The 115,343-nt window shown below is 59.7% G+C and carries 87 protein-coding genes, 1 tRNA gene and 1 pseudogene (1 of these 89 only partly in view); 21 read left to right on the top strand and 68 right to left on the bottom strand.

Annotation, left to right across the window (positions count from 1 at the left end; all coding sequences use genetic code 11):
* Nucleotides 1–24 precede the first annotated feature (24 nt).
* The 5 genes from AC1RO5_RS09580 to AC1RO5_RS09560 form a co-directional block, all read right to left on the bottom strand.
* Nucleotides 25–462 carry an Lrp/AsnC family transcriptional regulator gene (locus tag AC1RO5_RS09580; protein WP_018925939.1) on the bottom strand — a complete coding sequence of 146 codons (438 nt, stop codon included), beginning with the start codon at nucleotides 460–462 and terminating at the stop codon, nucleotides 25–27.
* A complete protein-coding gene (thrC, locus tag AC1RO5_RS09575) occupies nucleotides 459–1,847 on the bottom strand; it encodes a threonine synthase (RefSeq protein WP_493174685.1) in 1,389 nt (462 codons plus the stop codon). The genes AC1RO5_RS09580 and thrC overlap by 4 nt, the downstream gene beginning before the upstream one ends.
* An 18-nt stretch (nucleotides 1,848–1,865) precedes the next feature.
* The gene (locus tag AC1RO5_RS09570; RefSeq protein ID WP_493174684.1) at nucleotides 1,866–2,756 is read right to left on the bottom strand and encodes a LysR substrate-binding domain-containing protein; all 891 of its coding nucleotides are present in this window, start codon (nucleotides 2,754–2,756) and stop codon (nucleotides 1,866–1,868) included.
* Between the two features lie 51 nt (nucleotides 2,757–2,807).
* Nucleotides 2,808–4,244: an amino acid permease gene (locus AC1RO5_RS09565; RefSeq protein ID WP_493174683.1), complete on the bottom strand. Its 1,437-nt coding sequence runs from the start codon at nucleotides 4,242–4,244 to the stop codon at nucleotides 2,808–2,810.
* Between the two features lie 136 nt (nucleotides 4,245–4,380).
* Nucleotides 4,381–5,649: a cystathionine gamma-synthase family protein gene (locus tag AC1RO5_RS09560; protein WP_493174682.1), complete on the bottom strand. Its 1,269-nt coding sequence runs from the start codon at nucleotides 5,647–5,649 to the stop codon at nucleotides 4,381–4,383.
* Nucleotides 5,650–6,105: 456 nt separating this feature from the next.
* Between AC1RO5_RS09560 and wrbA the strand changes: the two genes are divergently transcribed.
* Nucleotides 6,106–6,708, top strand: coding sequence for an NAD(P)H:quinone oxidoreductase (wrbA, locus tag AC1RO5_RS09555; protein ID WP_007938311.1), 603 nt, complete (start codon nucleotides 6,106–6,108; stop codon nucleotides 6,706–6,708).
* A gap of 298 nt (nucleotides 6,709–7,006) precedes the next feature.
* Here the strand turns inward: wrbA and AC1RO5_RS09550 are convergent, their stop codons facing one another.
* Nucleotides 7,007–10,909 (bottom strand): hypothetical protein, encoded by a 3,903-nt coding sequence (locus tag AC1RO5_RS09550; RefSeq protein ID WP_493174681.1) that lies wholly within the window; start codon nucleotides 10,907–10,909, stop codon nucleotides 7,007–7,009.
* 325 nt (nucleotides 10,910–11,234) lie between these two features.
* Entirely contained in the window at nucleotides 11,235–11,918 is a 684-nt protein-coding gene (locus tag AC1RO5_RS09545; protein WP_230172702.1) for an ImmA/IrrE family metallo-endopeptidase, read from the bottom strand.
* Between the two features lie 797 nt (nucleotides 11,919–12,715).
* Here AC1RO5_RS09545 and AC1RO5_RS09540 point away from each other — a divergent pair.
* Nucleotides 12,716–17,542, top strand: coding sequence for a M10 family metallopeptidase C-terminal domain-containing protein (locus tag AC1RO5_RS09540; RefSeq protein ID WP_493174680.1), 4,827 nt, complete (start codon nucleotides 12,716–12,718; stop codon nucleotides 17,540–17,542).
* Between the two features lie 399 nt (nucleotides 17,543–17,941).
* Nucleotides 17,942–18,592 (top strand): MliC family protein, encoded by a 651-nt coding sequence (locus AC1RO5_RS09535; protein WP_493174679.1) that lies wholly within the window; start codon nucleotides 17,942–17,944, stop codon nucleotides 18,590–18,592.
* A 151-nt stretch (nucleotides 18,593–18,743) separates the two neighbouring features.
* Here the strand turns inward: AC1RO5_RS09535 and AC1RO5_RS09530 are convergent, their stop codons facing one another.
* The 4 genes from AC1RO5_RS09530 to AC1RO5_RS09515 form a co-directional block, all read right to left on the bottom strand.
* Nucleotides 18,744–19,085 (bottom strand): YajG family lipoprotein, encoded by a 342-nt coding sequence (locus AC1RO5_RS09530; protein ID WP_007938318.1) that lies wholly within the window; start codon nucleotides 19,083–19,085, stop codon nucleotides 18,744–18,746.
* An 85-nt stretch (nucleotides 19,086–19,170) separates the two neighbouring features.
* Nucleotides 19,171–19,815 carry an ATPase gene (locus AC1RO5_RS09525; RefSeq protein WP_493174678.1) on the bottom strand — a complete coding sequence of 215 codons (645 nt, stop codon included), beginning with the start codon at nucleotides 19,813–19,815 and terminating at the stop codon, nucleotides 19,171–19,173.
* A 136-nt stretch (nucleotides 19,816–19,951) separates the two neighbouring features.
* Nucleotides 19,952–21,454, bottom strand: coding sequence for a sensor domain-containing diguanylate cyclase (locus AC1RO5_RS09520; protein ID WP_493174677.1), 1,503 nt, complete (start codon nucleotides 21,452–21,454; stop codon nucleotides 19,952–19,954).
* A 94-nt stretch (nucleotides 21,455–21,548) separates the two neighbouring features.
* On the bottom strand, nucleotides 21,549–22,466 hold the full coding sequence (locus AC1RO5_RS09515; protein WP_493174676.1) for a LysR family transcriptional regulator: 918 nt from the start codon (nucleotides 22,464–22,466) through the stop codon (nucleotides 21,549–21,551).
* Between the two features lie 141 nt (nucleotides 22,467–22,607).
* On the opposite strand from AC1RO5_RS09515, the gene AC1RO5_RS09510 reads away from it, so the two are divergent.
* On the top strand, nucleotides 22,608–22,991 hold the full coding sequence (locus tag AC1RO5_RS09510) for a DoxX family protein (RefSeq protein ID WP_493174675.1): 384 nt from the start codon (nucleotides 22,608–22,610) through the stop codon (nucleotides 22,989–22,991).
* 41 nt (nucleotides 22,992–23,032) lie between these two features.
* The gene (locus AC1RO5_RS09505) at nucleotides 23,033–23,872 is read left to right on the top strand and encodes a pirin family protein (protein WP_493174674.1); all 840 of its coding nucleotides are present in this window, start codon (nucleotides 23,033–23,035) and stop codon (nucleotides 23,870–23,872) included.
* 132 nt (nucleotides 23,873–24,004) lie between these two features.
* Here AC1RO5_RS09505 and AC1RO5_RS09500 read toward each other — a convergent pair whose 3' ends face one another.
* The 3 genes from AC1RO5_RS09500 to AC1RO5_RS09490 are packed head-to-tail and all read right to left on the bottom strand — an operon-like array spanning nucleotide 24,005 to nucleotide 26,996.
* Nucleotides 24,005–25,513, bottom strand: coding sequence for a tripartite tricarboxylate transporter permease (locus tag AC1RO5_RS09500; RefSeq protein ID WP_493174673.1), 1,509 nt, complete (start codon nucleotides 25,511–25,513; stop codon nucleotides 24,005–24,007).
* A gap of 24 nt (nucleotides 25,514–25,537) precedes the next feature.
* The gene (locus AC1RO5_RS09495) at nucleotides 25,538–26,029 is read right to left on the bottom strand and encodes a tripartite tricarboxylate transporter TctB family protein (protein ID WP_493174672.1); all 492 of its coding nucleotides are present in this window, start codon (nucleotides 26,027–26,029) and stop codon (nucleotides 25,538–25,540) included.
* Nucleotide 26,030: 1 nt separating this feature from the next.
* Nucleotides 26,031–26,996 carry a tripartite tricarboxylate transporter substrate binding protein gene (locus tag AC1RO5_RS09490; protein ID WP_493174671.1) on the bottom strand — a complete coding sequence of 322 codons (966 nt, stop codon included), beginning with the start codon at nucleotides 26,994–26,996 and terminating at the stop codon, nucleotides 26,031–26,033.
* 247 nt (nucleotides 26,997–27,243) lie between these two features.
* Here AC1RO5_RS09490 and AC1RO5_RS09485 point away from each other — a divergent pair, with 247 nt between their 5' ends.
* The 3 genes and pseudogenes from AC1RO5_RS09485 to AC1RO5_RS09475 form a co-directional block, all read left to right on the top strand.
* A complete protein-coding gene (locus tag AC1RO5_RS09485; protein ID WP_493174670.1) occupies nucleotides 27,244–27,897 on the top strand; it encodes a hydrolase in 654 nt (217 codons plus the stop codon).
* A 46-nt stretch (nucleotides 27,898–27,943) separates the two neighbouring features.
* Nucleotides 27,944–28,348 carry an OprD family outer membrane porin gene (locus tag AC1RO5_RS09480; protein ID WP_493174669.1) on the top strand — a complete coding sequence of 135 codons (405 nt, stop codon included), beginning with the start codon at nucleotides 27,944–27,946 and terminating at the stop codon, nucleotides 28,346–28,348.
* Nucleotides 28,231–28,644, top strand: a pseudogene (locus tag AC1RO5_RS09475) (OprD family outer membrane porin); the annotation flags it as partial. The gene AC1RO5_RS09480 and the pseudogene AC1RO5_RS09475, both read left to right, overlap by 118 nt.
* 18 nt (nucleotides 28,645–28,662) lie before the next feature.
* Here AC1RO5_RS09475 and AC1RO5_RS09470 read toward each other — a convergent pair.
* From AC1RO5_RS09470 to fdnG, 7 genes are all read right to left on the bottom strand, one after another.
* Nucleotides 28,663–28,758 (bottom strand) — tRNA-Sec (locus AC1RO5_RS09470).
* A 6-nt stretch (nucleotides 28,759–28,764) separates the two neighbouring features.
* Nucleotides 28,765–30,684: a selenocysteine-specific translation elongation factor gene (selB, locus tag AC1RO5_RS09465; protein WP_493174668.1), complete on the bottom strand. Its 1,920-nt coding sequence runs from the start codon at nucleotides 30,682–30,684 to the stop codon at nucleotides 28,765–28,767.
* Nucleotides 30,681–32,129, bottom strand: coding sequence for an L-seryl-tRNA(Sec) selenium transferase (gene selA, locus AC1RO5_RS09460; RefSeq protein ID WP_493174667.1), 1,449 nt, complete (start codon nucleotides 32,127–32,129; stop codon nucleotides 30,681–30,683). Before selA ends, selB begins: the two co-directional genes overlap by 4 nt.
* Nucleotides 32,130–32,189: 60 nt before the next feature.
* Complete coding sequence (fdhE, locus tag AC1RO5_RS09455) at nucleotides 32,190–33,116, bottom strand: formate dehydrogenase accessory protein FdhE (RefSeq protein WP_493174666.1); 927 nt, start codon at nucleotides 33,114–33,116, stop codon at nucleotides 32,190–32,192.
* Nucleotides 33,117–33,120: 4 nt separating this feature from the next.
* Nucleotides 33,121–33,774, bottom strand: a complete 654-nt coding sequence (locus tag AC1RO5_RS09450; protein WP_493174665.1) for a formate dehydrogenase subunit gamma — start codon at nucleotides 33,772–33,774, stop codon at nucleotides 33,121–33,123.
* The gene (gene fdxH, locus AC1RO5_RS09445) at nucleotides 33,771–34,715 is read right to left on the bottom strand and encodes a formate dehydrogenase subunit beta (protein ID WP_493174664.1); all 945 of its coding nucleotides are present in this window, start codon (nucleotides 34,713–34,715) and stop codon (nucleotides 33,771–33,773) included. Before fdxH ends, AC1RO5_RS09450 begins: the two co-directional genes overlap by 4 nt.
* Complete coding sequence (gene fdnG / locus AC1RO5_RS09440; RefSeq protein WP_493174663.1) at nucleotides 34,716–37,781, bottom strand: formate dehydrogenase-N subunit alpha; 3,066 nt, start codon at nucleotides 37,779–37,781, stop codon at nucleotides 34,716–34,718.
* Between the two features lie 235 nt (nucleotides 37,782–38,016).
* Between fdnG and AC1RO5_RS09435 the strand changes: the two genes are divergently transcribed.
* A complete protein-coding gene (locus AC1RO5_RS09435; protein WP_493174662.1) occupies nucleotides 38,017–39,165 on the top strand; it encodes a MalY/PatB family protein in 1,149 nt (382 codons plus the stop codon).
* 51 nt (nucleotides 39,166–39,216) lie between these two features.
* Here the strand turns inward: AC1RO5_RS09435 and AC1RO5_RS09430 are convergent, their stop codons facing one another.
* The 3 genes from AC1RO5_RS09430 to AC1RO5_RS09420 form a co-directional block, all read right to left on the bottom strand.
* On the bottom strand, nucleotides 39,217–40,125 hold the full coding sequence (locus tag AC1RO5_RS09430) for a zeta toxin family protein (protein ID WP_493174661.1): 909 nt from the start codon (nucleotides 40,123–40,125) through the stop codon (nucleotides 39,217–39,219).
* Between the two features lie 128 nt (nucleotides 40,126–40,253).
* Entirely contained in the window at nucleotides 40,254–42,533 is a 2,280-nt protein-coding gene (locus AC1RO5_RS09425; RefSeq protein WP_493174660.1) for an ATP-dependent DNA helicase, read from the bottom strand.
* A complete protein-coding gene (locus tag AC1RO5_RS09420) occupies nucleotides 42,530–44,197 on the bottom strand; it encodes a VRR-NUC domain-containing protein (RefSeq protein ID WP_493174659.1) in 1,668 nt (555 codons plus the stop codon). The genes AC1RO5_RS09425 and AC1RO5_RS09420 overlap by 4 nt, the downstream gene beginning before the upstream one ends.
* Before the next feature lie 207 nt (nucleotides 44,198–44,404).
* On the opposite strand from AC1RO5_RS09420, the gene AC1RO5_RS09415 reads away from it, so the two are divergent.
* The gene (locus tag AC1RO5_RS09415; protein ID WP_493174658.1) at nucleotides 44,405–44,629 is read left to right on the top strand and encodes a YgdI/YgdR family lipoprotein; all 225 of its coding nucleotides are present in this window, start codon (nucleotides 44,405–44,407) and stop codon (nucleotides 44,627–44,629) included.
* Nucleotides 44,630–44,697: 68 nt separating this feature from the next.
* Here the strand turns inward: AC1RO5_RS09415 and AC1RO5_RS09410 are convergent, their stop codons facing one another.
* The 13 genes from AC1RO5_RS09410 to AC1RO5_RS09350 all read right to left on the bottom strand — a co-directional run bounded on the left by AC1RO5_RS09410 (nucleotide 44,698) and on the right by AC1RO5_RS09350 (nucleotide 60,954).
* A complete protein-coding gene (locus tag AC1RO5_RS09410) occupies nucleotides 44,698–45,777 on the bottom strand; it encodes a tartrate dehydrogenase (RefSeq protein WP_019649861.1) in 1,080 nt (359 codons plus the stop codon).
* Between the two features lie 40 nt (nucleotides 45,778–45,817).
* Nucleotides 45,818–47,275 (bottom strand): NAD-dependent succinate-semialdehyde dehydrogenase, encoded by a 1,458-nt coding sequence (locus AC1RO5_RS09405; RefSeq protein WP_493174657.1) that lies wholly within the window; start codon nucleotides 47,273–47,275, stop codon nucleotides 45,818–45,820.
* 246 nt (nucleotides 47,276–47,521) lie between these two features.
* Nucleotides 47,522–48,679, bottom strand: a complete 1,158-nt coding sequence (argE, locus tag AC1RO5_RS09400) for an acetylornithine deacetylase (protein WP_493174656.1) — start codon at nucleotides 48,677–48,679, stop codon at nucleotides 47,522–47,524.
* Nucleotides 48,676–49,845 (bottom strand): NAD(P)/FAD-dependent oxidoreductase, encoded by a 1,170-nt coding sequence (locus AC1RO5_RS09395; protein WP_493174655.1) that lies wholly within the window; start codon nucleotides 49,843–49,845, stop codon nucleotides 48,676–48,678. The genes argE and AC1RO5_RS09395 overlap by 4 nt, the downstream gene beginning before the upstream one ends.
* On the bottom strand, nucleotides 49,842–51,233 hold the full coding sequence (locus tag AC1RO5_RS09390) for an FAD/NAD(P)-dependent oxidoreductase (protein WP_493174654.1): 1,392 nt from the start codon (nucleotides 51,231–51,233) through the stop codon (nucleotides 49,842–49,844). The genes AC1RO5_RS09395 and AC1RO5_RS09390 overlap by 4 nt, the downstream gene beginning before the upstream one ends.
* Nucleotides 51,215–51,523 carry a (2Fe-2S)-binding protein gene (locus tag AC1RO5_RS09385; protein ID WP_493174653.1) on the bottom strand — a complete coding sequence of 103 codons (309 nt, stop codon included), beginning with the start codon at nucleotides 51,521–51,523 and terminating at the stop codon, nucleotides 51,215–51,217. Before AC1RO5_RS09385 ends, AC1RO5_RS09390 begins: the two co-directional genes overlap by 19 nt.
* Nucleotides 51,520–53,361, bottom strand: a complete 1,842-nt coding sequence (locus AC1RO5_RS09380) for an ABC transporter ATP-binding protein (protein ID WP_493174652.1) — start codon at nucleotides 53,359–53,361, stop codon at nucleotides 51,520–51,522. The genes AC1RO5_RS09385 and AC1RO5_RS09380 overlap by 4 nt, the downstream gene beginning before the upstream one ends.
* A 1-nt stretch (nucleotide 53,362) precedes the next feature.
* Nucleotides 53,363–54,238 (bottom strand): ABC transporter permease, encoded by an 876-nt coding sequence (locus AC1RO5_RS09375; RefSeq protein WP_018925983.1) that lies wholly within the window; start codon nucleotides 54,236–54,238, stop codon nucleotides 53,363–53,365.
* Nucleotides 54,235–55,191, bottom strand: coding sequence for an ABC transporter permease (locus AC1RO5_RS09370; protein WP_493174651.1), 957 nt, complete (start codon nucleotides 55,189–55,191; stop codon nucleotides 54,235–54,237). The genes AC1RO5_RS09375 and AC1RO5_RS09370 overlap by 4 nt, the downstream gene beginning before the upstream one ends.
* Before the next feature lie 47 nt (nucleotides 55,192–55,238).
* Nucleotides 55,239–56,876 carry an ABC transporter substrate-binding protein gene (locus AC1RO5_RS09365; protein WP_493174650.1) on the bottom strand — a complete coding sequence of 546 codons (1,638 nt, stop codon included), beginning with the start codon at nucleotides 56,874–56,876 and terminating at the stop codon, nucleotides 55,239–55,241.
* 94 nt (nucleotides 56,877–56,970) lie between these two features.
* On the bottom strand, nucleotides 56,971–58,245 hold the full coding sequence (locus tag AC1RO5_RS09360) for an NAD(P)/FAD-dependent oxidoreductase (RefSeq protein ID WP_493174649.1): 1,275 nt from the start codon (nucleotides 58,243–58,245) through the stop codon (nucleotides 56,971–56,973).
* 42 nt (nucleotides 58,246–58,287) lie between these two features.
* On the bottom strand, nucleotides 58,288–58,956 hold the full coding sequence (locus tag AC1RO5_RS09355; RefSeq protein ID WP_018925987.1) for a haloacid dehalogenase type II: 669 nt from the start codon (nucleotides 58,954–58,956) through the stop codon (nucleotides 58,288–58,290).
* Nucleotides 58,957–59,481: 525 nt separating this feature from the next.
* On the bottom strand, nucleotides 59,482–60,954 hold the full coding sequence (locus AC1RO5_RS09350) for an aldehyde dehydrogenase family protein (protein ID WP_258668448.1): 1,473 nt from the start codon (nucleotides 60,952–60,954) through the stop codon (nucleotides 59,482–59,484).
* A gap of 241 nt (nucleotides 60,955–61,195) precedes the next feature.
* Between AC1RO5_RS09350 and AC1RO5_RS09345 the strand changes: the two genes are divergently transcribed.
* From AC1RO5_RS09345 to AC1RO5_RS09335, 3 genes are all read left to right on the top strand, one after another.
* Nucleotides 61,196–62,053 (top strand): GNAT family N-acetyltransferase, encoded by an 858-nt coding sequence (locus AC1RO5_RS09345; protein WP_493174648.1) that lies wholly within the window; start codon nucleotides 61,196–61,198, stop codon nucleotides 62,051–62,053.
* Between the two features lie 69 nt (nucleotides 62,054–62,122).
* Entirely contained in the window at nucleotides 62,123–62,836 is a 714-nt protein-coding gene (locus AC1RO5_RS09340; RefSeq protein ID WP_493174647.1) for a cupin domain-containing protein, read from the top strand.
* Between the two features lie 113 nt (nucleotides 62,837–62,949).
* Entirely contained in the window at nucleotides 62,950–64,458 is a 1,509-nt protein-coding gene (locus AC1RO5_RS09335; RefSeq protein ID WP_493174646.1) for an amidohydrolase family protein, read from the top strand.
* 103 nt (nucleotides 64,459–64,561) lie between these two features.
* On the opposite strand, the gene AC1RO5_RS09330 is transcribed toward AC1RO5_RS09335, so the two are convergent.
* From AC1RO5_RS09330 to gabT, 6 genes are all read right to left on the bottom strand, one after another.
* Nucleotides 64,562–65,872 carry a hypothetical protein gene (locus tag AC1RO5_RS09330; RefSeq protein ID WP_493174645.1) on the bottom strand — a complete coding sequence of 437 codons (1,311 nt, stop codon included), beginning with the start codon at nucleotides 65,870–65,872 and terminating at the stop codon, nucleotides 64,562–64,564.
* Nucleotides 65,873–65,959: 87 nt separating this feature from the next.
* Nucleotides 65,960–66,148, bottom strand: coding sequence for a hypothetical protein (locus AC1RO5_RS09325; protein ID WP_493174644.1), 189 nt, complete (start codon nucleotides 66,146–66,148; stop codon nucleotides 65,960–65,962).
* 78 nt (nucleotides 66,149–66,226) lie between these two features.
* A complete protein-coding gene (locus AC1RO5_RS09320; RefSeq protein WP_493174643.1) occupies nucleotides 66,227–67,432 on the bottom strand; it encodes an acetyltransferase domain-containing protein in 1,206 nt (401 codons plus the stop codon).
* 180 nt (nucleotides 67,433–67,612) lie between these two features.
* The gene (locus AC1RO5_RS09315; protein WP_003174918.1) at nucleotides 67,613–68,101 is read right to left on the bottom strand and encodes an Lrp/AsnC family transcriptional regulator; all 489 of its coding nucleotides are present in this window, start codon (nucleotides 68,099–68,101) and stop codon (nucleotides 67,613–67,615) included.
* A 45-nt stretch (nucleotides 68,102–68,146) separates the two neighbouring features.
* Nucleotides 68,147–68,803, bottom strand: coding sequence for an HAD family hydrolase (locus AC1RO5_RS09310; protein WP_493174642.1), 657 nt, complete (start codon nucleotides 68,801–68,803; stop codon nucleotides 68,147–68,149).
* A gap of 96 nt (nucleotides 68,804–68,899) precedes the next feature.
* Nucleotides 68,900–70,192, bottom strand: a complete 1,293-nt coding sequence (gene gabT, locus AC1RO5_RS09305; RefSeq protein WP_493174641.1) for a 4-aminobutyrate--2-oxoglutarate transaminase — start codon at nucleotides 70,190–70,192, stop codon at nucleotides 68,900–68,902.
* A gap of 272 nt (nucleotides 70,193–70,464) precedes the next feature.
* Here gabT and AC1RO5_RS09300 point away from each other — a divergent pair, with 272 nt between their 5' ends.
* Nucleotides 70,465–71,391, top strand: coding sequence for a 2-hydroxyacid dehydrogenase (locus AC1RO5_RS09300; RefSeq protein WP_493174640.1), 927 nt, complete (start codon nucleotides 70,465–70,467; stop codon nucleotides 71,389–71,391).
* A gap of 30 nt (nucleotides 71,392–71,421) precedes the next feature.
* Here AC1RO5_RS09300 and AC1RO5_RS09295 read toward each other — a convergent pair whose 3' ends face one another.
* The 10 genes from AC1RO5_RS09295 to AC1RO5_RS09250 all read right to left on the bottom strand — a co-directional run bounded on the left by AC1RO5_RS09295 (nucleotide 71,422) and on the right by AC1RO5_RS09250 (nucleotide 88,706).
* Nucleotides 71,422–71,787, bottom strand: a complete 366-nt coding sequence (locus AC1RO5_RS09295) for a hypothetical protein (protein ID WP_493174639.1) — start codon at nucleotides 71,785–71,787, stop codon at nucleotides 71,422–71,424.
* 239 nt (nucleotides 71,788–72,026) lie between these two features.
* Complete coding sequence (locus AC1RO5_RS09290; protein WP_493174638.1) at nucleotides 72,027–73,880, bottom strand: polyurethane esterase; 1,854 nt, start codon at nucleotides 73,878–73,880, stop codon at nucleotides 72,027–72,029.
* A 97-nt stretch (nucleotides 73,881–73,977) separates the two neighbouring features.
* Nucleotides 73,978–75,675, bottom strand: a complete 1,698-nt coding sequence (locus AC1RO5_RS09285; protein ID WP_493174637.1) for a polyurethane esterase — start codon at nucleotides 75,673–75,675, stop codon at nucleotides 73,978–73,980.
* A 23-nt stretch (nucleotides 75,676–75,698) separates the two neighbouring features.
* Nucleotides 75,699–78,746 (bottom strand): autotransporter domain-containing protein, encoded by a 3,048-nt coding sequence (locus AC1RO5_RS09280; protein WP_493174636.1) that lies wholly within the window; start codon nucleotides 78,744–78,746, stop codon nucleotides 75,699–75,701.
* A gap of 174 nt (nucleotides 78,747–78,920) precedes the next feature.
* Nucleotides 78,921–81,878 carry an autotransporter serine peptidase EprS gene (gene eprS / locus AC1RO5_RS09275; protein WP_493174773.1) on the bottom strand — a complete coding sequence of 986 codons (2,958 nt, stop codon included), beginning with the start codon at nucleotides 81,876–81,878 and terminating at the stop codon, nucleotides 78,921–78,923.
* Nucleotides 81,879–82,058: 180 nt separating this feature from the next.
* Nucleotides 82,059–83,423, bottom strand: a complete 1,365-nt coding sequence (locus AC1RO5_RS09270) for a TolC family outer membrane protein (RefSeq protein ID WP_493174635.1) — start codon at nucleotides 83,421–83,423, stop codon at nucleotides 82,059–82,061.
* Between the two features lie 2 nt (nucleotides 83,424–83,425).
* A complete protein-coding gene (locus AC1RO5_RS09265) occupies nucleotides 83,426–84,775 on the bottom strand; it encodes an HlyD family type I secretion periplasmic adaptor subunit (protein WP_493174634.1) in 1,350 nt (449 codons plus the stop codon).
* Nucleotides 84,772–86,559 carry a type I secretion system permease/ATPase gene (locus tag AC1RO5_RS09260; RefSeq protein ID WP_493174633.1) on the bottom strand — a complete coding sequence of 596 codons (1,788 nt, stop codon included), beginning with the start codon at nucleotides 86,557–86,559 and terminating at the stop codon, nucleotides 84,772–84,774. The genes AC1RO5_RS09265 and AC1RO5_RS09260 overlap by 4 nt, the downstream gene beginning before the upstream one ends.
* 208 nt (nucleotides 86,560–86,767) lie before the next feature.
* Nucleotides 86,768–87,190: an AprI/Inh family metalloprotease inhibitor gene (locus tag AC1RO5_RS09255; RefSeq protein ID WP_493174632.1), complete on the bottom strand. Its 423-nt coding sequence runs from the start codon at nucleotides 87,188–87,190 to the stop codon at nucleotides 86,768–86,770.
* 67 nt (nucleotides 87,191–87,257) lie between these two features.
* Nucleotides 87,258–88,706: a serralysin family metalloprotease gene (locus tag AC1RO5_RS09250; RefSeq protein ID WP_493174631.1), complete on the bottom strand. Its 1,449-nt coding sequence runs from the start codon at nucleotides 88,704–88,706 to the stop codon at nucleotides 87,258–87,260.
* Nucleotides 88,707–89,220: 514 nt separating this feature from the next.
* Between AC1RO5_RS09250 and ahr the strand changes: the two genes are divergently transcribed.
* On the top strand, nucleotides 89,221–90,252 hold the full coding sequence (gene ahr, locus AC1RO5_RS09245; protein WP_493174630.1) for an NADPH-dependent aldehyde reductase Ahr: 1,032 nt from the start codon (nucleotides 89,221–89,223) through the stop codon (nucleotides 90,250–90,252).
* A 79-nt stretch (nucleotides 90,253–90,331) separates the two neighbouring features.
* On the opposite strand, the gene AC1RO5_RS09240 is transcribed toward ahr, so the two are convergent.
* Nucleotides 90,332–91,216 (bottom strand): LysR family transcriptional regulator, encoded by an 885-nt coding sequence (locus tag AC1RO5_RS09240; RefSeq protein WP_493174629.1) that lies wholly within the window; start codon nucleotides 91,214–91,216, stop codon nucleotides 90,332–90,334.
* 149 nt (nucleotides 91,217–91,365) lie between these two features.
* Between AC1RO5_RS09240 and AC1RO5_RS09235 the strand changes: the two genes are divergently transcribed.
* The 3 genes from AC1RO5_RS09235 (at nucleotide 91,366) to AC1RO5_RS09225 (ending at nucleotide 94,394) form a co-directional block, all read left to right on the top strand.
* A complete protein-coding gene (locus tag AC1RO5_RS09235; RefSeq protein WP_493174628.1) occupies nucleotides 91,366–92,466 on the top strand; it encodes an alkene reductase in 1,101 nt (366 codons plus the stop codon).
* 85 nt (nucleotides 92,467–92,551) lie between these two features.
* Nucleotides 92,552–93,457 carry a LysR family transcriptional regulator gene (locus tag AC1RO5_RS09230; protein WP_493174627.1) on the top strand — a complete coding sequence of 302 codons (906 nt, stop codon included), beginning with the start codon at nucleotides 92,552–92,554 and terminating at the stop codon, nucleotides 93,455–93,457.
* Nucleotides 93,458–93,635: 178 nt separating this feature from the next.
* Nucleotides 93,636–94,394: an SDR family oxidoreductase gene (locus AC1RO5_RS09225; RefSeq protein ID WP_493174626.1), complete on the top strand. Its 759-nt coding sequence runs from the start codon at nucleotides 93,636–93,638 to the stop codon at nucleotides 94,392–94,394.
* 98 nt (nucleotides 94,395–94,492) lie between these two features.
* Here the strand turns inward: AC1RO5_RS09225 and AC1RO5_RS09220 are convergent, their stop codons facing one another.
* From AC1RO5_RS09220 to AC1RO5_RS09205, 4 genes are read right to left on the bottom strand one after another with little or no spacing between them, the layout of a single operon-like run.
* Entirely contained in the window at nucleotides 94,493–95,578 is a 1,086-nt protein-coding gene (locus AC1RO5_RS09220) for a polyamine ABC transporter substrate-binding protein (protein WP_493174625.1), read from the bottom strand.
* Between the two features lie 59 nt (nucleotides 95,579–95,637).
* Nucleotides 95,638–95,979, bottom strand: coding sequence for a cupin domain-containing protein (locus AC1RO5_RS09215; RefSeq protein WP_007936626.1), 342 nt, complete (start codon nucleotides 95,977–95,979; stop codon nucleotides 95,638–95,640).
* A 30-nt stretch (nucleotides 95,980–96,009) separates the two neighbouring features.
* Nucleotides 96,010–97,416, bottom strand: a complete 1,407-nt coding sequence (locus AC1RO5_RS09210; protein ID WP_493174624.1) for an NAD(P)/FAD-dependent oxidoreductase — start codon at nucleotides 97,414–97,416, stop codon at nucleotides 96,010–96,012.
* A 51-nt stretch (nucleotides 97,417–97,467) separates the two neighbouring features.
* Nucleotides 97,468–98,283, bottom strand: a complete 816-nt coding sequence (locus tag AC1RO5_RS09205; RefSeq protein WP_493174623.1) for a helix-turn-helix transcriptional regulator — start codon at nucleotides 98,281–98,283, stop codon at nucleotides 97,468–97,470.
* Between the two features lie 275 nt (nucleotides 98,284–98,558).
* Here AC1RO5_RS09205 and AC1RO5_RS09200 point away from each other — a divergent pair, with 275 nt between their 5' ends.
* Complete coding sequence (locus AC1RO5_RS09200) at nucleotides 98,559–98,834, top strand: DUF1652 domain-containing protein (RefSeq protein ID WP_018926009.1); 276 nt, start codon at nucleotides 98,559–98,561, stop codon at nucleotides 98,832–98,834.
* A 55-nt stretch (nucleotides 98,835–98,889) separates the two neighbouring features.
* On the opposite strand, the gene AC1RO5_RS09195 is transcribed toward AC1RO5_RS09200, so the two are convergent.
* From AC1RO5_RS09195 to AC1RO5_RS09185, 3 genes are all read right to left on the bottom strand, one after another.
* The gene (locus tag AC1RO5_RS09195; RefSeq protein ID WP_493174622.1) at nucleotides 98,890–100,071 is read right to left on the bottom strand and encodes a cystathionine gamma-synthase; all 1,182 of its coding nucleotides are present in this window, start codon (nucleotides 100,069–100,071) and stop codon (nucleotides 98,890–98,892) included.
* On the bottom strand, nucleotides 100,068–101,444 hold the full coding sequence (locus tag AC1RO5_RS09190) for a pyridoxal-phosphate dependent enzyme (protein WP_493174621.1): 1,377 nt from the start codon (nucleotides 101,442–101,444) through the stop codon (nucleotides 100,068–100,070). Before AC1RO5_RS09190 ends, AC1RO5_RS09195 begins: the two co-directional genes overlap by 4 nt.
* Before the next feature lie 282 nt (nucleotides 101,445–101,726).
* Nucleotides 101,727–104,201 carry a UvrD-helicase domain-containing protein gene (locus AC1RO5_RS09185; protein ID WP_493174620.1) on the bottom strand — a complete coding sequence of 825 codons (2,475 nt, stop codon included), beginning with the start codon at nucleotides 104,199–104,201 and terminating at the stop codon, nucleotides 101,727–101,729.
* Between the two features lie 279 nt (nucleotides 104,202–104,480).
* Here AC1RO5_RS09185 and AC1RO5_RS09180 point away from each other — a divergent pair, with 279 nt between their 5' ends.
* Nucleotides 104,481–105,176, top strand: coding sequence for a pirin family protein (locus AC1RO5_RS09180; RefSeq protein WP_493174619.1), 696 nt, complete (start codon nucleotides 104,481–104,483; stop codon nucleotides 105,174–105,176).
* A gap of 245 nt (nucleotides 105,177–105,421) precedes the next feature.
* Here the strand turns inward: AC1RO5_RS09180 and pgm are convergent, their stop codons facing one another.
* The 4 genes from pgm to AC1RO5_RS09160 form a co-directional block, all read right to left on the bottom strand.
* Nucleotides 105,422–107,068 carry a phosphoglucomutase (alpha-D-glucose-1,6-bisphosphate-dependent) gene (gene pgm, locus AC1RO5_RS09175; protein ID WP_019579023.1) on the bottom strand — a complete coding sequence of 549 codons (1,647 nt, stop codon included), beginning with the start codon at nucleotides 107,066–107,068 and terminating at the stop codon, nucleotides 105,422–105,424.
* A gap of 110 nt (nucleotides 107,069–107,178) precedes the next feature.
* Nucleotides 107,179–108,579 (bottom strand): aminotransferase-like domain-containing protein, encoded by a 1,401-nt coding sequence (locus AC1RO5_RS09170; protein ID WP_493174618.1) that lies wholly within the window; start codon nucleotides 108,577–108,579, stop codon nucleotides 107,179–107,181.
* A gap of 67 nt (nucleotides 108,580–108,646) precedes the next feature.
* A complete protein-coding gene (locus tag AC1RO5_RS09165) occupies nucleotides 108,647–110,137 on the bottom strand; it encodes a hypothetical protein (RefSeq protein ID WP_493174617.1) in 1,491 nt (496 codons plus the stop codon).
* 588 nt (nucleotides 110,138–110,725) lie between these two features.
* Entirely contained in the window at nucleotides 110,726–111,748 is a 1,023-nt protein-coding gene (locus AC1RO5_RS09160) for a zinc-dependent alcohol dehydrogenase family protein (protein WP_493174616.1), read from the bottom strand.
* Between the two features lie 268 nt (nucleotides 111,749–112,016).
* Between AC1RO5_RS09160 and AC1RO5_RS09155 the strand changes: the two genes are divergently transcribed.
* The gene (locus AC1RO5_RS09155; RefSeq protein ID WP_007936649.1) at nucleotides 112,017–112,931 is read left to right on the top strand and encodes a LysR family transcriptional regulator; all 915 of its coding nucleotides are present in this window, start codon (nucleotides 112,017–112,019) and stop codon (nucleotides 112,929–112,931) included.
* A gap of 214 nt (nucleotides 112,932–113,145) precedes the next feature.
* On the opposite strand, the gene AC1RO5_RS09150 is transcribed toward AC1RO5_RS09155, so the two are convergent.
* The 3 genes in view from AC1RO5_RS09150 to AC1RO5_RS09140 are tightly spaced (at most 41 nt apart) and all read right to left on the bottom strand, a layout consistent with a single transcriptional unit that may run on beyond the window.
* The gene (locus AC1RO5_RS09150; RefSeq protein ID WP_493174615.1) at nucleotides 113,146–113,694 is read right to left on the bottom strand and encodes a gluconokinase; all 549 of its coding nucleotides are present in this window, start codon (nucleotides 113,692–113,694) and stop codon (nucleotides 113,146–113,148) included.
* Nucleotides 113,691–115,010 (bottom strand): MFS transporter, encoded by a 1,320-nt coding sequence (locus AC1RO5_RS09145; RefSeq protein WP_493174614.1) that lies wholly within the window; start codon nucleotides 115,008–115,010, stop codon nucleotides 113,691–113,693. The genes AC1RO5_RS09150 and AC1RO5_RS09145 overlap by 4 nt, the downstream gene beginning before the upstream one ends.
* Nucleotides 115,011–115,051: 41 nt before the next feature.
* Nucleotides 115,052–115,343 carry the 3' portion of an SDR family NAD(P)-dependent oxidoreductase gene (locus AC1RO5_RS09140; protein ID WP_493174613.1) on the bottom strand. Its footprint extends 482 nt past the window's final position, so only the last 292 of its 774 coding nucleotides appear in the window; the start codon falls outside the window, past its right edge; its stop codon occupies nucleotides 115,052–115,054.

Raw genomic sequence — 115,343 nt, 5'->3', positions numbered from 1 at the left:
CAGGTCAGTGCAATTACTCAGTTGTCAAAACACCGCAGAAAGGACGAACGATGTCACGGTGTTTTCCACCCCTGGCATGGCCGCGATTTCCTTCCATACGAGATGGACGCGTTCAGGTGTGGCGGCATTCACACGCAGCATTAAATCGAACTCACCACTGAGTACTTCACATTGCACGACTTCGGGAATGGAGCGCAGCGCAGTCAGTACTTCTTCGCCACGCATGCGGTCGTAGCGGTAGACAAAGATCACCGCGCTGATAAGCGACGTAGGTCGCCGCGACTCGCCGAGAAGTACCGTATAGCCCTGGATCGCACCATCGCGCTCAAGACGCTCGATGCGCTGGCGCACCGCATTGCGCGACAAGTTGATCTTGGCACCCAGTTCGATATGGGCTATTCGCGCATTGGCGGTAAGTTCGGCCAGTATGCGTTCGTCCAACGGATCCAGAATGCGCTTCATGCAAGCCTCTGCTGCGCCAGACGAAGAGCTTGGCAAAGACCGTCCAGATCGCCTTTGGCCAGGTACGGTGGTTGCGCACGCACCTCGACATTGCTCGGAACACTTGCTTGCCAGACGCCCAGTTCGGCCAACAGCGCCGCTGACTTTGCCGGCGCAATTTGCCCGAAGGTGACCATCGGCGCGCCTAGGCTGCGTCGATGGAGCCTGCCGGCCAGTACACCGACAGCGGTGTGAGGATCGATGGCCGAGCCTGTCTCTCGGAACAGCTCGACTACTTCATCACGCACCTGGGATTCGTGTACGGCATAGGAATCGAAGAGTACTCGAGCACGCAGCCATTGCTGGTTGCCGATGCTCATTTCTCCGCAACCTTCAAAATGCTCCATCAGTGCTTTTGTTGAGCAGCCATCGTGCTCGTAAATCTCCCAGATAAACCGCTCCAGGTTGGAAAACAACGAGAAGTCCATCGCCGGCGACACGGTTCTATTAGTCATCCGGGTAGAGTAGCGATTGCAATGAAAAAACTGGTGCAGGGCATCATTGCTGTTGGTGGAGATGATCACCTGATTGATGGGTAATCCCATTTTCTGCGCAATGTAACCGGCGTAGATTTCGGCCGAGCTGGCAGCTGGAACACTAAAGCCAACGGGACGCGAGCCACCGCCCAGTTGCAAGGCCGCGTGGAAGTAAAAAACGATCTGGGCCAGGACGCCGATCCAATTGGTCGAGTTGAAACAGACCGGCAACACTCCGTCCAACGGCCACTCACGCAAGAGTCGGGAGACCAGCGTCTGGCAATCATCGAAATTACCGTCAACCGGAAACAGCTGAACCCGCAGGGGGTCGGCTGCCTGCAAGGCACTGAGTTGCTCAGGCGCAAGCCCGTCGCGCGGATACAGTATCGCCATGCGGGCGGCCGGGCAGTTAGCAAAGGCTTCAAGCGCCGCGACGCCGGTATCACCGTTAGTTGCACCGACCACCAACGCTTCTTTACCGACCTCCTGCAGGAAATGCTCAACCAGGCGCGACTGCAATTGCGCGGCGAAATCCTTGGAAGAACCGGTCGGGCCATGAAACAGCTGGAGTATCCACTCGTTGTGCCCGATTTGCTCAAGCGGCGTAATAGCGCGGTGCTTGAATTGTTGATAGCTGTCACTGAGCAAGGCACGCAGGGTGCTTTCGTCTATGGAAGAGCCAACAAAAGGCGAAATCACTCGCCAAACCAATTCATCAAACGGCAGCCACGACCAACTGGCAATCTGTTTCTCGGTGAAGACAGGCAAACTGGCCGGGACATAGAGACCACCATTTTCGGCGAGCCCCGACAGAACCACACTGCGAAAATCAGCACGCATGTCGCGGCCGCGAGTGCTTACATAATCCATGGCAACTCCAAATCAGTTTTACAAAAGGCGATGGGCTTGAGCCACCAGCCAGGTAGAAAAATTTGCGGCATCAGGTGATAGCACTTCGTTCTGTTCGTGCACCAGATAAAAGGATTCGCTTGCCTCGATTCGGTAATTGAATGGCGCAACCAATTGCCCACTCTTAAGCAAATCCTCGACCACGGAAGACCGTGCCAGCGCAACGCCCTGTCCCAATTCGGCCATGCGGATAGTGGAAATAAGCGTGTCAAACTGAAGACCACGGGAGTAGTCGACGTCGTGTGCTCCAACTCGCTTCAACCAGTAACCCCAACCTTCTTCGTACCCCAACACATGAAGCAGTGAATGGTTCATCAAGTCGCGAGGCTCATGTATGGGTGAGCTGGCCATGAGCTTTGGGGAGCAAACAGGCTGAAGGATGTCCCAAGTCAATCGCTGAGCGTGCAAGCCCGACCACTCACCGCATCCCCAGCGAATCTCCAGGTCATCCTCGCCGTCCGGTTCTTTCACCCAAATATTGCTGATACATCGAATATCAATCTGGGGATACTCCCGACAAAAATCTGCGAGCCGGGGGGCCAACCAATAGTGAAGAAAGGAAAGACTCCCGCGCACCTTCAAATGTCTTCGATTGTGCTGGCCGAAAATCTCGTTTGTGCCGACTGCCAGGCGACTGATCGCGTCTTGTACGACAGGCAGGTACGACTGCCCTTCCTCGGTCAAGCCAAGCCCTCGAGGTAAGCGCTTGAACAGCGCCACACCGAGGTGACTTTCTAACTGACGGATCTGCTGACTCACGGCCCCTTGAGTCAGATGGAGTTCTTCCGCCGCGTGGGTAAAGTTTAAACAACGCGCCGATACTTCGAATGCCCTCAACCAGTTCAAGGGTGGTAGTGACTTTTGACTCATCGGCGCAACCTCATCAGGGCTTTAACTATGCTCAATCATTGCCTGAGAAATTCACGCAGTGCCAGAGGAATGAACAGCGGCGGCTAAAGCCAATCGCTCTGCTCTCTTGTTTCGAGTGACCCAGTAGACGAAATAACACCACGCGATAAAGGGGAGTCCGAAGTAAAGCGCCACTCGCTGCTCAGGATCAAAAGCGATACCCACACAGGCCAGCAAGCAACACAACAGTGCACCGATAGGCACCCATGGATAGCCGCGCACACGGAAATGCAGGTCTTCAACTCGTCCGCCATTAGCAACGTATTGACGACGGAACGCGATCTGGCTGGCAGCAATGCTCATCCACACGACTACGACCGCCAGACCGGAAATGGACACCAAGGCCAAGTAAACCGTATCAGGGGCAAACACACTGCTGAGCAGAGAGGCCACTGCGCCCGCCATACTAAGCACGATGGCGTTCACCGGTGTGCCACGACTGGAGAGCCTGGCGTAGCGCTTAGGCATATGTCCTTGATCGCTCAATGTCCACAGCATGCGCGATGCTGCATACAGCCCCGAGTTAGCGGCGGAAATCAGTGCCGTGAGAATGACGAAGTTCATAATGTCGGCAGAGTATGGGATGCCAATCAGCTCAAACACCATCACGAACGGACTTTCTACGAGCCCCGCTTGCTCTCGTGGCAGTAACGTCGCAAGGACGAAAATGGTCCCCACGAAGAACAGCGCCAAACGTACCACTGTCGTGCGGATTGCCTTGGGCACGCTAGTTTGTGGATCTTGCGCTTCACCTGCCGCAATCCCGATCAGCTCAGTTCCGGAAAATGCGAAGGAAACAGCCAGGAGGGTCATTGCAATGGGTAAAAACCCGGTGGGGAAAAGCCCCTCACGTGTGAAGTTGGAAAGTCCCGCACCCTGCAAACTCTGTACTTGAATAAGACCGAAAATTGCCGCTCCGCCGATCACAATGAATGTGATAACGGTCAGAACCTTAATCAGCGAAAGCCAAAATTCAGTCTCCGCAAACAACCGAACAGAGACAACGTTGCTTGAGAAAACCGCGATGGCAAATAGCGCGCTCCAAATCCAGACGGGTGTATCAGGAAACCACCGAACCATCAGGATGCCCGCAGCTGTAAATTCTGAACCGATAGCTACCGCCCAAGTGAGCCAGTAAAGCCAGGCCACTGTATAGCCTGTGCCTGGACCCAGGTATCGCGTTGCGTAACTACTGAAAGATCCGGTTTCCGGCATCTGGACAGCCAACTCACCGAGACAGACCATGACTAAATACACCATCACTGCACCGATGATGTAAGCGATCACTGCACCGAGTGGCCCTGCCTGATTGACCGTGTAACCGGAGGTAAGGAATAACCCCGTACCTATCACACCGCCCAGTGCCAACATAACAATGTGGCGTGTTTGCATTTCCTTTTTGAAATGCGAGTTTGGATCGGGCTGATTATCTTCGATATGCGTGGACATAGTTTTATTCTCATGAAATGTTCGGACAAACGCCTTGTAACCGACTTCTGGGCAGTACAATTTTGTCGTCGCTGGATTTTATTATTTTCATTCTTCATGAAGGGCTTAAGATGAATATCGAAAGTCCAGTCCGTCTTCAGGCTCCTACCTCAATGAAACGTTGGGCACTCTCAGCGTTAAGGTTTACATCACCGTGTTTACTTCGCACTAAAGCAAAGGCTTGTTTTAGGTCAGCCAATAGATCTGCTGAATCTTCAATACCTACGGACACTCGAACCAAACCTTCGGAGATTCCAAGTGCCTGACGTTCTTCCAAGGTGTTTTCCACGTGACTGGTCGTCCGAGCCGGCCCATAGATGGTCTCGACGGCTCCCAAATTACCCGCCCGATGCGCATATCTGAGCAGCGGCAGCAAACGAGTCACCGTGTCCATGCCTCCTTTCAGCACGAAGCTGACGATGGCTCCGAATCCGTTCATTTGCGAACCAGCGATGTCATGACCTGGATGTTGAGGCAACCCCGGATAGTTCACCGACTCGACCAGCGGCTCGGTACAGAGGTACTCGGCCAAAAGCTTCGCGCTCGCCTGTTGCTGGCGAACACGCAGGGCCAGAGTCTTGATGCCTCGGATGATTAGATACGCCGAAAAAGGATCCAGCGAGGCACCATTGATTTCGCGGTAATGGCGAACTTTAGACATCAGATGCTCGGCGCCGCAAACTACGCCACCGAGCACATCACCATGACCGGACAGGAATTTGGTCGCGCTATGCACAACCACATCAACGCCCAAGGCGAGCGGATTCTGATTCAGTGGCGTCGCAAATGTATTGTCCGCAACAACCAAAGCGCCCACTCGCTTCGCCGCTGCCACAAGGCGCCGAATATCAACGATTTTCAGCGTTGGGTTCGTGGGTGTTTCCAGGTACAGAACGCTGCAGCCTTTAGCGATCTCTTGCTCAAGTGCCACAGTGTCGAGCGTATCGCAAAGGGTTACCTCCACACCCATGCGCGGAAGAAACTCCTCGAAAATCTTGTTCGTACCGCCGTAGCTGTCACGTGTAGATATCACACGCTGACCATAGGACAGGAAGGTGTGTAGTACACCGCTGATTGCAGCCATTCCGGTACTGAAAGCTACAGCCGACTCTGCGTTTTCGAGCTCACAGAGTTTATCTTCCAAGACGCAGACGGTGGGATTGCTCATGCGGCTGTAAATGAAGCCGGGCTCCTTTCCCAATGCCACGTCATACCACTTATCGATATCGTCATAGCCATAGGCGGCACTGACCACGATAGGTGTCTGGGTCGCATTGTAGGGATGTTGAACCTGTTCTCCTCCCCATACGACTCGAGTCCCCATCCCAACCTCTGAAGCCTGGACGGCGCGTTTCTTATTTTCCATAAAATTGTCTCGCATCAAGGGAAACACAACCGTGTTCCAAGTGGGCTTGGGACGACTATATGGAAAGCTCATGCTTGTGAAAAATCATGATATCCGGGAGTAAGGGGGGCTTTTTTTAATGGCTGGGTGTCGGGTGCCCTGACCATCCATTCACATGGCCATCAGCATTGAGTGAAGTAAGTTACCGATAACAGATACCCTCTTTGCCGCGCGCCCTTCCCCGCTACACGTGCTGCCATCTGCCATCAATCGAATAGCTTCTCTGACTGCCCGGCAGGCAGCATATGGAACTGCTAGTGTTAATCCGCATGCCGTCAAAGTCCCTGCAGTCGGGTGGGTGTGAGCCGCCGTTTTGTTCGTGACCGAGTGCTACGCCTGCCGCTGCAGTTCGTTGGCAGTGGTGTAACCCAAGATCTTCCTAATCCATCGAATGGCGCTTAATCCAGGAGAAAAATCATGGCGAAGGTACTGGTTCTCTATTACTCAATGTACGGTCACCTCGAAACGATGGCTGGCGCAGTGGCCGAAGGCGCACGATCCGTACCCGGCGCAGACGTGACGCTCAAGCGTGTCGCTGAAACCATCCCGGCCGAACAGGCAGCAGCCATCGGCGTCAAACTTGACCAGAAGGCACCGGTGGCGACACCTGATGAGCTGGGCAATTACGATGCCATCATCTTTGGTACACCGACGCGCTTCGGCAATATGGCGGGACAGATGCGCACGTTTCTCGACCAGACCGGCGGACTGTGGATGAGCGGCGCGCTGGTCGGGAAAATCGGCAGTGTCTTTGCATCGACCGGCACCCAGCACGGTGGCCAGGAAACCACTATTACGTCGTTTCACAGCACACTCTTGCATCAAGGGATGGTCATCGTGGGTGTGCCTTACACCTGCGCAGGGCTGACCAACATGAGCGAGATCACCGGCGGTACGCCCTATGGCGCGACCACCCTGGCAGGCGCTGACGGTAAACGGCAACCGTCACAAAATGAGCTGGATATTGCGCGTTTCCAGGGTAAACACGTTGCTGAGCTTGCAATAAAGATTGCGGGTTAACGCAAGCACCTAAATGGGCGCGTGTTGCAGGACAGGAGTCGAGCTTCACTGGCCTGTGTAGTACCGTGGCGGATTTCACCACCGCGCTGCTGATGCTCGCTGGTTGTTTGGCAATTCCAGAGAAAGCCTTGTGCGTCGGGAGTCCTTGAAGACGACGTAAGCGTTTTTGGATTCAGAGGAGCGACGTTCTAGTGGGGTCGCTCCTCATCCCTTCAGTCAAACCTGACATCGCCCATAAGTTAAATGATGTGTCTGAGCGGTACTTTTACAAGAGCTCCGCTTGCACTCACCGCCACTTCTAATGAATGCTTTGAACATCGATGTTATCCAATCGAAATGCAGCGCGTTCCATAAGCGCTAAACGAATACCTAGAATTTCATACGTCAGATCTGACATCGCCCCACGTAGGGTCGCTGACAAGTCGGACGCCACTGTTTCGCCGTCTTCATTTTCTAACTCTTTTTGGAAGCGGCTGAATCCACGACTTAGAGAACTTGCCACGTCGATAAGTACATCATCTGCAGAACCTTCTAGCTTCGTCGCTATGCACTCCATGCTACGTCTGCATCGCTCCATCATGTTGGTTACAAATTCAAGCTCTTTGGCATTCATCTCACGTCCTGATTCTGCGCAAGCTGCCGACATAGCACCGATAGCCTCCCATGTCTCATCGTAGAGCCTTAAATTTTCGTCGACTATCAGAGGGTACGGTACACTATATTTCCACTTTTCAGCGAAGGTAGCGTCTGGAAGTAATGAAACTATGAAGATCATGCCCATAGGGGCTAAGCGTCCATTAATTACCGCTCCATAGCTAACGGTTACTTGAGGCGATAGTGCAGCTGCCACTGTGGAGAAAACCCCCTCTGTGGTTAACCAATCAAAAAGCGACTCAACCTTCAAGAGAACGGCAAACTCAGTATCTGGCCATTGAGCACCACTGCCTTCAAGCTGACTACGCGAATACACTTCGACGTTCAACCCTTTATCCGCCATCGCGAGCCGTATCTGTTCTCGGCGAGCGGATGTCAATGAATCAGCCCTTTGAAAGGCATCTTCCGCAGCGCGACGTAGAATTGAGTGGCGACGACTCGTGGTCCGAAAACGGCTTGCGGACACACGGCGTTGATCCGGATTCATAGCGGCGTCGGCAAGTACAGCGCGTATCTGCCGAAGTGTGTCGGCTATTTGAACCAACATTTCCAGAGGAGGCTCGCTGGTCATGCGCCATAACTCTGGGCGATGTAATAACTCCGCATCGCGCACCAAGCTAGCTGTCCGGGCAGCCATAAGGTTCGGCTTTTCCGAAACACCGTCAGTGAGCTCGGTCATCAGCCGCTGCAGACCTGTAACGAAGTTATGGAGCTTGTCATTATCACTCAACTTACCTGCTGCTAGAGGTCCGGTGAGCGATTCATTGATGCTTGGAGGTTGAATGAACGTGGTGAGCAAGTCCCTAACGTGTAGAAACATTTTCCACTTCGCTCCCGGAGTTTCCATTCGACAGTAGTAATCCCCCGCCTCCCTCAACTTAACTCCAAGTTCATTGACAGCGACGGCTAACTCCGTTGTTCGCCGGGTTTCGGTCGGCGCAGCTACCAAACGATTGATCGCTCGAATTTCAGCCTGGTTCCAGGCAATACGTGCTGGTGCAATCACTGCATGCCGCGGCATTCGTTTGGAGTTCTGAGAGTACTCACCATATCCAACGGGACGGCCGTCGCTGAAGATCGCGTCTGCGATGAGGAGCTCGGCATCAGGTACCACAGCGCTCATGGCCGTGCAAAGGCGTACGACCTCCTCGTTCAAGTCTGACTGAACCTCTGGGTGAACGAAACGGACGTACCCAGTCACACTGAGTACGCCGTCGGACTCTCCGATTTCAGGGCGAGTTACCCAAGGGGTCTCATTGTACAAACGACTAATAAGAGCAGGCGTACCTCCGGACATCTCGACAACGGTGCGCGCAGCATCTAAATCTGCTTCTCGTAACGTGATTAGAAAAGCTAGAAGATCTTCCAGGGGCGCTTCAGACAAGTCACCACTTGGAATACACCTGATAGACGGCGGTGATTTGCAACCGACAATTGGCAAGAGCGTAGCCGCGAGCTCAGTTGCCTCGCTAACACTTAATTTGGTAGGCCAAGCGTCAGTAGCCATCTCGATCATAATGTTACGAAGATCGGCGACATCAACTTTCGAGAAGGAGGCGTGCGCTATCTTCGGTTTGGCGAACAATGGTTCGTCGCCGAAATCCACGCTCGCAAGAACAAACATAAAAGTGAATCCGCTTAAGCGGTCATCGATATCTGCGGAACGAGAACTTTCTAACCATTTTTCTGCAACTCGATCCGCGGTTGCGAGTCCGAGGCCATGAAGAACTGGCGTCCAGCACCGCCCTTCTTCTGCCTTTAACCGGGCAGCGAGCCCCTCCAACATCGCTTTTTCCTCTTCAGGCCATCGTCGCAAGACCCTGACGATGAAAGCAGCGAAGGTATCACTCGCCAGGGTTTCAGCTGCCGCTGTAACTACCTGACTTCGAGCTTCACCGAGAAGCTCTCGAATGGCTCCGTCCAGATATGTCGAGCGAATCTCGTGTAACCCTGCAAGCGCTCCGTCAGGCCTGGCACGCACCGCATGCTCATCGACCAGTCGCTGAAGCAGCTTTGCAAAGCGAGGCTCATCCACTCCAGAAAGCATTCGAAGCCGAATTGGATCAATAGCTGCCCCTTGAGCAGCAGCAAAAGAAATGGTCCTTAGAATCATCAGCTCGTCGCCGCGGTCTTCGGCAAGACGACGACGCACCTGCTCACGAATCGTCTCCTCAAGGCGCTCCCCAGCTGTTAGCAAGTGGGTGTACTCGAGTAGTAGGCCGTTACTTAGCTCAAATGGCTCTTGCCAGTGACTGAAAGCTACTGAACCGGACGCTTGTAGGGCTTTCCAGATTCCGTATGCCAGATTCTCATCTAGCTTGGGTCGGATCGTTGGCGAACGAGCTGCGGATGAGAGAAGAAAGATATCCTCTTCTCTCACCGTTCCAATGGCAAGCAGACCTGCCTGAGTCTCCACCTCCCGAACGAGCGTGTCCCATCCTGCCGTCTCCTGACGGCCCACATCATCAACAACGAAACCGACCGGGCGTTCAGGGCTCGCTTCTAGTAGTTTCGCGAGCTGAACAAGTTTTGCTACATCGGCGACTTGCAGCTCCCGAATACGGTACCAACGCACGGCATGGCGTGTATGGTGAGCCGACAACCAGGCAAGTGCTGATTTTCCAGCACCAGAGGGGCCCGCGACCAGTGCAAATCGCTTTGCCTCAAGGCCGGTCAAAACGTCCGCCATCAACTCTGGTCGAGCAAACACTAGGCCGGCCCCGACGTGCCCTGGTGCCACGTTGACACCTCGATAAAAGGCTCCAGCCGGCATTGGTTCGCTGAAATTTGCGAACTCTGCGAGGCCAGCTGTCAAAGCAACGTAGCCGATAGGATCAATAATCCCTCGAACTCCATCAATGCGCATCTGCACGTCGCTGCGGTCCAACGTCTCTGGTTTTTCGCTCGATGCTGAGTAGTTGGAATCAGATGCTTTCCCAGCCTGTTCGCGAAGTTGTTGGAGCACCAGCCGCACTCCCGCAGGCGGTAGTGATGCACTGGTGAGAGCAGCGCAGCCACGATCTAGCGGATCGGGTTCGATCACCAAATGGGTGCGCGCTAGTAAAGCATCGACCATACCATTCTCAGGTTTCCCTAAGGCCTCTGCCACAAGCTTTTCGAACTTCGTCAGATCTTGGCCACTTTCGGCAAGCGCGACTATCCAACCCGTAGGTTGAATACCCTCAAGCGGTCGCTCCAGAACCAGTGCTAATCTCACCCGATTGGATTCACGCCAATCGTGAGGTAGATCCTTAGCACTTTTGGCGAGGTGTTTTGCCGCCTCGGCTTGGGAGAAGACACCCTGAGGGTCATGTCTGGCCTTGAGTTGGGCTCTAAACTCAAGCTCAGGTCCATGCAAGGTAAGGTCGTCGACACCTTCCGGAATGAGCCGCGTCCAAGTGGCTTCACCGCGCCATGCCAATGAGGTGAGCCAAGCGGCCACCGCGTCCTGATATCGGAACCCCCGACCGGCCCGTGCACCTGATCGGGTTACACTCCAAAGCTCAGGATCAATTAATAACTGCCGAGTTAATCCAGGAAATTCCATTTTTTGGTGTCTCTTTCAATTATGTTGCTGAGCTGAATTGAGTTTACTTCGAAGGTAAGAAACGGGACTCAGGTTTCATTGGATAGATAGACATGCAACAAATTATCTGCAACACAGCGCGGATTTAGACGAACAACATCAACATAACTTTTTCATTGTGGGCGACGAATTAAATTCACAAGCCTAGGAAAACCGGGTGCCTAAGGCATGAGTTATAAAAAGCTCAACACCCAGTGAAACGACCTATTCTGTTAAATGAAGGGCGTTTCATCAGCGTTGTGTTTTAAGATTCTCGGTGATTTTCAAATGGCGTTCAGGGCTTCTATCAAGGCCAACTCACCAGGCCCAGTTCTTTGATTCGCCATGCCATAGCGCTGTCAGAGACTCGAAACTGCTTCGCGAGCGATACCAATCGCCGGTTCCCGTAGTTCTCGCAGCGTGCCAAGGCGAACTCGCGGTCAAGCGATCCTTGGGAAGCAAACAGCAACTCCTCATGGTCATCCTTACTCAGGTGGTATGCCGTGATATCCGTGAATCTGAAGGGTCCTACGCAGCCGAATTGAAACTCGAATTGCGCTTTAAGCAGGTTGGGTGGCATGAGAAAGCATGCAGCAAAATAGTCAGCTTCCTGTTCGACTTGGGGTTTGGTCCCCGAAATGGAGGATCCATCGAGTGGACGATCCCGATGCATCACCAATCCATCATGCAGCGTGAGATGGCCGATCTCATGAGCGCCGGTAAACCGCTGGACGTGCTCAGGGTATGCAGTAGAAATAGCGATCTTCTTCGCCTGGCGGTCAATCAAGCCAGCAATGCTTGGGCCGCGCGCGAATTTACTTGATCCCAGATCGGGGAACTTCAGGTAGTCATAGTCAAACAGATAGGCCGCAGCGTCTGGCTCAAGCATCCCTAGTGATGTAGGTTGCCCACTTGGCCATAGGATCTCTTTCTGCTTCCAGATCTCTCGGTGCAACTGCCTAACTTCGTCTTGGATGCTTGCTCGATTCATAGCGCCACCACTACATTGTGTGCCTAAAGATAAATATAGGCACAATATATAGATGCTGCAAGCCAGCAGGAGATTTCCTCGGAATGCAGCCACACACAATCGTATCCTCAAGCACGATGACCGCCTGGCATGAGCTGCTACCGGAAGCACCGCCGCGGAGCACCCTGTAAACCGATACATCCAGCCCGAATCAGGGCGCTGCCGCCTATTGCGATCTCTATAGAGTGTTTAATCCCTACCCCAAACATTTCATTCCAACACGGCATTCAGGGCGGATCGGCAGTTCTAGCTCTAGCGTCCCAATGTTTCCCCCTCCTCCGATACACATGGCATCAACTGCCGGGCACGTCTACTGATGCCCTGCTCCAGCTGGCAGTTGTTTGTGAATGCTCTCGAGAAATAGCACCTCAAAAAACACCTTACCGATGAAAAACAACGCGGGAACAGGTGCAAGGTCAGAAAGCGGGTAACTCAAGAGCCGCCTCGGCCACCCTTCTTCCCGGGCAACGATTTATTCGAGGTTATCGCGTGGGCTGTTGTGCCTGGGGGGATGTCAATCAAGTCCCCCCAATCTGCCAGCCTGCGCTCCCACAGAACCATCGCTCGCTGCCGGAGCAAGCGCCAACAAACTGTTACTTTTTTGAAACACCCCTCCAACCGCTAATCAGTTAATCCGGTTTTTTGACACATCCCCGATATGTGGTCATAACTTTTGCACTCCGCTGGGTCAAAACACGGTGGTTGTCGATGGAATATTGGCATCTTCCGAGGTTTAAGCCTGATACGGAGATAAGCTCATGATTTTCAATGTCCAAAATTTTGGCGCCAAAGGAGATGGCATCACTGACGACACAGCGGCGATACAACGTGCAATTGATGCGGCGGCTGCCGCAGGCGGGGGGCAGGTGTATATGCCGACCGGAACTTACATCGTTTCGGGAGGGGCGGAACCTTCCGACGGTTGCCTGATGCTCAAGAGCAACGTCTACCTGTACGGCGACGGCATGGGCGCAACCACCGTCAAGGTGGCTGACGGCTCCGACACCAAGATCACCGGAGTCATCCGCTCCGCCTATGGCGAGGAAACCCACGACTTCGGCGTCAGCAAGCTCACCATCGACGGCAACCGTGACAGCACCACGGGCAAGATCGACGGTTGGTTCAACGGCTACATTCCCGGGCAAGCAGGCCACGACTCCAACGTCACCCTCGACAGCGTCGAGATCAAGGATTGCTCCGGGTACGGTTTCGACCCCCACGAGCAGACCGTCAACATGGTCATCAAGAACAGCGTGTCCCACGGCAACGGCCTGGACGGCTTCGTGGCTGACTTCCTCAGCAACAGCACCTTCGAAAACAACGTCGCCTACGACAACGACCGGCACGGTTTCAACATCGTTACCAGCACCCACGACTTCACGCTCACCAATAACGTTGCCTACAACAACGGCGGCAATGGCATCGTGGTGCAGCGCGGCAGCGAGAACATCCCCTCCCCCGACAACATCACCATCACCGGTGGCGAGGTGTATGGCAACGGCGCCGAAGGGGTGCTGATCAAAATGTCCAGCGAGGTAACGGTCAGCGGCGTCGATATTCATGACAACACCAGCGCCGGGATCCGCATTTACGGCAGCAACCACGTCGAGATCATCGACAACACGCTCAACAACAACTCCCTGGGCAACCCCGTACCGGAGATCATCATCCAGTCCTACAACGACACCCTGGGCGTGTCCGGCAAGTACTTCAACGGCAGCGATAACACCATCCAGAGCAACATCATCACCGGCAGCAACCTGTCGACCTACGGCGTTGCGGAGCGCAATGAGGACGGCACCGATCGCAACGCCATCATCGGCAACACCATCAGCCACACCAGCAACGGTGCCACGCTGGTCTATGGCGACGGCAGCTACGTCAGCGACACGGTGCCGATGATCACCGTGCAAGGCACGGCTGGCAACGACACCCTCCTGGGCAGCTCCGCCAGCGAGATTTTCTACGGCGTTGCCGGCAACGACACCATCAATGGCGGGGCCGGTGGCGATATTCTGATAGGTGGTGCAGGCATCGACAAACTCACCGGCGGTACCGGCGCCGATACGTTTCGTTTTACCGTCCAGTCCGACAGTTATCGCAACGCAACCGCAAGCTTCGATGACACCATCACCGACTTCGATGTCACCCAGGACAAGATCGACCTCGCCGGCCTCGGTTTCACCGGGCTGGGCAATGGCCGAGGCGGCACCCTGCAGGTCAGCTACAGCGCCAGCAGCGACCGCACCTACATCAAGGATTACGATGCCGACGCCAGTGGCAATCGCTTCGAATTGATACTCTCGGGCAACCTCGCCAGCACTCTGACCGCCAGCCATTTCATCTTCAATCGTGTGCTCACCGGCACCAGCGGCAGCGACTCTCTGCTGGGCAGTGATTCGGCCGACACCCTGCTCGGCCTGGCGGGTAACGACAACCTCAATGGCGGCGCGGGCGACGACAAGCTCGACGGCGGTGCCGGTATGGACACCCTCACCGGTGGCGCCGGAGCAGACGTCTTTGTGTTCTCCAATCGCCTGGACAGTTACCGCAACTACAACACCGGCGGCGCCAACCTTGGCGACCTGATCACCGATTTCGACATCACCGCCGACAAGATCGACCTCTCGGCCATGGGTTTCACCGGACTGGGGGACGGCAAGAACAACACCGTGTACGTGGTGCTCAACAGTACCGGCACCAAGACTTACATCAAGTCCCTGACGGCCGACACCGATGGCAACCGCTTCGAAGTGGCGCTGAACGGTAACTACCTCGACAAGCTGACCAGCGCCAACTTCGTCTTCGCCACGTCGTCACCGACCAACCATGCGCCGGTGCTGGCCACGCCGCTGCTGGACCAGAACGCAAGCGAAAACGCCCCATTCAACTACGTGGTGCCGGCCACCAGCTTCACCGATGCGGATAATGACAACCTCAGCTATACCGCCACCCTGGCCGATGGCAGCGCCCTGCCCGCGTGGCTGAGCTTCAATGCCACCAACCTGACCTTCAGCGGCACGCCGACCAGCACCTCGTCCGGCAATTACAACCTGCTGGTCAAGGCCACGGACCCGGCCGGCGCATCGGTCAGCGATAGCTTCGCCCTGGTCGTGGCCGATGCGCCCGCCAACACCGTCACCGGCACCAACAATGCCGAAACCCTCAACGGCACAGCGGGTGCAGACCTGATCCTCGGCCTCGGTGGCAACGACACGATCAAGGCTGGCGCTGGCGCCGACACCATCGACGGCGGTGCCGGACGCGACTCGCTGTATGGCGGCGACGGCGCCGACACCTTCCGCTATACCAACCTGCTCGACAGCTACCGCGACTACGACACGGGTGGTATCACGGCCACCGACACGATTTATGATTTCACTGCGGGCGTCGACAAGATCGATGTTTCAGGCCTGGGCTTTGTCGGCCTCGGCGATGGCCACAATGGCACGTTGTACATCACCCTCAACGCGGCGGGCGACAAGACCTACATCAAGTCCGCCGAAGCGGATGCCGATGGTAATCGTTTTGAAATCGCCCTCAGCGGCAACTACCTCAACACCCTGACCGCCAGTGACTTCGTGTTTGGCCAGCACGCCCAGCAGGGCATCCTCTACCTGCCCACGCTCGGCCAATCCAATGCGCGCCTGCTGCGCATGACGGAGGACGACAATCAGTCCGGCACGTCGATGCTGGTCAACGACCTGGACCGCTACACCCCCTATGACGTGCACAGCCAGTTCACCGACGCCGATGGCAATGGCATCGACATCGCGGTGGGCGGCAGCACGGTCACCGGCCTGTCGACGCTCAGCGCCGAGGAACTCAAGTTGTGCTGGTGGCTGACCGACACCGACCAACCCGGGGCTGCGCTGTTGCGCGCCGTGACGCTGCTGAGCGACCAGCGCAGCGAGCTGCAATCGATCAATAACGTCACCATGGGCATCATTTGGGGCCAGGGTGAGGAAGCCGCTCAGGAGATCGCCCAAGCCACGGACAAAGCAGCGGCAGCAGCGGCCTACAAGGCTGCGACCCTAAAGGTGTTTGATTACCTGCACGCCCAGTTCGGCAACTTCGACGTGTACATGATGGAAACCGGTCACTACGAGCAGGACGCGGCGCGCGCCCGTGGCTATTCGGAAGACAAGATTGCCTCCATCGTCGAGGGGGTTGGCTATGTCCACGCAGCCCAGGAAGCCATTGCCGCCGAGCGCGCCGACGTCAAGCTGGCGGTGGACTACAACGACCTCCCCTTGCGCTACGAAGTCGATCCGCTGACGTATCCCGACGACGTCTGGCACCTGCACGAGGAATCGGCGGAAATCGTCGGCCAGCGCCTGGCCGACTACATCGCCAATGACCTTGGCTTCCAGGGCAACCCCAACGACAACAACAACGTGCAGGACATTTTCGACAACAACCGGAAGATGATTTCCGGTACCGACCAGGCGGATACCCTGGTGGGCAGCTCGGGCAACGACACGCTGGATGGCGGCCTGGGCGCCGACACCATGACCGGTGGCGATGGCAACGACATCTATGTGGTCAACAACGTGCTCGACCGCGTGGTGGAAAGCAACACCTCGACCTCGCAGATCGATACGGTGCAAGCCTCGGTCAGCTGGACCCTGGGCGCCAATCTCGAGAACCTGGTGCTCACTGGCGTGTCGGGCATCAACGGCACCGGCAATGAGCAGCACAACTTCATCACCGGCAATGCCGGCAATAATGTGCTCAATGGTGCCGCAGGGGGCGACAGCATGAGCGGCGGCGATGGCAACGACACCTACTATGTCGACAACGCCGACGACGCCGTGATCGAGACCAACAGCAATGCGGCGGCAGGAGGGATCGACAGCGTGCACAGCAGCCTGGCGGCCTATACCCTCGGCAACAACGTCGAGCATCTATATATCGATAGCCCTGGCGCCGCCAATGGCACGGGCAACGCGTTGGACAACACGCTGTTCGCCGGAGCCGGCAATAACGTGCTGGACGGACGCGAGGGCAATGACACGGTGTCTTTTGAACGCGCCGCGTCTGGCGTTACCGTCAGCCTCTCGACGTCAGCGCAACAAAACACCGTGGGTTCCGGGCTCGACACCGTGAAGCTCTTCGAAAACCTCACAGGAAGCGCCTACGCCGACACTCTGTCGGGCAACAGCGCCGCGAACGTTCTGAACGGTGCGGCGGGCAACGATACGTTGGTGGGCGGTTCGGGCGCTGACCGGTTGATCGGCGGTGCCGGCACCGACAACCTCACCGGAGGCACTGGCGCGGATACCTACGTGTTTGATGCGCTGTCGGACATGGGCGCCGGCGCTTTGCGCGATGTGATCAACGGTTTCAAGAGCACCGAGGGCGATCATCTGGACTTCACCGGCCTGGACGCCAACCCGCTGACCACTGCTATCGACGTGTTCACCTTCATCGGCGCCAACGCCTTCGACCCTGCCGACGCCACCGGCCAACTGCGCTTTGCCGATGGCATTCTCTACGGCAGTGTCGATGCCGACGCCGCCCCCGAGTTCGAGATCGCACTGGTGGGCGTCACGGCGTTGCACGCCAGCGATTTCACAGCCTGAGTCAAGCCAGAAGGGGATTTGCGGTGCCCGAAAGATCACAAACCAACACAGACGATGTCGGGGTATAGACGCATTTTGTGGCGAGGGAGCTTGCTCCCGTTCGGCTGCGAAGCAGTCGTGAGCCGATGGACTCAGTCTGCCTGATGCGGCGCATTGAACGGGTTTTGGGGCTGCTTCGCAGCCCAGCGGGAGCAAGCTCCCTCGCCACGGGCGCTACTTGAAACCAAGAGGTCGCGCTTCTCGGCAGCCCCTCCTGTAACCCAACCACCGCCAAGCGGTATGACAAGTTCTGAGCACTGACTTACACTGCGATACACCAATGCGAACGAATGACTATTCAACGCATCGATAAATCCCACGGCAATCCGGGCATCACGTAATGATCTGGGTGAAGCCAACATGAAAACGGTCACGGCCCTTTTCACCTGTCTACTCGCTGCCGGCGCATGCGCGGCGGCGAGTACCTGTGTCAATGCTGCGTCAACTTTCCAGACCAGCTTCGACTGCGCCGAGGCAAAGGCGTCCGTCGAAAAACTGATCTGTCGCGATCCGCAACTGGCGCAGATGGATATCGAACTGACGCGTCTTTATCGCCTGGCGCTCACGGACGAACATTCAGTGCCACGTCCAGACAAGATCATTATCGACCAGCAGTTTTGGGTCGATGCCCGCAATCAATGTGCCTCCGAGGCTGCGCCCAAGGCGTGCACGATCCGCAGTTATGCCGAGCGTGCGCACCAACTGCGCCAAGGCTCGGCCATCGTGAGAACCAAGGATCCAGACAGACTCACCGAAGGCCCTTTGGCTTTTCGTTGTACAGGGCTTAACCCGCTGATTGCCGCGACCTTCTTTACCACGCAGCCTGGTGTCGTGTACCTGAAATGGGCGAACACCTCGATCGTCCTGAGCCAGGAGCAGAGTGAGTCGGGCACCCGATACGCAGGCAAGGATTACCTGGGAAACTACAGCTTCTGGCAAGACGGCAACGTGGTGCTTTTCCAGAAGCCAGGCTCAGGGCCAATGAGTTGCAAGGCCGAGCCGGTCGGTTGATTTTTCTGGCGCGAGTACGGCTGCCCTCCTCCCCAATTCTGCCCCGCAAAATCTGCACGCAAAAAAAAAGCCCCGAAACCGAATAAGGTACGGGGCAAAAAATTGGTTGGTTGCGGCCAACCAAAGGAGCGTTCTTCAAAGCAGTTACGGGTTACAGGCATTCCTGCGCGGCACGTTCGAAACTCGAAGGCATGAAGTTCGATGCCAGCAAGTGACGCTCGTACAAAAACACCTTGCCGCCGTTCGGGGCTTTGTAGGCTTCCAGAACGTTGTCCGCGGCGACTTTGCTCGGCACCACGATCCGGTAGCTGCGCTGGGTTTGCGAGACCGTCGGGTGCAGTGCGCTGCCCTGCAACTTCGGCACCACGCAATCGGCGTACTCGGCAGGCGTTTTTTTCGTCTGCAAGGTCAGCGTCGGGTCGTTCGGCGCGGAGGCACAACCGGCCAGCAGTAAGGTGGCGAAAGCCATGACAGGAACAAATAAAGGGCGCATCGGCGAAGTCCTGAAATAAAAGTCTGTTTCGTTGAGCAACGGTTCGGCGTCACGGTCGCCGTCGTTGCGGTTATGGTTTGGGTGTTCAGCCAGCGGTCACCAGAGCCTTGAGCGAGTTATCGAACTGCTTCAAGGCGCTTAGTTGCAGGTCGCGTTGCTGGTCGATCTGGGCGGCAATATCGGCTGCAGCTTTACGGTGTACCCAGACCGAAGGCATTTGCTTCTCGACGGCACCTTCGGCCTTGCCGATGTATTGCAGGTTGGCGTCGTAGAACCGCGCGGCGAAACGTGCCTCGACCTGACTGTTGTGTTGGGTCAGCAGGCGGTTATGCGTATCGAGCATCACCACCACATCCGGATGGGCCTGCACCAGCGCATCGAGGTTGTCGTAGACCGTCACGGACAGGAACTGCTGCTGCAGCGAACTCATCAGCCAGTCGATTGCCAATTCCGGGTCGGAGCTGTTGATGAACGCGTTGCGAATACGCGAATCCAGCGCATCTCGCGCGCCGTTCACCGCTACATCGTGGTAACGCTCGAGGTATTGCAGGTTGTCCAGGGTGTTTTCGCTGTGCAGCACACCGACGGTTTGCGAATGCTGCAACCCGGTGCTGGCGCCGGCGATGGGCAGAAAATGGCACGACTGGGCGTCGTCTGCGTAGGCGGTTGCAGCTGTAGCAACCTCGCCCATCAACAGGGCGACAATTGCCAGTCGGGTCAATGTCTTCATCGCGCAAATTCCTTGAGCTGCGTCTTCGATGGAGGCGATTTTCCGCCTTTACCCGACCCAGCAGAACTTGCGTTTCTTGATTGTCACTATTACTTGAACCGATAGTTGCGCCGCGTCGCGTGCAGTTTCTCCTCGATCACGCGACGCTCAGCTGATTTCTCCCCTGCGACTTCGCCGTGTAAAGCGCGCGGTCTGCACGACCGATCAGTGCCTTTTCATCAGGGTCGCTGCCGTCGGCGACATAAGTCGCTATCCCCAGGCTGACGGTCACGATACCTGACGGGCTCGACAAGTGCGCAAGTTGCTCGGTAGCAATACCGGACAGGATCGCCTCGGCAACCGTGCGCGCTCCTGATTCGTCCGTGTTGGGCATCACCACGGCGATTTCTTCTCCGCCATAGCGAGCCGCCATGTCACCCGGGCGACGTACGCAGTGCTTGATCGCCTGACCGATGATCCGCAAACATTCATCTCCGGCGAGATGGCCGTAGTGATCGTTGTAGCGTTTGAAAAAGTCCACATCGATCAGGATCAGTGACAACGGGCTTGCGAGGCGCTTGGCGCGTTTGAGTTCGACATCCAGAAACTGATCGAAATGGCGGCGGTTGGCGAGGCCGGTGAGTTTGTCTACGCTGGCGAGAACTTCCAGTGTCTGGTTAAGCTCGATCAGTGCGGTTTGGGTGGCGAGCAATTTTTCCTCCGCCCGAATACGCCGACTGATGTGGGAAATCAGCCTGCGCCCCAGTGCGACCAGGAGCCCCAACAACAGCAGAACTACAGCGACAGATTGCTTAGTCTGACTGAGCCACGCTTGCATTGCCTCGGCCTGCCCCACCGCTACCGTCGTCACGAAAGGATATTGATCGCTTCTCTTGAACGCGTAGAGGCGATGGATGCCATCGACTTTCGACGAAAAATCCACGGTGCCCGATGAGGTGTTACGCAAGTATTCGGAGAATATGGGCGCGCGCGACAGATCACGGCCGATGTCTTCCACTTGAAAGGGATACCTCACCAGCAGGCGCCCTTCGGATGAGGTCAGGCTGATGGCGCCGAATTGCCCCACGTGGATGCTTCGATAAAGTTTGAGGAAGTGTTCGAGGCTGATAGTCGCGGCGATTACCCCGGCAAAACTTCCATCAGGGTGATCGATGCGTCGGCTGACCGAAATCACCCAGGCGCACGTGGCACGGCTGAGAATCGCCGGGCCGATATAGATGCCGCGATCCGGAGTGTCGCGGTGATACTGGAAGAACGCCCGATCTGCGTTGTTGCTATTGGATGAGATCGGCATGTTGGTCGAGAATACCCAGTCCCCTTGGGCGTCATACAGCACCACGCTATTCAATTGCGGGAGTGCATCCATCTGCTGGGCAACCAACTTGCTCAGCCGTTCGAGTTGCTGCGGGCCGGTGCCGTCTTTCTCGATCCTTTCTGTCAGGCCCATCAACAGCACTTCACTTTGCTTGAAGGCGCCCTCGGTATAAGTGTTGAGCGCCTGGGTCAGGTTCAATGTGTCGGTATTGATGTCGCTCAAGGTGTTCTGTCGGGCTGTCCATATCTGCCATGCCGTCAGCAGCACCACGGAGACACACACCAGAAAGATCAGAAAAGTGGCAAGTCGAAGATCGCGTTTCAAGGAAGTACCGGACCGTTAAGTACACAGGCGTCAAAGGCTGCGCATTATAGAGGGCTTTCGAGCAGCACTGCTGATGCATGCAAAGGTTGACCTACTAAATGTGGCCTTGCACCGGAAATGCCTCCACCCTCAGTTTCTCCATCACCAGTTCAATGAAGGCCGATACCGCCAACGGCAGATGCTGGCGGCTCGGGTAAAGCACGTGCAGGCCAAAACCTGCGCGCTGGTAGTGTGGCAACACCCGTACAAGTCGGCCCGCCTGAAGATCGAGCAAGGCGAGCGTCGGCGGCAGCAGCGCGATGCCCAGGCCGGCCACCGTAGCCTTGCGCAGTGCCTGGGCCGTGTTACCGGAAAAACGGCTGGCGATTTGCACCTCTTCCTCCACGCCTTCAGGCCCGGTAAGACGCCAGGTGGTGAAGCCGCTGGGATGGGCGAAACTCACGCAGTCATGGTTCACCAGGTCCTGCAACGTACCGGGCATACCGCGTGCAGCGATGTAAGCCGGACTCGCCACCAGGCCCTCGCTGCCTGCGCCGAAGAGCTGGCGTCCGACGTAGCCTGAGTCTTGCAGCGGGCCGCCGCGAAACGCGATGTCGATGCGCTCGGCGATCAAATCGGCGCGGGCATCACTGAGCACGAAATCAAGCCGCACCCGCGGATGCGCGGCGAGAAAGTCAGCCACCCATTCCATTGGAAAAAAGTCGAAGAAATCCGCCGTCGCGGCAATGCGCACCAAGCCGCTGGGTTCCTGGCTGCCCGTCATCAACTCGTGCCCCGCCTCGATCAGCCCGTCCACCGCGCCCACGCAGCGCTCGTGAAAAGCCTGCCCGGCATGGGTCAGCGTCAATTTGCGCGTGGAGCGTTGCAGCAGCCGTGTGTCGAGTTGCGCCTCGAGCTGCTGGACACGCCGGCTGACGGTATTAGGCGGCATGCCCAGCCGCCGCGCCGCTTCGGCAAAGCTGCCGCTGCGGACCACTTGGACAAACAGGGCAATGTCATTCAGGTCGAGCATAAAACGATAATTCCAGCCATAAATGGACGAGCGCAATCCAATTGTGCCATCTAATCAACCAATCTGCGTCCCCTTATCCTTCTTGCATCGCGGCAGTTAGCCCTTTAACTGCGTCAACCACAGGCAAGGACATCGTATTCCATGACTAATACCTCATCCCTCTCCCTTATTCAGAACCGCATCCTTTGGGGCGTTCGCATCTTTCTGGCCTTGGCGTTCGCGGCGGCCGGCATCGCCAAGCTGGCCGGTGTGTCGCAAATGGTCCAGGTGTTCGACGCCGTCGGCCTTGGGCAATGGTTCCGCTACCTGACCGGTGCCATTGAAGTGGCTGGCGCTGTGTTGCTGCTCATCCCGGTCACGAGTTTTTTCGCCGGGCTGCTGCTGACGGCAACCATGGCCGGCGCCGTGGTCACCCATCTCTTTGTGATTGGCGGCAATCCCGCCCCTGCCCTGGTGCTGCTGGCGATGTCTGCCTTCGTGGCCTGGCGGCAGAAGCCCGTGACCTTGCTCGCTGCAGCGCGCTGATCCTTGGGAACGGCGACCGACATAAGACTTGAGGGAAACCTATGAACAGCATCGTCGCAACACCAACACGCGCCATCGTTCACCGCACATCCGGCAGCACTCACGGGCCGATCACGCGACTCATGAGCCCTGGCGACCTGGGCCAGTTGTTGAAGCCCTTTGTGTTTCTTGATCTCTTCGGCTTCAAGCCCCAAGGCGGGCAGAAAGGTTTCGGCATGCACCCGCATTCAGGGATCGCAACGCTGACCTACATGATCGAAGGCGGTGTGGTTTACGAAGACACCACGGGCAAAACCGGGGTGCTGCCCACCGAAGGTGTGGAGTGGATGCGCGCCGGTAATGGCGTGTGGCACGACGCTAAACCAGTCGGCGACAGCTCAATATCGGGCTTCCAGCTCTGGGTCGCCCTGCCCGCATCGCACGAAAACGCACCGGCTGAGAGTCTCTACCTGGCGCCCTCGCAGATCCCGCAAGCAGGCCCGGCGCGTGTGCTGCTCGGACGCTACGGCGCCGCGCAAAGCGCGATTGCAGCACCTTCGGACATGAACTACCTCGTCGTGCGCTTGAAAGACGGAGAACGCTGGCGCTACACGCCTCCCGCCGGTCACAACGTGGCGTGGCTGGCGGTCAATGCCGGTCGGCTGGACGTTGGTGGCCCGGTCAATACTGGCGAGCTGGCGGTGTTCGAAGAGTCAGACCAACCCATCGATTTCGTGGCGCACGGCGACACGTCTTTCGTGCTGGGTTCGGCGGTGAAACATCCGCACGATTTGGTGATGGGGCGTTACTCGGTACACACCAGCAGAGCGGCGCTGGTTCAGGGCGAAGCTGAAATTCAGCGCATTGGCGCGCGTCTGTTTCATGAGGGGCGGCTGGACTAGCACTGATCGTTCCCACGCTCTGCGTGGGAATGCAGCCAGGGACGCTCCGTGTCCCTTCCGGAGTCGAACGCGGAGCGTCCGTTGAGGCATTCCTTTGCTGCGCATGGGAACGATCTGCTTGCAACCCCCGACTCAATCATCCTCATGCAACTTGATCCCACGCTTATGCAGCAGATACGGCACCAGCAGCACCAACAACGTCAGCGCCAGGACCGACGCTGCAATCGGTTGTGTCACAAATATCATCCAGTCGCCCTGGCTGATGGACAAGGCGTTGCGCAGCTGTTTTTCCGCCATTGGCCCCAGCAGCATGCCGACGATCACCGGGGCGACGGGGAAGTCGAAACGCCGCATTAACACCCCGGCCCAGCCGATGCCCAGCATCAGGAACAAATCGAAGGATGAGTGGCGCATGCCGTACACGCCGATGGTGGCGAACACCAGAATGCCGGCGTTCAGGTACGGCCGAGGGATCTGCAACAGTTTGACCCACAGCCCCACCAACGGCAGGTTCAACACCAGCAGGATGACGTTGCCGATGTACAAAGAGGCCACCAGGGTCCAGACCAACTCGCCCGAGGTCTGGAACAGCAGCGGCCCCGGTTGCAGGTTGTAGTTCTGGAACGCCGCCAACAGAATCGCCGCCGTGGCGGAGGTCGGTATGCCCAGGGTCAGCAGCGGCACCAGCGAACCGGTGGCGCTGGCGTTGTTCGCCGCCTCGGGACCTGCGACGCCTTCGATGGCGCCCACGCCTTTGCTGGCGGCGAATTCTTTCGGGTATTTGCTGAGTTTGCGTTCGGTCGAATAGGACAGGAACGTCGGGATTTCCGCGCCACCGGCCGGAATTGATCCGAAGGGAAAACCGATCAAGGTGCCCCGTAACCACGCGGGAACCGAGCGTTTCCAGTCGGCGCGGGTCATCCACAATGAGGTCAGGCGGTGTCGGCCGGCCGTTTCTTCCTTTTGGTAGAGCACGCCGTACAGGGCCTCACCGACGGCAAACAACCCCACCGCGACCAGCACCACTTCGATGCCATCGACCAGTTCGGGAACCCCCAAGGTGTAGCGGGCAATGCCTGACGTCGAGTCGAGGCCGATCAACCCGATGGTCAGCCCGATGCCCAATGAAGCAAAGCCGCGCAGCATCGACGCGCCGAGCACTGCCGACACGGTGGTGAAGGCCAGCACCAAAATCGCGAAATACTCCGCCGGCCCGAACTTCAGTGCCAACGTCGCCACGAGGGGCGCGAACAACGTCAGCAAGATCGTTGCGATGGTGCCGGCCACGAATGAACCGATGGCAGCCGTTGCCAGCGCCGGACCTGCCCGTCCGTTGCGGGCCATGAGGTTGCCTTCCAGGGCCGTGACCATGGAGGACGATTCCCCCGGGGTGTTGAGCAGGATCGAGGTGGTGGAGCCGCCAAACTGAGCGCCGTAATAGATGCCGGCGAACATGATCAGTGCCCCGGTCGGATCGACCTTGGCGGTAATCGGCAGCAGCAAGGCGACGGTCAGCGCCGGTCCGATCCCCGGCAACACACCAATTGCAGTGCCCAGCAGACAGCCGATAAAACCCCACATCAGATTGATCGGCGTCAGCGCGCCAGCGAAGCCGATTGCCAGACTCGAGAGAATATCCACCTTGTCGACCTCCTGCAGCCAGGATCAGATCCAGGCGTTGATCAAGGGCGGAAGGGAAACCCCTAGCCCGGCGGTGAAAAGCCAGTAAATCGGCAGCGTCAGGGCGATGCCGATGGCCAGGTCTCGAACCGGGCTGCGACTGCCAAAGCCCCGTGCCGAACAGGCAAACAGCAATGCAGCAGCCAATACGAAGCCGATGTAGGAAATGAGCAACGCCACGCCCACCAGCCCTGCCGTAACCCAGGTCGCCCCGGACTTGCCGCCGGGCTCGGCCCCGGAAGTCTCATGATCATCGGCGAGGTTGCGAAAACCACCGGTGAGCGCGTGGTAGCACATCAACAGACCGACGGCGCCCAGAAATGCCGCGACGGCATAGGGGTAGACGTAGGCCGGCATGATCACGAACCCCATCTCGGCGGGAAACCGCGAGGCGCCGACCGCCAATACCGCACTGATGATCACAATAGCGATGCCGATCGCCAGTTGGGCCGGCCTTACGCTCCAACGCCCGGCCATCTCAAAGCAGCCCGACCTTGACCAGCATCGCGCGCAGGCGTCCGTGCTCCTCGTCGACGAATTTGCCGAAATCATCCCCGGTCAGAATGCTCGGCGACCACGCATTGGTTTTGACGTTTTCTTGCCAGACGGCGCTTTTGGTGGCGGTCAGCACGGCTTCCGTCAGTGCCTTGCGCTGCTCAGGCGTCAGGCCCGCGGCGCCGTAAACACCCCGCCAGTTGCCGATCGTCACGTCATAGCCACCCTCTTTTAGGGTCGGTGCATCGATGCCTTCAACGCGGTTGGGCGCGCCGACGGCCAGTAAGCGAAACTGTTTCGACTGCACGTATTTGGCCAGCTCGGCGTAGCCGCCAGTGATCACCGTGATGTGGCCCCCCAGCACCGCGGCAACGACTTCGCCGCCACCGGCAAAGGCGACGTAATTGACCTTGTTGACGGGGATGTCCATTTTGCTCGCCAGTTCGGCGATGCCGATGTGGTCGATCGAGCCCTTGGAGCCGCCGCCCCATTTGATGCTGGACGGGTTGGCTTTGAAGTCCTTGAGCAAGTCTTCCAGGGTTTTGTACGGCGAGTCGTCGCGTACGGCGATCACGTTGTATTCGGTAAACAGCCGGGCGATCGGGGTCACGTCCTTCAAGGTAATTTGCGGTTTGTTCTGCTCGATGGACGCGACCATGATCGCGCCGACCACGATCAGCGCATCGGGGTCGCCCTTGGTGGCATTGGCAAATTGCGCCAATCCCAGGGTCCCGCCAGCGCCACCCTTGTTCTCGAAGGTGGCGGCTTTGGCCGTTTGGGCCTCGACCATGGCTTTGCCCAGGACCCGCGCGGTCTGGTCATAACCGCCACCGACCGAACCAGGGGCCATGAACTTGACGGTGTCCAGGGCAAAAACGGGGGATGTGAGTGCGGCGGCGGTAATGAAAGCGGCGAGGTTGCTGCTGAATCGACGGGTCAGTGCAAACATGAGACGTCTCCGAATAGCCGTTCTTGTTGTTTTCGATCAGGGAAGAGCCCCTGTTCGGTGAGCATGCGTCTGGAGACAAGCGTAGGCCATAGTTGCGTTTGTTGGCGGCCTTTGCATGGTCTGCCGACCATCTTTGTGCCGATTTGCCTTGAAGCAAAAACAGCACATCGACTCAATAACTGCGTCGAAATCTGCGCAACCATAGGCCTTGTGAACCAACCCTCAATCCACTTGCAAGGACATCACCATGGCCATCGCAAAAGCTGTACCGGGAAAAACCCTGCTGACCCCAACCGACCACACCCTGATCATGATCGACCACCAGTCGCAAATGTCCTTTGCGACCAAGTCGATCGATGCCGTCACCCTGCGCAATAACGCCGCACTGGTGGCCAAGGCAGCCCGGGGCTTCAAGGTGTCGACCATCCTCACCACCGTTGCCGAGAAAAGCTTCTCCGGCCCGATCTTCGACGAAATCAAATCGGTGTTCCCGGAACACAAAGTGATCGACCGTACCAGCATGAACACCTGGGAAGACGAGCGCATTGCCGTTGAAGTCAACGCCATCGGCAAACAGAAAATCGTCCTGGCCGGCCTGTGGACCTCCGTGTGCATCGTCGGCCCGGCCCTTTCGGCCATCGACCAAGGCTTCGAGGTGTACTTCATCGCCGACGCCTGTGGCGATGTCTCCATCGAAGCCCATGAAATGGCCGTGCAGCGCATGATCCAGCTCGGCGCCCGCCCCATGACATCGCTGCAATACCTGCTTGAACTGCAGCGCGACTGGGCACGTACCGAAACTTACGATGAGACGGTGAAAACCTCTATCGCCAACGGTGGTGCCTATGGTCTGGGCCTGATCTACGCCAAGACCATGTTCCACGCCTCTGAAGGCCATTGAGAATAAACAGCGACTCTTCGGAGTCGCTGTTTCAGGCGGGAGATTAATGATGTTTTCATTGCCAACCCTCCCGCGCATTTCCGGTCGGAAGGACGTATCCAAAGCGTCCTTCTGGCTCTGCGTGTTTTTTGCCGCAACAGCCCTGGCGGATGAGGCACCGGAGTCCGAGCAAGGATTTCTCGAGGGTGCGAAGCTTGAGGTGCTCAGTCGAAATTTCTTCCTCAACAGCGACTACCGTTCACCCCAGCCTTCGGGCAAGAACTACAAACAAGAGTGGGCTCAAGGCTTTATCGGCTCTTTTGAATCTGGATTCACCCCCGGCACGCTAGGTGTGGCGACTCGATTTACCTGGCCAACTCGATCAAGTACGCCGACTTCAACGGCGCCCACGAACGCTCCTGGCAGGCACGCTACGACCTCGACCTCGGCGCTTATGGTATCCCCGGCCTGAGTTTCATGACGCGTTATGTCAGGGGCAGCGACATCGACGGCACCCGTGCGCCCAAGGGTGGGGCCTACAACCCGTTCGACCCGACCATCGGCGAGTACGTACCTCAACAGGGCGATGGCGGGCGACATTGGGAGCGCGACATAGACCTGCGCTACGTCGTGCAGTCAGGCTCCGCCAAGGGTTTGTCACTGCAACTGTCCCATGTGTCTCATCGGGCCAACACCGCTCAGGCGGGCGATGACATCGACAGGGTTTACGTTGTCATCCAATACCCGCTGACCTTCGGCCATCTGTGATCGACGTCACCGTGGAAATGGCGGAAGGCAGCCGGAGTCGAACCGGCCCGGGAACGGATGCCGTCCCCAACCGGGTTTGAAGCCCGGCCGCGCCACCGGGCGCGATTACCTTCCTTGAAGTCACTCTGGCGCCTGTTGGGCCAGTGCATTGTCGAGCCGGATATGGCGTCGATCGCCAAAGCGGCGGGTCAGGCCGAGCCGGTCGAAGTACTCAAGAATCTGAATGCTGCGCTTGCGCCCCAGGCCCACGGCATCGCGAAACGCGGCGACCTGAATCACCGGCTCATCTCTGGCCAGTTGCACCAGCATAGCCGCCAATCGACGCACCAGCGTTTCGGTGTAAAACAGGTCACGAACCACCTGATGCAACAACCCTAGTCGCGCCATCTTGCGCAGCAACAAACGCACGGCGGCTTCTTCATGGCCAGTCGCTTTAGCCAAATCACGCACCCACGGTGGATCGAAACCCGCCTGTTCGAACAGCGGCTGTAATTGTTGCCACAGGCTTTCGTCATCCTCGCTCAAACGCACTTGATGATCGGGCAAATGCAGCCATGGGCCGCTGGCCACGATTGCTCCACTGGCCAGTAATTCGTCGAGCAGGCTCAGGAAAGTTGGCCGATCCAATGCAGTGCCGGCGAAGCGACGCAAGCGATCCCTGTCCGGTCCCATTTGGTCCGGCTCGAGTTGATGAAAGCGTGCGAGGTGTTCCAGCAGCGGCGCTTTCAGCGCTTCCCAACGCACCGCGCTGAACAGCAACGGCCCCTGCCGCGTATCGATGAGACGCACGTCATCAGGCAATTCCCAAGTCTCGCGCGGACGATTGAATTGACGCTCCAGTCGCTGCGGATCGAGCCCGGTGTCGCTGTTGGCCAACAGCGCCGGCAGTGCGTCTTCAAGGCTATTGGTGGTGGCGAGCGCTTGTAGCTGCGCCAATCGCTCAGGGCTGCGACGATGTCGGGCCAGGGCGAACGGGTCCAGCACTTGGCCACCGCCAAGGGTGCGTTGCGCACTTTGGTCACGCAGGATCAAGCGGTCGCCCTTCACTGCCAACACCGGCGCATTGACCAGCAGTTGCGCGAACATCTGCCCGCCCGGTGCCAGGCTGGAGCCTTCCAGCAAGGCCACCCGCCCCGTCACGTCCTGAGTTCCAAAATGTACATGCACCGGTTGAAAGTGTTCGAAGCTTCGCGCTTCGCTGGGCAACACGGTCATCTGGATATCCAGACGCTGGGTCGGCGCGTGCAGCCATTCGGCCAACAGCCAGTGGCCGCGGTGAATCTGCTCCAGGGCCAAACGCTCGGCACTCAGGTTCAGCGCGACGCGCTGCCCGGCCATTGCGTTGTCAGCGGCCTGGTTCTGCGCATGCAGGCCCCGCACTCGCACGGGTTTGCCCAGTGGACTCAACATCAGCGTATCGCCCACCGCCACCCGGCCGGACAACGCGGTGCCGGTCACTACGATACCGGCGCCGGCCACGCTGAAGGCCCGATCAACCGCCAAACGAAAACCGCCGCCGGCGCTGCGTTGAACAACCTCATGCTGTGCATCCAGCAAGACTTGGCGCAGTGTCTCGATGCCCTCGCCGGTCACACTCGATAGCGCGATTTGCGGCGCGTCGGCATAAGGTCCGGGCGCCAGTAATGCTTCGATCTGCTCACGAACAGCCTGCACCCGGGAAGGATCAACCCGGTCGCATTTGCTGATTGCAATCATTGCCCGAGGAATGCCCAGCAACTCGACAATCGCCAAGTGTTCACGGGTCTGCGGCATGACGCCGTCATCGGCCGCCACCACCAGCAACACCAGATCAATCCCCTGAGCGCCGGCCAGCATGTTGTGGGTGAAGCGCTCATGGCCGGGCACGTCGATAAAACCGGTCAGGGCGGCGCCTGGTTCCAGCGCTGCATAGAGGTAGCCGAGGTCGATGGTCATGCCGCGTTCGCGCTCTTCGCGGCGACGATCACCGGCCTGCCCGGTCAATGCCTGGAGCAAGGAAGTCTTGCCGTGATCGATGTGCCCCGCGGTGCCGACAATCACCCTTCCCGGCCCTCCTCCTGCAGTTGATCGAATTGCGCCAGCTGATTGAGCTGCGCCATCCACGCGGCTTCGTCGTCGAGTTGGCGTAAGTCGAGCCACAAGGCGTCATCGTCAATACGCCCGAGCACGGCAATCGGCAACTGCCGCAACGCTGCCTCCAGCCCCAGCAATCGCCGCCCCCGCAGACGTTTGGAAACGTTTGGCCGCAGGCATAACGCGGCGCTGGGCAACCGGGCCACCGGTTGGCTGCCGCTGCCGATCATGCCCAGCGCCGGCACCGCGCTGACGCTCCAGCCATCGCCGAGCACCTGCGCCAGTGACGGTTGCAGGCGTTCGGCCTGGGCGAGGATGTCGGTTTGGGGCCGGGTCAGCAGACGCAAACTCGGCAGGCGCTCCGCCAGTCGATCGGGATCGCGGTACAGCGCCAAGACGGCTTCGAGGGCCGCCAGGGTCAGTTTGTCGACCCGCAAGGCACGCTTGAGCGGATTTTTCTTGATCCGGGCGATCAGATCTTTGCGGCCGACGATCAATCCGGCCTGAGGCCCGCCGAGCAATTTGTCGCCGCTGAAGGTGACGATGTCCGCGCCATCGAGCAGTGCCTGGCGCACCGTCGGTTCGGCGGGCAAGCCCCAGCGGGTCAGGTCCAGCAGGCTGCCGCTGCCGAGGTCTTCGAGCAAGGGCAGTCCGTGGCGGTGAGCCAGTTCCGCCAATTCCGCCGTCGGCACTCTCGCGGTGAAGCCTTCGATGCTGTAATTGCTCGCGTGTACCCGCATCAGCAGACCGCTGCGTGGGCCGATGGCGGCCTCGTAATCGCGGGCATGGGTGCGGTTGGTGGTGCCCACCTCGTGCAGCTTGACCCCGGCGCGGGCCATGATGTCGGGAATGCGAAACGCACCGCCGATTTCGATCAGTTCACCACGGGAAATGATGCCTTCCTTGCGCGCGCCCAGGCTGTTGAGCGTCAGCAACACGGCGGCGGCATTGTTGTTGACCACGGTGACTGCCTCGGCGCCGGTCAGTTCGCGGATCAAGCCTTCGATCAAATCGTCCCGGTCGCCGCGCTTGCCGCTGTGCAGGTCGAATTCCAGATTGAGTGGATAACGCGCAGCGAGTTGCACCGCCTCAATGGCTTGTTCTGGCAACAACGCACGGCCAAGGTTGGTGTGCAGCACCGTGCCGGTGAGGTTGAACACCCGGCGGATCTGGCTGCGATGCTGAATCGCCAGACGCTCACCTGCCCTGCCCGCCAATACGTCGGGGGCGATTTCAAAGGCAGCCAGTTCACCGTTGTGCACCGGCTCGCGCAAGTCATCGAGCAGTTGCCGCAGGCCGGCCAGCAGTGCGTCGCGCCCGTAACGTTCGGCCAGCGTTTGGCAGGCGGGATGGCGCAACAAGCTGTCGATGGAAGGCAGCCGCAAGGCTGGGCTGGCGGACGTTGCGCGCATCAGAGGCTCCCGGAAGCGAATGACCGTCGCGTCTGAGTGTAGCCTCTGAGATCGATAAGCTCAGTCGCCTCCAGGTGCGAGCATCAAGTTGGGCGCTGGCCGCTGGTAACCTTCCTGCTCCAGGCGTATGTCCAGCATCAGGCTGGACAGGTCCGCCGACAGGGCTTCGGCCTCGGCGTCGTTTTCCAGGTAGATCAGTTTCAGGTAGCTGTTGCAGCCGGGGCAGACTTCCGCCCGCAGCGGTGCCTGATTGGCGGCGTGGCGATCATCCTCGAAGCTGACGTATTCAAGCCCCTTGCTCTGTTCGCAATACACGCATTTGACCCGCACCACATGCCATTCGCAGGCGCACAACGAACACACCAGATAACGCAAACCGTTGTATTTGCCGCGATGACGAATCACCCCGGCCATCGCCGGCGAACCGCAGGCCGGGCATTGGCTGAGGCTGTCGCCGCGCGTCAGTTCAAGGTTGGGCGTGTTCAGCAGCCAATAACTCCAGCCCGCTTGCAGCGCTGCACCGAGAAACGGCACCAGTGCTGCCGGCAGCATTGAGTACTGGCCGCTGACCAAGGCAATCGCCCACGCCTTGAGCAGCCCTGGGTTTGCACTGCGCAACGTCGCCACGGCGTTTTCTACCGCAGACTGTGGCGGTGGCTGATAGCGCTGCAACAAGGCCTCTAGATAGGGCAGCCAAATGTTTTCGCGCACCAAGCTGTCGGCGGCGAACGGAGGCAAGTCGTGTTGCTGGCATAGTCGCAGGCGTTCGGGGTCGGGCATGGCGGCCACGGGCGGATCGTCCATCAGCTGCTGCTGGACATGACACAATCCCGCGATCAAACGCAGATAGTCCGCCATGGGATGACCGTCGGCCAACCGCTCCAGGCGCAACGCGCGCAGGGTGAACAGGTTGTTCGGCGGCAGGTACAGAAACGGCGGTGAACTCGCCGCCGCTTCTATCTGCCCAGGCTCGAGGATCGTGGCCAAGGGGTCATCCTTTTTTGCTGATCGGTCGTTCTGGCGTTTCGTCACCGGTCACTTCGCGGTACCAGAGCCCATGGTGTTTTCTCGCCCAGGCGCGGCTGACCCGGCCATGTACCATGGCGTCGACCGAACCGCGAATCCAGATACCCGCGTAGACGTGGACGATGATGCTCAGCACCAGGATGAATCCCGCCAATGCATGCAGCAGCATCGCCCAGCGAATGCTGGTGATGCCGAAGTACGCACTGAACCAGGCGCGCCAGATCACCAACCCGCTGAACAGCAGCACTAGCATGCAGATCAGCAATACCCAGAACAGCAGCTTCTGCCCCGGGTTGTATTTACCGATGGGCGGCACGCCCTCCTCCTCGTTACGGATCACATGCCCGACACGCCTGAGCCACAGCCGGTCGTTGGTGATGAAGTAGTTCGCCCGCCAGAAACTGCCCACCAGGCCGAGGAACAGCACAAACATCGCAATGCCCAGGTACGGATGCAAAATGCGCGTCCACGGTCCGCCGCCAAACAGGCTGCTGAGCCAGAACAACCCCGGATGGAACAAGGCCAGCCCCGACAGCGCGGCCATCAGGAACACAATCGCCACCAGCCAGTGGTTGGTACGCTGGTTGACGGTGTAGCGCACGATCGGTTTGTCGTTCATGGCCTGTCCTCCCCGCCCGGTTTGCCCGGATCGAATGTGTGCACCGACGGATCGAATTCATGCACGGCAGGGTCGACGGTGGTCGGATGTTCGTCCTCCTCGACCAGTTGTGGCCCGACGCGCACGTAGTGGAAGAACCCGGCCAGCACCGCCGCGCCCATGGCCAGCAGCGCCAAGGGTTTGCTCAGGCCTTTCCACAGGTCCACCAGCGGACTGATCGCCGGGTGATCCGGCAAACCGGCATACAACCTGGGCGTGTCGGCATGATGCAGCACATACATCACGTGGGTGCCGCCGACGCCTGCAGGGTCATATAAACCGGCGTTGTCGAAGCCGCGGCTCTTGAGGTCGACGATCCGTTCGGCGGCGTGTTCCTTCATGTCTTCCTTGCTGCCGAAAACGATGGCGCCGGTCGGGCAGGTTTTCACGCAGGCCGGTTCCAGCCCCACCGCTACCCGGTCCGAACACAGCGTGCATTTATAGGCCTTGTGGTCTTTTTGCGAGATGCGCGGAATGTTGAACGGGCAACCGGTGATGCAATAGCCGCAGCCGATGCAATGGTCCTGATCGAAGTCGACGATGCCGTTGGCGTGCTTGATGATCGCACCGGGGCTCGGGCACGCCGCCAGGCAGCCGGGCTCGGCGCAGTGCATGCAGCCGTCCTTGCGGATCAGCCATTCGAGGTTGCCGGCGTCGGTTTCATGCTCGGTGAAGCGCATCAGGGTCCAGGTGTCTGCGCTGAGGTCGTGAGGGTTGTCGTAGGTGCCGAGGTTGTGACCGACGTCGTCGCGCAGCTCGTTCCATTCCGAGCAGGCGACTTGGCAAGCCTTGCAGCCGATGCATTTGGTGGTGTCGATCAGCTTGGCCACTTCCTCTTGCGTGCGCACCGAGGGCGGCACGGTGGTGGTGGCCGAACGGGCGATGATGTCTTGGCTGGCCATTTAGACTTTCTCCACGTTGACCAGGAATGACTTGGATTCCGGGGTCTGTGTGTTGCCATCGCCGAGGAACGGCACCAGGGTGTTGGTCAGGTAACCGTGGCGGGTGGCGCCGGTGAAGCCCCAGTGCAACGGGATACCGATCTGGTGCACCACCTGATTGTTGACCTGCAGCGGACGAATCCGCTTGGTCACCACCGCCACCGCTTCGATATGCCCGCGCTTGGAACTGACCCGAACCCGGTCGCCGGCGGCAATCCCCTTCTCTTTGGCCAGCGCCTCACCGATCTCGACGAACTGCTCAGGCTGGGTCACGGCGTTGATCGGGCAATGCTTGGTCCAGAAGTGGAAATGTTCGGTCAGCCGGTAGCTGGTCGCCGCATAAGGGAAGTCCTTGGCCTGGCCCAAAGTGTCCCAGACCGAATCGAAGATCCGTCCGGCCGGGTTGCTGGTCGCCTGCTTGTTGTTGGGGTGCATCGGGTTGATGCCGATGGGCGTCTCGAACGGTTCATAGTGTTCGGGGAATGGCCCCTCGTTCATCTTGTCGAGGGCGAAGAAACGCGCTACGCCTTCGGGGTTCATGATGAACGGGTTCATCCCGGCTTCCGGCGGCACATCGGCCTTGTAGTCGGGTACGTCGGTGCCGGTCCAGACCTTACCGTTCCACCATACCAACCGTTTTTTCGCATCCCACGGTTTGCCTTGAGGGTCGCAGGAGGCGCGGTTGTAGAGAATCCGTCGATTCGCCGGCCAGGCCCAGGCCCAGCCGAGGTTCTGCTTCATGCCGAAAGGATCGCTGTTGTCACGACGGGCCATGTTGTTGCCCTGCTCGGTCCAGCTGCCGCAGAAGATCCAGCAACCGGACGCCGTGCTGCCATCGTCCTTGAGCTGGGCGAAACCGGACAACTGCTGGCCGGCCTTGACCACTGCGCCCGAAGCGTCGGTGACATCGGCGATGGCGTAACCGTTGAATTCCCGGGCCAGCTCTTCTGGCGTCGGGTCATCGGCGATCTTGTACGGCCAGTCGAGCTTGAGGATCGGCTCGGCCCAGGCGCCGCCATTGGCCTGGTAACGCTGACGCAGGCGGATAAACAGCTCGGCCATGATCTTCACGTCGGTGCGCGCCAGACCCGGGCCGTCGGCACCTTTCCAGTGCCATTGCAGCCAGCGGCCGCTGTTGACCAGCGAGCCGTTTTCTTCGGCGAAACAGGTGGTGGGCAGGCGGATGACTTCGGTCTGGATGTCGGCCGTTTGCACATCGTTGTAAGGCCCGACGTTGCGCCAGAACTCCGAGGTTTCAGTAGCCAGCGGGTCCATCACCACTAGCCATTTGAGTTTGGCCAGTGCCTTCATCACCCGGTTTTTGTCCGGCAAGGCGGCGATCGGGTTGAAGCCCTGGCACATGTAACCGTTGACCTGGCCCTTGCCCATCATGTCGAACATTTTCAGGATGTCGTAGCCGGGAATGTCCAGTTTCGGCAGCCAGTCATAGCCCCAGTGATTCTCGGCGGTGGCATTGGCGCCGTACCAGGCTTTCATCAGGCTGACGTGAAACTTGCCGTAGTTCTGCCAGTAGGACATCTGCCCGGGACGCAGCGGTTTGAGGGCGCGTTTGGCGATGTAGGCGTTGTAGTCCTGTTCGGCTTCGGACGGCAGGGTCAGGTAACCGGGCAACAGGTTAGACAGCAAGCCGAGGTCGGTCAGGCCCTGGATGTTGGAGTGCCCGCGCAAAGCGTTGACGCCCCCGCCCGGCATGCCGATGTTGCCCAGCAGCAGCTGCACCATGGCCGCGCTGCGGATCATCTGCGAGCCGATCGAGTGCTGGGTCCAGCCCAGGGCGTAGAGAATCGTCATGGTTTTGCCCGGTTGCGAGCACGTGGCGATCTCTTCCCAGATTTTCTTCATCGCGTCGGTGGGCATGCCACAGACCTGACTGGCCAGCTCCAGGGTGTAGCGGCTGTAATGCTGCTTCATCAATTGATAGACGCAGTGTGGGTCCTGCAAGGTCGGGTCGACTTTGGCAAAGCCGTCCTCGCCGATCTCATAACCCCAGCCGGACTTGTCGGTGTAGCTGCGCTTGCTCGCGTCGTAACCGCTGAACAAGCCGTCCTCGAAACCGAAGCCAGACTTGACGATGAACGACACGTCCGTATAGGCCCGCACGTATTCGTGCTGGATCTTGTCTTCGGTCAGCAAGTAATTGATCAGCCCGCCCATGAAGGCGATGTCGGTGCCGGTGCGGATCGGCGCGTAATAATCGGCCACCGAGGCCGTACGGGTGAAACGCGGGTCGACCACAATCAGCCGCGCCTTGTTGTGGGCTTTGGCTTCGGTGACCCATTTGAAACCGCAAGGGTGCGCTTCTGCTGCGTTGCCGCCCATCACCAGAACCAGATTCGCGTTGGCGATATCGGTCCAGTGGTTGGTCATGGCACCACGGCCATACGTCGGGGCAAGACTTGCCACCGTCGGGCCATGTCAGACACGTGCCTGGTTATCGAACCCCAGCATGCCCAGACTGCGAATGACCTTATGGGTGATGTAGCCCGCTTCGTTGGACGAGGCCGACGCCGCAAGGAAACCGGTGGTCAGCCAGCGGTTCACCGTTTGCCCCTGGGCGTTCTTCTCGATGAAGTTGGCGTCGCGGTCGGCCTTCATCAGGTCGGCGATACGGTCCAGCGCTTCATCCCAGGAGATCCGCGTCCACTCCTTGGTGCCGGGCTTGCGCACTTGCGGATATTGCAGACGGCTGGGGCTGTGAATGAAATCGAGCAGGCCTGCGCCTTTGGGGCAGAGAGTCCCGCGATTGACCGGGTGGTCGGCATCGCCTTCGATGTGGATGATGCTCTGGGCGACATTCTTCGCATTGTCGCCCTGGCTGTACATGATCAAGCCGCAACCGACCGAGCAGTACGGGCAGGTATTGCGGGTTTCATGGGTATGGGCGAGCTTGAAATGACGCACTTGTTCGGCGAAGGCTGGCGTCGGGGCCATGCCCAGCGCCCCGAGGCTAGAGCCTGCAAGGCCGAGACCAGCGACCTTGAAGAACTGACGACGGTTGAGGTCCATCGTGCACTCCTGATCAGGTGGAAACCCGGTGCGTTGGCCGGGTTTTTCTGGACGAACACGGTGACGGTAACGGAACTACCGCCAATTAGAACTTTAGACAATGTTGCCGTGCGCGGTCTGAAAACCGACCGTCGGCGGCTTGCCGGTCATGCTCTGTTGCACAACTCGCCAGCGGTGAAGGTTGGCGCTTATCATGGCCGCCGGATTAACCCCCCTGCCTTTTATGAGACTGAGCATGACTTTCGATTTTGATCAGGTGTTCGACCGCCATGGCACCGGCAGTACCAAGTGGAGCCGTTACCCGGCCGACGTGTTGCCGATGTGGGTCGCCGACATGGACTTCGCCGCACCGCCAGCGATCATTCAGGCCCTGCAAAAACGCCTGGAACACCCGATGCTCGGTTACAGCGTGGCTCAGGATGACTTGCGTGACGCCATCGTCGCCGACCTGTGGGACAAGTACGCCTGGCGTGTGCAGCCCCATGAACTGGTGTTCCTGCCGGGTATCGAATCAGGCTTCAACATGGCCCTGCATGCGCTGGTTCAGCCGCAACAGAACGTGGTCGTGCAAACGCCCAACTACCCGCCGCTGCGCCATGCGCCGGGCCACTGGCAGCTGAACAAGGTCGAACTGGACTTCGACGCGCTGGCCGATGGCACGTACGCCACACCTCTCGATGCCCTGCGCCAGGCCCTGCAAGGGGGCGGCGCGTTGCTGCTGAGCAACCCGCATAACCCGTTGGGCAAGGTTTTCCCCCGGGAAGAACTGCAAGCGGTCGCCGACATCTGCCTGGAACAGGACGCCTGGATCATCTCCGACGAGATCCATTCCGAACTGTGCTTCGACGGGCGCGTGCACATTCCAACCGCCTCGCTCAGCCCGCAGATCGCCAAGCGCACCATCACCTTGATGTCGGCCAGCAAGGCCTACAACATCGCTGGCCTGAAGACTGCGTTCATGATCATTCAAGACGCAGCGCTGCTCCATCGCGTCAACCATGCCCGCTGCGGCATGGTCGACAGCGTCAACCCGCTGGGCCTGGAAGCCACCCGCGTCGCCTACAGCGAAGGCCACCCATGGCTGACCGAACTCATGGCCTACCTGCAAAGCAATCGGGACTATCTGGTGGAAGCAGTTCGCACGCGGCTACCGGGCGTGACCATGAACGTGCCCCAGGGCACTTATCTGGCGTGGCTCGATTGCACGGCACTGGGGCTGGATAACCCGCAGCAATTCTTCCTCGAACAGGCCAAAGTCGGACTGAGCGCCGGGCTGGATTTCGGCGATCACGCCCAACAATTCGTGCGCCTGAACTTCGGCTGCCCACGGGCGTTGCTGGAAGAAGGGATTGAGCGGATGGAGCGTAGTTTGCGTAACCGCTGACTCGTGCGGCAACACGGATAAACTGTAGGAGCTGAGCTCCTACAGGGCGGATTATCGGTATACGTATTTGACGATGTAGGCGTACAGCTCGTTGTAGACGAAGTTCGGGACATAGCGGGCATGAGTCCGGGACTTATGCAACGCCAAATGACACTCTTTGACCATTTCGTCCCGGTCGGTCATCGCGAAGACATGCTTGTCGATGATGCCGAAATAGACGCCGTGCGAAAAATGCGTGTTGAGTGTCGTCGAATCGATCGTTCCGTTGGCGGCCTTGGTGTAGGTGCTCTGAGCGCGCAAGACACGGTCTTTCAAACCACCAAACCCACGCTCGTATAAGATGATTTGCGAGCCGCTGATCGCCTTTGCGGCTGTCTCGAAGGCCGGGATGATCGCTTGTGCATATCTCATGCTGGCCTCCAGCTTTGATGCAGGGAGAAATCTTTCCATTTCCTGATCTTCCAGGCTTTTCAGTGCTCTTTTGATGCTCGATATATGGGCGAACTCCTGATTGCAGGCGACGATGTGAGTTTCGAACTGGTAGCCGGCTGTCGTCGCCATCGGTGGGAAAGCCACGAAATCGATGCTGTCGAATGCACATTCCATGATGATGTTGTATTTGTTTTTAAACGCCTCGGTGAAGATCTTCGTGCTCACATCCCGGACAAAAGCCTCCGTATGTTCATAAGCGTGCAGGACACCGAGTTTGATCATTTCTGCGTATTGAGGGTGTTTTTTTCGGTATTCGGGCAAGTACAGCCGGACATAATTGGCATAGCGCTTGGTGGGCAAAAGGTTTTTTTCCAGCAGATAGGTTTTACCCGAGCCCTGTACCCCCGCGACAATCAGCATTTTTGGGAGTGTTTCGGCGGTGATGCCACTTAATAGTGTGGTGGTGATTTCAGTGAACGCTGCGGTGACTTGTTCTGGGGTGTAAGCGTAATTCGGTGCTACTGACATACCTTGATTTCCTTATCAAAGATTCTCTTGAAAGTGATTGCCTGCCCTTTGAATAAAGCGGTGTTTCGTTGTTTGTTCAAATGAGCGTGTCTTTCAAGATATGTCACTGTTTTACAAGGTAAAAACTCCTACAAGCCAGAAGGAGAATGCGTCAGCTCAACGGACCACCAACGCGGCAGTAATTGCTTGACCTTACTCTCGCCAAACCGGTCGTCGATCAGCATCACCACCCCTTGGTCCTCCCGGGTACGGATCACCCTTCCTGCCGCCTGCACCACTTTCTGTACACCGGGAAACAGGTAGGTGTAGTCATAACCGGCACCGAAAATCGCCGCCATGCGCTGTTTCATCTGTTCATTGACCGAATTGAGTTGCGCCAGCCCCAGCGTGGCGATGAATGCGCCAATCAACCGTGCGCCGGGCAAATCGATGCCTTCACCGAACGCACCACCCAACACCGCAAACCCGATGCCCTGGCCGTCGGCGGTGAATTGGTCGAGAAAGTCCTGACGCTGCGCTTCCCCCATGCCTCGGGACTGCGACCACAGCGTGATCTGCGGATATTGCTCGGCCAGCAACTGCGCCACTTGCTGCAAATAGTCGAAGCTGCTGAAAAACGCCAGGTAGTTGCCGGGGCGCTGGCTGAACTGTTTGGCGATCAGCTCGACGATGGGCGCAAGGGACGCCTGACGGTGGACGAACCGCGTGGAGATCTGGCTGACGATGTGCACTTGCAGCTGATCGGCGTGAAATGGCGATTCCACATCGATCCATACCGTGTTCGCTGGCGTACCCAACAAATCGGCGTAGTAATGCCGGGGGCTCAGGGTGGCGGAAAACAGCACCGTGCTGCGCGCTGCGGTCAGGCGCGGGCGGATGAAACCGGCGGGCACCACATTGCGCAGACATAGCTGCGACAGGTTGCGCTTGCGGTCGAGGTCGCGTTTGCTGATGTCGAACAGGAAATGCTCATCGAAGAGTTCAGCCACGCGACCGAATTGCAGCATGTCGAAGTAAAAGTTCTGCAAGCCGCTGTCCAGGCCCTGAGGGTAATCATTCAGATAGTCGCCAATGCTCGCGCAGCACAAGGACAAAGCCTGAAGCAGTTTTTCCGGAGCTTTGTCGTAGGCCTGATAGGGGCCGAGTTGCTGATCGTGCAAGGCATTCCATTCGCGATTGACTCGCTGCAAGGATCTCTTCAGCGCCTCGGGCGCGGTTTTTCGTACACCGTTCAACGTCGCCTGATCGAGGCTGGCGCTGTACATCTGTCGACCGCGCTCCACCAGGTTGTGGGCCTCGTCCACCAGCACCGCGACGTTCCAGTTATTGGCCTGGGCCAACCCGAACAACAACGCGCTGAAGTCGAAATAGTAGTTGTAGTCGGCGACCACCACGTCCGCCCAGCGTGCCATTTCCTGGCTCAGGTAATAAGGACAAACCTCGTGCTGCAGGGCAACCTCGCGCAAGGCACTCTGGTTCAACAGGCTCAACTCACTGGCAGCCTGACGCGCGGCCGGCAGACGATCATAAAAACCCTGGGCCAACGGGCAGGATTCGCCATGACAGGCTTTGTCCGGGTGCTCGCAAGCCTTGTCCCGGGCGATCATCTCGAGGACTCGCAACGGCTGCGCATCGGCGCTGTCGAGGATGACCTGAGCGGCGTCCAGCGCCAATTTGCGCCCCGGGGTTTTCGCCGTGAGGAAAAACACCTTGTCCAGTTGCTGTGGCGCCAGGGCCTTGAGCATCGGGAACAGCGTGCCAATGGTCTTGCCGATACCGGTCGGCGCCTGGGCCATCAGGCAGCGACCGGTGCTGACCGCCTTGAACACCGATTCGGCCAGATGCCGTTGGCCGGGGCGAAAATCGGCGTGGGGGAAGCTCAGCTGTTGAGCCGCCAGATTGCGCCCCTCGCGATGGGCTATTTCCTGCTCGGCCCAGTGCAGAAATAACCCGCAGTGGTGCTCGAAGAACAGCTGCAAGTCGGCGACGCTGAAGGTCTCGACCAGACGGGTTTCCTTTTCGCTGACGATGTCGAAATACACCAGCGCCAGGTCGATCTGCGCCAAATCCAGTTTCTGGCACATCAACCAGCCATAGACTTTCGCCTGCGCCCAGTGCAGTTGCCGGTGGTTGGCCGGTTGCTTGCTCAGGTCGCCCCGGTAGGTTTTGATTTCTTCGAGGCAGTTTTGCTCCGGATCGTAGCCGTCCGCCCGGCCTTTCACAGTCAAGGTTCGATACTGGCCCTCGAGCGCGACCTCATTCTGGTAACCCTCGCTGCGGCGTGACGCCACGGTTCGATGGCCGACGATGCCTTCCAGCGCGGTCGGCGACGGGGTGAAGCGCAGGTCGAGGTCGCCGACCTTGGCGGTGAATTCACACAACGCCCGCACCGCAATGCTGTAGCTCAAGCGCCCTGCTCCACCCATTGCACGTAGCAAACGGCAATCGGCATCTGGTGCTCGTGACAGAACTCCAACCAACGTACCTGATTGTCTTGCAGGCGATCGCCGGGGCCTTTGACTTCAATCATTCGGTAGGTTTTGTGTTGCGGCCAGAACTGGATCAGGTCCGGCATGCCGGCGCGGTTGGCCTTGATGTCGAGCAGCAGTCGATTGAACCAGTGCTTGAGGTGTTCGGCGGGCAGACAGTCGAGCGCCTGCTCCAGCAGCTCCTCGCTCAGCGCGCCCCAGAATACGAACGGCGACTGCACACCCCACTTGGCGATGTAACGCTCGCGGATGGTCTGGACGTAACGCCCGTCATCGAGTTCGCCGAGGCAGGCCTGGAACAGCTCCGCGCGCCGCGCATGAAAGTCTTCGTTGTGCAGGTCCACCGGCCCGCGCTGGAACGGGTGAAAAAACGCGCCCGGCAACGGGGCGAAGATCGCCGGCCAGCACAGCAACCCGAACAGTGAGTTGATCAGGCTGTTCTCGACGTAATGCACCGGCGCCGATTCGTCCGCCAGATGAGCCTGAACGTAATACTCCACCGACAACTCCGGATCGTGTCGGGGCAGTTGCAAGTCCAGGCGCTGCATGGGCCGAGGGGCTGGCCGCTTGATCGGCGGCCCGCCCAGTTTGCGCCGCAGTCGGGGCAGCACACGCAATAAATGTTGATGTTCGGTGGCGCTTTCCGGGGCTTGCTCGGCGCGGGCGGCCAAATCCATGGCCAGTTGAAATTCAGCACAGCGCTCCAGCACCCGAATCAGCCGCAAACGTGCGCCGGGATAGGCGCAACCGCGGTAGAGGCCCAGGGCGGTGGAAAAATCCGCGATACGCTCGCAATGCTGAGCGATCTGGAACAGTAGCTTGCCGCGACGTCTTTGCAGCCAGGGATTATCGAGTTCGAGCCCGTTGATCTGCTCGACAACCACCGCCACCTCTTCACCGGCCTCGAAATGCTGCTGACAGCTGTGCAGGAACAGGCAGGCGTCGACGTCTTCGCGACTGCGCAAACCGCGGGACTCGGCGCAAAACTCGACTTTTTCGTAGGTGTAGATGCCGAGGTCAGCCAGAACGAATTCCGACCAGTCCTGGTAAAGGTTACCGAAGAACATCAGGCGCAGGCGGTCGCACAGGCCCATGATGGTCAGGCTGAACAGCCGGTCATCCAGTGCCGGGCACCACTGGGCAAAACTTTGCTCGTCAGGAAACTGCTCGCTCAGGGCCGGCAGCCAATCGCTCTTTTTGCCTTTCGGTTGATCGATGGCGTCGCCAAAACACTGGAGAATCTCGGCCTTGAGCAGCACCTCGAACACCTCCTCGACAGGCAACGGCAACTGCTCGTCGATCCAGCCCAGGGCCAGGAGTGGCGCCGCGGCGCTGGCGATGTCGCCGATCTCGACGTAACTCAGTTTGCCGGCCCTGAAATGCACGCCCTTGCGCATCACCAACCTGACCAACAAAGCCTGGGACTCACGGGGCAGTCGATTGAAGTCGCGAATGAAATCCTGCTCTTCGATGCTGAGTACATCGGCATAGCGATGCTCAAGCCAATCAAGCACTTGCATGAAGTTGTTCAAGTAATAGAACGGATCATCGAGCGGATTTACAATCACGGGCAATCGGGCCATGGCAAGCGAATACTGGTTATGCGTACAGATACCAGCTATGCCCCACCCGGTGCAAACGGAAAAGGATAAGTGGCGAGGCTATCGGGCAATTTTCGGGTGACCATCGAACTTTCTGCCATTCCATCGCACCAACCGCGTTAGAAGCACAATGAGGATTGATCTCGAATGGGGCGTTCGCATTGTTTTAATTGAGTGATGGAGGTGTGTATGAATATCAAGACTCTGGTTTTGCCCCTGGCGGTAGCGGCCCTTCTGGCCCTGGCCGGTTGCTCGACGCCAACGGTCGTGACTTTGCAGAACGGCACCCAGTATTTGACCAAGGACATGCCGAACACCAAGGGCAAGGATGGCTTCTTCGAGTTCGAAGATATTTCCGGGGCGAAAGTGAAAGTCCGCGCCGATGACGTGGCCACGATTCGCAAGGAAGACTGATCCCCAGCGTTCGGCCGTAGCAGCCTCGCAGGCTCGACAGCTGCTACACAAGGAGTGCGTCGCAGGCTTTAAAGCGCTTGCGCGATCGCCTTGCCGACCTCCTGAGTCGAGCCCTGCCCGCCCAGGTCCGGGGTGATTGGCCCTTCTGCAATCACCCGTTCGATCGCCTGCAGAATCCCGTCGTGCGCGGCGCGATAACGCTCATCGCCATTGCCCAGAAAATCCAGCATCAACGCACCGGACCAGATCATCGCGATCGGGTTGGCGATGTTGCGCCCGTAGATGTCCGGGGCCGAGCCGTGCACCGGTTCGAACAGCGATGGAAAACGCCGCTCGGGATCGAGGTTGGCCGACGGTGCAATGCCAATGGTGCCGGCGCAAGCCGGGCCGAGGTCGGATAGAATGTCGCCGAACAGATTCGACGCCACCACCACATCAAACCGGTCCGGTTGCAGTACAAAACGCGCGCACAGGATGTCGATGTGCTGTTTGTCCCAAGTGATGTCCGGGTACTGCGCGGCCATCAATGCCGTGCGTTCGTCCCAGTACGGCATGCTGATGGAAATCCCGTTGGACTTGGTTGCCGCCGTCAGGCGTTTGCGCGGTCGGGTCTGGGCCAGGTCGAAGGCGAACTTGAGAATCCGGTCCACGCCGCGTCGGGTGAACACCGACTCTTGCAGCACGAACTCATGCTCGGTGCCTTCGAACATCTTGCCGCCGACCGAGGAATACTCGCCTTCGGTGTTCTCGCGGATCACCACGAAATCGATGTCCCCCGGTTTGCGCCCGGCCAGCGGGCACGGCACGCCGGGAAACAATCGAACCGGGCGAATGTTCACGTATTGGTCGAAGTCGCGGCGAAACTTCAGCAGCGAGCCCCACAGGGAAATATGGTCCGGCACCTTGTCTGGCCAGCCGACGGCACCAAAGTAGATCGCATCGAACCCCTTGAGCTGGTCGAACCAATCGTCGGGCATCATTTGCCCGTGTTCCAGGTAGTAATCGCAGTGAGCCCAGTCGAGCACTTCGATGCTCAGCTCCAACTGCCACTTCTTCGCGGCTTGCTCCAGTACCCGCAAGCCTTCGGGCAGGACTTCCTTGCCGATACCATCGCCGGCAATCGCGGCGATTCTGAATGGTTTACTCATCAATCATGCCTCGCAAAATGACAGTGCAATCGTTGCCGGGTTACAGCCCACCGATGTGGAAGGCTTTGACTTCAAGGTATTCATCCAGGCCGTACTTGCTGCCTTCACGGCCCAGGCCTGATTGCTTGATGCCGCCGAACGGCGCGACTTCCATGGAGATGATCCCGGTGTTGAGGCCGACCATGCCGAACTCCAGCGCCTCGCCGAAACGCCATGAACGACGCAAGTCCTGAGTGAAATAGTAGGCACCCAGACCAAAAGGCGTGGCATTGGCCAACGCAAGCGCTTCGGCCTCAGAGGTAAACCGCATCAACGGCGCCACCGGGCCGAAGGTTTCTTCGTTGGCCAGCAACATGTCGGCATGGGTGTCGCCAAGGACGGTCGGCTGAACGAACTGGTTGTTGCCCTCGGGAATGCCGCCGCAGAGCAAACGCGCGCCCTGGCTCAGGGCATCGTCGATGTGCCGCGCGACCTTGCTCACCGCCGCCGGGTTGATCAGCGGGCCGATGGTCACGTCGGCGTCCAGGCCATTGCCGACCTTGAGCTTGCCGACCTCCTCCACCAGTCGCTGGGCGAAGCGTTCATAGATGCCGTCCTGCACCAGAATGCGGTTGGCGCAGACGCAGGTTTGCCCCGCATTACGAAACTTGCTGAGCATTATCCCGGTCACCGCCTGTTCCAGGTCGGCATCGTCGAACACAATGAACGGCGCATTGCCGCCCAGCTCCAGGCTCAAGCGCTTGATGTGTTCGGCACTCTGGTGCATCAGCAGTCGACCGACCGCAGTGGAACCGGTGAAGGAAATCTTGCGCACCGTCGGGTTGCCGGTCAGTTCTTCGCCGATGCCGGCGGGCATGCCGGTCAGCACATTGAACACCCCGGCCGGAATGCCGACGCGTTCGGCGAGTACCGCCAGGGCCAGGGCCGACAGCGGGGTCAAGTCCGAGGGTTTGACGATGATCGGGCACCCGGCGGCCAGGGCCGGCGCGCACTTGCGGGTGATCATCGCGTTGGGGAAATTCCATGGGGTGATCGCGGCACACACACCGACCGGTTGCTTGAGGGTCAACAGGCGGCGGTCGCCGCTGGGGGCCGGCATGGTTTCGCCATAGACCCGGCGGGCCTCTTCGGCGAACCATTTGACGAACCCGGCACCGTAGCGGATTTCACCCTTGGCTTCGTTCAGCGGTTTGCCCTGCTCGCAGGTCATGATCAAGGCGAGGTCGTCGAGGTTGTCGATCATCGCCTGATACCAGCGCTCCAGCAGCGCCGCCCGTTCCGCTGCCGGGCGTGTGCGCCACGCGGGCCAGGCCCGCTCGGCGGCTTCGATGGCGCGTCGGGTTTCTGCGCCCTGCATGGCCGGCACCCGGGCAAGCAACTGGCCGGTGGCCGGGTCGATGACGTCCAGGGTCGCGGCGTTATCGGCGCCGATCCACTGCCCGTCCACATAAGCGAGTTCTGCCAGAAGGCTGGGGTCTTTCAAACGATTCTTGAGCATGGTCGAGTCCTGATCCGAGACATTTCCAGTCTAGGGAGGTGCCACGGATAAGGATGCTGAAAGCGTTTGATGGGCAGTGTTGGATGCTGAAATTCGCGGTGGGACGGCAGGCTCTACCGACAGGCAAAAATCAAAAGATCGCAGCCTTCGGCAGCTCCTACGGATTCATGTTCGCGGCGATTTTCGCAATGAATGCAATCTCATGTAGGAGCTGCCGAAGGCTGCGATCTTTTGATCGTGACTATTTCAAAGTTTCAGGGAGCCCAGCAATCCCTCCAGAAACCGCTCCCCAGCCTGCATCTGGCTGATCTCGATGAACTCGTCCGGCTTGTGCGCCTGTTCGATCGAGCCCGGGCCGCAGACCACTACCGGTACATCCAGACGCTGCTTGAACAGCCCGCCCTCGGTGCCGAACGAGACTTTGGCAGTGCCGGTGTCCGGCGCGGCGAAGTTTTTCAGGAAGCGCACCGCTTCAACGCTCGGGTGGGTGTCGAGGCCCGGATAGACATTGAGGGTTTCGATCTCGATGTCTGCCACGCTGGACAGCTTTTTCGCCTCGCGCACGATCACTTCGGCACGCTCGCGCATCTGCTCCAGGAACTGGTCCAGATCGTCCGCCGGCAAGTTACGCACCTCGAAATCCAGGGTGCACAGGTTCGGCACGATGTTCAGCGCCTTGCCGCCGACAATCTGCCCGACGTGCACGGTGCTGTAAGGCACGTCGTAATCCGCATCCTGCGCGCCCTGCTCTTGCAGGTGTTGCTGGCTCTGACGCAGTGCCGCGATGAAATCGCAGGCCACGTGAATCGCATTGACCGAACGCGGCGCCAACGAGGAATGCGCTTCCAGGCCACGACAGTAAGTGCGGTAAGACCCCTTGCCCTTGTGCCCCAGCACGAACTGCATGTTGGTCGGCTCACCGATCAGGCACAAAAACGGCCGCACTGGCGCCAGGTGCAGCACGTCGAGTAAACGTCGTACACCGACGCAGCCGGTTTCTTCGTCATGGGACAAGGCGATTTGCAGCGGTCGGCTCAACGAATGGTCGGCGGCATCGAGCATGGCGTCGATGGCCAACGCGATAAACCCCTTCATATCGCAACTGCCCCGGCCGTAAATCCGCCCGTCCTGCACCGTCGCCTCAAACGCCGGCAAGGTCCAGGCCTGGCCTGACGCCGGCACTACGTCGGTGTGGCCGGACAACAGAATGCCCGGTAACTCTTTAGGGCCGGTGCTGGCGAACAGGTTGGCCTTTTTACCCGTTTCGTCCTTGACGATCAGTGACTCGATGCCCTTGGTCAGCAGCAAGTCGCGTACGTACTCGATCAGGGCCATGTTCGACTCCGAAGACACGGTGTCGAAGGCCATCAGGCGTTTGAGAATATCCAGTACACGGGGTTTCATGAGGCCCTGCTCCTTTGCTCGGTTGTCCGTTGCTCGGCTGAAGGGGTGAACCGGCGGATCGAGAACGGCTCAATCGAAGTGCTGGTGCTGCCGGTGCTGATCAGTTCGGCCATCACGTCGCCGACGCCTGGGCCGAGCTGGAAGCCATGACCGCAGAAGCCGAACGCATAGTACAAACCGTCAACGTTGCCGCTGGGGCCCATCACCGGCAGGGAATCGGGCAAGTAGCCTTCAATGCCGCTCCACACGCGGATGATGTTCAGGTTGCCGACGCCTGGCAGCAGGCGACGCATCTGGTCCATCTGATTGAGAATGCTGCGCGGCTCGACATAGGCGCGGCGGTTGAGCATGTCCGGTTTGCTGCGGTAGCCGCCACCGATGATGATGTTGCCGCGCGGGATCTGGCGGAAGTAGATCACTTCTTCGGGGATCTTGGTGTACACGCCGATCACCGTTGGCAAGGCGTACGGCACCGGTTCGGTCACGGCCATTTGTGGGCCGTTGGTATCCAGCGGCACCGGTTCGCCGAACTGCGCCGAGAGTTTCTGGCCCCAGGCGCCGGCGGTGATCAGCAAGCGCTCGGCGCCGAACTGGCGACCGTCGGTGGTGGTCACCGTGAACTCGCCGGCAATTTTCTGCACCTCGGCGACTTCAGTCTGTTCCTCGATCCGCGCCCCGAGGCGGCGGGCAGCCCGGGCAAACGCCGGTGCGGCCAGACGCGGGTTGGCGTGGCCATCATGGGGCGCGTAAGAACCGCCCTTCACGTCCGGCCCGAGGAACGGAAAGCGCTGGTGCAGCTCGGCGCCATGATAGATTTTCAAATCCAGCTGCGCCGCCTCGGGCGCTGCCGCATAGGCTTCCAGTTCAGGGATTTCATCCTCGCGGTAACACACGCGCATGTGCCCGCTGGCGATGAATTCGAGGTCGTCGTCGATCAGCTCTGGCAAGCGTTTCCACAGCGCCCAGGAACGGTTGGCCAATTCCAGTTGACCGAGGAAGCGCCCCTGCCGCCGGACGTTGCCGAAGTTCACCCCGCTGGCGTACTGACCAATCTGGTCGCGCTCCAGCAGAATCACCGACTGCCCCCGCTGGCGCAGGAAAAACGCCGCCGCCGAGCCCATCAGGCCGCCGCCGACAATCACTACATCGGCTTTGTGTAGCGTCATGGCGACACCTCCTCGGTGAGCATCGAAAGGGGTTTGACCGGTGCCTGTCCACGCTGCCGACCGACCTGTTGCACACTGACGCCTGCCGCCGCCGCGATCACTTCGGCCCCGGCCTGGGAGCAATAACGCCCCTGGCAGCGGCCCATGCCGACCCGGCTGAAGGCCTTGGCCCGATTGACTTCACAGGCCCCCTTCTCGCTCACGGTACGGCGCAACTCGCCGGCGCTGATCATCTCGCAGCGACAGACGATGGCTGAGTCCGGCAAGGCTTTGGCTTGATCCGCCGGCCAGGGAAACGCCTGGGCCAGACCGAGGCGAAACTCATCCATCATCGCCAGCGCGTGGCGTTGTTCGTCACGCAAACCGGCGTTCACCGGTTGCTGCAGATCCTCCAGCAACGCCATGGCCGCCAGGCGCCCGGCGTGCTCGGCCGCATCGGCGCCGCGAATCTTCGAACCGTCCCCGGCGGCATACACACCGTTGACCGAGGTGCGGCCCTCTTCATCGACGGCCAGCCACCACTGGCTGGACGCCTCATCGAAGCGCATGCGACAACCGGCCAGATCGGCCAGTTGGGTTTCCGGGCGCAAGTGATAACCCAACGCCACAGCATCACAATCCACCGTTAACGTCTCACCGCGCGCGGTACGCACCCGCACTCCGCTGACGCCACTGGCCGCATCGCCTTGCACCTGAAGCGGCGAAATCCCCAGATGCACCGGGATTTTCGCCCGGTACAACTGCGCCAGTAACTTCATCCCAGTGAACAGCAATCCCGGACGCGCCATCAGCTTCGGCAGTGCCGCGATGCGCTTGCTGAGGGGCGAAGTGTCGAGCACCGCCGCCACATTCGCGCCTGCTTTGACGTATTGGCTGGCGACCAGATACAGCAACGGCCCGCTGCCCATGAACACCACGCGGTGGCCGATGGAAACCGCCTGGGACTTGAGCGCGATTTGCGCCCCGCCAAGGCTGTAGGTGCCTGCCAGCTGCCAGCCTTCGATCGGCATCAAGCGGTCGGTGGCACCGGTGCAGAGGATCAGCGCATCGTAGTCCACCGTCGAGTGCTTGCCCTGGCTGACGCAGCACAATTGCCCCGGCGTCAGGTTCCACACCAGCGTGTCGGGGCGGTAGTCGATTTGCCCGCGCAATCGGTCGAAACTCTGGTGCAGATTCTTGGCCTTGGCCGCTTCGGTGCCATACAGGGTGGCGTAGTCCCGGGTAAAACCTTCGGGCTGGCGCCGGTAGATCTGCCCGCCATCCCGGCGATTCTCATCGATCAGGATCGGTTTCAAGCCAGCCGCCAGCAGCGTTTCGGCACAGCGGATGCCGGCCGGTCCGGCGCCGACAATAACCACTCGTTGAGCGCTCAGCCGTGCAGTGGCCATATCGCCTCCGGTTGTGTGGTGACGATGTCCAGCCCTTCGCGGACTTCGTTGGAACAGGCGCGCAAACGCTCGCCACTGCGGGTCCAGACCCAGCAATCCTGGCAGGCGCCCATCAGGCAGAAACCGGCGCGGCGGCCCGAGTCGAATTCCGATTGGCGCAGCGCCGAGCCCTGGGTCAACAACGCGACCATCAATGTGTCGCCCTGCAATGCGTCAATCGATGTGCCGTCCACCGTCAGCTTGACGGTCGGCCGGCCCTGCTCGGCCAGCCTCACAAAACGCCCTTTCATGCATAAGCTCCCAGGCTCATGGTGGATAAACCCTGCTGTGTTTTCAGCAACTCGGCACTGTCGTGATGACAAAGAATTTCGCTACCGCCGTCGATGATCCGCCGGTTCGGCGCGGTGCGATTGCACAGGCCGTCGACCCGCACCGGACAGCGACTGAGAAAGGTGCACAGCTCCGGCACATTGGCCCTGGCGCCAATCGGCGGCAGCGTGCCGCACGTGGTGCCGCAGTTTTCCAGCCAGCCCTGACGCAGTTCCGGCACCGAATGGATCAACAGGTCGGTGTAGGGATGGAACGGTGCCTGGGCAAACGCCTGCCGGCTGCCGGCCTGAACCTTGTGGCCGCTGTACATCACCACAATGTCGTCGCACAGCGCGCGCACCGTGGAAATGTCATGGCTGATGAACAGGTAGGACACGCCCAGTTGCTGACGCAGGTCGCGCAGCAGTTCGAGAATCGCCGCGCCGACCACGGTGTCCAGCGCCGAGGTCACCTCGTCGCAGAGGATCAGGTCCGGTTTGGCCGCCAGGGCCCGGGCCAGGTTGACCCGCTGTTTTTGCCCGCCGGAGAGTTCATTCGGACGGCGTTCGGCCATGGCGCGCGGCAAGCGCACCAGGTCCAGCAGTTCGCCGATACGCTCGCGCAGCACGGCGCCCTTAAGGCCAAAGTACATTTTCAGCGGACGGCTCAGAATAGTGCTGACGCTGTGCATCGGGTTGAGTGCAGTGTCGGCATTCTGGAACACCATCTGAATCCGGCGGAACTGTTCATCGGTGCGCTCGGACAGGCTACCGCCCAGTGGCTGGCCATCGAAGGTCAGGCCGCCCAAGGCCGGCGTCAGCAACCCGGCCACCACCCGCGCCAGCGTCGACTTGCCGGAGCCCGACTCGCCGATCACGCCAATGGCCTGGCCCCGGCGCACGGTCAGGTCGATATCTTCCAGCACGCGAATCGACGGCATGCCTTGCAGGTTCTTGTTGCCGTATCCGGCGGTCAGCCCCTGGATGGTCAGCAGCGGTGTTTCTTCAGCGATGCCGCAAGGTGGGCGGATCGTCGTGTCCGGGCGGGCCGCCAGCAGCAGGCTGCGGGTGTATTCGTGGGCCGGGGCCTTGAGCAGCGGCGCGGTGGCGCTCTGCTCGAAAATCTGTCCGCCGTTGAGTACCACAATCTGATCGGCCATTTGCGCTACGACCGCCAAATCATGGGAAACATAAACCGCCGTCGCGCCTCGCTCGCGGACCACCCGCTTGAAAGCGCGCAGCACGTCGATCTGCGTCGTCACGTCGAGGGCGGTGGTCGGCTCGTCGAGCACCACCAGCAGCGGATCGCTGATCAGCGCCATGGCCGCCATCACCCGTTGCAACTGCCCGCCGGATACTTGGTGCGGGTAACGCTGGCCAATGTGATCGGGGTCCGGCAAGGCCAGATCGCGGAACAGTTCGATGGCTTTGGCTTCCAGCACGGCCCGGCTACCCAGGCCGTGAATCAATGCGCCCTCCACCACTTGATCGATCAGTTTTTTCGCCGGGTTGAACGCAGCGGCGGCGCTCTGGGCAATGTACGACACCCGATTGCCGCGCAGGCCTTGCAGTTCGCTTTCGCTCAACGCCAGCATGTCGTGTTCGCCGACTTGCACCACGCCGGACGCCAATCGGCACCCGCGCCGGGCATAGCCGAGCAACGCCAGCGCTATGGTGGTCTTGCCGGAGCCGGACTCACCGATCAACGCCAGCACTTCACCTTTGGCCAGGGAGAAGCTCACGCCCTTGACGATCTCCACCTCGCCACGCTCGCCGCAAGCGACCACGCGCAGGTCTTCGACTCGAATCAAATCACTCATTTCAATGACCTCCCGTACGTCGACTACGCCGTGACGACAATCGGTCGATGAACAGATTCACGCCGATGGTCAGGGTGCCGATGGCCAGCGCTGGAATCACGATGGCTGGCGCGCCCTGATTGAGGCCGCCGATGTTCTCGCGCACCAGCGAACCCAGGTCGGCATCCGGCGGTTGCACACCGAGGCCAAGGAAGCTCATGCCACTGAGCAGCAGCACGATGAAACCGAAGCGCAGCCCCAGGTCGGTCAGCACCGGGTTGAGCATGTTCGGCAGGATTTCCACGCAGGCGATGTACAACCGACGCTCGCCACGGGTGCGGGCCACTTGCACGTATTCCAGCGCTTCGATGTTCACCGCCATGCTGCGGGCGATGCGGAACGCGCCTGGGGTGAAACTCAAGACTGCGGTGCAGATCAGCAACAGCACCGAAGAACCGAACGCCGAGACCATGATCAACGCCAGCATCTTGCTCGGGATGGATATAAAGGCATCCATCAAACGGCTGATCACTTCGTCCAGCCATTTCGGCGACACCACCGACAGCAGCGCACATCCGGTCCCCAGCGTGCTGGCCAACACCGCTGAAATCAGCGCCAGACCCACGGTGAACCGCGCGCCGACGAGAATGCGGCTGAGCATGTCGCGGCCCAGGTAATCGGTGCCCAACGGGTAAGCCGCGCTGAGGCTGTCGAACACGTTATCGGAGACCACTTCACCCACCGGGTGCGGCGCCAGCCACGGACCGAAGATAGCCACCAGCAGCCAGATCACACACATCGCCGCCCCGACCAGGCCAAGCCACGACGGTCCATGGGCGACCTTGCCCAATGCCAGCTCGGGCCCGGCAGGCGCCGATTTCGCCATGAGATCGTTCATTGGTTTCTCAGCCTCGGATTGGAAAGAATCGCGCACAGGTCGGCAATCAGCACCAACCCCAGGTACGCCGTACAAAACAGCATGGTGCAGGCCTGAACCAGCGCCATGTCACGGTTGGTCACGGCATCGACCATCAGGCTGGCGATGCCGGGGTAGTTGAAGATCGTCTCGACGATCACCACCCCGCCCAGCAGGTACGACAGGCTCAAGGCGATGGCATTGGCAATCGGCCCGATGGCGTTGGGCAAGGCATGGCGCAACACGATCCGCACCGGGCTCACGCCCTTGAGCCGGGCCATTTCCACATAGGCGCTGTCGAGCTGATCGATCACTGCCGCCCGGGTCATGCGCGCCATTTGCGCGACAATCACGCAGCACAGGGTCATCACCGGCAAGGCGTAGGTGCGCATGAATTGCAAAGGTGAGGTGATGTCACTGGCATAGGACAGCGCCGACAGCCAGCCCAGGTTCACCGCAAAGATCAGCACCGCCAGGGTCGCCACCAGAAATTCCGGCACGGCGACCAGGGCCAGGGTGATGAAGCTGAGGAAACTGTCCATGCGCCCGCCCCGGCCCATGGCCGAGCCGATGCCGAGGATCAGCGCCACCGGCACCGACACCAGCGCCGTGACGGCCGCCAGCATCAATGTGTTGGGCACCCGCCCGGCCATCAGCTCGCTGACCGGCAAGGCATTGGACACCGATTGCCCCATGTCGCCGCTCAGCAGATTGATCAACCAATGCAGGTAACGCACCACACCGGGTTGATCCAGCCCCAGTTTCAGACGCAAGGCCGCCACCTGTTCCGGCGTGGCGAATTGACCGAGCGCCTGTTGCGCCGCGTCCCCCGGCAGTACCGCCGTGATCGCAAATACGACCATGGACACGATCAACAAGGTCACGATCGCCGCGCCCAGGCGCCGGCCGATCAACCACAGTGTGTTGCTATTCATCACCCTACCCTCATGCAATAGCCCCGCTTACGCCCGTGTGCGGCCGATCAGGCATCGAGCCAGACCTGTTCGGCGAACATGTAGCCCATGAATCCGCCGAGGGGGTTGCTGCCGTAACCCTTGATGCGCTGATCGACACCGTCGATGTTGCTGATGAACACCGGCACGCCGATGCCACTGTGCTCATGCACCAGGGCCTGCATGTCGGCGTACATCTTGCTGCGCTTGGCGTCGTCGGTTTCACCACGGGCGAGCATCAGCAGTTGGTCGAACTGATCGTTCTTCCAGCCCGACTCGTTCCATGGCGCGCTGGACTGGAAGAACTGCGAGAACATCACGTCGGCGTTCGGCCGAGGGTTGATGTTGCCGAAGCTCAGCGGGTGCTTCATCCAGTGGTTGGACCAGTAGCCGTCGCTGGGCAGGCGGTTGACGTCGAGCTTGAGCCCGGCCTGTTTCGCCGATTGCTGCAACAGCACGGCGATGTCCACCGAACCGGTCGCGGCAGGCGATGCCACCAGCGGCATGCTGATGCTTTCCATGCCGGCCTTCTTCAGCAGGAATTTGGCTTTTTCCGGGTCGTAGGCCCGCTGCGGCAGGTCGGCGTTGTAGTAGCGCGAGCCAGGGGAAATCGGATGGTCGTTACCGACGACGGCAAAGCCACGGAACACCGCGGATTTCACTTGTTCACGGTCCAGCAAATACTTCATCGCCTGAGTGAATTCGGCGCTTTTACCCGGCAACTGGTCCTGACGGATGATCAAGTCGGTGTAGTTGCCCGACGGCGCATCGACGACCCGGTGTTTGGCGCTGGCCTTGATCCGTGTGGTCGAGCGTGGGTTGACCTCGTTGATCATGTGCACGTCGCCCGACAGCAGCGCGTTGACGCGTGACGGTTCGTCGGCAATCGCGATGAATTCGATCTCGTCCAGGTACGGCAGGCCCGGTTTCCAGTAGCCGGTGTTGCGCGCGGCAATCGAGCGCACGCCCGGTTTGAATTCCTTGACCGTGAACGGCCCGGTGCCGATGCCCTGATTGAAGTCGGTGGTGCCTTCGGGAACGATCAACAAGTGCGACACGGCGAGGATCGACGGCAGCTCGGCGTTCGGCGCGCTCAGGCGGATCTGCACTTCGTGGGTGCCGGTGGCCTTGATCTCTTCGAACTGCGCCATCAGCGGCATGACCTTGGAACCGGTCAGCGGGTCTTTGTGGCGCGACAGCGAGAACACCACGTCGGCGGCGCTCAGGGTCTTGCCGTTGTGGAAGGTCACTTCCTTGCGCAGGGTGATGATCCACAGCGTCGCATCGGTGTTATCGATGCGCTCGGCCAGTTCCAGTTGCGGCACCAGGTGGCTGTCGAAACGGGTCAGGCCGTTGTAGAACATGAAGTGACGCACGTAGTCGGTAGACAGCGCGCCCTTGGCCGGGTCCAGGGTGTCGGCGGTGGAACTGGACATGCCGGCGACGCGAATCCGCCCGCCCGGCTTGCCTTTGCCCGGGGTCGCCGCTTCTTCGGCGAACAGTTTGCCGGCGGCGCCGAACAGGCTGCCGGCACCCGCTGCGGCAACACCCGCCACGCCGAGCATCTGCAAGGCGTGGCGGCGTGACATGCCACGATTGAGGCCTTCGAATACCCGCAGGCTGTCCTGGCCGGAGATCAGTTTCGAGTCGATCTTGTTGTCAGTCATATCAGTTGTACCTGTCGAAAAAATGAGGCTCGAGTGCCCACGGATGTCCGGGGCGTCCTGGAAACGCAAACGACGGTGACGCCACAACATCAACTCAATGCAAATAGTCCTGGAGGCGGTAGTAAGCGCCCACGAACGGCAAGAACCACGGCTTGCCGAAATGCCCGGGAATCGCTGGCCAGTCGAGTTCGCGCCAGGGATTGGCCTCGACTTTGCCGGCCATCACCTCGGCCATCACCTGGCCCATGTGCACCGACATCTGCACACCATGGCCGCTGTAGCCCATGGAGTGATAAACCCCGCCGTGCTGACCGGCGCGAGGCAAGCGGTCGGAGGTCATGTCCACCAACCCACCCCAGCAGTAGTCGATTTTCACCTCGGCCAACTGCGGGAACATCTGCACCATCGCCGCTTGCAGCACCTTGCCGCTCTTGGCGTCGGACACGCTGTCGGACATCGCGAACCGCGCACGTCCGCCGAACAGCAAGCGGTTGTCCGGGGTCAGGCGAAAGTAGTTACCGATCATGCGACTGGTGACATAGGCACGCCGACCGGGCAGCAACTGATCGATGAGGAACTGCGGCAGCACCTCAGTGGCGATCACGAAACTGCCGACCGGCACGATCCGCCGCCGATACCAGCCCAGGCCACCGTGCTGACAAGCGCCGGTCGCCAGCAATACTTGCCCGGCGTGCAAAGAACCCTTGGCGGTGTTGACCCGATAACCGCCGGCCTGGGCCTTCCAGTCCGTCACCGGCGTACCTTGATAGATCAGCGCGCCATGACGTGCAGCGGCCTCGGCCAGACCGACGCCGAAGCGCCCGACGTGCATCTGCACGCCGTTGCGCTGCAGCAAGCCGCCATGGAACTGGGCCGAATTCACTTCGGTGCGGGTCTGTTCGGCGTTCAGCAACTCGACCTCGGCATCGACTTCCTTGCGAATCAATTCGCAAGTGCGCGCCAGGCCTTCGTAGTGCAGCGGTTTGGCCGCCAGTTTGAGCTTGCCGTTGCGCTTGAGATCGCAAGCGATCTGCTCCTGCTCCACCAGGGACACAACGCTCTGCACCGCGCTTTCATAGGCCTGGTAATAGGCCCGCGCCTTGTCGGCACCGAGGCTGGCACTCAGCCCGGCATAGTCCTGGGCAACGCCGGTGTTGCATTGGCCGCCATTGCGCCCGGAGGCTTCGCCGATCACTCTCCCGGCTTCCAGCACCACCACACTGGCGCCCTTCAAGGCCAGCGCGCGAGCCGCCGCCAGGCCGGTGAAACCGCCACCGACGATGGCCACGTCGACCTGCCCGGGCAATGCGCCGAGCTGAGCACCGGTGAAGGCCGGTGCGGTGTCGAGCCAGTAGGATTCACTGCCCATGTCTAACCCCTTATTGCGTGAAGAGCGCCGTTACCGTTCAACTCAGAGACCGACCAGCGCCGCCAGTCCACCGATGTCGGTGATCTGCTGGTAGCCGTAGAACGCATTGCCCGGAACCTCGTGACCACGGGCGACGAAGGCCTTGTTCTTGATCTTCATGTCGTGGGCCGGCATCAGGTCGTAACGGAAACTGGAAGACACATGCAAGATGTCTTCCGGGCCGCAGTTGAGGTTGTCGAGCATGTACTCGAACGCCGCCAGGCGCGGCTTGTAGGCCTGGGCCTGTTCGGCGGTGAAGACCTTGTGAAACGGTGCGCCGAGCTTGTCGACGTTGGACATGATCTGGCTGTTGCTGGCGTTGGAGAAAATCACCAGGGGAATCTTGTCGGCGATTTTCGACAGACCGGCCGGCACGTCCGGGTGCGGGCCCCAGGTCGGCACGGCGTCGTAATACAGCTGGCCTTCGCCACGGTATTCGACACCCCAACGCTTGCAGACCCGCGCCAGGGAGGTCTTGAGGATTTCGTCATACGGCATCCAGTCACCCATGACCTGGTCCAGGCGATAGGCCGAGAAGTCCTTGACGAACTGATCCATCTGCTCGGGCGCCACGCGATCGGCGAACAGCTCGCGAGTCATCGTGCCCATGTGGAAATTGGTCAGCGTACCGTAGCAGTCGAACGTAATGAATTTGGGGCGAAGGAAGCTCATTGAGTGCGGTCCTGAAGTTCGTTGAGGTCATGGCGCGACAGGTATTCGCTGCGTTTCGGGAGCGGCGATGCAACGCTGCAGCACACCGTCATTACAACACCGTGAAATCAGCAGATGGCGTTAAAAGCGACCTCTGCTTGATACAAACCACCGTTTTAGCCTGCCCCCTCAGCAGACTTTGCGGCTCGCTCCAGCCTTGGGCAAACCCCGTATTTATGCGCTCTTATGGACCTTCATGGCTATGCGAGGCTGACGAACGCCCCCATTCACGGCAGAACCTGCGCCGGGCTGAACGAAAACGGGCGCTTCCCTGAGGAAGCGCCCGTTTGGGTGCGGTTTGAAACCTGTCGACGATCTGCAGTTAACGGATCACCTGTGGCGAGGGAGCTTGCTCCCGTTCGGCTGCGAAGCAGTCGTAAAGTCGGCTGATGCGTTCTACCTGAAAGATTGCGGTCGTTGGTTTTGGGGGGGCTTCGCCCCCCAGCGGGAGCAAGCTCCCTCGCCACAGGTGTTAGGGGGCGGACATTAGCCAGCGATATCGATCAGCACACTCTTGAAGCGCAAGTTGGCTTCGAAGGCTTCGCGGCCCAGGTCCTTGCCGATGCCGGAGCGTTTGTAGCCGCCGGTCGGCAGAATGTAGTCGTTGCTGCGTCCGTAGCGGTTGACCCACACCGTGCCCGCCTCCAGCCGCCGGACCAGTCGCAGGGCGCGGTTGATGTCGGCGGTGTGCACGCCCGCCGCCAGGCCGTAGGTGGCGTGCGCGGCCAGGCTCAATGCCTGCTGTTCGTCATCGAACGCCTGCACCGTCAGCACCGGGCCGAAGATTTCTTCACAGATCGCCGGGTTCTGATTGTCCAGGCCGGCCAGCAAGGTCGGCTGGTAATAGGCACCGCCCAGCCCTTCAAACAAACCACCGCCAGTCAGCACTTCGGCCCCGGCCTGGCGCGAACGCTGGACGATGCCGTCGATACGGCTGGCCTGCAACCGGGAAATAATCGGCGACAGCGTACTCTCGGACGACCAGGTCGGCCCCGGGCGCAATTCCTCGAAATACGCCTGCAAGTGCGCAACGAACGGTTCCATGATCGAGCGCTCGATCAACAACCGCGAACCAGACACGCACACCTGCCCGGCATTGCCGGTGATGGCCAGCGCCACGGTGCGCGCGGTTTTCGCGATGTCCGGCACGTCGGCGAACACCAGTTGCGGGCTCTTGCCGCCCAGCTCCAGCGTCACCGGTTTCGGCCCCACCAATGCACAAGTGGACATGATGCTCGAACCCGTCGCCGTGGAGCCGGTAAAGGTCACCTTGCCCACCCGTGGATGACGGCACAAGGCGTCGCCAGTGACGCGACCATCGCCCTGAACCACGTTGAAAATCCCGGCAGGAATGCCCGCCTGCAGCGCCAGTTCGGCAAAGCGCAGGCTGGAAAACGGCGTCAGCTCCGACGGTTTGAGCACTACGGCATTGCCGGCAGCCAGCGCCGGCGCGACTTTCCATGAAGCCATGCTCAAGGGGAAATTCCACGGCGCGATGGCGGCGATCACGCCGTACGGTTCAGCGATCTGCATGCCCAGGCGATCGGTCTGGGTCGCCGCGACTTGGCCGCCGTGCTTGTCCGCCAGTTCGGCAAAGAAGCGAATGCCCTCGGCGACATAAGGAATGTCCCAGGCGATCACATCTTTATGCGGACGGGTCGAGCCCACCGCTTCCAGCGGCGCCAGCACGGCGACATCGGCTTCGATCAGATCGGCCCAGCGACGCATGACCCGTGCCCGTTCCCGGGGCGGACGGCTGGCCCAATCGCTGCGGTTAAACGCCTGCCAGGCATCGTTGACCGCCTCATCCACCAGGTCGGCATCGGCGATCGGCAACTGGGCATAGGCCTGACCGTCTGAAGGGCGAACCACCTCCAGCCCCGGTTGAGCGTCACGGTATTTTCCGGCAATAAAATGAGCGCTGCGCACAGCGATAAGGCGAGGATCGAAGCTATCCATGGAGCACTCCAAAAAGGGACGGCGAGGCGTTTACTCAGGCCTCCATCGTAGAAAAAAAGCCCAAGCATTTGCTGCCGACCTTATGGGGCAATTAAGTAGTAAGTGTGGTCTGCAGGCCTTTGATGTGAGGAATCTGCCGAATCCTTCCGCCCCCCTTGTCAGGCCTTCACACAGATGGGATACAGGCATCCTCGCGCCGGAAAACCGGTTGATCGCGCACACTGTAAAACGGAGATTCATCATGTCCGCCTCGCACCCTTCCGCTTATGTCTATCGGCCGATGACCGCTGCTGATTTGCCTTCGGCCCATGCCTTGTCTGTCGAGTTGAAGTGGCCTCATCGCCTGGAAGACTGGGCGATGTTGCAGCGGGTCAGCGAAGGCTTTGTGGTGCTCGATGGCGACCGATTGATCGGCACCGCATTCGCCTGCCGGCAAGGCGACTTCGCCACCATCGGCCTGGTGATTGTCAGTGACGACTATCAGGGCAAGGGCATCGGCCGTCGGTTGATGGAAAACGCGCTGCAAGCCTGCCAGTCGCGCACGCCGATGCTTAATGCGACCCTCGCCGGTGCGCCGCTTTACGCCAGCCAGGGGTTTGTCGAGTTCGGACGGATTCAGCAGCATCAAGGCCTGGCCCAGGTGCCCGCGCTTGAACCACTGGCGGACGGTGAGGAATGCCGCCCGTTACAGGCGGCGGATCGGGCTCCTCAACTGGCACTGGCCAACGCTGGCAGTGGTCTGGACCGGCAAGCGGTGCTCACGGAGCTGTTTGCGGTGGCCGAGCATTCGGTGGGCATCGAGCGCGACGGTCACTTGCGTGCCTTCGCCCTGCTACGCCCGTTTGGTCGCGGTCGTTGCCTCGGCCCGGTCATCGCCGAAAACCTTGAACAGGCTAAACACCTGATCGCCGTGTTGCTGGCCCAGGTGCCGGACGCTTTCGTGCGAATCGATATTCCAGCGGACAGTGGTTTGAGCGAGTGGCTGGAGCTGGCCGGTCTCAAACAGGTCGACACCGTGGCGCAAATGGCACGGGGTACACCGCCGCAAGCGGCCAACGGCGTACGCCAATTTGCCCTCGTCACCCAAGCCATCGGCTGATCCCGGCGCGCGATGAAGCGAGCGCCTTCCATCACTTTCTACCCCCCATTTGCAGGGAGCGTCACCCGCATGTCTCAACCCATCATTGTGCTGTTGGCCCGCGCCGACGGCAGCCGCGTTTCTACGTCTTTCAAGGCAGCGCCCTTGAGTTCCATCGATCCGTTCATGGACGGTCGCCAGATTGCCTACATCGGGTCCGACAGCATCTCGGCGGGGCTTGTTCACACCAGCAAATCCTTCGATATCGAGGGCTTCCCGCACACCGAAGTGATCGTGGTCCATGCCGGGCATGTGGTGCTGCAATCCGGGGAACAGGTGCTGGAACTGGGCATCGGTGCCAGCGCCGTGATCGGTCGCGGCACGGCGCTCAGGTTTCAGGCACAACCCGATACTTGCTGGGCCTTCTGCGCCGTCACCAGCCCCAGCGCCGAACAGAAACCGGGGCTGACAGCGCTCGACCCGCTGGCGATGCTGTCCCCTTCGGCGGCACCGGAACCGCAGATACTGATCGGGCCCACGCCGCAGTGCCGCTCGCGCAATGCCTTCGAAGACGACACGACTAATCTGCGCGTGGGTGTCTGGGATTCGACGCCATACACCCGCCATGGTCGAGCGCACAAACTCAACGAGCTGATGCACCTGCTCGAAGGCAGCGTGACTTTACAGGCGCCTGACGGGAACAGCGTTACGGTCAATCCCGGTGACACCGTGTTCGTACCGCAAGGGGCACCTTGTGCCTGGAACAGTGCGCGGTATGTGCGCAAGGTTTACGCAGTTAAATAACCTAATCTTTTAAATGTTGACTAAGCTGCGAATACGTCAGAAGACGTTAAGGTGGCAGAGAACTCACATTCATAGTCTCGGCAACCTTATTTAAACAAATAAGGAGCCGAACCATGAGTGAAGAGAACAATGCGATTCCGGCGAAAATATTAGATTTGCACACCCATCTGTTCAATGCGCGTTATATGCCTTTGGGGCGGGTCATTGCCGACAAGATGGGAAGAAATGAAAGCAAGTTAGCGGACGTAACTGCTGAACTGTTATGGAGTTTGACGGGATCAGAAAGCAGCCTCCTTGCCAAAGATGTCGACATCAACCCATTGGCTATTAAAAGTAAGGAGCCGTTTGTCGATTTGATTTGGGCGGTGGCGGATTTTGAACTGGCTAAGATTCATTCAGAGCCCACGCAGAACACCAAAAACTTATCGTTAGAGGACGGGCGTTCAAAAGTAATTCTTGACTCAGACCTGGCCAAAATCATCGACCAGTTGGACGATATCGTCTATGAAGATGAAGGCCTCAGCACAGACGCGCTGATACTCATCCATGACAACTCATTAGCGCCGAAAAACCTTTTCCCCAGTACCATGGGCATCAAATTCTACACATGGGAAAAGGCAGTTAAAAAAGCGCTTCGTGCAGTTTCAAGGCTCTGTAAAAATGTGGAGGACGGAGGCGACTTCATCGAATTCCTATGGACCATGCTTCACGCTGAAGAGGTTTTGGTTGAAAAACTGAACGACAGCTATGGAATATACAAAGATAAAATGCGCTTCGTACACTTCATGATGGACATGGAAAAAGCTTACAAACAACCCGCTGACGTCTGCTATCCGTTTTTCCCCAAGCAGCTTAATAATATGGAGGAGCTACAGCTAAAATACCCCCAAAAAATCATCGGATTCTCGGCATTCGATCCTCGTCGAGATAACTGGAAGGAAATTGCAGACGCCTCCATAAAATCATTCTCAGGATATAAATTCTACCCGGCCATGGGTTACTTACCTTTTGAAGATAGCGATTTAACTGTACGCGACCGAATCGATCAATTTTTTGCATATTGCATAGAACGCGACAGGCCAATATTCGTCCACTGCACCCCCATCGGTTTTGAAACCAAGGAGCATTATGGTCTGAATACCCACCCGAAACATTGGGCCAATGTACTTCTAAAATTTCCTGGTCTGCGTCTGTGCTTTGGGCATGCGGGGGGAGGCCAAGCCGAAGGAGATGACGGAGCAGGGAAAAAGAAATACTACGGGTGGACCGCCAAAACAGCAGAGCAATGGGATGACCCAGATAATTTTGCGAGGATCATTGCAAAACTGTGCACCCAATACAAAAACGTTTACTGCGAAGTTGCTTACATCACGGAGCTACTTCAGGGGGAAGACTGGGTTAATTATTTTATAGCCAACCTGGAAACAGCAAGAAAGAATATCGGGCAATATGACTTGATGAAGAAAATAGCCTATGGCTCCGATTGGGACATGCCGTCCATGGTGGATCACACGTTACCGTACCTTGAAGTCTTCCTGAGTATTTTCAACAAGCCTGAGTACGCGCCCTACAGGGAGCGATTCTTTTCAGAAACGGGTTATGAATTCCTCGGTCAAACATAATTGCGTACGAAGACCTCGTATCTCGGCCAACCTCATGTCCGGAGCAATCGCTCCGGACATCTGATCAGCACCTGAAACACACCAGCAATCAGATCAATTGCCTTTAATTACACCGTCGAAACAAAGGTTTTCTGACATTAAGCAGATACTTTTGCCCATCGTTCAGGCGCAAGGGAATGACGATCCTGGTGCGGTGGGCAAACTCGCTGGCGATTGCGTTCAGCCATGCAGCGGCGCTCACCGGGTAAAACGGGATAGACGCCAGACACGCCTTTTGTCCCTGGTTGAGCCTGTCGGCCTCGTCAACGGCATCCAGCACGGTAATGGCGCTTCGCGTAAAGCGAACACAGCGCTGGGTGTACTTGCGCCGTTCAGGTGCTTTGACCAGTCTAAGGTTAGCCGGGCAAAGCAATTCGACCGAGCCAAATGAGTACAGGGAGATAGCATCAATGATGAACTTTTTCTCTTGATCCTCCACCGTATTCCAACGTGTCTTGTCAAATTTTCCGATCGGGTACTTGTCACTTGAAATAAGATAGTGCCGTTGTTCCAGATCGCTCAGACCGACGGTATGAGCGCCGCCCACAGAAACGAAGCCAAACATTGCCGGCGCGGTAATCGTCAAGACACCGATAAAACCGAATACACTGGCCAGCACTAACCTAAAGCGAATCAGTCTGCTTTCAGCCATGCTCATGTGAAAAACGACTGCTGGAAACAATGACCCCAGCATCGTTATAAAACTGAATATAAGCGCTTGGGATAGTCCGAGAGTTGTATCGGGGCCGACGAACGACTTGGCGACCACCGATGCCGGGAAAATACCCAGAAAAGCAATCAACTCCAACGCCGCGACCAGTAATGCACACGCCAGGATTTTCCTTGACGTACCAGCCTCTAGAGGTAAACAACCTAGCTTGCCGGCGTTAACCTTAAAAAATTTCCAGGCGGTGCCGACCAGTGGGATTAATGAAAGAAATGCCCATCCTAAATGGGCAGTCGAATAGTCAAGTAGCGTACCCGCCAGCACGACCAATATAAGGACCGCCATGGCGGCTGCCGTCATTCCAAACAACCAGCGAACGACCGTTTTTGCCTGCTCAATCTCTGGCTTTAGGAAGGAGATTGTCGACGAAAAAACATAAGAAGTCACCAGCATGCTGCCTACTAGACCGACAAACAAAAGAAAACACGCAACAAACAGAATGGCCAAAGAGGGACCGAACTCCAGCGATCGCAAGAAAACATCCGGGCGGCCTATGTACAACGAATATGAACTTAAGCTTGCAACTCCGGCAAAAGATGCCAAGAAGGCACACAGTGCAGTGATCCAGCCATAATGCTCTTTAGCAAAGTCTAGCGCCCAGTAGATATCCTTGGCCTTATCCTTAGGTCGTTTAAAATCCGTTCGCACTACAAGCCTCTGTTAGCTTATTCCAAAGACCAATCATACAAGATGTTCAGTCATGCGGAGGTATAGAGCGCAGCAGCGCCGGGTGCATCAGGCGATGCGCGCGCCGTTGCTGAGCGCCCCGTGTTCATAGTCGCGGCGGTCATAGAGGCTGCGATTGAGCAGGCTCCATTGGCTGTCCTGCAAAAAACCGTTGGCGTTGTCTTGTTCCGATGCCCGAGCGAGCAGGGTTTCCCCTCCCAAGGCCAAAAGCAGGGCGTGCGTGGTTAACGTCTTCACAGTTTTCTCCTGGAAAATCGGTCGTGCGTAGCGGGTCTGTAAGGCGTCCCGCCCAATGGGGGGACACCGAAGAGCGGCTCAGAGGTATTTGAGAATCGCGATGTCGCGACGGCGCTGCTTGAGGTTGGCGAACCAGCGCGTCGGGAAGAACAGCAGCACCCCGAGAATCACGCTCCACAACCAGACCATGGGCAGGTTATCGAAGCCGTAATAGGTGCCCTGATTGGCGCCCCAGATGGCAACGGCCACCAGGTACATGGCCTTGAGCACATACAGGTGCAACAAGTAGAAGAACATCGGCGCACCACCGTAGACCGCCAGGGTCGCGGTGGACCAGCGATCCTGGGCCTTCTCGAACAACGCCAGGAGAATCAGCCCCAGGCCGAGGGTCGGCATCAGGAACATCAGTGACGGCGGATACTTCTTCGCGCTCACGAAGCTCATGAAAGTGCGCAGCGAATCACCGGTCTGCACCCAGGGTTTCTCGCCGTAAACGTTCAGATAGCAGATGAACACAAACGCCGCCAGCAGGCCGAAGCCGACTTTGAGCAAGCGGGAAATCCGCTCTGCCGGGTCCATGTCCTTGCCGAACCACGGCCCGATGGCCCAGCCCAGCAGGATTACGCCGATCCACGGCAACACCGGGTACGTGGTGCGAGCCCGGGTGAACTCGGTGATGTCGATGAATACGCGCTGATGCAGGATCGACCACGGCACGAAGAACGGCGACTCCGGCCCCACGGTCACGCCATCGAGCAGGTTGTGCCCGGCGACGATCGCCACCCCGAGCACGATCAGCCAGCCGCGCTTGAAGTGCAGCAACCCGGCAAGCACGATCATGCAGATGCCGATGCACCAGATCACTTGCAGCCACAGCGTCTTGGGCGGGAACTCGGCGTTCCAGGCAAAGCACACGAACGTGAGCTCCAGCAACACCAGGAATAGCCCGCGCTTGAGCAGGAACACCGACGTTTCATTGGCCGTGTGTTTCTGGCTGTAGAGCCAGGCCGACAACCCGGTGAGGAAGATGAACACCGGGGCGCAAAGGGTGCTCAGCAGGCGGGTGAAGAACAGGTCCGGGGTCACGCTCAGCGCATCGATCGGGTCGGTGACCTGACGGTGCAGCAGAAAGGTTTCGCGCACATGGTCGATGAGCATCAACAGCATGACGAAACCGCGCAGAGCATCGATGGCCAGCATCCGGGTGTTGGTTTTGGCAACGCTGGTGGCCAGCGCAGGGGAAACACTTCCCGCCTGCCCTGCCACGCTTGTGGATAGGGTCATATCAGTTACTCATGTCTTGGTCAGTGGACTACCGCGGGCTATTTTCCCGTAGCACCGAAGTGCATGCCCAATGTCAGTCAGTTACGGTGAGGAACCTGTGGGAGCGGACTTGCCCGCTCCCACGTGGGTTGCGCTTGAGCTGCAATGGCGTGGACGACGGATGTGTTCGCGGAGTCAGCTTCAGTGCCGCAACAATTTGCGCAACGGCACGCCGTCCTTGAGCACGGGGGACTTGATGACGATGTAGCTGAAGTACTTGGAGATGCCGATGTTCTTGTCCAGCAGGCTTTCGACCACTTCCTGATAATGCTGGATGCTGCGTGTCATGAAGCGCACCAGGTAATCGTAGCCACCGCTGATCAAGTGGCATTCGAGCACTTCGTCGACCAGACGGATATTGGACTCAAACTTGGCGAAGTCCTCGCGCTTGTGGTCGCTCAAGGTGATCTCGGTGAACACCGTGACTGAGTCGGTGATCTTGGCCAGGTTCAGGTGAGCCTTGTAGCTGGAAATATACCCGGCCGACTCCAGCCGCTTGACCCGTTGCAGGCAGGGGCTGGCCGACAGGCCCACGGCATCGGCCAGGCTGACGTTGGTCATGCGCCCGTCCTTTTGCAGCTCAACCAGGATGCTGATGTCGATTCGGTCCAGTTTTACTAAACCTTCCATTGCGTACCTCTTGACTGCCGTTTGTAAGACAATCTTCTAGCAAAATCAGCGCCGTAAAGACAGCTGATGCTGAGCCACCAGATCCGCCATGCTGTTGATGCAGTAATCCGCCGCGCACGGCGACGGGTGTCTGGCCCGGCCGCGACAGATCAGGCAGACCGCGCCCGCCCCCGGTTGCCGGGCGCCAGGCCGGGTTACCTGGAGGATGGTGTTGGCATCAAGGTCATTGGCCGCCAGCCAGTCATGGTCCTGCAATGGGTCGCTTGCCAGGGAAATAAAATCGTCGGGCATGATCCCCAGGCGTTCGCACAGCAGGCCGCGATCTTCGGCGTCACGGTCGCCATGCACCAGCAGGCGATAGAACTTGCGCAAGTACAGCATGGCGCCGGGTGCATCCTCGAACAACGACCAGCCGACGACGGACCGGGCGAAGCTCATGCCCTCCTCCCAACTGGCTTTCAACTCCCAGCGCTCGGCCAATTGACGGTGGGCGAAACACAGCAAACCACTGAAGCCCAACTCGCCGAAACGCGGGTACAGCGCCTGCACCACCTCGCTGAATTCGGCCAACACCTGTGCCTTGTCCGGGTGACCGCCACGGCTGTCGAGCAGCGGCTGCAACGCCGCCCAGACTCCGGAATCGCGATCCACCAGCACCTCATCGCAATCGATCAGTAACGCTCGATACTCAGTCAGCCCCATGGTGTGTAAAGCCTCCGATGATGCATTCCATCAATCCATGCTCCATAAATGCTCACGGGCGATGCCGTGTGGCAGCGCCCGTGAGCTGGCGTGAGCTCAGTTCAAGACTCGTGCCAGTGCCGCGTCGAGAATCTGCAACGCTTCATCGATCTGTGCTTCGCTGGTCACCAGTGGCGCGAGGAAGCGCAACACGTTGCGTTGCACGCCGCACTTGATTACCAACAGGCCTCCGGCCCGGGCTTCGTCGATCAGTCGTTGGTTGAGGTCGGCATCCGCGGTCCGTGCCTCGTCATCCTTGATCAGCTCGATCGCCAGCATGAAGCCGCTGCCGCGCACGTCGCCGATCCGCGGGTAACGGGCCTGCAAGCGCAACAGTCCCTGACGCAGACGCTCGCCCAACGCTTCGCCACGGGCCAGCAACTGCTCTTGCTCGTAGGCCTCGATCACCGCCAGCGCCGCCGCGCACGACAGCGCGTTACCGCCGTAAGTACCGCCGAGGCCGCCGGGCAATGGCGCGTCCATGATCTCGGCTTTGCCGACCACACCGGACAGCGGCAAACCGCCAGCCAGGCTCTTGGCCACGGTAACCAGATCCGGCTGAATCCCGGCGTGCTGGAAACCGAACCATTTGCCGGTACGCCCGAAACCGGTCTGGATCTCATCGAGGATCAGCACGATGCCGTGCTTTTCAGTCAGCGTGCGCAGAGCCTGAAGAAACTCCGCCGGTGCCGCAAGGAAACCGCCATCGCCCTGCACCGGTTCGATGATGATCGCCGCGACCCGTTCAGGCGCCACTTGGGTCGCCAACAACTCGTCCAGTGCCTTGAGCGCCATGTCGCTGGTGACACCGCGATAGGCATTCGGATACGGGGTGTGGAAGACCTCCGGTGCGAACGGCCCGAAGTTCTGTTTATACGGCTGGCTCATGCCGGTCAGCGTGGTGCCGAGCAAGGTCCGTCCATGGAACCCGCCACGAAAGGCGATCACCGCCGAGCGGTTGGTGTGGGCGCGGGCAATCTTCACCGCGTTTTCCACCGCTTCGGCGCCGGAGGTGAAGAACGCTGCTTTATAAGCGTCCTGGCCGCCGATCATTTCGCACAGGCGCTGGGCCAGGTCGAGATAAGGCTTATAGGCCACCACCTGAAAACACGCGTGGGAGACTTTCTGCAACTGCGCCTGCACCGCCGCGACCACCTTCGGGTGATTGTGACCGATGTTAAGCACACCGATACCGCCGACAAAGTCCAGGTAGCGCTTGCCGTCCACGTCCCACAATTCTGAACCCTGGGCCCGATCGATCACCAACGGGTGCGCGGTAACCAGGCCACGTGGCACGAATTGATCGCGCTGACGGAGCAAATGAGGGGTTTCGTCGACTTTGCTATTCATGGCATTTCCCATCGTGAGTCCGGCAACCGGGAAGTGGTTGCGATGGTGTTCAGGTTAAGGCTTGCGCGAAACGAACTACGCCGAACTTGCCCCCCGAGAAATTCGGATCGACTGTTTTCACCCCGCCAAACGGCAGATTCCTTCAGCCCGCCGAATCTGCCGGGGATGGGCCGATACAAGGTCACACCCCCCGTTAAACCCGACGCTTTCGACAGATCCTGCGCCGGCGTTGCGCGATGATGGACAGCCCCTTCACCTTTCAGGAAATGCCCATGGCCCTGCTGTATAAAGCTGACCCTGTGCGCGGCGAACAGTGGAAAGCGCTGTTTGCCGAACACGCCCCGGATATCGAATGGCGCGCCTGGCCGGACATCGGCGACCCGAAGGACATTCAATACCTGGCCGCGTGGCAGGCACCTGACGATCTCGACGTTGTGCTGCCGAATCTGCAAGTGCTGTTTGCCCTGTCCGCCGGCGTCGATCAACTCGACCTCGGTCGCTTGCCGGCGAGCTTGCCGGTGGTGCGCCTGCTGGATCCGGGCATCACCCGCGGCATGTGCGAATACGCGACTTTTGCCGTACTCAGCCTGCACCGCGACATGCTGCGCTATCGCGAGCAACAAATAGCCCGCTGCTGGCAGGCGCACTTGCTGCAACCGGCGGCCAAACGTCGGGTCGGGGTCATGGGGCTCGGTGCCCAGGCGCAGCAGATTCTGGCGACCTTACAACCGCTGGGCTTTGCCTTGTCTGGCTGGGCGCGCAGTGCCCATCACATTCCGGGGATCGATTGCTATGCCGGCAACGCGCAACTGCCGGCGTTCCTCAGCCAGTGCGACATTCTGTTGTGTGTATTGCCGCTGACCGAACAGACCCAGGGCATTCTTGATCGCAACCTGTTTGAGCAACTGCCCAAGGGCGCGGCGCTGATCAACATGGGCCGTGGCGGGCATTTGATAGAAGAGGATCTGTTGGAGGCGCTGGACAGCGGGCATTTGAGCGGCGCGGTGCTTGATGTGCTGCAGCAGGAGCCGGCACCGGCGGATCATCCGTTCTGGCACCACCCGCAGATTCTGCTGACACCGCACATCGCGGCGATGACTCAGCCGGAAAGCGCGTTTGGGGTGTTGCTGGAGAACATCCGCCGGCATCAACGGGGGGAGCCGATGCTCGGCGAGATCGATCGTGCGCAGGGTTATTGAGCGCCCATGCAGTAACGGGGCGCTCGGTGTTTAGTGGGTTCCTGGAATACTGTTATCACAGGAAATATATTGCCCGCCACGCCGGATCAGTTGTTCCTGCATGCGCTGGCAGCGTTCCAGTTCCTGCTGCATCGAACGGTCGATGCTGATATTGCCGGTCTTCTCCGGTTGTTTGCCGTCACCCAGGCGCACGGTCACCCAGGGCTGTTCCGGCTGGAGCTGGAAGCGGCTTTTTTCTTCGACGGGCTTGGCGGTTTCGGTGGCTGCCGGTTTCGGCAGTTGATCGGAAGTGACCCCGTAACGGGTCAGAATCGAGCTCTGAGGCAGTTCTGCGGCGGCGGTTGCCGATAACAAGGCCAGCGCCAGACCGAAGGTGTACCTCTTGCTATTAGTCACGTTGCTAAATCTCCTGTATTCAATGGCGGCATGCAGTCCTGGCGTTATAGTGTAACGCATGAAGAGGCTGATGCTTTAGTGCCAGTTCCTGTTGGTGCAGGTATAGGAGTCCTATCGCGTTATCGTTCTTCGCGGGCAAGTCGGATCGCCGCATCGCTCGCTCCTACAGAGGAACGCATTCCATAGATGTAGGAGCGAAGCTTGCTCGCGAAGAGGCCCTTACCGGCGCCCCATTACCCTCAGGCGATCACAATCGCGCTACCGGACAAACTGTCCAGCCCGACACCCACCAGGGTCACCGAATCACTGCCAAACGTCAGCAGCGTATCCTGCCCCACCGCCGTGGCATGGGCGCGGAAGTCGTCGTTTGGCGCAACGCCCTGAACCCCGAGGAACACCAGTTTGTCGTTGGCCTGATAGCCCACCACCCGGTCCTGGCCAAACGCGCCGCTGAACAGGAAAGTATCGACCCCGCCGCCCGATTCCATCAGGTCATTACCCGCACCGCCGACAAACACATCGTTGCCGCTGCTGCCGAGCAAATGGTCGTTGCCATCGAGGCCAAACAACCAGTCGCCCGTTGCGTGGGCCTTGAGGGTGTCGGCGCCGGTGGTGCCCTTCACGCTTGAGGCGTACTGGGTCAGGTTGCTGCCGACCGCAAGGCCATTGGCGGTGACGCTGTGGGTCACGTCATCCTTGAACACGCCCCAGAGAAATCCCGGCTCCTTGGTGACAATGCTGCCGATGTCGCGGGTGATGCTGATGCCGCCATTGGCGTCGCGCACGTACAGGTTGCCGGCACCGTCATTGGCAAAGACGAAGTTCTTCACCGACTGTTGCAGGTCCAGCACGTTGCTGCCCTTGCCGCCCAACAGGATGTTGTAGCCACCACTGTCGCGGAAGGTGTCGTTACCATCGCGGCCTTCGATGTAGTCGTTGCCCTTGCCGCCCTGGATCAGGTCATTGCCGTCGCTGCCGATGATGAAGGTGCTGCCCTTGTGGGTTTCGGCATTGCGGTTCAAGTCCTGGACCCAGGTGTTGGCCCGCGCCGGGTCCGAGAGGTTGGCGACGATGATCGTCGAATCCTTGCTGGTCAGGTCGTAGAACTTTGACTCCAGCACCCGGGTCATGCCGTCGCCGTAACCGGTGGGCAAATGTGAAATCCAGGTGGCGATGTTGGTGATGGAATACGGCAACACATTCCACGCCGTCGAGGCGTAGTGATCGTTGAAGCTGACGATGTTGTCGGTCGTCGATGCCTTGGCAGCGTCGTGCACGCCTACCGAGGCAAGGTTGAACGACGAGCCATCGAGGGCGCGGAACACCGGGTCATTTTCATAACCGATGTTCAGCACTTTGTCGCTGCTGCTTTGGGTCGGCGAGGCGTAGGCGATGTAGTTGGAATCCTGGTAGAACCCCGACCACTTTTCACTGCTCAAGTCCGCCAGACTGTTGACCGCCAATCCGCCGAGGCTGTGGCCGCTGACCAGCACGTCCTTGCCCGCCAGGCCATTGGCCTGGGCAAACGCCGCGACTTTGCCGAGCAAATTGCCAAAGGCTTCGCCCACGTAGTTTTTCGCGTAATCCTTGGGACCCAATGCCGCCAGCAGATCGTTGATCACATCGCCGATGGAATCACCGATCTGGATTTCCCGTGGGCCGCTGGTGCCGCGAAAGGCGATGCCGATTTCCGTGAGATGCCCCTGGGCATCGTACTTGCCGAGGATCTCCACTTGCGCGCTGGTGTAACCGGCCTTCTCGCCGAAGAAGGTTCCGCGCGCGTCGGTCTTGCCGTCATAGCCCAGTTGCGCGGCGGTGATTGGCGTCCAGCCGGCCTTTTGCACGGCGTCGAGCGCGGCCTTTTCCGAATCGGGGTTCCAGGGAATGCCGGGGATGACGCCCTGGGAGTCGGTGCCGCCGATCAGCGCGGTCACCAGGGTTGCCGGCAAGCCCAGGCCGAAGCCGTTTTGCTGGTAACCGGTGGCGAAACCGTTATCGAGGTTGTGATAGGAATACAGCGTGATCGCCATGGCGTCGCTGAACAACGCCTTGGAATCTGCTGTACCGAAGTTTTTGTAGTCATATACACCCATTGGTATTGCCTCTCTCTTTGTTGGAATTGTCAGAGATAGCTCACAGCCAGGACGCCTCGATCACGAGGCGCCCCGGAGCATCCAGTGCATGCAGCCTTTACGCAAAGGTAATTCCCGAAGCCGACAGGTTATCCAGTCCCACCCCCACCAGTGTCACGGCGTAATCGCCAATCTTCAGCACCGTGTCGTTGCCGGCCTGTGAAGCGTGCTGGGTGTAGTCATAGCCCTGCCCCGCGCCCTGGACGCCGATGAACACCAGTTTGTCGCTGCCCTGGTAGCCATTGATCGCGTCAAAGCCGAAGGCACCGCTGAACAGAAAGGTGTTGCCACCGCCCGAGGCATGCCTCACGTCATTGCCCGTGCCGCCGACGAAGGTCACGTGGCTTTTGTCGCTGCGCAGCAGGTCGTTGCCGGCGTTGCCGAACAGCCAGTCACCGTCGACGCTGGCCACCAGCGTGTTGCTGTAGGCATCGCCGTTGAGCGAGTGGTTGTAGTGGGTCAGTTCCGTGCCATTGAGCAAGCCATTGGCGGTGACGTTGTAGGTCACCTCCTTGCTGCCCCACCACGAACCCGACTCCTTGCTCACCAGCGCACCGATGTCGCGGGTCATGCTGATGCCGCCGTAGGCGTCGCGCACATACAGGGTGCCGTCGCCGTCATTGGCAAAGCTGAAGTTCTGCAGCGGCTTCTGCAGCTCGAAGGTGTTGCTGCCCTTGCCGCCCAGCAGCAGGTTGTAGCCGCCGTCATCGCGGAACCGGTCGTTACCGTCACGACCTTCGATGAAGTCGTTGCCCGCGCCACCCTTGAGCCAGTCATTACTGTCGGTGCCGATGATGAAGGTGCTGCCGGTGTGGGGCTCGCCGCTGCGGCCCAGATCTTCGACCCAGGTGGTGCCTCGGGACGACTCCGACAGGTTGGAAACGATCAGCGTCGAGTCCTTGTCGGTGAGGTCGTAGAAGCGCGAGTCGATTACCCGGTTCAAGCCGTCGGCATAGCCCAACGAGCCATGGGCCGACCAGTTCAGCGGGTTGAGAATGCTGAACGGCACCAGGTTCTGCGCGGTGGAGGCGTACTGATCATTGAAGTTGACGATGTTGTTGGTCGCCGAATCCTGATGACCGTCGTGCTTGCCCAGCGAGCCACTGCTGAAGGTGGTGCCGTCAAGCACGCGAAACACCGGGTCGTTCTCATAACCGATGTTCAGCACGTTGTTGCCGGTGGCGCTTTGGGTCGGCGAGGCGAAGGCGATGTAGCTGGCGTCCTTGAAGAAACCACCCCAGTTATTGCCGCTCAACTCCGCCAGGCTGTTGACCCCCAACCCGCCGAGGCTGTGCCCGCTGACCAGTACGTCCTTGGCGCTCAGGCCGTGGGCGATGGCAAACGCGGCGACATTTTTGAGCAAAGTGTCGAAGGCATTTTTCGCGTAGTTCGTCGCGTAATCCACTGGGCCGACCGCGGCCAGCAGGTTGTTTTTCATGTCACCGAAGGTGTCGCTGTAGCCCAGGCCACCGGTGCCACGGAAGGCAATGCCGAGGCCGATCAGCTTCCCTGCCCCGTCGTATTTACCGAGGATTTCGGCTTCGGCGCTGGTGAAGCCGTCCTTCTCGCCATAGAAGGTGCCTTGAGGCCCGACCTTGCCCTGATAGCCCAGGGCCGCCGCGCCAATCGGCGCCCAAGCGGTCGCCGGCAGTGGCTGGCCGGTGGGCGTGTACGCGTAGAGCGTCAGCGCGATCGCGTCGGAGTACAACGCCTTGCCGGCCTCACTGCCGGCATTTTTGTAATCAAACAGTCCCATGTTGTTGCTTCCTTTGCGTCAAATCAGAACTGCCAGTCCAGGGTCAGGCCCACACCGTGGTCTTTTTCCCGGGAGCCGAGCAGCCCGTTGTAATCCAGGTTCAAACGGGTATCGCGGCCCAGCGCCAGTCCGGCACGGGCGCCGACCACCGCGGCATCGCGGTCCATCGACACGCTTTGCACGCTGAACGCGGTGTTGCCGTTGACGAAGGCCAGGTGGTCTTCGGAACCGGTGTTGCTCAGGTTGTGCTGCCAGCCGAGCGTGCCGGACAGTTCCAACTGGTGCTGGTCGGACAGCGCAATGGCTTTGCTCGCCCGCAGGCCGAGGGTCGAGAGCACCGCATCGCGGTTGTTTTCGCCGCCCTTGAGTGCGGCGGCATCACCTTTTTCGCTGAAGCTGTCGCTGTTCAGGTGCACGTAGGCCAGGTTGACGAACGGCTCCAGTGCCAGCGGTTGCAGGTCCAGGCGATAGGCCGCTTCGGTGAACAGTTGCGCGGTAGTCGCATCGCGTTTGGATTTCTGCTTGCCACTGACGTCACCGAATTGCAGGTCGCGTTTGACGTCGATGCGATGCCAGCTATAAGCACCGCCGACACTCAGGCGCAGCGCGTCGATCTCATGGCCCAGGTAGGCGCCCAAGTGGTAGCTGTCGACCTCGGTCTGCGAATGCGTGCCGTCGCCCATGCTCAACGAGCTATCGCTGTAACCAGTGACGAAACCCAACCGCGTATCTTCAGTAATCAAGCCATCGACACCGGCCAGCAGCCCGCCAATGGAGCTGTTGGAACTGGCGTTGTCATGCCCGCCATCGCTCTTGCCCCAGGCGCCGAGCACTTTGAGCCAGGCGTTGCTGCGGTCATCGGTCGGTGCACCGGCGTCGAACAGATCACGCTCGCGCAGACGTTCGCCGACGGCATCGCGCAGGTAGTGGCTGTCGCTGATCAGCAGCGTGCCGATCGCCGGATGAATTTCACCGGAGAGTTGCTGGAACGCTTGTTGCGCGACAGCGGCGGTCGGCGACAGCAGCAAGGTTTCGTAGAGCGGATTGCCCGCGCCCAGTTGCTCGGCGGCAGCGGCCACGGCGCGTTGGTTCGGGGTTTGGCCGGCACTGGTGAACGACGTTGCGTTGCGTACGACGGCCAGTTGAATGCCGCCCGCCGAATAATTGAGAGTGCCGCCGAGGAACAGGTAATCCGGCACTACCGCACCGAAGCGCCCTTCAATCCCGCCTGCTGCTTGCAGAATGTTGTACTGAGTGCCGAGCAGGGTTTTCGCCTCGCCGGTGGTCAACAGCGTCGGGCTGTTTTCCAGCGACAGGCTGACCGTTGCGCCGTCAATGATCGCCTTGCCGTCGGCGATGATCTGGTCGCTGCTGGTAGGCGACAGCTCTACGGCGTAGGTAGAACCAGGTTCGAAGGTCACGTCGCCCGCCACCTGCAAGGTGCCGATGGAGTTGCCGGGGGCCACGGTGCCGCCGCTTTTCGCGGTCAGCGCCGCAATGCTGCCGTTACCACCGAGGATGCCGCTGTTGTTGACGGTGACGGCCGACAGCAGCGAACCGTTGATTGCCAATCGGCCCTGATTGACCAGGGTCGGGCCGGTGTAGGTGTTGGCGCCGGTCAGCACCAGCGTGCCGATGCCCTGCTTGGTCAGGCCGCCATGGCCGGAAATGTCGTTGCGCCAGAAGTCGAGCCCGCAGTGCACGTCATTGCACACACGCTCGGTGGGTTTGCCGGCGTCGATGATCGCGCCGATACCCGGCAAGTCCGCGACGAACTGGCTGGAGCCGTAGGCGCCGTTGATGCGGAACTCTTCGGGAATGTCCTGTTCGGTGACAAACATCGCCGGGCCGTCGATGCCTTTGCGCAGGTTGATCATGCCCCAGCCGTACAGCGCGTCGACGCCGGGTGCGCCAAGGTCGGTGGCGGTGGTGCGCAGCACGCTGGCAACTTGTGCGCCGGTCATGTACGGGAAGCGCTCCATCAACACCGCTATCGAGCCGGCAACGTGCGGCGCCGCCATCGAGGTGCCGTTGTAGTTGGCGTAGCCGGTAGTCAGGTTATCGGCATTGGTGCCGCTGATGATCGAGCTGTAGATGCGGCTGCCCGGTGCCGACACGCAGAAACTCGCGGTGTAGCCGCAACGCGACGAGAAGGTGCTGATGTTGTAGAGGTCCGGGCTGTTGATATCCGGGTTCTTTTGCAACGCGGCGACGGTCATCCAGTTCGGCGCGATCTCCGGGACGAAGTAACCGAGACCGGCGATAGCGTCCGGGTTGTTGAGGTTGTAGTCGTTGCCGGCGGCGAAGATCGTGACGATGCCGCTGCGGGCCGCCGCGATGGCGCCGTCATAGGCTCCGCCGGGTTTGGTCCCGAGCAAGGTCTGGATCTCGTTGAATTGCAGTTGCGCGTCCTGCACGGTGAAGTGCGGGTAGGCCGGATCCCGGCCGCCGAGGTCGAAGCGGTCGGTGATGCCGATACCCCAGCTGTTGTTGATGATCCGCGCGCCGCTGGCGATCAGGGCGTCCCAACCGGCCTTGTACACCGCACCATCGTTGCCACGAATGATGCCGTCTTCCGGGCCCGGGTCGCCGTTGTCGGCGCTGATGATCTGCGCGCCAAAGGCGACGCCGTGCATCGGCCCGCCATCGCGACTGCCAGCGGCGATCCCGCCAACGTGGGTGCCGTGGGCGCCGAGTTTGCCGTTGGAACCTATCGAGGGCGAACCGTCGTAGAGAAAAGCGTCCCCGGCTTTGACCGGAATGTACGGGTCGGTGTATTCGCGGATGCCGCTGGTGACCAGGGTTATCACCTTGTTGGCCCCGGAAAACTCCGGGTGCAAGGCGTAGACCGGCTGGTCGAAGATCCCCAGTTTCACCCCTTTGCCGGTGTAGCCGGCCGCGTAGGCCTCCTGAGCGTTGATCGCCCCCAGACCCCAGTCGGCGTTGAACTCCGCGCTGCGCCAACTGTTCGGGTCACCGACCCTGCCGTTTTCCACGTAGGGCGCCGCATGTGCGGTGCCCAGGGTTGCCAGTGCGCAGAGCAAGGCAAGTTTGTTGTACTTGTCATTCATCGAGCTACCGTCCTTAGTTATGTTGCAAAAATCCTTGTGGCCAGGGGGCTTCCTCAATCCCTGTAGGAGCGAGGCTTGCCCGCGAAAGCGATTTAACAGCCAACATAAGTGTTGGAAGTACCGGCCTCTTCGCGGGCAAGCCTCGCTCCTACAGGGGCTGCGGAGCCCCTCGGGTTAAAACTGCCAATTGAGACTCAGCCCGACTCCATGGCTCTTCTCGCGGCTGGCCAGTTGGCCGGTGTAATCGAGGTTCAACCGAATGTCCCGGCTCAAGACCAGGCTGGCATGGGCGCCCACCAGCGCCGCATCGCGAACCAGCGGCGAGCTCTCCACCACGAACGGTGCGCCACCGCTGGCAAACGCCAGGTGTTCTTCAGAATCGGTGTTGCTCAGGTTGTGCTGCCAACCGAGGCTGCCGCTCAGGTCCAGCTGTTGTTGGCCGGACAACGTCAGGGTTTTCAGCGCGCGAACGCCCAACGTGCCGAGCACCGCGTCACGCCGGTCGCCGCGGTTTTTGAGCGCGGCGGCGTCACCTTTTTCGGTGAAACCTTCGGTATCGAGGTGCACATAAGCGAGGTTGGCGAACGGTTCCACAGCCAGCGGCTGCAAGTTCAAGCGATATGCCGCTTCACCAAACACCTGAGTGGTCCCGGCATCGACCTTGGCTTTCTGTTTGGCACTGACGTCAGCGTATTGCAGGTCACGTTTGACGTCGGCCCGATGCCAGCTATAGGCACCGCCGGCGCTCAAGCGCCATGCGCCCATTTCGTGGCCGGCATAGACGCCCAAGTGATAACTGTCGACCTGCGCCGATGAATGAGTTCCAGAGCCCATATTGACCGAGCTGTCGCTATAGCCAGCGACCAGGCCGACACGGGTTTCGTCATCGACAGCACCATCGACACCGGCCAGCAAACCGCCAATCGACGTGGTGTAGCCGGCGTTGTCGTGGCGCTCATCTGTCTTGCCCCAGGCGCCCAAGGCTTTGATCCAGCCATTGCTGCGCGAACCGTTGGCTTCATTGAGGCGCTCACCCACCGCATCGCGCAGGTAACGGCTGTCATTGATCAACACCGAGCCCAGCGCCGGGTAGATTTCCCCCGACAATTGCTGGAACGCCTGTTGCGCCGAGCTTGCGGTCGGCGACAGCAGCAGGCTTTCGTACACCGCATTGCCCGCGCCTAGCCCTTCCACGGCAGCGGCGACGGTACGCTGATTCGGGGTTTGGCCGACACTGGCGAAGGTCGTGGCGTTACGCTCGACGCTCAGCTGAATGCCGGTCGCGGCGTAATCGAGGCTGCCGCCGATGAACACATAGTTGGGCAGCACCGCACCGAACTGGCCTTGAATTCCACCTGCCGCTTGCAGGATGTTGTACTGATGCCCCAGCAGGCTTTGCACTTGTTGGGTGCTGAGCAAGGTCGGGCTGTTTTCCAGCGACAGGCTGACAGTGGCGCCGCTGACCGTGGCCACGCCGTTGGCAATAATCTGGTCGCTGATGCTGGGCGACAGTTCGACGGCATAGGTCGACCCCGGCGCAGACGTCACATCGCCACTGACTTGCAACGTACCGATGGAGTTACCGGGCGCCACGGTGCCGCCGGCATTGGCGGTCAAGGCAGCAATTCGCCCGTTACCGCCGAGGGTGCCGTTGGCATTGACCGTCACTGCCGATGTCAGCGAACCGTTCACCGCCAGTAAGCCGCCGTTGACCGTGGTCGGGCCGCGATACGTGTTGTCGCCGGTCAGCATCAAGCGTCCGGCACCGGACTTGATCAGGCTGCCTTCGTAGACTCGGTTGGCGGCGGCGGAATCCCTCGCCATACCTACTGCATAGTCGGTCTGATCCTGCTGACTGGCGCCGGCCGGGATACCATTTGCCCAGCCTTTGTCATGCAATGTCTGTTGCCAGGCGCTGTGTTCGGCGGTGTCTTCGGCCTGGCGCTGAATCAGCGCCTTGTCCGAAATGTCATTGCTCCAGACGTCGCTCTGCCCTGCCCCCAGATTAGCGTCGAACGCGCCGAGCAGTTGCCCCGGCCCACGCATCGCCCGGTCGAGGTTGGCCACACCCCAACCGACGCGCGTGGTCGGCGCGTCGGTGATCGAACCGTCGAGTTGGGTTGCGGTGGTCAGCAACACCTCCAGCGCCTGCCGGTTGTTCATGTACGGATAGCGCTCCATCACCAGCGCCAGTGCCCCGGTGGCATGCGGTGCGGCCATGGAGGTGCCGGATTTGATCGCGTAACCGCCGCCGGGAATGGTGCTGTCGATCTTCGCGCCTGGCGTGGTGATGCACCAATATTTGGCGATCCCGCACTGGTTGTATTTCTGCTGGTTGCCTTTATCCAGTCCCGATACGGCCAGCCAGTGGCCTTCCAGGTCTGGCTGAAAATACGGCAGGGCCGAGCGGACGCTGGCATTCGGGTAACCGCTGTTGCCGGCGCTGAATACGTTGATCACACCACGGCGTGAAACGTCGGCGGCGGCGTCGAGCCAGGTGCCTTGGTTCCAGTGCTGGGCGTAGGCGGCGTGCAGGTCGTCGAGGGTCCGGTAGCTGACGTCCTTCGGCTGGCTGCCCCAACTGTTGTTGATCGCGCGTACACCGGCATCCGCCAGGGCGTTATAGACCGCTTTGAAGTAGCGCGGGTCGGGGTTGGGACCGAACAGGAAACTGTCGTTCTTGTTGGTGTTGCCGACGTAGATTTGCGCGTTGTATGCCACGCCGTGCATGCCGTTGCCGTCCCGGGACGCGCCCATGGTGCCGGTGACGTGGGTGCCGTGGGAGTCGTTGTTGGCGTTGAGCGTGCCGTCGACATTGAACGCTGAACCATCGACATAGCTGCCGCTGGCCGTCACTGCGTGATAGCGGTCTGCGGCGAATTCGGGATGGCTGGAATCGAAACCGGAATCCAGCGCGCCGATTTTCACGCCTTTGCCGGTGATGCCGGCGGCATAGGCTTGATCGGCCTGCATCCGCCCCAGGCCCCAATCGCGCTGGAACTCCGCAGAACGCCAACTGGCCGGGTCACCGAGGGTGCCGGTTTCCAGGTATTGCGCCTGGGCCGGGCCTGGCGCTGATGAAATCACGAGCAATAGCGTGCCGACCGACATCGGCTTGATCTGTACGTCCATGTGCATGACATCTCGCTTTCTTGGCGTTTTTAGAGTTCTAGGCCCCGGTCCCAGGGGCGAGGTGTTGCTGTGACTCTGTGGCGAGGGAGCTTGCTCCCGCTGGGCTGCGAAGCAGACCCAATGGCGGTTGCTGCGCAACCGAACGGGAGCAAGCTCCCTCGCCACACTGTTTTCTGATGGCTACTGTGCCCTCGGGCCCTGGCCGAACGCCTCATCCACCTTGGCCAAATCCTGCTCGTTCAAGGTGCCGGCGTAGTAGTGCAGCTTGGTCCAGGCCATCAGATAGTCGTAGCGTGCCTGCGCCAGATCCCGGCGGGTGGTAAATAGTTGTTGTTCGGCATTCAATGCGTCGAGATTGACCCGTTCGCCACCGAGAATGCTTTGCTTGGTCGAGACCACCAGCGCTTCAGCCGACGTCAGGGCCTTCTGATAAGCGCGCAACTTGTTGACCCCCGACAGGCAGGCGCTGAACTGGCGGCGCAGCTGGATCAAGGTTTCCCGGGTCTTGCCGTCCAGTTCGTACTCAGCCTGCTCCATGTTGCGGCTGGCCTGTCGGGTCGAGGCCGAGACGCCGCCACCGGCATACAGCGGCACATTGACTTCAATACCGATGGTGTTGGTGTCGTAGCGCTGGTTGTAGGTGTTGCCACTTTCCGATTCGTTCTGGCGCATCGAGGCGTAGGCGCTGACTTTCGGCAGGTGCCCGGCGCGATTGCGTTCGACCTCGTAGCGCGCCACTTCCACCGCTTGGCGCTGGGAGGCCAGGTTCGGATTGTTGGCCACTGCCATCTCGTGCCAGGTGTCGTAGTTGGCCGGTTGCAGGGTGAAGGTCTGGAAGTTCTGATCCAGCGGCGTCAGGTCGCCAATGTCGATGGCGGCTACACCCACCAGGGCGCCCAGTTCCCGCAGAGCTGCATCCTGCTCGTCACGCGCCTCGATTTCCTCGGCGGTCGCCAGCTCGTAACGTGACTCGGCTTCGAGGATGTCGGTGCGCGTGCCTTCCCCTTGGCGGAACATCTGCTCGTTCTGCTGGAACTGCTCCTCGAACGCTTTTTTCTTCGCGCGCGCGATGTCGATCTGGTCCTGAGCGAACAGCGCCTTGGTGTAATTCTCCAGCACGCGAACCAGTAGTTCCTGGCTCTTGCCACGGAAGTTTTCATCGGCGAACAGCGATTGCGCCACGCCTTTGCGATACGCAGCGTAAGCCTCGTAGTCGAGCAACGGCTGTTGCAGGGTCAGGGTCGAGCCGTAACTGCTGTAGTTGCGATCTTCACTCTGGCTGTTACCGCGGGCATTCAGATTGGTGGCCTTGGAGGAGTTACGCCCCTTGTTGTAGTTGTAACCCAGCCTCGGCAACAGCCCGGCGCGGCCAATGGCGCGGTTTTCAAGGCCGGCATCGCGCTCCTTGATGGCGCCGAGGAACACCGGATCATTGCGTAACGCTTGCTCATAGATATCGAACGGCCCCATGGCCATCGCGCTGTTGCACGTCAGCAACGCCAGGGTCGCTGCGAGCAGGGAAAGCTTATTCATACAACCGAACATCCTTATTCCTCGGTCAACGCGGAGCCTGCCCGGTCGAGCAGCGGTTTGAACAGATAGTTGAGGAGTGAACGTTCACCAGTGCGCACGAACATCTCTGCGGGCATGCCAGGCTTGATCACCAGGCCATTGAGTTTTTCCATGGCCTGATCGCTGACGCTGCTGCGCAGCACGTAATACGGCGCACCGGTTTTCTCATCGACCATCTGGTCGGCGGAGATCAGGCTGACTTCGCCCGGCACTCGCGGGGTACGGCTCTGGTTGAACGCGGTGAACAGAATGTCCACCGGCAAGTGCGTGCCGACCTTGTCGATCAGGTTGATCGGCAAGTGCCCTTCCACTTCCAGGCTGGTGCCTTGCGGGACAATCTCCAGCAGGTTTTCGCCCTGGCGTACCACCGCGCCTTCGGTATGAACCCCAAGGTTGACCGCGATGCCATCGGCGGTGGCGATAATTTCGCTGTGTTGCAGGTCGAAGCCGGCGGAAGTCAGTTGCTCTTCCAGGGTCACGCTTTTGAGCTGCGCGTCGGCCAGTTGGCTGCGGACTTCCTTCTGGTATTCCTCGCTGTGCTGTTGCAGCTTCAGCCGGGACTCGAGGATGCCCTGCTCCACGCGGCCGCTTTCGCCGGTGTTCTCTGCCAGTTTTTGCTGTACTTGCGACAGCTGACGCTGGTATTCCATCAAGCGGTTGCGCGGGATGTAGCCGTTGTCCGCCAAGGGCTGCAGATTGCTCAACTGTTGTTGCAGGGAACTGGCCTGGGCCGTCAGGTCGGTGCGTGCGCGGCGCATGCCGGCCAGTTGCGCGCTGGCGCCTTCGATGTTCGCGCGCAGGGCAGCTTGCTCACGGGAAAAGGCTTCGCGACGGCTGCTGAACAATTGCCGTTGGCCTTCAAGCACCAGCGCCAGGCGCGGGTCGGGATCGTTGCTCAGCTCAGCGGGGAAATTCACCTGTTTGAGGTTGTCCCGTTCACTCTGCCAGCGCGCCAGGCTGGCCCACGCCATGCGGTATTGCGCTTGCAGCGATTGCACGTCGGCCGCGACTTGGGTCTGGTCGAGGCGGAACAGCGGCTGGCCCTGTTTTACCACCTGGCCTTCGCGCACCAGAATCTGGCTGATCACGCCGCTGCTCATCGATTGCACGGCTTTGCGCTTACCCGAGACCACGACGGTTCCCTGCACCGGGATGCCTTGATCGAGCGGCGCGAGGCTCGCCCAAGTGAAAAAGCTGCCGGCGCCGACAATCGCCAGCATCCAGCCCATGCGGGCGAAGAAACGGGCGTCGCGCTCAGGGCGTTCGGCAATGTAGTCGTGTTCCATCGTCGCTTCGCTGTCGTTGTTCATGCGTTTGCTGCTCATACACCCGAATTCCTGGTCGTGGGCTGATACTGCCGGCTCATGCTGAGCCCGCCCGGTGCCTGCGCGGCTTTTTCACGTGGCTGTTCCTGGGTAACCGACTGGTTGCCGGCAAGCGCCTTGAGCACGTCCTGGCTTGGGCCGAAGGCTTGCAAGCGACCTTCATTGAGCACCAGCAACTTGTCGGCCTGGGCCAGGGCCGAAGAGCGATGGGTGACCAGAATCACGCTGGTGCCCCGGGCCTTCATGTGTGCGATGGCGCCGGCCAGTGCCGCTTCGCCAACGGTGTCGAGGTTGGAGTTCGGTTCATCCAGCACCACCAGGCTCGGATGGCCGTACAACGCGCGAGCCAGGGCCACCCGTTGCTTCTGGCCGCCGGACAAACCGCTGCCGTCTTCACCGAGTACGGTGTCGTAGCCCTGGGGCATGCGCAGGATCAATTCATGGACGCCAGCCTGTTGCGCGGCTTCGACGACTTTTTGCGGATCCGCCTCACGGAATCGGGCGATGTTTTCGGCGATGCTGCCGCTGAACAATTCGATGTCCTGAGGCAGATAACCGATGTAAGGGCCGAGGTCGTCGCGGTTCCAGCGATGAATGTCCGCGCCATCGAGGCGCACCGTGCCGCCCAGCGTCGGCCAGACGCCGACCAGCACCCGCGCCAGGGTCGACTTACCGGAGCCGGAAGCCCCGAGCACGCCCAGCACTTCGCCGGCACCGAGGTTGAAATTGACCATGTGTAAAGTCGCTGCCCGCTGCCCCGGCGGGCCGGCACTGACTTGCTCGAACGTGATCTGGCCTTTCGGCGCCGGCAGCGCCATGGCCTCGTCGCTCGGTGGAAAGGCTTGCAGCAAGGCGTCGAGGCGACGGTAAGCGAGTTTGGCGCCACTCCACTGTTTCCACACAGCGATCAACTGATCGATGGGGCTCAGCACCCGACCCATCAAAATGGAACCGGCGATCATCATCCCGGCGGTCATGTCACCCTTGATCACCAGCAAGGCGCCCAACCCCAGGACCAGGGATTGCAGGCACAGGCGCAGGGTTTTGCTCAGGGAACTGATGACCGCGCCAGTGTCGCTGGCCTGATTCTGCAAGCCGAGAAAACGCGAGTGCACCCCAAACCAGCGTTTGCGCAATGCGCCGAGCATGCCCATGGCCTGAATGGTTTCGGCGTTATGCAGGTGACTGGTGGCCAGTTGGCTGGACTTCTGGGAAAACCCCGCGGCTTCGCCCAAAGGTTTTTTGGTCATGGCCTCGTTGAGGCAGGCCAGCCCGATCAACAGCACCGCACCCGCGGTGGCCAATACGCCGAGCCAGACGTTGAACAGGAAAATCACAAACAGATAGACCGGAAACCACGGCGCATCGAAGAAGGCAAACAACGCCGGGCCGGTGACAAACTGGCGAATATGGGTCAGGTCACCCAGGGATTGCCCGGCGTTGCCCTCGCCCTTGAACAGGTTGCGCTCGAAGGCGGCTTGATACACCCGCAGGTTAAAACGGCGTTCCAGTTGGCTGCCGATACGGATGACGATGAAACTGCGTACGGTCTCCAGCAGCCCGATGAAGGCGAAGAACCCGACTACCATCAACGACAACATCGCCAGTGTGGTTTCGTTTTGCGACGACAGCACCCGGTCATAAACCTGGAGCATATAAATCGATGGGACCAACATCAGAACGTTGATCAATGCGGTAAAGCAGCCGACGCTGATCAAGATGCTCTTATAGTCGCCCAGTGCCTTGAATAACGGTGCGGTGGCCGGGCTCTTCGCCATCTTCATTGGTTTTTCCTGAAGTATTAAGCCTCGCATCACTTGCGAGGTTCCAATTAACTGTCCGCACACGGCCGAGACATTCTTTTGCCGGTTATCGCCGACAGATTAATAACAATTTTTATGGACCTTAAAGAGTCCTGGTTATTGATCTGCTGCTTATAACTGCAATAACGGTCTTTATATCCAGCCCTGCCGTTGGTCCGACTCTTTTCGCTTATTGCGCTGCGCGCGTGAGCGTAATAATCAGCCCCGACTTCAAGGTACTTTTATAAAGCCCCTCATGTTGTCGGCTGAAGAACACAATTCTTGAGCCTTCTTCCCCGGTCACGGCAATGCCGTCCGGCTCCGGGAACCAGCCCATCGCCGATTTTTCCAGCCAGGCACTGAGGCAATCGGCCCCCTCACCCAGGGTCTGTTCCGACTTAAGCTCTATCGTGCAGACATTCGACGGTTTGTCCTGCAGCGCCTGGGACTCGGGCGAGTCTTGCGCGGTATTCAAAATGGCTTGCCATTTGCCGGCGAGCTCCGACGGGTCGGCTAATTTCAGACTGCTTGCCATGGCTACTTCTCCAAGAAACATCATCAGCGCCGCCAACAGCCACGCGGTAGTTTTGCAGGTAAAAGCGTTCTGGGTCATAGGGCGTTTTACTCTGGATCGGGGCAGAGAGCGACGCGTAAAGCGCCGCCCTCCTTTTTGCCTTGAATCAGGCCACGATGTCCGAGAACGCCGCCTGGCCAACGGTGCTGACCAGGAAATCAGCCACGCCATGCCCGGAGAAGTCCACCGACAACAGGCTGTTGCCGCCCGAAGTGGTCAACACTGCATCGCCTGCCGCACCGGTGAACGAGTTCACGAAATGCAGGCCCGCGCCCTTGGTGATGCCAGTCAGGTCGATCTTGTCCAGGCCGCTGACAAAATCGAGGATCTGGTCGACCGCACCTGGCTTGGAGTCGCTGCTGGCCGCGAACACGAAGGTGTCCGAACCCGAACCGCCCCACAGTTTGTCCGCACCGCCCGCGCCGAAGAGGATGTCGTTTCCGGCACCACCTTTCAGTTCGTTGGACACGCCGTTACCGATCAGCAGGTCGCTACCCGAACCGCCAATCGCGTTCTCGACAGTGACGCCTTTGGCGATGGACACGTTGCCCACCAGGCCGCCAACGTCGGAGAACGAGGCTTCATTGAGGTTGATCTTCTGGTTCTGGGTAAATCCGGAGAAGTCCAGAGTATCCTTGCCGCCCGCATCCCACACCGAGAATACGACTTTGTCCGACGACGAAGACGCGCTCAGGAAGTCGCGGCCGGCGTTGGAGTTGAAGCCGTAGGTGGTGTCGCCAGTGCGGGTGGTGGTGTTGGCACCGTAGAGTTTCTGGATGGCGGCGATATCGTCCATCAGCGGGCCGGAAGAATAAGCTTCCACACCGCCCTTGCTGAAGTTCTGGTCGGTATTGCTTTCACTCCAGTAGCTCATGACGCTGTAACCGCGGGTGTCTTGCCCGTAAGTTGCGTCATTGTAGGTCGGCGCGCCTTCACCGGCGTTGTAATCGCCAGGGTGGGCCAGGCCCAGGGTATGACCGATTTCGTGGGTCAGGGTCTGACGGCCGTAGTTGTTCAGGTCCGGCGTCTTGTTCGGCGTGTAGCTGCTGTTGGTCAGGTACCACGAAGTACCGTCATAACCGGCGCCCGTGCCAGGCAGATAAGCGAATGCCGCCGCGCCATCCTGACCACCGCTGTAGTTGCCGAAGGTCAGGTGACCGTCACCGCCGGAGGACTTCTCGGTGAAGGTGACGTTGGCCACGTCGGCCCAGGATTGCATGGCGAGCACGGCCTGGGCTTTCTGTTGCGTATTGAACTGGCTGAACCCGGTAATGCCGTGCTTGTTCATGGTGCTCGACGAAGCCGAGGTCAGGAACGTGTAAGTGAGTTCGATTTTGCCACTGCCGTCCTTGTCCTGGTAGGCAGCGCCGTCACGCAGCAGCTGGGTAGCGGCCTGATCGACGGAGAAGGAGGGTTTGCCATTGACCGTGAGATTGCCGCCACGATCATACTGATGGCTGAAACTATCGATCTGATTGTAGGCAGAACTGGATGCAGCCAATGGCGCAAAGCTCTGTTCGGCGAGATCAATAGCGTTGTCTTTTACTTTCGACATAAACACACTTCCTTGTTTAGCAATGGAACAGTTTTTGTCCGATACGACAATCTCTGGCGAGATCGTCCTATCACTCGCCCAATGAAGGCGTATGAAAACTGACACAATTCGAAATCAAACGTCTACATTTTTTTTGACGTCAAATTGAACTGTTTCGCAGAACTCCAGCAAACATTGCTTGTGCTGTCGAAAGATTGTTTTTAGTGCGGGGTTTCAGCCGGATTGTCCGACAATTTCGTATTTAAATATTAAATATTGGTAAGTTGTCTTTTTGTTGATCGGTTCTCTTTTTTTGGACTTATTAGTGTCAGTGCCAGTGTATTGATATCAACTAAATTAAACGTCCAGTTAGTTGCGGCAGTGGACGACGACAGAGCTCCGACAAACCGTTAATCCCGGCACCGCCCTCAGACCATGCTCGTGATTGCGGCCTGCTAGACTGATTACGCTCTGGCTTGCCAGGCCACCGCATCCGAACGGCCAAAGTCCCTGTCTCCTGATCTGGAGGTATCCCATGAGCAACAGCACCGAACTCACTACTTTTACCGGCTGGGCTGCAACATCGGCAGGCGCGCCACTGCAGCGCTATAGCTACGATCCCGGTCCATTGGGCGCCGAGGAGGTGGAAGTCGCCGTGGAGTATTGCGGCGTCTGCCACTCCGACCAGTCGATGATCGATAACGAATGGGGCCTGAGCCACTACCCGTTTATCCCTGGCCACGAAGTGGTCGGCAGTATCGTGCGAGTGGGCGCACAGGTACGCGGTCTCGAAGTGGGACAACGGGTGGGCATCGGTTGGTACAAGGGCAGTTGCATGCATTGCTCCTCGTGTATCGAAGGCTCCCACCAGCTATGCAACACAGTCCAGCCCACCATCGTCGGCAGTAACGGCGGCTTCGCCGATCGCCTGCGTTCGCACTGGGCCTGGGCGCTTGCGATACCGAACGGACTTGACCCGGCCATGGCCGGACCGCTGTTCTGCGCGGGCTCGACGGTGTTCAACCCGCTCGTGGAATTCGACGTCAAGCCCACTGACCGGGTCGGTGTCGTGGGAATCGGCGGCCTCGGTCATCTGGCACTACGCTTCCTCAACGCTTGGGGCTGCGAAGTCACGGCCTTTACCTCATCGTTGAGCAAGCAGGACGAAGCCAGGCGCCTGGGGGCACACAACGTGCTCGCCTCTACCGACAGTAACGCGCTGAAATCCATTGCCGGCACCCTGGATTTTCTCCTGGTCACCGCCAACGCCGACCTCGACTGGCCGGCCATGCTCGGCACGCTGCGCGGCAAGGGGCGTCTGCATTTTGTTGGCGCGGTGCCCGGCGCTATCCCAGTGCATGTGTTCGACCTGCTTCCCCAACAAAAGAGCGTGTCCGCCTCGCCGGTCGGCTCGCCCAGTACCACGGCAACCATGCTGGAGTTCTGCGCCCGCCATCAGATCTTGCCGCAGGTCGAGCACTTTCCCATGAGCCGGATCAACGACGCCATCGATCACCTGCGCAGTGGCAAGGCGCGCTACCGCGTCGTGCTGGACGCCAGCAAATGACAAATTGGCGCGTCGGGTAATACCGCACGCGCCTTTTGCCGCCGCTACTCGAGATCTCCAACCGTGAAGGCGTAAGGAGTCAGATGCGCAAGTGCGCACTCATGTAGTCAATGAACACGCGCAGCTTGGGCGAGGCATAGCGGCTGGCTGGCCACAACATCCAGAAGACGACCTGGCGGTCCATGTAGTCGTCCAGCACGGTGACCAGTTGGCCGCCTTCCAGCGCTTCGCGCACGAGGAAGGTGGGCAGAAAGGCAATGCCCCTGCCCTGGATTGCAGCGTAGGCAAGGGGCTCGATCGTGTTCGACGTCATCGTGGCGGGCAACGCCAACTCAGCCTCGGATGTTCCGAGCCGCAGCGGCCAACGCTCCAGTTTTCCTGTGGCGGGGAATTTGTGTTGCAGGCAGAAATGACTTTCCAGTTCACGCGGATAACTGGGTACACCATGCCGCTTGAGATACGTGGGCGACGCCACCAGCACATGTTCGCAGGAACCCAGGCGGCGCGCGGTCAAGCGAGAGTCGCTTTGCTCGCCGGTCCGAATCACCACGTCGAACCCCTCCTCGATCACATCGACCATGCGGTCGCAAAAATCGATATCCAGCTCGACTTCCGGATACCGCTCCATGAACCCGTCAAAGGCCGGCATCATCAGGTCGGCCAGCAGAGGCGTGCCCACGCGAAGCCGACCACGCGGGCTGCCAGCCAGGCTCGACAGCTCGGACTCGGCAGCGGAGACCTCGCTGAGTATGCGGCGGCATCGCTCAAGAAATACGGTTCCCTCGGCAGTCAGCGTGATACTGCGTGTACTGCGATGAAACAGCCGTACATGCAAGCGCTCTTCCATCCGGGCGATGGTTTTGCCCACGGTCGAGGACGACACCCCCAACTGGCGGGCAGCGTCGGTAAAGCTGCGCGTTTCGGCGACCTGCACGAACATTGAGATGCCACTCAGACTTTCCATCACTTTTCCTGCGTGCCCCTCGGGGGTACCACATCAACAAGGCGGGATTACGGAAAAAACATCCGAAATGTTCGGCATCGCGAGATATTTTTCTTCACGCGTTACACGCCTACATTGCGCTCATCCCACCACTGATAGGTATCGTTGTCATGTCCAAACTGCATACGAGCATCCAAATTGGCCCTTATCATATTGCCCACCGTGTCGTTCTGGCGCCACTGACCCGCATGCGTGCCGAACCAGGCGACATTCCTGGCCAACTGATGGCTGAGTACTACGCCCAGCGGACCACCGCCGGTGGCCTGCTGATCGGCGAAGCCACGATCGCCGCAGCCAATGGCAATGGATACCTCGGTGCTCCCGGTCTGTATGACGACAGCCAGATTGCCGGCTGGAAGCTGGTGACCGACGCCGTCCATGCCAAGGGCGGCAAAATCTTCCTGCAGCTCTACCACGCGGGGCGCCAGTCCAACAGCCTGTTGCAGCCGGACGGCGGCCAGCCGGTGGCCCCTTCCGTCGTGGAGCACGGCGGCCTGGCCTTCACCGAGTCCGGCTGGACCCCCGGCACCCCGCCGCGCGAACTGACCATCGCTGAAATCCGCGGGCTGGTAGAAAGCTTCCGCGCCGCGGCCGAACGCGGTATCGCTGCCGGCTTCGACGGCGTGGAGCTGCACTCGGCCAACGGCTACCTGTTCGATCAATTCCTGCAGGACGGCAGCAACAAACGTACGGATATCTATGGTGGCTCGTTCGAAAACCGCAGCCGGTTCCTGCTGGAAGCGGTAGAGGCTGTGATCTCCGTCTGGGGCAGCAATCGGGTGGCGGTGCGTCTGGGGCCGAGCGGCAATTTCGGCGATATGTCCGACAGTGACCCCGTTGGCCTGTTCACCTATGTCGCACGCGAGCTGAACAAACTGGACCTCGCCTATCTGCACCTGATCGAGCCGCGCATCCTGGGTGTCGCCGAAGACGAGCGCCGGGACCAGAACCCGGTGGCATCCCAACTCATCCGGCAGCACTACAAGGGCACCCTTATCGCAGCAGGCGGCTTCTCCGGTGAATCGGCCAAGGCGATCCTGGAAGCAGGCGATGCCGACCTGGTCGCTTTTGGCCGCCACTTCATTGCCAATCCTGACTTGCCAGAGCGCCTGCGCAACGGCTGGCCGCTGAACCCGTACGACCGCGAGACCTTCTTCGGCGGTACGGAAGCGGGTTACACGGACTATCCTTTCTACACCGAAGCCGCCTGATACTCTGCACCGCCGGCAGCTGGGAGCCATGGGTGGCCCCGGTTGCCCCTGGACACCTGTTCGTTTCCAAAGAGGTGCCAAGTCTATGAAGGACCTTTTCACCTACAGGCTTTTTACAAGGGTGGCGCGGCTGGGCAGTTTTTCTGCCGCGGCACGCGAAATGGGTCTTTCTCAATCCCAGGTCTCCAGGATTGTTGCCGATCTTGAAGCCGATCTCGGTACCCTGCTTTTGGCGAGATCAACACGCGCAGTTGTGCCCACTGAAGCAGGGGCGGACTTTCTGTCGCGCATGGAGCCCATCCTCGCGGCGGTGGAAGAAGCAGAGCAGAGTGTCCGCGAGGGCGCAGAGCTGCGAGGTGTTGTCCGAATCAGCATGCCAACGAGCATAGGCGTCAGGGAAATCATTCCGCGCCTCGCTCCGTTTGCCGCGATACACCCCAACCTTCATATCCAGGTCCTGCTCGCGGATCATTGGCAGGATCTGGTTCGAGATAATGTCGATGTTGCGATACGACTGGGGCGGCTGCTGGATTCCAGTGCGACCAGTCGCCAGATCATGACGATCTCCAGGTTGATTCTTGCCTCACCGTCCTATCTGAGCGCCGTCGGAGAGCCGGCCATACCGGAAGATCTGCAATCACATCGGATCATCGGAGGTCCAGCCACCGCGGTTCCGACAGCCTGGATGTTCAAGCGCAATGGAGAGACCAGGACAATCCAGCTCGAACCTCATTTCTCAACGGACGAAAATGAGGGCGCGGTTGCGGCGGCAACCGCAGGACTGGGGATCACGTCGACCACCGCCTGGGCGTGCCGGCGCGAGATTGAAAGCGGTGAGCTTGTCACGCTGCTCACCGATTGGGCGACAGAATCCGTACCTGTTCATGCCTATTTCCCCCATGGTTCACGTACCCGGCGTGCCGGCCGCGCCTTGATCGAGCACCTTGTATCCAGTCTCCTTGGCGAGGGCTGCGACACTTCAAGCGTGTAGGTTGATGACGCTCGATTTATGTATTCCTTACATAAAAGATAGCGATTCAGAGTGGCTACTCTGATCCCGCCGCACCTGCCAATTTAGTGTCACCACCCTGCACGACGCATCGGTCGATCTGTTCATCCCGGACGGCGCGCTGGATGGCCTTTATTTTCATCCATCCAGGAGAAGTGTCATGCGTATGACCGGCAATACTATCTTCATCACCGGCGGCGGCTCCGGCATTGGCCGAGGCCTGGCAGAAGCCTTCCACCAGCTCGGCAATCAGGTAATCATCTCTGGCCGGCGCAAAGCACGGCTGCAAGAAACGCTGGACGCCAATCCCGGAATGGCCGCGATTGAGCTCGACATAACCAATCCGGACAGCATCCAGACGGCAGCACAGACGCTCATTTCCAAGTACCCGGAGGTGAATGTGCTGATCAATAATGCCGGCATCATGATGCTGGATCACGTAGACAAGCCAGTCGACGATGCGCTCGCACTGTCGACCGTCACCACTAACCTGCTCGGCCCCATCCGCATGACCTCGGCTCTGGTCGAGCATCTGAAGGCGCAGCCTGATGCGGTGATCGTCAACGTCTCCTCCGTTCTTGGTTTCGTGCCGATGGCTGTGACGGCGATCTACTCGGCGACCAAGGCAGCCCTCCACTCCTACACGCTGTCACAGCGCTACCTGCTTCGCGGGCATGGCATCCAGCTGGTCGAAATCGCGCCGCCCTGGGTACGCACCGAGTTGCTCGATAGCAGCGAGGAAGAGCGCGCTATTCCTCTCGACCAGTTCATTACTGAGGCGATGAAGCAGTTCGAGAGTGGCGCGGACGAAATCCTCGTCTCTCCAGCGGAGGCTATGCGTGCCAACCCCGGCCCGAACGAACATGCGTGGGTCAATCAGTTCAACGACATGATCGCAGCCGGGCCGACTCTCGGCTGACCGCTACCGAGTCAGGCGGCCCCAGAGGTCGCCTGCTCCTCAGACGCATGGAATCCAACCCTTTACAGTCAGCCCCATTGGCTACAAAAGATGACCGATTAGCTACCGGTCCGAATCTTGTTCCACACCCGCGTCCGCACCCGGTCAATGCTCAGCGGCATCGCCTCAAGGGCAAACAATTTGCCCATCATTTCCGGGTTCGGATACACCTTGGTGTCGCTCTTGATGGCCGGGTCGATCAGATGGTCGGCCTGTTCGTTGCCGTTGGCGTAGTGCACGTAGTTGCTGATGCCGGCCATGACGTCGGGACGCAGCAAGTAGTTCATGAATGCGTAACCGGCTTTCTCGTCCGGGGCGTCGGCGGGCATGGCGACCATGTCGAACCAGATGGCTGCGCCTTCCTTGGGAATCAAGTAGCCGATGTCCACACCGTTCCCGGCCTCCTTGGCGCGGTTTTCCGCCTGGAGAATGTCCCCAGAGAAGCCGACGGCCACGCAGATGTCTCCGTTGGCCAGGTCGCTGGTGTATTTGGACGAGTGGAAATAACTGACATAGGGCCGGACTTTCATCAGCAGCGCTTCGGCCTTTTTATAGTCTTCGGGGTTCTTGCTGTGATGCGGCAGCCCCAGGTAATTCAACGCCGCCGGCAACAGTTCGGGCCCGTTGTCGAGGATCGCCACGCCGCACTTTTGCAGTTTTGCCATGTTCTCGGGCTTGAAGATCAGGTCCCAGGAATCCACCGGCGCGTTGTCGCCCAGCACCGCCTTGACCTTGGCCACGTTGTAGCCGATGCCGGTGCTGCCCCACAAATACGGGAAGCCATGCTCGTTGCCCGGGTCGTTGGCCTGCAACGTTTTGAGCAGTACCGGGTTGAGGTTTTTCCAGTTCGGCAGCTGGCTCTTGTCGAGTTTCTTCAGGGCCCCGCCCTCAATCTGTCGGGCCATGAAGTGGTTGGACGGGAATACCACGTCATACCCGGATGTGCCGGTCATCAACTTGCCATCAAGGGTTTCGTTGCTGTCGAAGACGTCGTAACTGAAGGCGATACCGGTTTCTTTCTGGAAGTTTTTTGTGGTGTCCGGGGCGATGTAGTCCGACCAGTTATAGATTTTCACGGTCTCGGCGGCCTGACTGAGGGTCGCGACGAGCGCAAGTGGAGCAAGCGTCAGTGTCTTTCGGATCATGGGTCGATTCCTGTTTGGGTTGTTTTCTTTTTATTGGAGAACTGGCAGGCAATCAGAGATCAAAAAATCAAAACGTAGGTCTTGCGCACGGTTTCCTGGATGTCCCAGATGCCGAGGCTGTTGGCTGGCAACATCAGTGCATCGCCGGCTTCTATGTAGAGGGTTTCACCGTCATCCGGGGTGAAGGTGCAGCGGCCCTGGATGAAGTGACAGAATTCCTGGGCAACGATCTGCCGGCGCCAGCGGCCGGGAGTGCATTCCCAGACGCCGGTTTCGACGCCGTCGTCGCGTTCGACGCTGGTGGTCGAGGCCACTGCCACGGGCATCCCCAGTGGCACGGCGACGGGCGTTGACTCTTCCAGCTTCAGGGTTGCGGTGTTCTTGAAGTGAGTGATTGCCATGGCAGTACCTGTCGATTGAGGAAATACCGTTCAGCGCATGAAACCTTCCATGAACCCTGCGACCCGGCCGGCCAGTTTGCGACGCCAGGGCGCGGTGGACGGGTTGGCCAGGGTCTGGTCTTCGTGAACGAAGCTGCGGATGATTGCGTTGTAGCCCAGCCAACGGCAGGGCTCCGGCTCCCAGGCCTTGAGCGCGTCGAGACCACCCTGAGCAATCACCCAAGGCTGGCGCACCAACTCGGTATCGCGCTGAAGAATCAGATCGGCCAGCGTCCGCCCGCCGAGGTTGCTGGCACCCACGCCCTCCCCGCCATAACCGCCCGACAAGGCGATGCCGCTGGCCTGATCGCAGAGCATGTGCGGCTTGAAGCGCCGGGACATCCCCAGGTTGCCGCCCCAGGCGTGGGTGATTCGCACGTTCTTGAGCTGCGGGAAGAGTTCACCGAACAGGTAGCGTCGTAACTGCACTTCGCTGGCGCTCAGCTCGAAGTCATGGCGCAACTTGCCAGCAAACTGATAGCCGCCACGGGCGCCGAACACCAGACGGTTATCTGCCGTGCGCTGGCCGTAGGTCACCTGGCGGCTGCCTTCGCTGAACGCCTGACCATGGCTGAGGCCGATGTCGTCCCAGGTCGCGGCGGACAGCGGTTCGGTCGCCACCAGTAAACTCTGCACGGGCAATTGATAACGACCCAGCGGCGGCAACGTGACCGCGTAACCTTCTACCGCCGGCACGATCCAGCGGCTGCGAACCTGCGCGCGTGCTGTGCGCAAACTGCCCGACTGCCACTGGGTGACCGGGCTGTTTTCATAAATTTTGACCCCCATGCGCTCCACCGCCCGTGCCAGACCTCGCACCAACTTTGCCGGGTGAATGGTCGCCACGTGCGGTGCATAGATACCGCCATAAGGTTTGGCGATTCTGATCTGTTGCGCCAATTGCTCGGGGCTGAGCCAGCGGTAGTCGGCCTCAGTCAGCCCTTGGCGGTAGAGTGCGTCCAGATAATCGCGCAGGCTGGCTTCCTGTTCCGGGTAACGCGCCGCACAGTAAAGCGCCCCGCCCTTGCGGTAATCGCAGTCAATGCCTTCTCGTTCGAGGACGATCTCTACTTCATCGGGGATGCCGTGCAACAGATCGAAAGAGGCGCGACGTTGTTCGGCTGGTAAACCGGCGAGCAAGCGGTCTTCACCCAGCAGGTTGCCCATCAACCAGCCGCCGTTACGGCCCGACGCACCAAAACCCGCGGTTTGTGCTTCGACGATGGCGATGTTCAGACCCGGCGCCAGGCGCTTAAGGTAGTACGCAGTCCAGAGCCCGGTGTATCCGGCGCCGATGATGGCCACGTCGACGTCCAGGTCCTGTTCCAACGCCGGGCGCGCCAGCAACGGCTCGTCGAGTTGATCCATCCACAAACTGATCCTTCGCCACGCCGTCATGCAAGACTCCACCGCTCAACACTTCGATGGCGTCGATCCTAGTGCGTGGGCTCAGGGGCTGTCTTGCGCGCGTGCACGCAAAGAAATTTGTTTGGCGTAAGCCTTGGGCGACAGGCCAGTGTGCTGGCGGAAACAGCTGTAAAACGCCGACAGCGAATTGAAGCCTGCGGCAAAGGCCAGCTCATCGATGCGCAGTGGCGGCGTGGCACTGTCCAGTGCCGCGAGCAAATGCTGCAACCGCGCCTGATTGACGTAACGGTAGAAGCTTTGCCCGAGCACCTGGTTCAACAGGTAGGAAATCTGATTGCGGCTGTACCCGCACTCCTTCGCCACCCGTTGCAGGTCGAGTTCGGGATCCAGGTACGGCTGCTGCCCCTGGAAATACTGCTGCAAGTCTTCGGCCATGAAACTCAGTTGCCGCGGTGACAACCCGAGCCGGCTGACCGCTGGCCGCAGGTTGCGGGTGGCTTTGCCGGACGCTTGTTCGTGTACAAGGGTTGCGTATTCATTGACCCGCCAGATCAGCCCGTCACGTACGGTGATCGCCTCGCTGGTCCGAAACGACACCAGCCCTTCACCGCCGCGAAGGGTGATGCGGTATTGAATGAACGCCGTGTTGCCATCCAGTCGGATACGGTCCGAGTGCTCCAGCGCCTCATCCGGATCGCGAGGCATGCTGTCACGCACGTACTCGCGCAACGCGTCCAGGCCCATCACGCGGTTCTGGAAAAAGTCGTTGTACTGAATGTCCGGATGATAAAGCGCCATCACACCGTCCAGATCCCGGTGTTTCCAGCGCAGGTGGTAACGCATGACCGTGTCGCCCGTGGCCTGGGTTTGCAACGGACCATCATCATCGGCGTGCATAGAGGACTCGACGAGAAAAAACCGAGCTTGCCGAAGTTCAGTCCGGGCTTCAATGACCAATGGGATTCCCAGTAATGCTGGCCTTTGGCCGAAATGCCGGCCTCTCATGACCTGGGTCAAAAAAAACTGAACCAATCGCTGAACGGTCTGAAAAATTCCACATGATTTTCACATCCGGGTGCTACTTTTAAAGACAGTCACCGGTTGAGCCAATGAAGGCTCTTCCCTCCTAACATGAGCTAAAGGAAGCGCTCGATGATGAAGGCGGGCAACACATGAATCAAGGGTCATTCAGTAAGGTCACTTTTCCAAATGCCTGCCAGCTGATGCGCTGGCATTTTCATCCCATGGGTTTCGAGGCGACCATGGATGCACCGGGCAGCATGGTCGCCCGCCTGTTCGACCGTGCCAGTGGCGAAACCATGATCGCCATTGCCGGTATTCCTTGTGCAACGGTCATGAATGCCGCCGATGTAGAGCGGATTATCGAAGCGGTCGAGGATGAGCTGGAAGCGTTCATTCCTCCGCAGACGCTCAGGAGTTATGCCTGACAACCAACACCCGACAAAAAGCCCGCTCATCGATTTAGCGGGCTTTTTGTAGCAGCTAACTGATAGACATCAGGGCCTGGGCCAAATCGGCGCGCAGGTCTTCGACATCCTCCACCCCCACAGACAGACGCACCAGCGCATCGCTGATACCTAGCTGCGCGCGGGTTTCTGCGGGGATGGTGGCATGAGTCATGATCGCCGGGTGCTCGATCAGGCTTTCCACTCCGCCCAGGCTCTCGGCCAAAGCGAAGATCCGTACACTCTCGAGGAAACGTCTGGCGCCCGCCAAGTCGCTGTTCAGCTCGACGGAAATCATCCCGCCAAACCCGCGCATTTGTCGCCGTGCCAGTTCGTGCTGCGGGTGCGATGCCAGGCCCGGATAATACACGTGTGCCACTTGCGGCTGACGTTCCAGCCATTGCGCCAACTCCAGCGCGTTGGTGCAATGACGCTCCATGCGCAGCGCCAGGGTTTTCACCCCACGCAAAGTGAGGAACGCGTCGAACGGCCCGGCGATGGCCCCCACTGCGTTCTGCAGAAAGCCCAGGCGCTCGGCCAGATCGACGTTTTGCCCGACCACCGCGATGCCGCCGATCACGTCGGAATGACCGTTCATGTACTTGGTCGTCGAGTGCAGCACGATATCGAAGCCCAACTCCAGCGGGCGCTGGATCCACGGGCTGGCGAAGGTGTTGTCCGCCACGCAGATGATGCCTCGCTCGCGGCAGATGCGCGCGACGGCAGCGAGGTCAGTCAGGCTTAGCAAAGGATTGCTCGGCGTCTCAACCCAAACCATCCGCGTGTCGTCCTGCAGCGCGGCTTCGAAAGTCGCCAGATCAGCCATATCGACGAAGCTGAAACGATGCCCGGCGCTGCGTCGGCGCACCCGTTCGAACAGGCGGAAAGTCCCGCCGTACAAATCATTGCCAGAGACGATGTGCGCGCCAGCGTCGAGCAGTTCGAGCACGGTGGCGATCGCCGCCAGCCCGGAGGCAAAGGCGAAAGCCTGGGTGCCGCCCTCAAGGTCCGCCACGCAACGCTCCAGCGCAAAGCGCGTCGGGTTGTGCGAACGCCCGTAGTCGAAGCCCTTGTGCACACCGGGGCTCTGCTGCGCATAGGTGGAATTGGCGTAGATCGGCGGCATCAGCGCCCCGGTGGTTGGGTCCGGCGTTTGTCCGGCATGGATCACACGGGTGGCAAAGCCCCGTGGCGCGTTGGTCTCATCGTGCTGACTCATGTCAGGGATCTCCGCAAGTGATTGAGCATGTCCACGCGGGTAATCAAGCCGTGAAAGCCCGAGGTGTCGGCGATGATCGCCACCAGCCCACGGTCGAGCACCGCCTCCAGTTCAGCAAGACTGGCGCCAGGAGGCAGGGTTTCGAGCTTGTCGGTCATCGCGCTGGTCACGGTCATACGGAAGTGCGTAGCGTCCTCGTGCACGCCAAGCAGAATGTCGGACTCATCAATTACCCCGACCAGCTGCTGCCCACCCACCAGCACCGGCAGTTGCGACACATCCGCCAGGCGCATGCGCTGGAAGGCCGTGAGCAAGGTGTCGTCCGGGCCGACGCTGACCACCCGGCCATCCTCGAAACGCCGCGCGATCAGGTCACGCAAATCGCCGTAGCGTTTGCGCGCCAGCAAGCCCTGATCGTTCATCCACTGGTCGTTATAGATCTTCGACAAGTAGCGGGTGCCGGTGTCGCAAACGAAACTGACCACCCGCTTCGGCTCGGTTTGCTCACGGCAATAGCGCAATGCCGCCGCCAGCAAGGTGCCGGTCGAAGAGCCGCCGAGAATGCCTTCGGCGCGCAGCAGTTGGCGGGCATGATCGAAGCTTTCCTCGTCGCTGATCGAATAGGCCTTGCGCACGCTGGAAAGGTCGGCAATCGATGGAATGAAGTCCTCGCCGATGCCCTCCACTGCCCAGGAGCCAGGCGTACCGAGGATCCCGCTGCGGCTGTACTCGGCCATCACCGAGCCGACCGGATCGGCCAGCACCATTTCCAGGTCAGGCTGCACCCGGCGAAAGAAACGGGTCAGCCCGGTCAGCGTGCCGGCCGAACCGACGCCGACAACAATGGCATCCACATCATGCTGAGTCTGCGCCCAGATCTCCGGCGCGGTGCTGCACTCGTGGGCCAGCGGGTTGGCCGGGTTGTTGAATTGATCGGCGAAAAACGCGTCGGGAATGTCCTTGGTCAATCGCGCCGCGACATCCTGGTAATAATCGGGATGCCCTTTGCCGACGTCGGAGCGGGTGATGTGCACTTCGGCGCCCATCGCCTTGAGGTGCAAGACCTTCTCGGTGGACATCTTGTCCGGCACCACCAGCACCACCCGGTAACCCTTGGCGCGGCCGACCAAGGCCAGACCCAGACCGGTGTTGCCGGCCGTGGCCTCGACGATAGTGCCGCCGGGGCGCAAACGACCATCGCGCTCGGCGGCGTCGATCATCGCCAGGCCGATGCGATCCTTGATCGAACCGCCGGGGTTCTGCGATTCGAGTTTGAGAAACAGTGTGCACGGGCCGGTATCGAAGCGGCTGATACGCACCAGCGGCGTATTGCCGATCAGTTCGAGCACGGCGGGACGGGAGTTGTTCGGCATGTCGTCACCTCGCTACGGGTATCCGCACTGGATGGACAACGACCTGAAGCCAGTCGAGCACATCCGTCGCGGTCAAAGCCTCGCTTGGACCATAGGCCGGGATCGCGCCCCTCGCAACTTTTGTGGCGAGCGAGCTTGTTGTGGCGAGGGAGCTTGCTCCCGCTTGAGTGCGCAGCGCTCACAAAATCGGCAATGCTTGTCGCATTTTTGGGGCCGCTACGCAGCCCAGCGCGAGCAAGCTCCCTCGCCACAGGTTTTTTTGACTCAAGTCTCTCTTGAGGATCAGGCCTGCACTTTTCCCTGACGGTGATCGGCAAAAAACGCCTTGCCCTTGCCGATCCGGTCGGAGGCCTTGGGCATATTCGCCGCCTGGGTATCCTGGCCATCGACATACCAGTAGCAATGGCTCACCGCCCGGGTGATGCCCACGTACGCCAGTCGCAGGATCTCGTCTTTCTGTGCGCTGTCGTAGGGCTCGCTGTCGCCGGCCTTGCCGAGCCCGGCCATACGATAGACCTGGTTCTTGTAAGGTGAACTGGTCAGGTGCTGGCAATCGCCCAGCAGGAATACCGCATCAGCTTGCAGGCCCTTGGCGCTGTGATAGGTCAGTTGCTTGAGCCTTCGCGCGTCGTACGGCAAGCTGGAATCCACATTAACTACAGACTGAATATGCTCTTCTATCAATGACTTATCGCTGCTTTTTCGATAAAGCATCAAGATTGAATCACCTTTTCTGTAGTGCTCGATCAAGCGTTGGGCCATGCCCTGATCATCCCGATCGAGCACGCTCACCGGCAGCAGCGCCTTGGGTTCGCCGCTGGCCTTGGCCTTCTTGCCGGCGATTGCCGGTGCGGCGCGGACGATGTGTTCCGCTGCGTCGATGATGTGCTGATGGCTGCGGTAATTGTCGCTGAGCATCACCTTGGTCGTGCTCGGTGACGGGAACTCCTTGTTGAACTCCATGAAGTAGCTCGGCGAACTACCGCGCCAGCCGTAAATCGACTGCCAATCGTCCCCCACACAGAGCAACGACGAACGTTGCGCGCCGCGCCCTACATGCATGGCCGGGCCACGACTGCGGATTTCCGCCAGGCTGGCTCGAATCCAGGAAACGATCTGCGGCGACACGTCCTGAAACTCGTCAATCATCAAGTGCGACATCGACCTCAACAGCTCATCGCTGAGCAGCTTGAGATTCTCCGGCGAATGCTCGCTGAACAGGGCAAACATCCGGTTGTAAGTCATCACGGGGGGCGACTGATCCAGCAGATGATCTTCCAGCGCTCGCCAGAACAGGCTCAAAGCCTCGAAGAAGAACCGGTCCGGGTCATCCTTGGCGAAACTCATCTGGCCCACGGCATTGGGTACATCCAGGCCGAGGTTTTCGATAAACCCGGCCGCCGCGACAAAACAGTCCAGCAACGGCGCGGAAGCGAGCTCGCCCTTGACCTTGTAATCGAAGCCCGGCCCGGCGCTGGCGTCACCGGCAAGAGACGCCAGAACACGCTTTGAAGATTCGTAACTATCTAGCCATATCAATGGCTTACGGCAGAAAGCTTGAAACAGGGTGCGCTTTACAGCCCATTCCGCGCGCACGGTAAGCTTGGCATTCGGGCGGCTGACCTGTGGGTTTTCCCGAGGGTCGAAACCCAGCACCACCCAGGCATCCAGTGCCGAAATATAGCCGTGGCAATGGAAGGTCGAACCGTTGATGTCGAAGGTCTGACGATTCGGCTCGATGCCCTTGATCGGCCAGGCGCCGGCGCGAAACCACAGGTCCTCAATGGTGTCGCACAGCTCTTCATCGCGCTTGGCGGCCAGTTCAGTCACCGCCATGCGTTTTTGCACGTCCGGGTGATCGCGCTCCAGTTCCTTGAGCTGCAAGGCGTGACGAGACAACGGCTTGATCAACTCACGGAAACGCTCATCACAGGTGTGCAAGTTGTGATAGCAGGCGTTGAGTTGCTGGCGCTGAGCGTCGTTGATTCGCAGGTCGAAGGGATTGCTGTCGACCTCCTCATCGGCACCCTGCACGCGGAAGCTGAGGTTTTCGAAGGCTTGCAGGCGTTCGAAACCCGGCAGGCTGCGCACCATCGGCAGGATCCGCGAATGAAAGGTGCGCACCAGGTCCCGCGCTTCTTTGAAGCTGAGTGCCCGGCCCCACACGGCAAACAGTTCGATCAGCTTATTGATGAAGTCCTTGCGCGACTCGCGGGTAAAGGTCACCACCGTCATCGAACTCAGCTCAAATCCCAGGTAATGGCTGAGCAACAGGATTCGCAGCACCAGGGTGGTCGACTTGCCCGCGCCCGCACCAGCAATCACCGAGGTCGACGGTGTGTCGCTGAAAATCATCTTCCACTGGGCAGCGCTCGGCTGGGCATGCGCGGGCAGCAGTCGCGCCACGTCGGCCTTCATGCGCTTCTTCAGCTCGGCGCTCAATGGCAGGCGCCAATCGTCGAACAGGTTGTCATCGACGTTGGGCGGTCGATGCTCGGTCGAGCGCGAGTCACGGATCAGCAGCACTTGCCGGCCTTCTTCCAGGCCCTCGAGTTTGCCTTCCTTATAGCCGTATTCCACACCAGCGCTGTGACCGCTGCGAAAACCGTCGGCTTGCCCGTGCAGCCAGGACGCACGGTGTTGCGCGCGCAGGCGGGTCAGGCCGTGGCCAAAGAACCGGGCGGCCAGACGTTTGAGCAAAGGCATCTCGGCCAGGGGACGAAGTTCGGGCGGAAGATCGGGTGTGTGTTGCGGCACGCAGGCGGACTCCAGTGTGTGAGGCTGTCGAGGGCTATGGTGTCTGCATTTGCCGTTGAGTTCTAGTGAAATGCTTACAGGTCATTGGCTTATGCGATGAAGTGAAGGCTGGATGAGAATTTTTCGAGGTTATTTTATATCGATTAATTCGATTGTATTGAGGTATTTTTTACGCTTTTTATCGATCAGTACCTGATAGATGATGTTCGCCATCAACCACCGGTTCTCGTTTGTGGCTCAGGCGTTCTGCCCCATGACGAACCTTTTCAGGAGACGATCATGCTTGAACTCAGACCTTTCAACTCCCTGGGCGGCGCGCACCATGGCTGGCTGGATGCCCATCACCACTTTTCGTTCGCCGAGTACTACGACCCCAAACGCATGAACTGGGGCAACCTGCGGGTGTGGAACGATGATGTGATTGCCCCCGGCACCGGGTTCCCGCAACACCCGCACCGGGACATGGAAATCATCACCTACGTTCGTGAAGGCGCGATTACCCACCAGGACAACCTGGGCAACAAGGGCCGCACCGAAGCGGGTGATGTGCAGGTCATGAGCGCCGGCACCGGGATCGCCCACAGTGAATACAACCTGGAAGCGACCGAGACCCGGATCTTTCAGATCTGGATCATCCCCAACGAAACCGGTCTGGCACCGTCGTGGGGCGCCAAGCCCTTCCCCAAAGGCCAGCGCGAAGGCTTCGTGACCCTGGCCAGCGGCAAGGCCGGCGACGATCAAAGCCTGCGGATTCGCGCCAATGCGCGTCTGGTAGCGGCCAACCTGAAAGCCGGAGAAACGGCGGAATATCGTCTGGACAGTGGCCGTCGCGCTTATCTGGTGCCAGCGACCGGTGTGATTGAAGTCAACGGCTTGCGCGCACAAGCTCGAGACGGGATTGCGGTTGCCGATGAGCAAGTGTTGCGGGTGACTGCGATCGAGGACAGTGAAATCGTCTTGGTGGATGTGGCTTGAGACGGTAAATGCGCGGCAAAAAAAGGGGGCGACCGTTGACGGTCGCCCCTTTTTTATGTGTAGCCATTGTGGTGAGGGGATTTACCGTGGCGAGGGGGCTTGCCCCCGTTGGGTTGCGAAGCAGCCCCAAACCAGCAAGCGCGGTGCATCAGGTACACCGCATGCAATGGTTTACGACTGCTTCGCAGCCGAACGGGGGCAAGCCCCCTCGCCACAGGCAAGACCCCACACCACAGGGCCCTCAATCACTTCGCAGAAATTGCGCCATCCACCAGTGTCTGAGCCTCGGCCACCAGTTGCTTGAGGTGGTCATCACTGACAAAGCTTTCTGCGTAGATCTTGTAGATGTCTTCGGTGCCCGACGGCCGTGCCGCGAACCAGCCGTTCTCGGTCATGACTTTCAGACCGCCGATGGCCTGGTCGTTGCCCGGTGCATGGCTGAGGATGCTCTGGATCGCTTCGCCCGCCAGTTGAGTCGAGGTGACCTGCTCCGGCGACAATTTGCTCAGCAGTGCTTTCTGTTCAGGATTGGCCTTGGCATCAACGCGTACCGAGAACGGCTCACCCAGTTCATCGGTCAACGCGCGATAGGCCTGGCTTGGATCACGACCCGTGCGGGCGGTCATTTCAGCGGCCAGCAGCGCCGGAATCAAACCGTCCTTGTCGGTACTCCAGACACCGCCGTCCTTACGCAGGAACGACGCCCCGGCACTTTCTTCGCCGCCAAAACCCAGGGAGCCGTCGAACAGACCGTCGGCAAACCATTTGAAACCGACCGGCACTTCGTACAGACGACGACCCAGACGTTTGGCGACGCGATCGATCAAGCCGCTGCTGACCACGGTTTTACCCACGGCCGCATCGGCGCGCCACTGTGGACGGTTCTGGAACAGGTAGTCGATCGACACCGCGAGGTAGTTGTTCGGCGCCAGCAAACCGCCGGACGGGGTCACGATGCCATGGCGGTCGTGATCCGGGTCACAGGCAAACGCCACGTCGAAACGTTCTTTCAGGCCGATCAGGCCTTGCATCGCGTGGCTGGACGATGGGTCCATGCGGATCTGCCCGTCCCAGTCAACGGTCATGAAACGGAACGTTGCATCAACCTGTTTATTCACCACTTCCAGGTCCAGGCGGTAGTGCTCGGCAATCGCCGACCAGTAACGCACCCCTGCTCCGCCCAGCGGATCGACACCCAGACGCAGCTTCGCATCGCGGATGGCGTCGAAGTCGATCACGTTGATCAGGTCCGCGACATAAGTGTTGAGGTAGTCGTGACGATGGGTGGTGCTGGCTTTCAGGGCCTGCTCGTAGCTGATGCGTTTGACGCCGGCGAGTTTGGCTGCCAGCAACTCGTTGGCCTTGGCTTCGATCCACTTGGTGATGTGGGTATCGGCCGGGCCGCCGTTGGTTGGGTTGTACTTATAGCCACCGCTTTGCGGCGGGTTGTGGGACGGCGTGATGACGATGCCGTCCGCCAGGCCTGAAGTGCGCCCGCGGTTGTAGCAAAGAATCGCATGGGAAATGGCCGGCGTCGGGGTGTACTCGTCGCCTTCGGCGATCATCACCGTCACACCGTTCGCCGCAAGCACTTCCAGGGCGCTGGCACCGGCCGGCGTGGACAGCGCGTGGGTGTCGATCCCGACGAACAGCGGGCCGTCGATGCCCTGGGCTTCGCGGTACAGGCAGATCGCCTGGCTGATGGCCAGGACGTGCCATTCGTTGAAACTCAAGTCGAACGAGCTACCTCGGTGTCCGGACGTGCCGAAGGCGACGCGCTGGGTAGAAATGGCTGCATCGGGCTGGCCGGTGTAATAGGCCGTTACCAGTCGCGGGATGTCGACCAACAGTTCTGCCGGTGCCGGTTTGCCCGCAAAAGGACTGAGTGTCATGCAAAACCTCTGAGAGAGAGTGGTTCGGGATAGGCACGCAGTTTACTGACAGTTTGGCCATCGCGCGACGTTATCGAATGTCAGGTTCCGAGGATGCCTGGCGCCTCGGCTCAATCGAACGATTCCAGGCGCAAGGCATCCCCCAGCAGCCCCAGTGCGGCAACGAGTTCGTGGTCGCCACCGAACGTATGACTCAGGCGCAAGTGCTGCGCGTGCAGGCCCTGCAGGCTGAATAACTCCCCCGGCGCGATGACCACTTGCTGTTTGAGCAGCCGCTGGAACACTCGATGTAGATTGACCTGGCGCAACGAGCGGATCCAGATCGTCGCCCCGCCCCGGGGTTCGACGAAATGCAGCGCATCCGGCAGACGCTCCTGGAGCAGCTGGGTCATCAGCACCATGCGTTCCTTGAGCAGCCGACGCAACACCAGCAGGTGTTGATCGATGCGTCCGTTGCTGTACAGCCGTGCGATGGCTTTCTGGCGAATCAGCGACAAGCGGAATGCCCGCAGCAGAAAGTGCCGCTGCAGCTCGGCGCGCAGTTGTCGCGAGAGCAAATAACCAAAGGGCGCCTCCGAGCCGATGATTTTCTCGAACGTGGAAAACACGATCAGCCGATCAGGGTCCAGCAGGTCGCGAAACCGCAAGCCATTGGGTTCGAATTCGAGCTCGCCGTAACAATCGTTTTCCAACACCCAACAGCCATGCCGTTCCAGCAGTTGCGCAGTGGATTGCCGGTTGCCGTCAGGCGCCACACTCCCGCGCGGCATGTTCAGCCCCGATGAAAGCATCACCAGTCGCACCTGCCCGGTCTCGAGCAGTTCTCTCAGCTGTTCAAGATCCAGGCCGCCACAGGCTTGCAGCGGCAGCTCGATAACCTGCACGTCCGCGTCCCGGAACAGGCGCAGAATCACCCAGTCGCACGGCGACTCGACCACCACCACCGTGCCTTTGAGCTCAAGGACGGCGATCAATATTTCCAGTACACCGCGCAGGTCTGCGCCGATATAGACATCGTCGGCATGCCAGCAACGTGTCGGCGAAGTGGTGTAGCGTGCCGCAAGGGCCGTGCGCAGTTCCAGCTCGCCGCAGGGTTGTGAAGACGGTTGTGGCTGGCGCGGATACTGGCGCAGCAGTTCTCTCTCCAGCAACAACAACGGGCTGTCCAGGGGTTGTAACAACGCCGGTTCATCGGCGCTCAACACCAGCATGCCGGGGCGCCTGGCGTTGACATAGACTGTTTCGAGCAGGTCTTTGCCGCTGCCGGGCAGGCCGATAGAGGACACCGGCAGTGCGTAATAGCCCGACTTGGCAACCGAATAGATGCGTCCTTCCTTCTCCAGCAGCGAATAGGCGTATTGAATGGTCGAGATCGACACACTCAAACGATCCGCCAACTGCCGCAATGAAGGCAGGCGCACTCGCACGTCACTGCCCGGTTCATTGATCAGATTGTTCAGGTAGCGGTACACCGCCTGGTACGCGAAATCGGAATCTCGTGATCCTTTCATGGGTGATGACCGAACACGCTACGAACGTCATGACGCACTCTTGGTGAATCCGCCAAACCAGGAACGTTCACTGGCCCATCGACCATTCGCCAGTCACTGCCATTTCATTTTCAGGGTCCATGCCTTCAGCTTGCACGCCCGCGTCGCCGCTTTCCGTACCTGACGCCCTACCATCGTCCCGAACCACCGGCTCCATGCGATAAAGCGTACCGATCAGGCTGACCGACAACCCGCTGACATCAACCATCCACTGCAGAACTTGCTCGGGTGCCGGGCCGCCCTGCATCGCCCGGTGCAACTCCGGCAGCGCCACCAGCATGCCGGGGTGGCACTGTCGGAGAAAATGCTCCAGTGCCGCGCCGTTATCGACAAAAGGGGCGAACAGCAGACACACCAGTTGGGCTTCACTCAAACCGAGATTCTTTTGTGCCTCGGCCGTCGCCAATCCGCGCTGATCGGCCATTGTCAGCGGATTGCCGAAGGTCTCCATTGCCTGCTCGCAAAAACGCTCGGGCAACTGTTTACGGCGCATCATCACCAGCGCCCGTTGCAGGTACTCGATGACGCCCTCCTCGTAGGTGCGACCGTGTACAAAGCGCGCTTGCAAGCCCCGAAGGTGCGCGGATATCGACAGGCTGACATGGTCGTTATCACTGAGTTGAGCCGTCAGTTCGTCAGGTTGAAACCCGAGGAAGTCCGTGAGCAGCGGCCAGCGCTCTTCCAGGTTGCTGACCAGCATGTCGTGAATGTCGATGAAGGTCGTGCGGCGGCAGGCTTCAAAGCGGTCGGCAGGACGCCATGCAGCCTGAGCAGCGTCAGGATAAAACTCGCGATAGCAATCACTGCCCAGTTCATCGAGCCGCGCGAACAATCCCTCGTAGCCCCCTTCATCGTGGTTCGGCGGCGCAAGCCCGGCCTTGGCCGCGGCACGGTTCAAGCCATCGAGAAACTGCGCCTGCCGACGGGGTGAATCGCTACTGACCATGACATCGACGCCGTTGTCCCAGCGGGCAATTTGTCCATAAAACTCACCCGTGGCCAGGTACCCGTCGTCCCACAACTCAAGCGGCCCGTTCCAGGCACGACGGTGCCCCACCATCAGCAGGTTGAGCCGATTCGACTCGCGGCCGGCTTCGGAGATTGGCCCCAGGTGGTTGAATGGCAAGACTTCACGATTATCGACCATCAACATTTCGACCCGAGGATCGTCGTAGAGAAACAATGCACTGCTGCTGCGATGGATGTTTTCCAGCGCTGTCGCAGCCGTGCCATTCAAGCGCAAAGTGGCCACTCGCAGCTGAAACGTCGCCGGTGCCCGACCGGCGATACTCAGTTGCGCAGCGCGCAGCAGCGCCAGTGTGTAGCAGCTGTCGCGGGACCCGGACTGGATCGCCAACACCTTGTAATCGCCGATACGCTCCATACCTCCAGCCGACACCACCAGGCGCTGAATCATCAGTTGCAATGCCGTGCGCTCGGCGCGAGAGAAAAAACTCAGCAAGCGCTGCAGTACTTGTTGATAAACATAATTCATTGCCTGTTCATGGGTATGGGTCATCATTGTTTACCTGTTACTCATAAGTTCGACGCCACGCAAACAATTACATGTACTGCGCGACGGATTGCCTGTCATGAATGGGGTGGCGGGGCTGTTATCAAATGCTAGCACTTAAGCATTGTGTAATTATTTGAAATGGTTGCATGTCTCGGGGACCTCAATCAGGGCTGGATCGCCGCAACGCCCAGCAGGGCTGGCGCTTTTCGGCCCCGAGCGATTTCCTAGGAAATTTCCGACAACATCCCACAGACATGTAATACAAGAAATAAAGAAAGAAGTTGCCAATAAATGTATGACCGCCGAGCGGCGTCGAATTATTTGTTGAGCATGTATTGCCGATGCGCGTTGAAAAATTTCAACCTGATACCCAGCCATGACTCTTTCCTTGAGATGAAATAATCATTCAATTATCAGGGCTTACATAATGATTAGAAGATACAGATCGAGAGCAAAAACCAGTTCAGTTGCTGAACCGCCCCACCGAGGGATCGATGGGATGTCTCATTTTGGAGGTTTTGACAGCGGAAAAGTCCGTGCTTGCACGGACCTTTCCAGTGGGGCTTATACAAAGAGGCTCGTACGAAGAGCTCAGGCAGGTTCGACCTCGAGGGCGACCCGTTCGCGGCATGGGCATTCGTCCATGTAGCGGTGCGCTTCGACAAACTGGGAAAACGGGAATACCCGAGTCTTGAGCGGCAGCAGCACACCGTCTGCGGTCAACTGGTTGATGTCGCGCAGGGCACGTTGCAGTGCGGCCTGATCCTGGAGGATGCCCAGCTCCGGTTTGCCGGTGAAGTTGCCGATGCAGTGCACGAAGAACTGAATGTTCTTCTGGAACGCCGCGCAGGCCGGAAATGGCGTCTGGTTACCGCCTTGCAGGCCATAGAGCACCAAGCTGCCGCGAGGCGCGAGCACATCGCCGAGCAGCGACATCTGCGGGCCACCCAGGCCATCGAACACCACATCGACGCCGCGGTTGTCGGTAATTTTGTTGATCCGCATCAGCAGATCTTCTTCTTCGGTGACGATGACTTTCTCGGCACCCAGCGACAGCAGGTATTCACGCTCGTCCGCGGTTTTGGTCGCAGCAATCACTCGCACGCCGAGGGCTTTGCCCAGTTGCACGAACGACGGTCCGGCGCAGTGACTGGCGTCGGTCACCAGGGCGAATTGCCCGGGTTTGACGCGCGCCAGATCGGTATAGCCAAAATAGGCGACCAATAGCGGCGTGTAATGCACGCTGGCTTCGACCGGGCTGAGCACGTCCGGGTAGCGGGTCAGCGCCGTGCGCGGCAGAACGATCTGTTCGCCGTAGACCGGATAATCGTTGGGGCTTTCGGCCGGGAAACTGGCGACCTTGTCACCGACAGCCAGGTCATCGACACCCTCGCCAAGCGCCGTGACCACGCCGGCCATTTCATGACCCAGGCCTGAAGGCAGGCGAGCATGGGAGGAAGCCAGGTTCTGGCGCCAGAGAATGTCGTACCAGCTGATGCCAATCGCCTCGACACGCACCTGCACTTCGCCCGGCGCAGGCAGAGCGGCCGCATGCTCTTCGCATTTGAGCACCTCGGCTGGACCAAACTTGTGAAAACGGATCGTGCGGGACATCGCAAACCTCGTCAAAGTAACCTCTAATGCCCCGAACTCTATCTGGGCTTTCTACCCAAGACCATCAGTGGCTATTAATAGTCGACATGCCTGTCATTGATTCCGCAGCGACGGCGACATCATCCAATGCCGTAAAAACCGAAGCAGCCTTTCAGGGAAAACTGAATTACCCTGTGCAGAGTACCAGTCTTTCCCCGTAAGATTCACGCCGGCCATTGTTCTCATATGGTCGCTCACGTCAAGTTTGCTGAATCTGCCAGGACCCCAGATGAATCGTAATGACCTGCGTCGTGTCGACCTGAACCTGTTGATCGTTTTCGAAACACTGATGCACGAACGCAGTGTGACCCGCGCTGCGGAGAAATTGTTCCTCGGCCAGCCGGCCATCAGTGCGGCGCTCTCACGCCTGCGCGGGCTGTTCGATGACCCGCTGTTCGTGCGCACCGGCCGCAGCATGGAACCTTCCGCCCGGGCGGTAGAAATCTTCGCCCTGCTCTCGCCGGCCCTGGATTCGATTTCCACCGCGGTCAGTCGTGCGGCGGAATTCGATCCGGCGACCAGCACCGCGGTATTCCGCATCGGTCTGTCGGACGATGTCGAGTTCGCGTTGCTGCCGATGCTGCTCAAGCGGCTGCGTGCCGAGGCACCGGGCATCGTGTTGGTGGTGCGTCGGGCCAACTACATCCTGATGCCGAACCTGCTGGCCTCGGGCGAAATTTCCATTGGCGTCAGCTACACCGCCGACCTGCCGGCCAACGCCAAGCGCAAAGTACTGCGCCGCAGCATGCCGAAACTGTTGCGTGCCGACACAGTGCCGGGGCCGTTGAGCCTGGATGATTTCTGCGCCCGCCCCCACGCGCTGGTGTCGTTCGCGGGCGACCTGAGCGGCTTTATAGATGAAGAGCTGGAGAAACTGGGGCGCAAACGGCACGTAGTGCTGGCGGTGCCGCAGTTCAACGGGCTGAGCACACTGATCAGCGGCACCGACATCGTGGCCACCGTCCCGGACTACACCGCCGAAGCGTTGACCGCCGCTGGCGGCGTCCGGGCGGAAGATCCGCCGTTACCGGTGCGCAGCTTTGAATTGCACATGGCCTGGCGTGGGTCGCAGGATAATGATCCGGGTGAGCGGTGGTTGAGGTCGCGGATTCAGATGTTCTTTGGAGATCCTGAGAGTCTTTAATGCGAGATCGCGCACTTCAAAAAGCCCCGTCAGCGTCAAACAGCGTATAACCAATTGGCTGACGAACGGCGCACAGCAATGAAAACGCCACTCAAAGGAGTGGCGTTTATGACTGCAAGCGGGAATCAAGAGGTGTGTGCAACGGGCACCGAATGGATCCAGCCCGGCCACCGAGTGGCCTGTTGCTGGCAATACCTGGTCCGGAGCCAAGTCACTACTGTCGTCGCCACCATGACTCAAGTTGCATGACCACCTCGGGCAATGGCAGCGTTGCATCGATGCATATAACGTTGCTCCCGGCTTGAGGCGGTTCCAGATCGGCAAATTGACTCGCCACAAGGGTTGCCGGCATGTAGTGATCCGTGCGTGAGGACGCGCGCGCCTCGGCGACTGACTCAGGCAATCGCAGGAACACCGTCACCATGCAGCGAATACCGTTTCCCAGGACGTCGCGATAACACTGCTTCAATGCCGAACACGCCAGTATCGGCAAGCGCCCCGCGGTAATCGCGCCGTGCAACGCTTGGTTGAGAGACGCGAGCCAGGCAGCTCGATCAAGGTCGGTCAAAGAGATGCCCTGGCGCATTTTCCGAATGTTTTCTTGCGGGTGAAAGGTATCCCCCTCGATCAGCATGCCGCCCAGGGCATCGGCGATTGCGCGGGCGACACTCGACTTTCCACATCCGGCAACGCCCATCACCACAACGGCTACTGACGCATTGCCGGGTTCGCTAACATCCGTGCGGTCAATTTTTTTTCTCATCGCCGCACCTTCACCCAGGCCATGAGCAACGCCGAGGACAGCACACCGACGGTCATGAAAATATAGGCCGCTCCGGGGTTGCCGGTGAGGCCGATCAGGTAGCCAACAATCCACGAGCCCACAAAGGCGCCTAATGCCCCGCAGGCGTTGATCAAGCCGATCGCACCACCGAAGACATTGGACGGCAGAACTTCCGGGATCAGCGCAAAGAACGGTCCGTAAGGCGCATACAAAGCAGCCCCGGCGATGGTCAGCAAAGCAAACGACAGCCAGAAATGACTTGGGCCAAGCAAGTACGAACAGAAGAATGCCAGCGCACCCAGCGCCAGAAGCGGCCAGACAAAATGTTTACGCTGCTGGGATTTATCTGACGCCCAGGACACCACGAGCATGGCAGCCACAGCCGCGACATAAGGCACAGCGCTCAACCAGCCGACCGTGACAATATCAGCAGCTGCGGCCTGTTTGATGATCGTCGGTAGCCACATGATGAAACCGTAGACCCCGATGCTCCACAGCGCGTGGACGCAACACAGCTGGATCACCACCGGGCTGGTAAACGCCTGGCGGTAATTACGAACCACCTGCATGCCTTTCTGTTCGTCCGCCAGTGTCGCGGCCAGCTGGTTTTTCTCCTGCTGAGTCAGCCAGTCGACCTGCTCGGGCTTGTCCCGCGCCAGCCGCCACCAGACGAACGCCCACAATAACGCTGGCGCGCCTTCAATCACGAACATCTCGCGCCAGCCCCACGCGTGAATCAAATAGCCCGAGACCACCGACATCCAGAGCACGGTGACCGGATTGCCGAGGACCAGAAACGTATTGGCGCGCGAGCGTTCCTTGCGGGTGAACCAGTTACTGATGAAGATCAGCATGGCGGGCATCACCGCAGCCTCCACGATGCCCAGCGACACCCTGATCACCATCAACATCGGAATATTGGTTACCAGTCCCGTGGCCATCGCGCAGATGCCCCACAAGATCAGGCTCCAGAACACCAATTTGCGAACACTGTATTTCTGCGCGTAGATAGCGCCCGGAACCTGAAAGAAAAAGTAACCCAGAAAAAACAGGGCCCCGATCAACGAGGACATGCTTTTGGTGATACCCAGGTCTTGCTCGATCCCGGCGGCACTGGCAAAACCATAATTGGCGCGGTCCAGATACGCGAGGCTGTAGGTAATGAAAATCAGCGGAATCAGATACCGCCAACGCTTGGGTGCAAAGCTTTTGGATTTGACCTGTTGACGATTGTCGTCGGTAGCCTGCCTGTCAATGTCGACCAGCGGCGCTACCTGCTCTTTGAGATTGCTCATGGGTGTCCCCTATTGTTGTTTTTTAGCGACGGGAGTGACATTCAAACGACGCTTGTCAGGCCTCCGTCGACGAAGATCGTCTGGCCATTGATAAAGTCGGAGGCAGCGGATGCGAGAAATACGGCGGCACCACACAACTCCTCGACTCGCCCCCAGCGGCCTGCCGGCGTGCGCTTGCACAGCCATTGGGAAAACTCCGGATTGTCCACCAGGGCCTGGTTCATCTGCGTCGCGAAGTAGCCAGGTGCCAACCCATTGGCCTGAATACCGTGGCAGGCCCATTCGGCGCACATGCCCTTGGTAAGCATCTTCACGGCACCTTTCGACGCCGCA

This window comes from Pseudomonas sp. GW822-FHT02G04 (assembly GCF_058802085.1).
The sequence above is the reverse complement of the archived record's forward strand: the minus strand, read 5'-3'. Positions and strand labels throughout refer to the sequence as shown.

Bases quoted from the DNA above. Each gene is read 5' to 3' on its own strand.
- AC1RO5_RS09350 (WP_258668448.1), bottom strand. From the start codon at position 60,954: ATGGATAGCTTCGATCCTCGCCTTATCGCTGTGCGCAGCGCTCATTTT.
- AC1RO5_RS09235 (WP_493174628.1), top strand. From the start codon at position 91,366: ATGTCCAAACTGCATACGAGCATCCAAATTGGCCCTTATCATATTGCC.
- AC1RO5_RS09165 (WP_493174617.1), bottom strand. From the start codon at position 110,137: ATGACCCATACCCATGAACAGGCAATGAATTATGTTTATCAACAAGTA.
- selA (WP_493174667.1), bottom strand. From the start codon at position 32,129: ATGCGCGCAACGTCCGCCAGCCCAGCCTTGCGGCTGCCTTCCATCGAC.
- AC1RO5_RS09320 (WP_493174643.1), bottom strand. From the start codon at position 67,432: ATGACCCTATCCACAAGCGTGGCAGGGCAGGCGGGAAGTGTTTCCCCT.
- gabT (WP_493174641.1), bottom strand. From the start codon at position 70,192: ATGAATAGCAAAGTCGACGAAACCCCTCATTTGCTCCGTCAGCGCGAT.
- AC1RO5_RS09340 (WP_493174647.1), top strand. From the start codon at position 62,123: ATGTCTCAACCCATCATTGTGCTGTTGGCCCGCGCCGACGGCAGCCGC.
- AC1RO5_RS09530 (WP_007938318.1), bottom strand. From the start codon at position 19,085: ATGCGCCCTTTATTTGTTCCTGTCATGGCTTTCGCCACCTTACTGCTG.
- AC1RO5_RS09420 (WP_493174659.1), bottom strand. From the start codon at position 44,197: ATGGCCCGATTGCCCGTGATTGTAAATCCGCTCGATGATCCGTTCTAT.
- AC1RO5_RS09395 (WP_493174655.1), bottom strand. From the start codon at position 49,845: ATGACGCTACACAAAGCCGATGTAGTGATTGTCGGCGGCGGCCTGATG.
- AC1RO5_RS09310 (WP_493174642.1), bottom strand. From the start codon at position 68,803: ATGGGGCTGACTGAGTATCGAGCGTTACTGATCGATTGCGATGAGGTG.
- AC1RO5_RS09210 (WP_493174624.1), bottom strand. From the start codon at position 97,416: ATGACGGCGTGGCGAAGGATCAGTTTGTGGATGGATCAACTCGACGAG.
- AC1RO5_RS09150 (WP_493174615.1), bottom strand. From the start codon at position 113,694: ATGAGAAAAAAAATTGACCGCACGGATGTTAGCGAACCCGGCAATGCG.
- AC1RO5_RS09360 (WP_493174649.1), bottom strand. From the start codon at position 58,245: ATGGGCAGTGAATCCTACTGGCTCGACACCGCACCGGCCTTCACCGGT.
- AC1RO5_RS09560 (WP_493174682.1), bottom strand. From the start codon at position 5,649: ATGGAAAATAAGAAACGCGCCGTCCAGGCTTCAGAGGTTGGGATGGGG.
- AC1RO5_RS09200 (WP_018926009.1), top strand. From the start codon at position 98,559: ATGAATCAAGGGTCATTCAGTAAGGTCACTTTTCCAAATGCCTGCCAG.
- AC1RO5_RS09290 (WP_493174638.1), bottom strand. From the start codon at position 73,880: ATGGGTGTATATGACTACAAAAACTTCGGTACAGCAGATTCCAAGGCG.
- AC1RO5_RS09270 (WP_493174635.1), bottom strand. From the start codon at position 83,423: ATGTTCGGTTGTATGAATAAGCTTTCCCTGCTCGCAGCGACCCTGGCG.
- AC1RO5_RS09145 (WP_493174614.1), bottom strand. From the start codon at position 115,010: ATGAGCAATCTCAAAGAGCAGGTAGCGCCGCTGGTCGACATTGACAGG.
- AC1RO5_RS09335 (WP_493174646.1), top strand. From the start codon at position 62,950: ATGAGTGAAGAGAACAATGCGATTCCGGCGAAAATATTAGATTTGCAC.
- AC1RO5_RS09390 (WP_493174654.1), bottom strand. From the start codon at position 51,233: ATGGCCACTGCACGGCTGAGCGCTCAACGAGTGGTTATTGTCGGCGCC.
- AC1RO5_RS09230 (WP_493174627.1), top strand. From the start codon at position 92,552: ATGAAGGACCTTTTCACCTACAGGCTTTTTACAAGGGTGGCGCGGCTG.
- AC1RO5_RS09405 (WP_493174657.1), bottom strand. From the start codon at position 47,275: ATGCTCAAGAATCGTTTGAAAGACCCCAGCCTTCTGGCAGAACTCGCT.
- AC1RO5_RS09540 (WP_493174680.1), top strand. From the start codon at position 12,716: ATGATTTTCAATGTCCAAAATTTTGGCGCCAAAGGAGATGGCATCACT.
- AC1RO5_RS09435 (WP_493174662.1), top strand. From the start codon at position 38,017: ATGACTTTCGATTTTGATCAGGTGTTCGACCGCCATGGCACCGGCAGT.
- fdxH (WP_493174664.1), bottom strand. From the start codon at position 34,715: ATGGCCAGCCAAGACATCATCGCCCGTTCGGCCACCACCACCGTGCCG.
- AC1RO5_RS09525 (WP_493174678.1), bottom strand. From the start codon at position 19,815: ATGAAGACATTGACCCGACTGGCAATTGTCGCCCTGTTGATGGGCGAG.
- AC1RO5_RS09315 (WP_003174918.1), bottom strand. From the start codon at position 68,101: ATGGAAGGTTTAGTAAAACTGGACCGAATCGACATCAGCATCCTGGTT.
- AC1RO5_RS09415 (WP_493174658.1), top strand. From the start codon at position 44,405: ATGAATATCAAGACTCTGGTTTTGCCCCTGGCGGTAGCGGCCCTTCTG.
- eprS (WP_493174773.1), bottom strand. From the start codon at position 81,878: ATGGACGTACAGATCAAGCCGATGTCGGTCGGCACGCTATTGCTCGTG.
- AC1RO5_RS09450 (WP_493174665.1), bottom strand. From the start codon at position 33,774: ATGAACGACAAACCGATCGTGCGCTACACCGTCAACCAGCGTACCAAC.
- AC1RO5_RS09485 (WP_493174670.1), top strand. From the start codon at position 27,244: ATGGCCATCGCAAAAGCTGTACCGGGAAAAACCCTGCTGACCCCAACC.
- wrbA (WP_007938311.1), top strand. From the start codon at position 6,106: ATGGCGAAGGTACTGGTTCTCTATTACTCAATGTACGGTCACCTCGAA.
- AC1RO5_RS09380 (WP_493174652.1), bottom strand. From the start codon at position 53,361: ATGAGTGATTTGATTCGAGTCGAAGACCTGCGCGTGGTCGCTTGCGGC.
- thrC (WP_493174685.1), bottom strand. From the start codon at position 1,847: ATGGATTATGTAAGCACTCGCGGCCGCGACATGCGTGCTGATTTTCGC.
- AC1RO5_RS09490 (WP_493174671.1), bottom strand. From the start codon at position 26,996: ATGTTTGCACTGACCCGTCGATTCAGCAGCAACCTCGCCGCTTTCATT.
- AC1RO5_RS09220 (WP_493174625.1), bottom strand. From the start codon at position 95,578: ATGATCCGAAAGACACTGACGCTTGCTCCACTTGCGCTCGTCGCGACC.
- AC1RO5_RS09195 (WP_493174622.1), bottom strand. From the start codon at position 100,071: ATGAGTCAGCACGATGAGACCAACGCGCCACGGGGCTTTGCCACCCGT.
- AC1RO5_RS09550 (WP_493174681.1), bottom strand. From the start codon at position 10,909: ATGGAATTTCCTGGATTAACTCGGCAGTTATTAATTGATCCTGAGCTT.
- AC1RO5_RS09170 (WP_493174618.1), bottom strand. From the start codon at position 108,579: ATGAAAGGATCACGAGATTCCGATTTCGCGTACCAGGCGGTGTACCGC.
- AC1RO5_RS09385 (WP_493174653.1), bottom strand. From the start codon at position 51,523: ATGAAAGGGCGTTTTGTGAGGCTGGCCGAGCAGGGCCGGCCGACCGTC.
- AC1RO5_RS09205 (WP_493174623.1), bottom strand. From the start codon at position 98,283: ATGCACGCCGATGATGATGGTCCGTTGCAAACCCAGGCCACGGGCGAC.
- AC1RO5_RS09225 (WP_493174626.1), top strand. From the start codon at position 93,636: ATGCGTATGACCGGCAATACTATCTTCATCACCGGCGGCGGCTCCGGC.
- AC1RO5_RS09370 (WP_493174651.1), bottom strand. From the start codon at position 55,191: ATGAATAGCAACACACTGTGGTTGATCGGCCGGCGCCTGGGCGCGGCG.
- AC1RO5_RS09495 (WP_493174672.1), bottom strand. From the start codon at position 26,029: ATGGCCGGGCGTTGGAGCGTAAGGCCGGCCCAACTGGCGATCGGCATC.
- AC1RO5_RS09180 (WP_493174619.1), top strand. From the start codon at position 104,481: ATGCTTGAACTCAGACCTTTCAACTCCCTGGGCGGCGCGCACCATGGC.
- pgm (WP_019579023.1), bottom strand. From the start codon at position 107,068: ATGACACTCAGTCCTTTTGCGGGCAAACCGGCACCGGCAGAACTGTTG.
- AC1RO5_RS09250 (WP_493174631.1), bottom strand. From the start codon at position 88,706: ATGTCGAAAGTAAAAGACAACGCTATTGATCTCGCCGAACAGAGCTTT.
- AC1RO5_RS09480 (WP_493174669.1), top strand. From the start codon at position 27,944: ATGATGTTTTCATTGCCAACCCTCCCGCGCATTTCCGGTCGGAAGGAC.
- AC1RO5_RS09300 (WP_493174640.1), top strand. From the start codon at position 70,465: ATGGCCCTGCTGTATAAAGCTGACCCTGTGCGCGGCGAACAGTGGAAA.
- AC1RO5_RS09255 (WP_493174632.1), bottom strand. From the start codon at position 87,190: ATGACCCAGAACGCTTTTACCTGCAAAACTACCGCGTGGCTGTTGGCG.
- AC1RO5_RS09160 (WP_493174616.1), bottom strand. From the start codon at position 111,748: ATGTCCCGCACGATCCGTTTTCACAAGTTTGGTCCAGCCGAGGTGCTC.
- AC1RO5_RS09365 (WP_493174650.1), bottom strand. From the start codon at position 56,876: ATGACTGACAACAAGATCGACTCGAAACTGATCTCCGGCCAGGACAGC.
- AC1RO5_RS09430 (WP_493174661.1), bottom strand. From the start codon at position 40,125: ATGTCAGTAGCACCGAATTACGCTTACACCCCAGAACAAGTCACCGCA.
- AC1RO5_RS09535 (WP_493174679.1), top strand. From the start codon at position 17,942: ATGAAAACGGTCACGGCCCTTTTCACCTGTCTACTCGCTGCCGGCGCA.
- AC1RO5_RS09545 (WP_230172702.1), bottom strand. From the start codon at position 11,918: ATGAATCGAGCAAGCATCCAAGACGAAGTTAGGCAGTTGCACCGAGAG.
- AC1RO5_RS09260 (WP_493174633.1), bottom strand. From the start codon at position 86,559: ATGAAGATGGCGAAGAGCCCGGCCACCGCACCGTTATTCAAGGCACTG.
- AC1RO5_RS09505 (WP_493174674.1), top strand. From the start codon at position 23,033: ATGAACAGCATCGTCGCAACACCAACACGCGCCATCGTTCACCGCACA.
- AC1RO5_RS09355 (WP_018925987.1), bottom strand. From the start codon at position 58,956: ATGAGCTTCCTTCGCCCCAAATTCATTACGTTCGACTGCTACGGTACG.
- AC1RO5_RS09215 (WP_007936626.1), bottom strand. From the start codon at position 95,979: ATGGCAATCACTCACTTCAAGAACACCGCAACCCTGAAGCTGGAAGAG.
- ahr (WP_493174630.1), top strand. From the start codon at position 89,221: ATGAGCAACAGCACCGAACTCACTACTTTTACCGGCTGGGCTGCAACA.
- AC1RO5_RS09155 (WP_007936649.1), top strand. From the start codon at position 112,017: ATGAATCGTAATGACCTGCGTCGTGTCGACCTGAACCTGTTGATCGTT.
- AC1RO5_RS09410 (WP_019649861.1), bottom strand. From the start codon at position 45,777: ATGAGTAAACCATTCAGAATCGCCGCGATTGCCGGCGATGGTATCGGC.
- AC1RO5_RS09190 (WP_493174621.1), bottom strand. From the start codon at position 101,444: ATGCCGAACAACTCCCGTCCCGCCGTGCTCGAACTGATCGGCAATACG.
- AC1RO5_RS09510 (WP_493174675.1), top strand. From the start codon at position 22,608: ATGACTAATACCTCATCCCTCTCCCTTATTCAGAACCGCATCCTTTGG.
- AC1RO5_RS09580 (WP_018925939.1), bottom strand. From the start codon at position 462: ATGAAGCGCATTCTGGATCCGTTGGACGAACGCATACTGGCCGAACTT.
- AC1RO5_RS09570 (WP_493174684.1), bottom strand. From the start codon at position 2,756: ATGAGTCAAAAGTCACTACCACCCTTGAACTGGTTGAGGGCATTCGAA.
- AC1RO5_RS09345 (WP_493174648.1), top strand. From the start codon at position 61,196: ATGTCCGCCTCGCACCCTTCCGCTTATGTCTATCGGCCGATGACCGCT.
- argE (WP_493174656.1), bottom strand. From the start codon at position 48,679: ATGAAACCCCGTGTACTGGATATTCTCAAACGCCTGATGGCCTTCGAC.
- AC1RO5_RS09565 (WP_493174683.1), bottom strand. From the start codon at position 4,244: ATGTCCACGCATATCGAAGATAATCAGCCCGATCCAAACTCGCATTTC.
- AC1RO5_RS09285 (WP_493174637.1), bottom strand. From the start codon at position 75,675: ATGGGACTGTTTGATTACAAAAATGCCGGCAGTGAGGCCGGCAAGGCG.
- AC1RO5_RS09515 (WP_493174676.1), bottom strand. From the start codon at position 22,466: ATGCTCGACCTGAATGACATTGCCCTGTTTGTCCAAGTGGTCCGCAGC.
- AC1RO5_RS09375 (WP_018925983.1), bottom strand. From the start codon at position 54,238: ATGAACGATCTCATGGCGAAATCGGCGCCTGCCGGGCCCGAGCTGGCA.
- AC1RO5_RS09240 (WP_493174629.1), bottom strand. From the start codon at position 91,216: ATGGAAAGTCTGAGTGGCATCTCAATGTTCGTGCAGGTCGCCGAAACG.
- AC1RO5_RS09265 (WP_493174634.1), bottom strand. From the start codon at position 84,775: ATGAGCAGCAAACGCATGAACAACGACAGCGAAGCGACGATGGAACAC.
- AC1RO5_RS09280 (WP_493174636.1), bottom strand. From the start codon at position 78,746: ATGAATGACAAGTACAACAAACTTGCCTTGCTCTGCGCACTGGCAACC.